Origin of the sequence: Dactylosporangium sp. CA-139114, from assembly GCF_050955725.1 — a bacterium.
Lineage (GTDB): Bacteria > Actinomycetota > Actinomycetes > Mycobacteriales > Micromonosporaceae > Dactylosporangium.
The window spans coordinates 7,150,776-7,266,118 of record NZ_CP192080.1 but is presented as its reverse complement, the minus strand read 5'-3'; the positions used below and the strand labels follow the sequence as shown (position 1 = coordinate 7,266,118).

Sequence of the window (115,343 nt, the reverse complement as noted above, 5' to 3'; positions counted from 1 at the left end):
CACCCTGGCCAATGTGGCGCCCCGCTTCCCCGCCGACTACCACGTCCTGTACGAGGACTACCTCAAGTGGAACGGCCCGGCCCTGCCCCTCACCCACCCGCTCGGCTGGGGCGTTCCGTGGACCGGCCCGGATCGCGAACCCGAGGTCGTCCACCACAGCTACGCCATCGGGGCGCACGCCTCGATGCATGCGGTGGCGGAGGAGTTCGACCGGATCAGCGGGCTGGGCGATCCGTTCGACCCGGCGAGCGGCATCACCAAGATCACGACTGGCGGCTACGACGCCGTGCTGCCGTGGATGTTCCACGTCGCGATGATGGACGAGGCCGTTGCCTGGGAGCCGTTCGACCACCACATCATCACGCGGTACATGCTGCTCGACGGCGAGAAGTTCAGCACCAGCCGCCGCCACGCCATCTGGGCGCACGACTACGTGCGGGCCGGTCTGCCGGTCGACGCGCTGCGCATGTATCTGGCGACGATCAGCCCGAGCGTGACCGACGCCGACTTCCGCCTGGCCCCGTTCGCCGCCTACGTCACCGACGTGCTGCTGCCCCGGGTGGTGCGCCGCACGGAGGAGGCCGCCGGGCGCATCGCCGAGCCGGCGGAGCCGTCCGCCGCGGCCGCCGACCGGGCCCGGCACGCCGTGGACGCGCTCGGCCGCGCGCTCGACCCGGCCTCCTTCGACCTGCGTCGGGCCGCCGCCGTCATCCACGACTGGTGCGCGGGCGAGGCCGCCGTCACGGAGCCGTACTGGTGGTGCCGGGTCATGGCCGTGCTCACCTACCCGGTGATGCCGTCGTGGTCCATGCGGCTGTGGCGATGGCTCGGCACCGACGGCGACCCGCGCCTCGCGGCGCTCGGGGAGCGGACGCGGCCGCGGCACGGCGAGCCGCTCGGCCTGCCGGACCTCGCCGTCGACCCGGCGGTGCTGCGGACCGTCGCCCGGCCCGACGACGTCGCGATCCCGTGACCGGGCCCACCGGCGACGACGTCCTCGACGTCGTCGCGATCGGCGCCGGCCCGGCCAACCTCAGCCTCGCCGCACTGGCCAGCACCGTGCCGCGGCTGCGCCTGGCCGTGCTGGAGGCGCAGCCCCGGCTCACCTGGCACGAGGGGATGCTGCCCCGGCGGGCGTATCTGCAGGTCTCGCCGCTCAAGGACCTCGTCACGCTGGTCGACCCGACCAACCCGTTCTCCTTCCTCAACTTCCTGGCCCGGCACGGGCGGCTCTACAGGGCGCTGATCTCCCACCGCTACCGGGTGACCCGGCAGGAGTTCGCGCAGTACTACGCCTGGGTCTGCGCCTCGCTGCCCGCGGTGCGCACCGGCGTCCGGGTCGAGGACGTCGACCACGACGGCGAGTGCTTCGTCGTCACGGCGGGCGGCCGGCGGCTGCGGTCCCGGCACTTGGTGGCTGGCGTCGGCCGGGAGCCCAGCGTTCCGGACGCGGCGCGCGAGCTCCTCGGCGACGACGTCTTCCACACCTCCGCCTACAGCCTCGCCGACCGGGTCTGGACCGGCCGGCGGGTGCTGCTCGTCGGCGGCGGGCAGAGCGGCGCCGAGGTGTTCCTGGACCTGCTCGACGGCGCCGGACCGGCCGCGGTGACGTGGGTGACGACCCGCACCGGACTCCGGCCGCTGGACGACTCCCCGTTCACCAACGAGCTGTTCAACCCGCGCTACACCGAGTTCTTCACCCGGCTCGGCGATGCTGCCCGCGCCGGGCTGCTCCGCGACCACCTGCTGGCCAGTGACGGCGTGTCCGAGGACCTGCTCGGCGAGATCTACGCCCGCCTCTACGACAACGACTACACCGCCGAGCGCCCGCTGCGCCATGCCGTGCTCGCCTCGACCCGGCTGGTCGGCCTTCGCCGGTATGAGGGGGCGTACCGGGCCACCGTGCGGTCCGAGCTCACCGGGCGCCACACGGAGATCGACGGCGACGTCGTTGTGCTCGCCACGGGCTACTGCCGACGTGGCCCGCGGCTGCTGCGCCGGCTCACCGGCGACGAGGACCTGCCGGTGGCAACCGCCGACTATTCGGTACCACTGGACGGCATCAAACCCGGAAAGCTGTTCGTGCAGAACGCGGCCCGCAGCTCGCACGGCCTCGCCGACTCCAACCTCGCCCTCGTGCCCTGGCGAAGCGCCACGATCCTCAACGCCGTGCTCGAGCAGGAGCACTTCGCGACCCGGCCCGGCGACGCCACGGGCGATCCAGCCACCGGACATCTGCCATGAGGGAGGAGACGGCCACGGAGCCGAACACGCACGGGGCCCGGCTGTCCGCAGCGCCGACCGAGGCCAACGCCGCGCCGCTGCTGCACTTCGCGCTCGGCTACCGGCAGGCGGACGCCCAGGGCGGCACCTACACGTTCCCGGCGGGGGCGCGGACACCGGAGGCGCTCGAGGCGTTCTGGGACGAGCTGCTGCCCGGCGCGTGCAGCCCGCGTGACCAGCACGACGCGGTGGAGCTGTGGTTCATCGCGGCCGGACGCGGGCGACTGGTCCTCGACGGCGCCGAGCACGACCTGGCGCCGGGGGCCGCGGTGCTCATTCCGTCGCAGGCCGTCCACCAGGTGTGGTGCGTCGGGGACGAGCCGCTGGTGACCTACTCGCTGGCCTGGGCATGACCGCCGGCCGCGCGGACCTGGTCGTGGTGGGCGCGGGCGTCATCGGCTGCATGGTCGCCCTGCTGTACCGCCGCGCGCATTCCGGGGCCGAGATCATCGTCGTGGATCGCGGCGCGGCGGCCGGCGGCGCGAGCGGCGCCTCGCTCTGCGCCGCGATCCCGGCCGCGCCGACGGCGACGCTGCGGGCGCTGGTCCGGCGCAGCGACGCGCTGTTCGCGGCCATCCCGGTGCTGGCCCGGCACCTGCGCCACTACGCCGCGCTGTACTGCGTCTCCCCGCAGCGCGTGGCGGACTTCCGCGGACAGCTGGCGGTCGCGGACTTCGTGCCGGCCGCGCCCGCGCAGTGGAGTGCCGCCGAGGCCGTCTACGGCCCGCTGGCGCGCGACGCCGGGCGGGTGGTGCTCGACGGGCGCCGCCACGCGTACACCTTCGACGTGACCGCGTTCGTGCACGCGGCCCTGCGCGCCCCGGAGCCGATCGCCCGCCTCGTCGAGGGCCGGGCCGTGGCCGCCGTACGCCGCGACGGCGATCGGTGGTCGGTCGAGACCGGCGACGGAGTCCTCGCCCGGGCGCGCGCCGTCGCCCTGTGCACCGGGCCGTGGACCGCCCCGCCAGTCACCGGCCCGGACCGCCACTGGGCGCCGCCGCCCCCGAGCCTCCGCCGGATCGTCAGCCTCCGGGTGGCGCTGCCGGGCCCGGCCGCCGACGCGGGCAGTGCCGGCAGCGTCATCTGGGTGGACGAGTCGGTGTCGCTGATCCCGGCCGCCGGCGGCGCCGCCTGCTACGTCAACTTCACCCGCGGCGACTGGCCACCCGCTGCCGCCGGTGTGCACCGCGCCGCCGCCGGCCGTCCGGTGGCGCCGGCCGAGTTCACCGACGACGACCGCGCGGCCGGTCTCGCCGCAATCGCGCGGCTGTGGCCCGGGCGGCCCGCGTCCGGCGTCGGCGGGCTCGCCGGCCACGACTCGTACACCCCGGACCGTCACCCGCGCATCGACCGGCCCGCGCCCGGCGTCGTGTCCGTCACCGGGACCTCCGGGGCCGGCGTGCGGCTCGCCCCGGCGCTCGCCGAGGACGCGGTCCGCGACCTGACCGCCGCCTGACCGGCAACCGCACCACGGGGGAGAGGAAGTTCCATTGGCCGATCGAATCGCGCTCACCGACGAGACCGCCGCCCGGGAATCGGGCACACCGGCCGTCTGGCGGATCGACGCCAGCAGCGCCGGCCCGGCCACCGTCGCCGAGTGGCTCGCCGAGCGCCGCGAGCGGATTGTCGCCGCGCTGCACCGCGACGGCGCGCTGCTGCTGCGGGGCTTTCCGCTGGTGGCAACGCCGGAGCAGTACGCGACCGCGATCGTCGCGGCGCTGCCGCACCTGCGCGACTACGTCGGCGGCACCTCGCCGCGCACCCGCCTGCACGGGCGGATCATGACCGCGACGGAGACGCCGCCGGACTGGTCCATCCCGCTGCATCAGGAGATGGCCTACACCAGCAACGGGCCGCACCGGATCGCCTTTCTCTGCCTCGAACCGGCGTCCGGCGGCGGGGGACTGTCGCTGCTGGGCGACATGGGCGCGGCGCTGGGGGCGCTCGCGCCGGACGTGCGCGCCGAGTTCGAGGCCCGCGGGCTGCGGCTGCGCCGGGTGCTGCCGTCGCGGGACGACCCGGGCTGGAAGGCGGGCGTGAAGAAGTCGTGGCAGGAGGTCTTCGACACCGGCGATCGCGACGAGGTCGGCCGGATCTGCGCTGACCGCGGCTGGGACGCGGACTGGATCGACGACACCACCCTGCGGCTGACCCAGGAGACGATGGCGGCGACCCGGGTCCACCCCGTGACCGGGCGGACGGTGTGGCACAACCAGGCGCACTTCTTCGCCCCGGCCAGCATGATCGCGTGGGCGGCCCGCGACGGCCGGGCTGCCGACGAGCGGGCGCTGCGCGCGGCCTACGCCGGCGAGCCCCACCTGGTCGACAACGTCGTGTTCGGCGACGGCGAACCGGTCCCGGCCGAGCGGGCACTCGCCATCTCCGCGACCCTGGCCGCGCTGGAGCGCGGCGTCGCCCTGGAGCGCGGCGACGTGCTCATCGTCGACAACATCCTGACCGCGCACGGCCGTTCGGCGTTCCGCGGCGAGCGGCGCCTGCTGGTCGCGCTCGCCGACGAGCCCGCCTGGCGGCCCGCCACGGTGCCGGAGGCGGCATCCGGCCCGGCCTGACCCGTATCCGACCCGACGGGGGAGACGATGACGACCTATCTGCCCGACGGCGCGCCCAGGGCCGGCGACGGCCTCGGCGCGCTGGGACCACGGCTCGCCGAGCTGTTCGGCGAGCGCTTCCGCCGCGACGGCGAGGAGCGGCGCCGGCACTGCGCCACCACCGGCTGGACGGCGCCCGAGCCGCCCGACGGCGTGGTGTACGCCGAGTCGGTGCAGGACGTCCGCGACGTGCTGCGGCTCTGCGCCGAGCACCGGGTGCCGCTGATCCCGTTCGGCGGCGGCACGTCCATCGAGGGCCAGGTCAACGCGCCGCAGGGCGGTCTGAGCCTCGACCTGAGCCGCCTCGACCGGGTCGTCGCGGTGGCGCCCGACGAGCTGACCGTCACTGTCCAGCCGGGCATTCGCCGCGAGGCGCTGAACGCCCGCCTGGCGCCGTACGACCTGTTCTTCCCCGTCGACCCCGGCGCCGACGCCACGCTCGGCGGCATGGCCTCGACGCGGGCCAGCGGCACCCGGGCCGTCGGCTACGGCACCATGCGCGACAACGTGCTCGCCGCCCGGGTCCAGCTCGCCGGCGGCGAGGAGATCGCCGTGGGCACCGCCGCCGCGAAGAGCGCCAGCGGCTACGACCTGCTGCGGCTCTTCGTCGGCGCGGAGGGCACCCTCGGCGTCTTCACTGAGCTCACCCTGCGGGTCTACCCGCTTGCCGAGCACGTCGCGGCCGCGACCGCCGTGTTCCCGTCCGTCGCCGCGGCGGTGGCCGCGGCGATCGCGATCCGCCGGCAGGGGATCCGCCTCACCCGGGTGGAGCTGCTCGACCGCGCGTCGATCCGGGCGCTGAACCTGCACCTCGGGCTCGGACTGCCCGAGGAGATCCACCTCTTCCTCGAGATCAGCGGGGCGGCCGTCGGCGTGGAGAGCGACCTGGTGCGGCTCGTCGCGCTGCTGGACGGTCTCGGCGCGACCGGCGTGCGCTCGGCCGATGACACCGAGCGCAGCGCCGAGCTCTGGCACGCCCGGCACGAGCTGTGGTGGGCCACCCACGCCATGTTCCCGGGCCGGGCCGGTCTGCCGACCGACGCCTGCGTGCCGCTGTCGCGCCTCGCCGAGTGCATCGGGTTCGCGATGGCGGAGGCGGAGCGGCTGGGCGTCGAGGCCCCGCTGTGCGGCCACGTCGGCGACGGCAACTTCCACATGCTGGCGATGGTCGACCCGGCCGACGCCGACGCCCGCCACCGGGCCCGGCGGCTGTCGATCGCGGTCGCCCGGCGCGCGGTCGAGCTGGGCGGCACCTGCACCGGCGAGCACGGTATCGGACAGGGCAAGCGGCACCTGCTGCGCATGGAGCACGGTGCCGCGGTCGGGGTCATGGCGGCCGTCAAGGCGGTGCTCGACCCGCTCGGCATCCTCAACCCCGGCAAGATCTTCCAGTGACGGCACCCGCGTTGGACGTCGAGACGGTCCGGTCCGCCGGCGACATCCCCGAGCAGCGGTGGGACGCCTTGGCCGGCGGGCTCTACGGCAGCCACCGCTGGCACCGGTTCCAGGAGCGCGAACGCGCCGGCATCGACGCCCGCCACCTGATCGCGTCCCGGGCCGGCGAGGCCGTGGCGGCGCTGCCGCTCTACCGGCTGCGCGACGAGACGCACGGCGCCTACCGCCTCGGCGAGCTGCTGCCCGAGTCCGTTGCCCGCGACGAGCACCACGTTCTGCTCGGCAACCGGCACGGGTACAACAACGGCCTGCTGGTCCGGCCCGGGACGCCCGAGCCGCAGCGCCGGGAGGTCTTCGGCCGGCTGCTCGAGCGGGCCGGTGCGTGGTTCGACGAGCGGCAGGTGCCCACGGCGTGGTGGCCCTACCTCGACGACGAGGGCGTGGCGACGCTGCGCCCGCTGCTGGCCGGCCGGGTGCCGCTCCTGCTGGGCTGCGAGGCCGCGCTCGCGCTGCCCGGCGACGGGTTCGCCGACTACCTCGGCATGCTGTCGCGCCGCCGGGCCCGCGCCGTGTCCGCCGAGCGCGACGCGTTCGCCCGCCAGCGGTACCACATCGTCGAATGCCGCCTCGGCGAGTGCGTCGAAGACGTGGTCGCCCTGGGGCTGCAGACGACGGCCAAGTACGGTGGCAGCGGGCTGAGCACCGCCGCCGCCCGCCGCATGATCGCCCAGCAGGCCGAGGTCCTGGACCCTGTCACGACCGTGCTGTTCTGCGCCGGCGACGACGGCCCGGCCGGCTTCGCCATGCTGCTCGAGCACGGCGACGCCGCCTACGCCCGCACCGTCGGCTTCGACTACGCCCGGCTGCGCTCGGCCTACGAGTACTTCGAGATGCTCTTCTACCAGCCGATCGAGCGCGCCTACCGGCTCGGCCGCCGCCGCATCTGGTTCGGCACCACGTCCTACCGCGCCAAGGTCTCGCGCGGCTGCCTGCTGTACGCGCGCTGGGCCCTGCCCGTGCGCGTCGCCGCCTGGCCGGACAGTGCGGTCCGGCGCCACAACCGCGAGCTCGTCGCCCGGCTCGAGGAGGAGCTGGGAACACTGCGCCGTGCCCTTCCCTACGACACGATCCTGCCCCACTGCTAGCCGGAGCCATCCGGATGTGAGGAGTCAGCCGACATGCTTACGCTCAACGGGCAGAGCCTGACCGTGGACGACGTGAACGCCGTGGCCTACGGCGGTGAGCACGTCACCATCGACGACGACTGCCTCAAGGCCGTCGAGCGCGCGCACGAGCGGGTCCAGGCGTGGGGCGCCGACCAGCGCCCGATGTACGGCGTCAACACCGGCTTCGGCGAGATGGCCCACGTCGCCGTGCCCGCCCGCTACCGCACCGAGCTGCAGGTGAACCTGCTGCGCGGGCACGCGGCGGGCGGTGGCGCGCCGCTGCCGGAGCCGGTGGTGCGCGCCGTCATGCTGGCCCGCGCCAACTCGCTCGCCAAGGGCCACTCGGGCGTCAGCGTCGCGACCCTGACCCTGCTCGTCGACCTGATCAACCACCGCGTCCACCCGGTGATCCCGGAGCAGGGCTCACTGGGCGCGAGCGGCGATCTGTCGCCGCTGAGCCACATGGCCCTGCCGCTCATCGGCGAGGGCGAGGTCTTCCACGAGGGCGCCCGCCGCCCGTCGCGCGAGGTGCTGGACCAGCTCGGGCTGCGGCCGGTGGAGCTGGGCTTCAAGGAGGGGTTGGGGCTGGTCAACGGCACGTCGGCCATGACCGGTGCCGCCGCGTTGGTCATCGTGGAGGCGTATCGGCTGGTCAACGCGGAGATCCTGCTCTCCAGCGTGCTGACCCAGTGCCTGCGCGGCTCGACCCGGGCCTTCGACGCCCGCGGCCACGAGCTCAAGGGCCACCGCGGGCAGATCGCCGTCGCCGAGCGGCTGCGCGACCTGCTGGGCGGCAGCGAGCTGACCCGCCAGCACGCCGAACTGATGTCGGCGATCGAGGAGCAGCGCATCGACGAGGTGGTGGACACCGGGGTGTACCTGCAGAGCGCCTACTCGGTGCGGTGCGTGCCCCAGGTCATCGGGCCGGTGCTGGACACGCTGCAGTTCGTGCGTGGCATCGTGGAGACCGAGCTGAACTCGTGCAACGACAACCCGCTGATCTTCGAGGAGGCCGAGGCGTCGTTCCACGGCGGCAACTTCCACGGCCAGTACGTGGCCGCGGCCTGCGACTACCTGGCGATCGCGCTCACCGAGGTGGGGGTGCTGGCCGAGCGGCAGATCAACCGGCTGGTCGACCCGGCGCTCAATGGGGAACTGCCGGACTTCCTGGCCCTGTCCGGGTCCGGGCTGGCGATCGGCATGATGGGCGCGCAGTACCTCGCCACCAGCGTGGCGTCGGAGAACCTGGACCTGGCGGCGCCGTCGTCGGTCAAGAGCATCCCGTCCAACGGCCAGAACCAGGACATCGTCAGCATGGGGCTCAACGCCGCCCGGCGTTGCATGCGGCTGGTGGACAACGTCTCGACTATCCTCGGGGTGCTGGGCGCGACGTGCCTGCAGGCATCGGCCATTGTCGGTCCGCAGCGGCTCAGCCCGAGCGGCCGGGAGTGGTACGGTGCGCTGACCGGTGCCGTCTCGCCCCACCGTGAGGAAGCGCCGATCTATCAGCAGCTGCAGGCCAGCCGCGACTTCCACCGCACCGGAGCCGGGGCCGAAATCGCGATGCGACTGGTCGGCGCCTTCTGAGGGTCAGCGCCGGGCCGCACCGTCCACCGAGGGAGACAACCGCATGACGACGGACACCGTCGTGTACTACAACCTGCGCAACGATCCGGTGGAGCACACGCCGGCGCTCACCGCGGCGCGGGACCTGGGACTGCGGGTCGTGCTGGTGGCCGGGCCGCAGTGCCCGGCGCCGCCGCCGGGCCTGGTCGACAGGGTGCACGCGATGGCCGCGCCGTTCGGCCCGGCGGCCGTGGAGCAGGGCGTGCGGCTCGCCGCCGAAGCCGGCGCGCGCGGCATCGTCACCTGGAGCGACACCGACGTGGTGACGATCGCCGAGATCGCCGGGCGGCTGGGCCTGCCCGGGCCCACGGTCGCGGCGGCCCGCCTGGCTCGCGACAAGCACGCCGGGCGGGCCGCCATGGCCGCGGCCGCGCCCGATCGCATTCCGCGCTTCCACCCCGTCCGCACGCCGCAGGACGTGGCGGACGCGTGGGACGCGATCGGGCCCGGGGGCGTGCTCAAGCCGGCCTCGGGCGCCGGCAGCGCGGGCGTCGTGCGGATCGGCACCCGGGCCGAGGCCGACGCCGTCGCCGCGCGGCTGTTCGGCTTCGCCCGCACGCAGACCCACCCGCTGTTCGCCGACGCCCCCGGCGAGCTGCTGTACGAGGAGTACCTGCAGGGCCCCGAGTACAGCGTCGAGGGCTTCGTGTCCGGCGGCGGCGTGCACCTCGCCGCCGTGACCGACAAGACGACGGACACGGCGAGCTTTCTCGAGGTCCAGCACGAGCAGCCCACCGCCCTGGACGCCGCCGCCGTGCGCGACGTCGAGGCGCTGACGGCCAACGTGGTGGCGGCGTTCGGCCTCGACGACTGCACCTTCCACCTCGAGTGCAAGGTGTCCGGCGGCCGGAGCAGGCTCGTCGAGATCGCCGCGCGCACCGGCGGCGACTACATCGGCTCCCACCTCGTGCCGGCGGTCACCGGTACGAGCTTCTACGGCAACGTGCTACGAGTGGCGACCGGGCGGCCGCCGCTGCCGGCGGAGCCCGCCGCCGGCCGGTACGCCGCGGTGACCAGGATCGTCGCCCCCCGCGCGGGCGTCTACGGCGGGACACCCGGCCTCGGCAAGGTCCGCGAGCGGCCTGACGTCGAGTTCGCGGTGGAGCACCGGCCGCCCGGCACGCGGGTGGCCGTCCCGCCGGACGACTACGCCGGCGCCCTGCTCAGCACCGCGCTCCTCGTCGCGCCCGGCCGCGGCGAGCTCCGCGACGCCGTGGCCGAGGTCCGCGAGCTGCTCGCGCCCGACCTGCGGTGACCGGCGTCCGCTCGCCGAGCCCGGTCGCCGAGCCCGGCGCGCGGCGTCGCGGCCTCGCCCTCGGCGCGGCCTTCCTGCCCTACGCCATGGGCAATTACGGCGCCCTGTCCGTGCTCGCCCCGCTGGTCGACGGCTGGCTGCACTCGGCCGCGCTCGTCGGCGCGGCGCTGCTCACCCTGGCCGTGGGCGACGGCCTCGGCGGCCTGCTGCTGACGAGCCGGCTGCACCGGTGGAGCTACCGCGGCGCGATGGTCACGAGCATGACGGTGGCCGGCGCGGCACTCGCCGTCCTGGCGAGCGCTCCGCCGGCGGCGGTCACCATCGGCGCGCTCGCGGTGACCGGGGTCGGCGGCAGCGTGTACGGCATCCTGGGCCGCACCTTCGTCGCCGAGACGACCAGCGCCGCGAAGGACCGGCACCGGGTCTTCTCGGCCGTCCAGGTCGCGGTCTGCATCGGCGCGGCGGCCGGACCCGCGCTCTTCGGCCTGCTGCTCACGCTCGGCCGGCCGCGGCTGGTGTTCGTGGTCGGCGGCGCGCTGTACTGCACGGCCGGGCTGATCCTGGCCGCGCTCATGCGGGATCGCCGCCGTCCGGGCCGGGTCGCCACCCGCTGGCCGGTGAGCCGGGAGTCGATGGTGCGGCTCGCCCGCAGTCCCGTCGCCGTGCGGATCCTGTGCCTGGTCGCCGTCGGCAGCGCCCTGGACCGTCAGTTCTACTCGGCGTTCGCGCTGTCCGCCGGCGGGGTCGTCGACGCCAACCAGCGCGCCAGCCTGTTCTGGGTGAACGCGCTGCTCGTCGCCGCCCTGCAGGTCCCGGTGTCGCGGGTGGTCGAGCCGCTGCTCGGCCGCCCCGGCCGCATGGTCGCGACGATGGGGGCCGGGGTGATGCTGTTCGCGCTCGCGTTGAGCGTGATGGGCCTGGCACCGCTCTGCTTCATGACGCTCATGCTGGTCGTGGTGGTCTTCTCGATCGCCGAGACGGTGTATACCCCCACGGTGTCGACCGCCGTGGCGCAACTGCCCGCGGGCAGCGTGCTCGAGGCGTTCGGCGTCCGCCAGATCGTGTGGACCGCGGGCGGCGGCCTGGGCGTGCTGCTCGGCGGGACCGTCTACCTGAGCACCACGCGGTCGCACCCGGAGTACCTGTACTGGCTCGTGCTCGCCGGCCTGGCCCTGGCGGCGGCGTCGGCGCTGGTGGGCTGGCAGGCGATCGCCTCGCGCGGGGACCCGTCCGGGCAGCGGTGACGCACCGCCCGCCCGGTCTCAGGTCCGCCCGTACACCGGCGTCGTCCGGCCGGGGTCCGCGGCGTACAGCACGAGGTCCTCGATGTGGCGCAGCATGGGCTCCGCGGCGTGCTGCCAGCCGGTGTCGCAGCGCCACCGCAGGGTCAGGTCGACCGTTGCGACGTCCTCGAAGACGACCAGCATGTAGATGGGTCCCTGCGCCCGGGCCGGAAACGCCTCGACGGTGCCGTCGGCCGGCCCGCCGGGCCCGGGATCGTCCGCGGTGTCGCCGGCGCGGAGCCCGAGCCCGGCGTGGGTCAGGTAGTTGAACTTGGCGTCGGTGACCCCGGTGACGGCCAGGTCGCCGAGGATTTCCCGGGCCAGCCGGCGGGTCGCCATCGGCTCGACGTTGGCCGACCGATGCCCCTGGGCCAGCTCGCGGCGCGAGGCCTGCAGCACCTCGGGGAAGGGCCGGCCGGCCAGGCCGGGCAGGAACACGGGGGCGGGCAGGACGGCGTTGCGGATGGAGCGCAGCGCGGCCGGGCTGCCCCGGTTGGCCGACAGGGTGAGCAGGCCGAGGCCCGTGCTGGCCTCGGCCGCGCCGATCGCGGCCGCGAACGCGGCCAGGTACAGGGCGGCCGCCGGGACCCGCAGCGCCGCGGCGGCCACCGGTGCCGCGGCGCGCAGCCGGCGCGAGCGCAGCCGGCGGCCGTGGAACTGCGGCCCGGCCGCGGCGTCCGGGCCGGCGCCGGGCAGGACCGGCCGGAAGCCCTCGAGCTCGCGGCGGAGGCGCTCGTAGTGCTCGCGCCAGTAGCCGAGGCACCGCTGCAGGTGCTCCGACCCGACCGGCGAGCGCTCCCAGCGAGCCACGTCGATCGGCTGCTCGACGGGGGCGGGGTCGCGCCAGGCCTCGCCGGCGGCCCGCGCCGCCGTCGCGCTCGCCAGGTCGTCGCTCAGCACCCGGATGGCCCAGCCGTCGACGGCCCAGTGGTCCACCGCGACGATGAGCCGCGAGACGCCCCGCTCGTCGCCGGCGGCGAAGATCCGGATCGGCCACTCCCGCTCGATGTCGAAGCAGATGCGCTCGGCCGTCCGGGCCGTCTCGGCGGCGGTCTCGATCGGCACGGGCGTGACGACCTCGTCGAGGCGCTCGTCGACGGGGTCGACGTCCTGCGGCTCGTCCGGCCGCCGGGGCCGGGCCCGGCTGCGCAGGTTCTCGTGCCGCAGCAGGACGTCACGCACGGCGGCGCGCACGGCCGGGAACGGCATCGGGGCGATCGCGATCTGCCGGCTGAAGTTGTCCTCGAACGAGGACGCGCGGCTCGGTGGAAGCCCGAAGATCCAGTCCCGCTGGGACCAGGTCAGCGGGCCGGAGCGCTCGATCGGCACGCCGGGCTCACAGCCCCAGCCGCGACGGGCCGCGCCCGAGCAGGCGCCGGTGCCCGGCCTCGGTCAGCCGCCGCTGGGCCAGTTGGTCGCCGGCGGCCAGGACCGAGATGCCCTCGGCATCGGCGATCGCGAACACCTCGCGCATCCGATCGGCGATGCGGTCCACCGCGGCGCCGGCCCGCTCGGCGCGGAAGCCGCCGGTACGGAGCCGGTCGGCGTCCCAGATGGCGCCGCCGGCGTTGGCGATGTAGTCCACGCCCCAGGTGATGCCCCGGGCGTCCAGCGTCTCCAGTACGCGGTCGCCGCGGAGCTGGTTGTTGGCGGCCCCGCACACGATCGGGGCCTTGAGCCGGGTGACGGTGTCGTCGCCGATGACGCCGCCGAGTGCGAACGGCGCGAACACGTCCACCTCGCGGTCGTAGATCTCGTCGGGGGCGACGGCGGTGACGCCGAACCCGGCCACGGCCGCCTCGACCTTGGCGGCGTCGACGTCGGTCACCACCACCGAGGCGCCGGCCTCCCGCAGCAGGCGCAGCGCGATGCCGCCCACGTTGCCCAGGCCCTGCAGCGCGACGGACCGCCCGGCCAGGTCGGCACTGCCGAAGACCCGCTCGACGCAGGCGCGGATGGCCTGCACCGCGCCGCGGGCCGTGGCCGGCGCGATCTCGCCGGCCCCGCCGGAGTGCTCCGGAAGGGTCATGACGTACGGGGTCTCGTCGAAGAGGACCTCCATGTCGGCCAGCGTCGTGCCCACGTCCTGCCCGACCAGGTAGTCACCGCGCAGCTGGTCGATGAAGCGACCCATCGCGCGCAGGAGGGCGGGCGACTTGTCCCTGGCCGGATCGCCGGCGATCACCGCCTTGCCGCCGCCCAGGTCGACCCCGGCCGCCGCGTACTTGTAGGTCATCGCGCGGGCCAGGCGCATGGCGTCGAGGATCGCGTCGTCCGGTTCGGGGTAGGTCCACATCCGCAGCCCGCCGACGGCCGGCCCGAGCAGCGTCGAGTGCACGGCGATCGCGCCGCGCAGGCCGGTGCGGCGGTCGTGACAGAGGATGACGCGCTCGCAGCCGTACTGCGCCATCTGGACGAAGAGTGGCTCGGCCGCGGCTCGCGCGGATGGTGCGACCAATGTCGTCTCCCAGGGGTGTCGGCCGTGTCCCGCTCGCGTCGGCGAGCCGGACCGGCGGGTTCCGCGAAAGGTGTGAACGCGCACAAGCCGCGATCCGTCCAATTCCGTGGACCTACGGTGTCCATTCGCCCGAAAAGGGGCCGGAATTTGCCGGTCGGCGACCGCCGGAATAGCACCGATAGTAATTGGCGGAAGTGAATCAAGAGCGGTAACGGTACCAGCCTCCATCCTGCTTGTTGGTTTTTATGTGACGCACATCACGGTGCTTCCGGCGGCGCCGTCTCAGTCGTTGAGAAGGCTATTCCCTTTGGATTCAAGCCGGTCTAGAACGGTGGCAGGCATAGACGGTTGAGAGTCGGGGGAATCGATTTGTTCTGTCATGGGTGGATGCGCGAATCTATTGCTACGCCATTTTCCGCCGATTCCGTGAATGGCATTCCGGCCGATTGCGCCACCGTGGGACGGTGCGGCCGATGAGCGATCTGGCCCTTGACGGCGGCACCGCGGCGCGCAGCCGCCCCGACGAGCCGCGCACCCCGCTGACCGGCACCCAGCTCTACGACGACGCCGAGATGACGGCCGTGGCCGACGTGATCCGCGATCGGAAGCTGTGGCGGTACCACGGCTGGCGGACCGCCGAGTTCGAGCGGCGCTTCCGGGACCGGTTCTCGGCCGGCGACGGCCGGGCGCTCGCGGTCAACTCCGGCACCAACGCGCTGTACCTGGCCCTCGCCGCGCTCGACCTGCCGGAGGGCGCCGAGATCATCGTGCCGACGTTCGGCTTCGTCGCGGTGGCGACGGCGGCCCGGGCGGCCGGCCTGGTGCCCCGGTTCGTACCGGTCGACGCCGGGCTGGGGCTCGACCCGGACCACCTGGACGATCACCGCGGCGCCCGCGCCGTCATCGCCGTGCACCCCTACGGCGCGCCGTGCGACCTGGACCGGATCGCCGCCTGGGCCGCCGGGCGCGGCGCGCTGCTGGTGGAGGACGTCGCGCAGTGCCTCGGCGGGTCGTTCCGCGGCCGCGGCCTCGGCACCTTCGGCGTGACCGCGGCGTTCAGCTTCCAGCACTTCAAGCTGCTCAGCACGGGGGAGGGCGGGCTGGTGCAGTCGGCGGATCCGGCCCACGCCGACCGGGTCGAGGCCATGCACGACGCGGCGGCGGACTGGACGATCCCGGCCACCGCCGAGCGGGTGCCGGCGCTCCGGCGCGCCCCGCTCAACCTGCGGATGTCCGAGCTGGAGGCGGCCGTCGGCCTGGTGCAGCTGGATCGGGTCGACGGCCTGATCGCCCGGCTGCGGGCGGCCCAGCGGCACATCCTTGAGCCCGTCGCCGGGTCGGCCGTGGCGACCGCCCGCCCGCTCGCCGACCCCGACGGGGACGTCGGTACCAGCGTCATCTTCCACCTGCCCACCCGCGCGGCGGCCGAGTGGGCGTGCCAGGCATTGCTCGCCGAGGGGCTGCGGGCCTCCCTCCTCGTCGACGGGGCCACCAGTAACCGGCACTGGGCGGGCACCTGGGGGCCCACCCTGCGCCGCTGCGGCGTGGACGACGTTCCCGCGTCCGTCCTGGCCAGCGACCGGAGCCGGCTGGGCGGTGCCGTGCACATCCCCGTGGACGTCACCCACGACGACCGGGACGTGGAGGAGTCGCGTCAGGCGGTGGCCAAGGTGCTCGCCGCGCTGGAGGCCGGCGCCGATGCGCCGCGGGCCCGGTAGCCGCCCGATGGCGCATCGCCCCGCCGGGGAAGCCGCGGCGGCCCCGTCCCACCTCCTCGAGCACGTCCGCGCCGAACCGCTGGTCAACGGTTTCCGCGCCTGGCCGCACCTGGTGGCACCGCACACGTACTGCGTGATTCTGCGCGACCGGCACCTGACCGCGCTACGGGAGGGCATCGCCGCCGCCGGCCGGGACGGCGACCAGCGACGCCGGGCGCACCTGGAGGGCCTGCTGGGCGCCGTGACCGCCGATCGGCCGCATCTGCTGCGCTTCGGCGAGCAGATCCTCGCGCTCGATGCGCTCATGCTGCGCGAGGCCCGCGGCTTCCGCCTCGACGAGCTCTACGAGCGGGTGCCGGACGGGCTGCGCGGCTTCGTCGAGCTGTTCTACGGCCGCTACAACGATCCGGGCGTGCGGTTTCTGGAACCGGCGTTGTACCGAAGCCCGCTGTACGACCCCACCCTGCAGGCGGTCAGCCTGCGGGCCAGCGACCCGGACCAGCCCGGCGACGGTATGCGCGTGCCCCGCTCGCCGGGCCGGGACGGCCTGATCGCGCCGGCGCCCTTCGCCTCCGGCGTATGGGACCTGCTGGGCCGGGCCCGGCGGGCCGGAACGCCCGGCGGCGAGCTGGCCGATGCGCTGGGCGTGCGGCCGGCCGAGCTCGAGGCCCTGGTGGCCGCCGACGGGCCGGGCACGGTGCCGGTGCCACCGCCGGACGGGCCCCGGGTGCGGTTCTTCGGCCATGCCTGCGTGCTGATCGAGGACGGCCACAGCAGCGTGCTGGTGGACCCCCTGGTCGCGTACCGCCGTGCCGGTACCGCCGACCGGTTCTCCTTCGCCGACCTGCCCGAGCGCATCGACTGCCTCGCCATCACCCACGCCCACCTCGACCACCTCGACATCGAGACGCTGCTGCAGCTGCGCCACCTCGTCGGCGAGGTCATCGTGCCGCGGGCCGGCGCCGGCGACCTCGTCGACCCCAGCCTGCGCCTCGTGCTCGAGGCGATCGGGTTCCACCATGTGCGCGAGCTCGACGACTTCGAGTCCCACGAGATCGCCGGGGGCGGGCTGCTCACCGCGGTGCCGTTCTTCGGCGAGCACGCGGACCTGCCGATCCGGGGAAAGTCCGGCTATGCGGTACGCCTGCAGGGCCGGACCTGCGTGATGCTCGCCGACTCCCGGTGCCTCGAGCCGCGGATCTACGAGCACGCCCGGGACCTGATCGGGCCGGTGGCGGCGCTGTTCATCGGCATGGAGTGCGAGGGATCGCCGCTGACCACGGCCAACGCCCCCTACCTGCCCGAGGGCCTGTACACGGCCGGGATGGCCGAGTCGCGCCGGACGAACGCCTCCGACGCGGCGGGCGCGCTGCAGGTGCTCGACGCGTTGAGGCCCGAGCGGGCCTACGTCTACGCGATGGGCCTCGAGCCGTGGCTGTCGTACATGTTCGGCGTGCCGGATCCGACCAAGACGTACAGCCTCTCGCAGGTCGAGGTGTTCGAGCGGGAGTGCTCCCGGCGGGCGGTACCCGCGCGGCTGCTGCGGGGCGCCCAGGTGCTGGAGCTCGGGGGAGCGTCGTGACGGCCACGGCCGACGCGGTCCAGCTGCTCACGACGGCCGGCGAGCTGGTGGCGCACCCGGAGTATCCGATCGAGGCGTCGGTGGCGGATCTGCGGGCGCTGTACCGCGGCCTGGTCCTGGTCCGCCGGCTGGACGCCGAGGCGACGGCCCTGCAGCGGCAGGGCGAGCTGGCCCTCTGGGCGCCCCTGTACGGGCAGGAGGCTGCCCAGATCGGCTCGGCGCACGCCCTCGCCCCGGACGACATGGTGTTCCCGAGCTATCGGGAGCACGCCGTCGCCTGGCATCGCGGCGTCCCGCTGCAGGAGATCATCGCGCCGTCCCGCGGCGTGCGGCTCGGCGGCTGGGACACGGCCGCCCACGGCATGCAGAACTACGCGATCGTGCTCGGGGCCCAGACGCTGCACGCCACGGGTTACGCGCTGGGCGTTCAGCGCGACGGGGCCGCCACGGCCGTGCTCACCTACCTGGGCGACGGCGCCATGAGCCAGGGCGACGTCAGCGAGGCGTTCACGTTCGCCGCCGTCGCCGGCGCGCCCGTCGTGTTCTTCTGCCAGAACAACCAGTGGGCGATCTCCACGCCCGTCGCCCGGCAGAGCCGTGTGCCGCTGTACCGCCGGGCCCAGGGCTTCGGCTTCCCCGGCGTCCGGGTCGACGGCAACGACGTGCTCGCCGTCCGGGCGGTGACGGCCGCGGCCCTGCACCGGGCCCGCGAGGGTGGCGGTCCGACGCTGATCGAGGCGGTCACCTACCGGATGGGCCCACACACGACCTCCGACGACCCGGGCCGGTACCGTCCGCCCGGCGAGGCCGAGCACTGGCGGACCCGGGACCCGATCGCGCGGATCCGGGCCTGGCTGACGCGCGCGTCCGACGACGCCGAGGCCTTCTTCGCGGCGGTGGAGCTGGACGCGGCCGACCTGGCGGCCCGGCTGCGGGAGGCCTGCATGACGATGCCGGACCCCGACCCGGCCTCCCTTTTCGAGCACGTGTACGCCGACGGCCACGCCGGCCTCGACGAGCAGCGACGCGTCTTCCTCGAGCGCCGTTGCGGCGGCCGCTGACCGTCATCCGCCGCCGGCGGCCACCGCGACCGGCTCCGGGTGCTCGGGGAGGTCGCGGTGGCGGCGCAGCGGTCCGGTCAGCAGGATCAGGCCGCACAGCGTCAGTGCCCCGACGCCGATCCAGATCGTGGGCCGGACCCCGAGGGCCGTGCCGAGCGCCCCGCCGATGAGGGCGCCGAGCGGGATCGTGCCGTAGTTGAGGAACTGTGCCGTGACGGTCACCCGGCCGAGGATCGCGCCGGGGCAGTACGACTGCCGCCAACTGCCCTTGATGACGTTGGCCGAGACGATGGCGGCGGAGAGCGCCACGCCGCCGACGACCGGGAAGGCGAGGCGCGCTCCGGGGCCGGCGAGCGGGATCAGCAACGCGAACGGCACGCCCAGCTGGCACACCAGCACGCCGAAGCCGGTGCCGAAGCGGCGCACGACCCGGGTCGCGAGGGCCGCCCCGGCGACTCCGCCCAGGGTCATGGCGGCGATGACGAGGCCGGCGGTGCCCGTGGCGACGCCGAGGTCGCGGACCAGGAAGACCACCAGCAGCGCCTGGTAGGCGTTGAGTGCCAGATTGCTCGCCGCACCGTAGACGGTGAAGGTGCGCAGGTACGGGTCGCGGGCGACGAGCCGCAGCCCCTCGCCGATCGCCCGGAGCAGCCCACCGGTGCGCCGGGCGCCGTCCGCCCGGCGGTGGCCGGGCCGGCTGGCCAGCAGACAGATCGTGGAGACCACGAACGTGACGGTGTCCAGCAGCAGCCCGAGCACGGCGCCGAACGCCTGGGCGATGATGCCGCCCAGCCCGGGACCGGCCACCCCGGCGGCCGCGGCACTGCCCTGCAGCTTCGCGTTGCCCTCGGGCAGCAGATCGCGCTCCAGCAGATCCCGCAGATAGATCTGGTAGGCCGTCTCGAAGAAGACGCCCGCCGTGCCGGCCACCAGCGCGACCGTGAAGAGCTGCGCCATGGTCAGGACGTCCAGCCAGGCGGCGACCGCGACACCGGCGAAGCTGACGATCGACACGATGTTGCAGACCACCATGAGCGGGCGGGCCGGCAGCCGGTCGACCAGCGCGCCCGCGGGGAGGCCGATCAGCAGCCACGGCAGCCAGGTCGTCGCGGCGAGGGCGCCGATCTGCACGGTGCTGGCGTGCAGCGTGGTGATCGCGACGAGCGGCAGCGCGATGCGGGACACGCTCGTGCCCAGCTGGCTTGTGGTCTCGCCGATCCAGAACAGCCGGAAGTCGCGGTGCCATCGCAGCAGTCCACCCGGCGGTCGATCCGTGGTGCCGGGCGACGATGTCATGTATCCGCTCCAGACGGTCTCGGCCGGTGTGCCCGGCTATCGTGCCCGCCGTCGCGGCGCCGGGCAAGGAGGCGTGCGGCAGCACCGACGGCGGAACGGCGGCAGTTTCGCGCCGTCGTGTCGTGCGCCCCGCCGGCGGTGGGCCATGCTGGGCGGGGCCCGGACCGGCCGCACCGGGGCGTCGACGCGAATCGGAGTCTACCGATGGATTCGGTGATCGTCGGGATCTCCTCCGGATATCACGACTCGGCCTGTGCGCTGCTGCGGGACGGGCGGATCGTCGCCGCCGTGCAGGAGGAGCGCTTCACCCGGGTCAAGAACGACCGGTCCTTCCCGCGGCACGCGCTGCGGTACTGCCTGCGGGAGGCCGGCGCCACCATCGCCGACATCGACTGCGTCGCGTACTACGAGGACCCGGTCGAGAAGCTCTCCCGTCAGATCTGGACCGGGATGCTGCCCGGCCTGCCCGAGGCGCGGCGCCGGCGGCTGGCGGAGCGGATGCTGCAGCCGTCGCCGCTGGAGCTCATCCGGCGGTGGACCGGATACGACGGGCCGGTCGAGGTCGTCGATCACCACCTGTCCCACGCCGCCAGCAGTTTCCACTACTCCGGCTTCGACGAGGCCGCGATCCTGACCGTGGACGCCGTCGGCGACTGGCCGACCACCACCTACTCCGCCGGTGCGGGGGCGAGGATCGAGCGGCTCGAGCAGGTCGACTTCCCCGACTCGCTCGGCCTGCTGTACAGCGCCGTCACCGGGTACCTCGGCTTCGAGGTCAACGAGGGCGAGTACAAGGTGATGGGGCTCGCGCCCTACGGCCGACCCCGCTACGTCGAGCAGCTCGGGCGGCTGGTCGAGATCGGACCGGGCGGTCAGTTCCGTCTCGATCTCGGCTACTTCGGCTTCCTGACCGGAGACGTGATGTACTCCGACCGGCTGGTCGAGCTGCTCGGCCGGCCACCCCGGCCGCCGGAGTCGCCGATCCGCGCGTTCCACCAGGACGTGGCCCGCAGCATCCAGGTGCTCCTTGAGGAGATCCTCCTGGACAAGGTGCGCTACCTGCACGAGCGGGTGCCGAGCGAGAACCTGTGCATGGCCGGGGGCGTCGCGCTCAACGTCGTGGCCAACCGCCGCTGCCTGCGCGAGGGGCCGTTCCGGCGGCTGTTCGTCCAGCCGGCGGCGGGCGACGCCGGTGGGTCGGTCGGCGCGGCGGCGGTCGCGCACGTCCGGCGGACCGGCGAGCGGCCGCAGCGGGACCGGCTGGCCCACGCCTACCTCGGCCCGGCCAACACCAGCGCGGACACCTACGCGCTGCTCGCCGCGAGCTCGGCCGGCTTCGAGGACTTCCGCGACCGCGAGGACGAGCTGCTCGCCCATGTCGCGCGGCAGCTGGCCGCGGGCCGGGTGGTCGGCTGGTCGCAGGGCCGGATGGAGTTCGGGCCGCGGGCGCTGGGCGCGCGGTCGATCCTGGCCGACCCGCGGTGCCCGGACATGCGCGACCGGATCAACGCGATGGTGAAGCTGCGGGAGTCGTTCCGGCCGTTCGCCCCGGCGGTGCTCGAGGCGCACGCCCGGGAGCACTTCGAGCTCGATCACCCCTCGCCGTTCATGCTGGAGACCTGCCCGGTCATCTCGCCGCTCGACCTGCCCGCCGTCACCCACGTCGACGGAACGGCCAGGGTGCAGACCGTCGACCCGGCGACCAACCCGCGCTTCGCCGGGCTGCTGGAGCAGTTCCACCGGCAGACCGGTTGCCCGGTGCTGCTCAACACCTCGTTCAACGTCCGGGGCGAGCCGATCGTGTGCACGACCGTGGACGCGCTCAACTGCTTCGTCCGCAGCCGGATCGATCTGCTGGTCGTCGAGGACTTCGTCCTGGAGCGGGCCGGCATCCCGGCGCTGTGGCAGCGGCGGGGCGGCGTCACGCCGGCGTCCGGGGCCGCCTCGTCCGGCGAGGCGGTCGACCACCTCGTCTACACCCTGCTCTGAGTGAGGATGCCTATGTCCAGGCCGCCGAACGCCCTGCGGCCGCTCGCCGAGCGTCTCGCCCGTGAGCTGCTGGAGGGCGACGGCCTGGCCGCGGCCCGCCTGCTGCGACTGACCGCGGCCCCGGCGGCCGGAGCCGGCGCTCCCGGCGCTCCCGGCCCGGCCGGCCGGGTGGGCATCTGGCGCCGCGACGACGCCGATCCGGAGGCCTACACCCGCGACCCGGCGCTGGCGGCCGAGTGGCACCAGTGGGCGGACCTCCATCGGATTCCGCCGAAGGGCGCCCGGCGGCGAGTGCTGCTGCTCGGCGAGTCGGTCGCCCGCGGTTACCTCTACGACCCGCTGTACAACCCGGCCCGCGCGCTGGAGGCGGTCCTGGCGCGGCGGCTGGGGCCGGACCGGGTCGAGGTGCTCGACCTGGCCCGGATCTCGATCCGCTACGAGATCCGCGACGTGGCGCTGGCCGCCCTGGCGCTGCAGCCGGACGCGCTGGTCATGTTCTGCGGCAACAACTGGGGCGTCGACCGGCCCGCGGCGGCGCCGGACGTGCCGTACCTCGCGGCGGCCGTGCTCGAGCGGGGCTTCCCCGGCCTGCGCGAACACGCCGAGCGGGCGGTGCGGGCCCGCGGCGAGTCCGTCGTCGCCGCCGTTGCCGAGCGTTATGCGGCGGCGGGCGTCCCCGTGCTGTGGATCGTGCCCGAGTTCAATCTCGCCGACTGGCGGGACCCGGTGTCCAACGCTCCGCACCTGCCCGGCGACGGTAACCGCGAGTGGCTCGGCCACGAGCGCGCGCTGGCCGCGGCGATCCGGTGCGGTGACCTCGCGGCGGCCGGGTCGGCGGCGCGGCGGCTGGTGGACCTGGACGGCGGTACCACACCGGTGGGGCACCTCGCCCTGGCCGAGTGCGCGGCGGCGGCGGGCGACGACCCGGGTGCCCGCGCGGCGCTCGAACGGGCCCGGGACGCCTGTCTGTGGGACGCCTCCATCCCGTACGCGCCCCGGTGCCACGCGGTGACGACCGGCGTGCTCCGCGCGGCGGGCCGCCGGCCCGGCCAGGCGGTGCTCGACAGCCCGGCGCTGTTCGCCGAGCACCTCGGCGGCACGGCACCCGATCGCCGCCTGTTCCTCGACTACTGCCACCTGACCGCCGAGGGCATCCAGGTCACGGTCGCCGCCGTCGCGGCCGCCGTCCTCGGCCTGCTCGGGGCCCCGGCCGCGCCCTACCGCGAGCTGCTGGCGCTGGTACCGGCGCCGCCGCCCGCCGTCGCGTCGGAGGCCCACTTCCTCGCAGCCGTCCACAATGCCCACTGGTGGCAGGGTGCCGACGTGGTCCGTCATCACATCGAGGCGGCGGTACGGCAGTCGGCCCATATCGTCGCCATCATGATCGACTTCCTCGAGCTGCAGGCGCGGCGGGCTCCGCTGCCGATGGGCCGGGCGGCCGAGCGGGTCGCCGAGCGCGGCTCCGAGCTGATCCAGCGCTACCTGTTCGAGTACAACCGCCAGCAGCTCGACCCGCTGCTGGCCGGGACGATCGCCGACGCCGTGGCGGCCCGGCACCCCGAGACCCGCCGGGACCTGGTGCGCCTGTGGATCGCCGAGCACGGGGTGGCCGAACGCGACACCGATCTGCTCGAGCGGTACTACAGCTCGGCCGCCCGCCAGCCGCACGACCTCGGCTGGGTCACCGGCGCGCCGGGCACCCCGGATCGGCACTATCACCGGGCGTTCACGGCGCGGTCGGCCTTCACCTTCGTCGCCGGCGGCCCGCAGGCCGTCGAGCTCGCGCTGACCTGCCGATCGCCGCACGCCGACCCGGACGACAACCGGGTGGCGGTGCTGGTCAACGGGAGCCCGGTGGCCGGCCTGGCCCTGACGTCCCGCTGGGCGAGGCACACCATCGGCGTCGCGCCCGGCGTCGTGCACGAGGGGCTGAACGAGGTCACCCTGCGCTGGCCGCCGCCCCGGTTCCCGGGCGACGCCGGGCTCGCCCGCGTCGCCGAGGACTATGTCGAGGGCCGGGTCGTCGAGCCGCGCTGCGGCTTCGGGGACATCCACGCCTTCACCGCATCGCCGGGACGCGCCGGGTGACGCCGCTGTCGTACGGCCAGCAGCGACTCTGGCTGCTGGACCGCTTCGCCGGGACCGGCTGGACCTACAACGTCGTCATCCACGCCGAGATGCGCGGGGACCTGGACGTCACCGCGCTGGGCCATGCGCTGCTCGACGTGCTCGCCCGCCACGAGGCGCTGCGGACCGTCTTTCCCGACCAGGACGGCCTGCCGCGGCAGGAGATCGTGCCGATGGCCGGGGTGGTCTCGCCGCTGCGGGTGCTGCAGCACGCCCCGCACGACATCGACGCCGCGGTGGAGCGGCTGGCGCTGTCGCCGTTCGACCTGTCGCGGGAGATCCCGCTGCGGGCCGTGCTGATCCCGCGGGCGCCGCGCGAGCACGTGCTCTACCTGGTGATGCACCACATCGTCGTGGACGGCTGGTCGATCGATCCGCTGCTGCGCGACCTCGGCCGGGCGTACGGGGCCCGGTGCCGGGGCGGCCGGCCGGACTGGGAGCCGCTGCCGGTCCAGTTCGCCGACTACAGCCGATGGCAGCGCGACGTCCTGGGCCCGCCCGACGATCCCGGCTCGCTGCTCGGCGAACAGCTCGCCTTCTGGCGCGCGGCGCTGGCCGGGATGCCGCAGGAGCTCGACCTGCCCGCGGACCGGCCGCACGCCGAACCGACCGGCCACCGCGGCGGCGCCGTCGTCGTCACGATCGACGCCGCCCTGCACCGCGATCTGCTCGCCCTGGCTCGGCGGTCGCGCACGACGCTGTTCATGCTGCTGCACGCGGCGACGGCCGCGCTGTTCAACCGGCTCGGCGCGGGCGAGGACATCCCGATCGGCACGGGCGTGGCCGGGCGCCCCGACGAGGCGCTCAACGAGCTCGTCGGCTTCTTCGTCAACACCGTCGTCCTACGGGCCGACGTCTCCGGCGATCCGACCTTCCTCGAGCTGATCCGGCGCGTGCGGGCGGCCGACCTGGCCGCGTTCGACCACGCGGAGGCGCCGTTCGACCTGGTGGTGCAGGCGCTGGCGCCCCGCCGGGTGCCGGGCCGGCACCCGCTGTTCCAGGCCATGCTGGCGATCCAGAGCGACTACGCCGGCGCTCCCGACTTCCCGGGCCTGGCGGTGGCGACCGGCAAGAGCCAGCTCGTCGAGCAGCGCTCGGCCCGATTCGACCTCTTCTTCGACCTGTCCGAGACCCGCACAGCCGACGGGCGCCCGGACGGCGTGACCGGCTGGCTGAAGTTCGCCGCCGACCGCTGGGACGAGGCGTCGGCCACGGCCCTGGCCCGGTGGCTGGTGCAGATGGTGACGGCCATGACCCGCGCGCCGGACACCCGGATCTCTCAGGTCGTGCTCGCCCCGGCCGAGCAGTGGCGCGCGTTCACCGACCGGCGGGGCCGGGGCGGCCCGGTTGAGCGGCTGCCCGAGAGGGCCGGGGCGCCACCGCCGCCCGCCGGGCCGCGCACGCCCCGCGAGGAGATCCTCGCCGGGATCTTCGCCGAGATGCTCGGCCGGGAGTCGATCGGGGTTCACGACGACTTCTTCGACCTGGGTGGCCAGTCATTGCTGGCGGCGCGGGTGGCCACCCGCATCCGCGCGGTCTTCGGCGCCGAGCTCGACCTGAGCGCCGTGTTCCGGGCTCCGACCGTCGCCCGGCTCGCCGCCCGGCTGGACCGCACGGATCCGGTGCGCACGGCCCTGCGGCCGGTCGATCCCCGGCCCGACCCGCTGCCGCTCTCGCCGGCGCAGCAGCGGCTCTGGACACTCGAACAGATCCACGGCCCCAGCGCCTCGTACAACATTCCGACCGCGGTACGGCTGCGCGGGCCGGTCGACGCGGACGCGCTCGCGGCGGCGATCCGCGATGTGACCGACCGGCATGAGGCGCTGCGTACCGTGTTCCGGGCCGAGGACGGGGAGCCGCACCAGTGCGTCCTGCCGCCGGGGGAGGCGGTCATCGAGCTCCGGCGCCCGGCCACGGCCCCGGCCGGGCTCGACGATCTGATGCTCGAGCTGGCCGCGGCCCCCTTCGACCTGTCCCGCGGGCCGCTGATCCGTGCCCACCTCATCGCGCTCGGCCCCGGCGAGCACGTGCTGCTGCTGGTCGTACACCACATCGTCGCCGACGGGTGGTCGCTGCGGCCGTTGTTCGAGGATCTGTCCACGGCCTACTCGGCGCGCCTGGCCGGGACCGGGCCGCGGTGGCGGGCGCTGCCGGTGCAGTACGCCGACTGCGCCCTCTGGCAGCGTGACCGGCTCGGCGACGAGGCGGACCCCGGCAGCCCGATCCGCAGGCACCTCGCCTTCTGGGAGCGCACGCTGGCCGGCGGGCCCGACGAGCTGGCCCTCCCGTTCGACCGGCCCCGGCCGGACCGGCCCTCGCTGCGCGGCGACCTCGTCCCGATGCAGATCGACGCCGAGCTCCATCGGCGCCTGCTGGCGCTGGCCCGCCGCTGCGCCGTGACCATGTTCATGGTGTTCCAGGCGGCCCTCGCGGTGCTGTTCGCGCGGCTGGGGGCCGGCGAGGACATCCCGCTCGGCACGGTCGTCGCCGGCCGGGACGACGACGCGCTCGACGACCTCGTCGGCTTCTTCGTCAACACGCTCGTCCTGCGGACCGACCTGCGCGGCGACCCGTCGGTGACGGCCCTGCTGGCCCGGGTGCGCGAGGCCGACCTGGCCGCCTTCGAGCACCAGAGCGTGCCCTTCGAGCGGCTGGTCGAGCACCTGAACCCGGTGCGGTCGGCGGCGCGGCACCCGCTGTTCCAGACGATGCTCGTGCTGCAGGACACCGCCGTGGCGCAGCCGCGGCTGCCGGGAGTGCGGGCCGAGTTGCTCGATGCCGGCGGGACCCGGACCGCGAAGTTCGACCTCACGCTTTTCCTGACCGAGGAGGTCCGCGAGGGCCGTCCGGCGGGGGTCCGCGGCGCGCTCGAGTTCGCCACCGACCTGCTCGACCGGCCGACCGCCGAGCGGCTGACCGAGCGGCTGCTGCGCGTGCTGACCGCGATGGCCGGTGATCCCGAGACCCGGATGAGCCGGATCGACGTGCTCGGGCCGGGCGAGCGCCGGCAACTGCTGGCGTGCAGCGGCACCACGGCGCAGTTCCCGGCCGACCGCCGCCTCCATGAGCTGTTCGAGGACCGGGTGCGGGCCGATCCGGACGCGACGGCCGTGGTGCACGGCCCGCTGCGGCTGACGTACGGCGAGCTCAATGCCCGGGCCAACCGGCTCGCCCGGCACCTGCGCGCCGCCGGGGCCACCCGGGCAGCGCTCGTCGGCGTGTACCTCGAGCGCGGCCTCGACCTGGTCACGGCGCTCCTGGCGGTGCTGAAGGCCGGTGCCGGCTACACCCTGCTCGACCCGGCGTTCCCCGCCGAGCGCACCGCGGCCGTGCTGGCCGGAATCGGCCGGCCGCTCGTCGTCACCGACGCCGCCGGTGCGGTCCGGCTCAGGGACGCGCCCCTGATGGACCTGGACGCCGAGGGCGCGGTCATCGCCGCACGGCCGGGCGACGACCTGGGCGTCCCGGGCGACGCGGGCGATCTGGCGTGCGTGATGTTCACGTCAGGCTCGACGGGACGTCCGAAGGGCATCGCCTCGCCGCACCGGGCCCTGGCCGGGACCTACTTCGCGCAGGAGTACTGCGACTTCGGCCCCGGCGAGGTCTTCCTGCAGTGCTCACCGGTGTCGTGGGACGCCTTCGCGCTGGAACTCTTCGGCGCACTGCTGCACGGCGGACGGTGTGTCCTGCAGCCCGGCCACCTCCCCGAGCCCGACGCGATCGAACGACTCACGGCCGAGCACGGCGTGACGATGCTGCAGTTGTCGGCGAGCCTGTTCAACTACCTGCTCGACGAGCACCCCGGAGTGTTCGCCGGCCTGCGGTGGGCGATGACCGCGGGGGAGGCGGCGTCCGTGGCCCACGTCGGCCGGGCGCTCGCCGGCCACCCCGGCCTGCGGGTGGTCAACGGCTACGGCCCGGCGGAGAGCATGGGACTCACCACCTACCTGGAGGTCACGCCGGCCGCGCTGGGCGGCGCGAGCGTGCCCATCGGGGTCCCGGTGACCAACAAGCGGGCCTTCGTCCTCGGTCCCGGCCTGGAGCTCGTCCCGGCGGGCGTCATCGGCGAGCTCTACGTCGCCGGCGTCGGTCTCGCCCACGGCTACCTGGGCAGGCCCGGCCTGACGGCGGAGCGGTTCGTCGCCAACCCCTACGGCCGGCGCGGCGAGCGGATGTACCGCACCGGCGACCTCGCCCGCCGGCGCGGCGACGGCACGCTGGAGTACGCGGGCCGGATCGACGACCAGGTGAAGATCCGCGGCTTCCGGGTCGAGCCGGCCGAGGTCGAGGCCGTCCTCGCGCGGCACCCGGCGGTCGCGCAGGCGGCGGTCGTGGCCCGCGAGGACCGCCCGGGCGACAGGCGCCTCATCGCCTACGTGGTGGCCCGGCCGGACGTCGCCTTCGACGCGGGCGACCTTCGCCGGGCGGCCGCCGCCACGCTGCCGGACCACCTGGTGCCGAGCGCGTTCGTGCGGCTGCCGGCCCTGCCGCGAACCCCGAACGGCAAGCTGGACCGCCGGGCTCTGCCCGCGCCGGTCACCGCCGCCGGACCCGGGCCCGGGCCGCGCACCGCCGCGGAGGCGACGCTCTGCGCGATCTTCGCGGAGCTCCTCGGCGTCGAGGGGGTCGGCGTCGACGACGACTTCTTCCACCTCGGAGGCCACTCGCTCGTCGCGGCCCGGGTGGTGGCCCGCATCCGCGGCCGGCTCGGCGCGCACCTGACGGTCGGCGACGTGTTCGCGGCCCCGACGGTGGCCCGGCTCGCCGAGCGGGTCGCGTCCGCCCCGGCCGCGGCGTCCGCACCTCGGCTGCGACCGCTCGCGCGGCCGGACGCCCACTGACGGGCCGGCGCACCCCGGCGGCCGAAACTGCCGAGAAGTTGCCGCTGATGCCGCCGACACCGCCCACGGCGGGCTCGTACATTGACCACGGTAAACCCGCCGGCTTCGGCTCGCCCGCTTCCGAGGAGACCGACGTGACCAACCCGTTCGACGACGAGGACCGGACGTACCTGGTGCTGGTCAACGACGAACGCCAGCACTCGCTGTGGCCGGCCACCATCGCCGTGCCGGCCGGCTGGGTCACCGCTTTCGGCGAGGACACCCGCGCCGCCTGCCTGGACTATGTCGAACGGCACTGGACGGACCTGCGGCCCGCCAGCCTGGTCGCGGCGGCGAGCGACGACCCTGCATGATCCCGCTGTCAGCGGCCCAGCAGCGGTTGTGGCTCCTGAGCCAGATGCAGGGCCCCTCGCCGGCCTACAACGTGCCGCTGGCCGTGCGGCTGCGGGGCGAGCTGGACCGCGCCGCCCTGCGGCTCGCCGTGTGCGATGTCGCCGGGCGGCACGAGAGCCTGCGCACCGTGTTCCGGGTCCGCGACGGTGTGCCGGGCCAGGAGATCCGGCCCGCGGACACGATCGGCCTCCCGCTGCCGGTCACCGCCGTCGCCGCGGACGAGGTACCGGCGCGGCTGGCCCGGCTGGCCGAAGTACCCTTCGATCTCGGCACGGAGCTGCCGCTGCGGATGCACCTGCTGGCGGTCGGTGAGCGCGAGCACGTGCTCCTGGCCGTCCTGCACCACATCGTCACCGACGGCGCCTCCAACGGGCCGCTGTGGCGGGACCTCTCCATCGCCTACCGCGCGCGGCTCGGCGGCGAGCCCCCGGACTGGAAGCCGCTGCCGGTGCAGTACGCCGACTACGCGGTCTGGCACCGCGAGCTGCTGGGCGACGACGCCGACCCGGACGGGCTCGCCGCCCGGCAGCTGGCGTTCTGGCAGCGCGCGCTGGCCGGGCTGCCACCGGAGGCGACGCTGCCGGCCGACCGCCCGCGCCCGGCGCTCGCCTCCCACCGCGGCGCCGCGCACACCGTGCGATGCGCGCCCGGGCTGCACCGGGGTCTGCTGCGGCTGGCCAGACAGACCGGCACCAGCCTGTTCATGCTCGCCCAGGCCGCGACCGCCGTCCTGCTGGCGCGCTACGGCGCCGGGCCCGACATCCCGATCGGTTCGTTCGTCCAGGGCCGCCCCGACGAGGCCCTCGAGGACCTCGTCGGCTTCTTCGTCAACACGCTGGTCCTGCGCACCGACACCGCCGGCGACCCGACATTCCGGGCGCTGCTGGAGCGTGTGCGCGCCGCCGACCTCGCCGCCTGGTCGCATCCGGACGTGCCCTTCGACCGGGTGGTGGAGGCGCTCAACCCGCCGCGGGGCGCCGCCCGCCATCCGCTGTTCCAGGTCCTGGTGACGATCGAGGACCCGGCGGCGGTACCGGACTTCGACGGACTGGTCGCTCAGGCCGAGCCGGTCGACGCCGGCGCCGCGAAGTTCGACGTGACCGTGATCGTCACCGGTCACCGCGACGGCGACGGCGGGCCCGGCGAGCTGGAGATCACGATCCAGTACGCCGCCGACCTGTACGAGCCGGAGACGATCCGGGCCGCGGCCGACGGGCTCGTCCGGATCCTGGCGGCGATGCAGGCCGACCCGGACCGGCCGATCGGGACGGTGGACCTCCTCGGCCCGGCCGAGCGGCAGCGGATCCTCGTCGAGTGGAACGACACCGCCGAGCCGGAACAAGACCGGCTGCTCGCCGAGCGGCTGCGGTGCCAGGCCGCGGCCACCCCGGACGCGCCGGCCGTCCGGTGCGGCGGCAGCGAGCTGACGTACCGCGAGCTGCACGCCCGCGCCAACCGCCTGGGCCGCCTGCTCGCCGCGCGAGGCGTCGGCCCGGAGTCGCTGGTGGCGATCGCCCTGCCCCGCTCGATCGACCTCGTGGTGGCACTGCTCGCGGTCGTCAAGACCGGCGGCGCCTACCTGCCGGTGGACCCCGGCCATCCGGCCGAGCGGATCGCCGGCATCCTCGCCGACGCCCGCCCGGTCTGCCTGCTCAGCACCGGGTCGCCCGCGTACGACGTGCCGTGCCTCGTCCTCGACTCCGACGAGACCCGCCGCGCGCTGGCCGCCGAGCCGGACACCGAGCCCACCGGGGCCGAGCGAGCCGGCCGTGAGCACCCCGCCTACGTCATCTACACCTCCGGCTCGACCGGCCGGCCGAAGGGCGTCGTCGTGCGCCACGGCGGCCTGGCCAACTTCCTGACGGCGATGGCCCGGCACGTACCGCTGGACGGGAACGACCGGCTCCTCGCGGTCACCACGGTGGCCTTCGACATCGCCGCCCTCGAGCTGTTCCTGCCGCTCGTCAGCGGGGCCGCCGTGATCCTCGCCGACGCCGGCGAGGTGCGCGACCCGGCGGCCCTCGTGGCGCTCGCCGAGGCGGCCGGGGCCACGGTCATGCAGGCGACTCCGGCCCTGTGGCAGGCCGTCCTGTCGGTCGCCGGCGAGCGGCTGGACGGCGTGCGGAAGCTGGTCGGCGGCGAGGCCCTGCCGTCCGGGCTGGCGCAACGGCTGCGCGGGCCGGGCGCGTTCAACCTCTACGGCCCGACCGAGACCACGATCTGGTCCACGCTCGACGTGCTGTGCGGCACGACACCACCGCCGATCGGGCGGCCGATCCGCAACACCCGGGTCCACGTCCTCGACGAGGGGCTGCGCCCGGTCCCGCCCGGCGTGCCGGGGGAGCTCTACATTGCCGGCGCCGGGCTGGCGCGCGGTTACCTCAACCGGGCCGGACTCACCGCGGAGCGGTTCGTCGCCGATCCGTTCGGCCCGGCGGGATCGCGGATGTACCGCACCGGCGACCTCGGCCGCCGGCGGCGCGACGGCCGCCTGGACTTCCTCGGCCGGGTCGACCACCAGGTCAAGCTCCGCGGCTTCCGGATCGAGCTGGGCGAGGTCGAGACCGTCCTGGCGGGCGATCCCGGCGTCCGGCGGGCCGCGGCGATGATCCGCGGTGCCGTGCCCGGCGACCCCCGGCTGGTCGCCTACCTTCTCGTCGCGCCGGACGCCGACCCGGCCGCCGTGGTGGCACGGGCCCGCGACGCCGCCCGGCGACGGCTGCCGGAATACATGGTGCCCTCGGCCCTCGTGGTCCTCGACGCGTGGCCGCTGACGCCCAACGGCAAGCTCGACCGCGCCGCCCTGCCCGCGCCCGCGTTGGATGCCCCGGCCGGCGGCCGCCCGCCGCGCACCGCCGGCGAACAGGTGCTCGCCGCGCTCTTCGCCCAGGTCCTCGGGCTGAACCGGGTCGACACCGACGCCGACTTTTTTGCCCTCGGCGGGCACTCGCTCGCCGCGACCCGGCTGGTCGGCCTGATCCGCTCGGTGCTGGGCGTGGAGTTCTCGGCGCGCACCTTCCTCGAGGCGCCGACGGTCACCGGGGTGGCCGACCGGCTCGGCGGCGGCCGGGCCGCGTCGATCCCGTTGCGCGCCGCGCCCGTCCGGCCCGATCGGCTCCCGATGTCGTTCCAGCAACGCCGGCTGTGGTTCCTCAACGAGCTCGACGGCGGCGTGGCCTACAACATCCCGTTCGCGCTGCGCCTGACCGGCGACGTCGACGCCGGGGCCATCGAGGCCGCCCTGGGCGACGTCGTCGAGCGGCACGAGGTGCTCCGCACGGTGTTTCCGGCGGCGGACGGCGGGCAGTGGCAGCACGTGCGGCCCGCGGCCCAGGCCCGGCCCGGCCTGCGCGTGCTGCCGACGGATCCGGCGTCGCTGGACCGGGAGCTCGCCACGGCGGCCGAGCGGCCGTTCCGGCTGACCGAGGAGCATCCGCTGCGGGCGTACCTGTTCGCGCTGGGGGCCCACGACCACGTCCTGCTGCTCGTGGTGCACCACATCGCCTGCGACGGCTGGTCGCTGGCGCCGCTGCTGCGCGACCTCGCCGAGGCCTATGCGGCGCGCCGGGCCGGTGCCGCGCCGGGCTGGGCCGCTCCGCCGGTGCAGTACGCGGACTACGCGCTGTGGCAGCGGGCGGTGCTCGGCGACGGGGCCGAACCGGACAGCCTCGCCGCGCGGCAGACGGCCCACTGGCGCGAGGCGCTGGCGGGGGTACCGAACCAGCTTCGCCTGCCCTATGACCGGCCCCGCACGCCCGGCACCGGCCTGCGGGCGGGGCTCGTCGGCTTCGAGGCGGGCGCCGACGTGGCCGCGGGGCTCGCCGCGACGGCCCGTGCCGCCGGGTGCACTCCGTTCATGGTGTTCCAGGCCGCCGTCGCCGTCCTGCTCTCGCGGCTGGGCGCCGGCACGGACATCCCCCTCGGCACGGCCACGTCGGGCCGCACCGACGAGGTCCTCGACGGCCTGATCGGCTTTTTCGTCAACACCGTGGTGCTGCGCACCGACCTGTCCGGGGACCCGGCCTTCACCCAGCTCCTGGCCCGGGTCCGGAAGGCCGACCTGGCCGCGTTCGCCAACCAGGACGTGCCGTTCGAGTCGCTCGTCGAGGCGCTCGCGCCGGAGCGGATCCCCGGGGCCAACCCGCTGTTCCAGGTCAGCGTCTCCATGCGGATCGGCGGGGACGCGCAGGTCGCCCTGCCGGGGCTGCAGGTGGCGTGGCAGGAGACCGGGCCGGGGCTGGCCGCCTTCGACCTGTCGTTCGTCCTCGGCGACGACAGCGAGGCCCCGGGTGGCGGGCTGAGCGGCTCGATCCGCTATCGGGTGGACCTTTTCGACAGCGTCACGATCGAGAAGATGGCGGCCGGCCTGGTCCGGGTGCTCGAGGCGGTCATCGCCGACCCGGACGTGCGGGTCGGGCAGATTCCGCTGCTGTCCGCACCGCAGCGGCGGCAGATGCTCGTCGAGTGGAACGACACCGCCCTCGAGGTACCGCACGGCACGGTGCCCGAACTGTTCGCCGCGCAGGCCGCCCGGACCCCGCACGCGCCGGCCCTGGCCTGCCGCGACGCGACGCTGACCTATGCCGAGCTGGACGCTGCGGCCAACCGGCTCGCCCACGAGCTCGCGGCGCGGGGCGTCGGGCCGGAGGCGATCGTGGCCCTCGTCCTGCCGCGCACCGAGCAGGTCACCATCGCGCAGCTCGCGACCCTCAAGGCCGGCGGGGCCTACCTGCCCGTCGACCCTCGCTACCCCGCCGCCCGGATCGCCCTGCTGCTCGAGGACGCGGCTCCGGTGGTGCTCGTCACCACCCGGGACCTGGCCGCCACTGTGCCGGCCGGCACCGCGGCGCCGGTCCTCGTCCTGGACGACGCGGCGGTCCGGGGCTCCCTCGCACGGCGCCCGGCCACCGCACCGGACCTGCGCGGTCGCCTGCGCCCGGCCCACCCGGCGTACGTCATCTACACCTCCGGCTCCACCGGCCGTCCCAAGGGGGTCGTCGTCTCCCACGCCGGAATCCCCAGTCTGGTGGTGGCGGCCGTCACCGAGCTGGGATTCGGCCCTGACTCGCGGGTCCTGCAGTTCGCTTCGGTGAGCTTCGACGCCTCCGTCCACGAGACCTGGGCCGCGCTGCTGACCGGGGCCTGCCTGATCGTCGCGGAGGAGCACGACCGGGTCGCCGGACCGGGACTCGCCGACTTCCTGCGGCTGCGCCGGATCACCCACGCGATCCTGACACCGGCCGTGCTCCTCGGGACCGAGCTCGACGAGGTCGCCGCCGGGCTGAGCGTGGTGACGGCCGGTGAGGCGTGCCCGCCCGCGATCGCCGCGTCCGCGGGGCGATACCGGCGGCTGGTCAACGCCTACGGGCCGACCGAGTCGACGGTGTGCGCCACCATGCACCCGCTGACACCGGGCGACCCGGTCCCGCCGATCGGCCGCCCGATCGCGAACACCCGCGTCTACGTGCTCGACGCGGCGCTGGGCCCGGTGCCGCCTGGCGTGCCGGGCGAGCTCTACATCGCCGGCGACGGCCTGGCCCGGGGATACCTGCACCGGCCGGGGCTCACCGCCCAGCGCTTCGTCGCCGACCCGGCCGGCGCGCCCGGCGCGCGGATGTACCGGACCGGCGACCTGGCGAGCTGGACCCGGGACGGCCGGCTGACGTTCCTCGGCCGCACGGACGACCAGGTGAAGATCCGGGGTTTCCGGATCGAGCCGGCCGAGGTCGAGACGGTCCTCGCGGAGCAGGCGGCGGTGGGCCAGGTGGCAGTGGTACCGCGCAACGACCGCCTGATCGCCTACGTCGTACCGGCGGCACCCGGCATCGCGCTGGACGGGAATCAGGTGCGGCGGCTCGCGGCCGAGCGGCTGCCCGACTTCATGGTGCCGGCCGTCGTGGTGCTCGACGCGCTCCCGCTCACCCGCAACGGCAAGGTCGATCGTTCGGCGCTGCCGGACCCGGGCGACGGCCGGGCCGGTTGCGCGTCCACCGTGGCGGCCGACCCGCGGGCTGCGGTGCTGGCCCGGCTGTTCGCCCAGGTTCTGGACGTGCAGCGGGTCGGCGTCGCGGACTCGTTCTTCGACCTGGGCGGCCACTCGTTGCTCGCGGTGCGGCTGATCGCCCTGATCCGGGCGCTGCTCGGCGCCGAGGTGAGTATCCGGACCCTCTTCGAGGCGCCCACCGCGGCCGCCCTCGCATCTCGGCTCGACGAGGCGCCCAGCGACGAGTTCGCCGGCGTTATCGAGCTGCGGCGCGGCGGCGGAGCCGGGCGGCCGGTGTTCTGCTTCCATCCGATCGGCGGGCTCAGCTGGTGCTACTCGGCCCTGCTGCCCTACCTCGACCGCGGCGATGCCGTCTACGGCATCCAGGCCACCGAGAGCCACGGCCGCTTCCGCCCGGTCGGGTCGATGGCGGAACTCGTCGAGCGGTACACCGGCCTGGTCACGGCGACCGACCCGGACGGGCCGTACGTTCTCGTCGGCTGGTCGCTCGGTGGCGTGCTCGCCTACGAGATCGCCGGTCGGCTGCGGGACGCGGGGCGCGACGTCGAGCTGGTGGCCATGTTCGACTCCCGGCCCTACCCGCGCCCGCTCTCGTCCGACGCCTCCGACGAGGAGTTCGTCGCCTGGGTCGACCGGGAGATCGCCGGCAGCGGCCGCGCGGACGGGGTCGTCGGGGATCGGCAGCGCCGGACGCTGATCCGGGCCGCACGGACCATCGCCGGGGTGCTCGGGCCGCCGCTGACCCGCTCGTACTCCGGCCGGGTGCTCGCCATCGAGGCATCCAGGACGGCGGCGGACCTCGGGCCGCTCGAGCCGGCGTGGCGGCCGTACCTTCGCGATCCCGAGCACCACGCGATCGACGCGGAGCACTCGTCGATGCTCACGCCCGCCGCGGTGGCCCAGGCCGGCCCGATCCTGCGCGCGGCCCTGGCGGCGCCTCGGCCCGCATCCGGCGGCGACCGGCGGCCGAGTTGACCGGGGACAGCCGGCCGGCCGGGCTCGACATCCCCGACCCGGACGAGCCCCGCCCGACAAGCGACGACCGCTGCGTGTTCATCCGGCCGACGCTGGGCGCGGGCAGCCGGGTCGTCGCGGGGGAGTATTCGTACTACGACGCCTCCCAGGACAGCGCGACGTTCGAGGAGGACCGGGTCCTCTACGCGTACGGGGCGCAGCGGCTGCTGATCGGCCGGTTCTGCTCCATCGCCGCGGGTGTCCGCTTCGTCATGGCCGGCGCGAACCACGTCCACAGCGGCCCTACCGGCTTTCCGTTCTTCAACTTTCCGGGGGACTGGCAGGACGCGCTGCTCGACCCGCTCATCGCGCGGGGCCCGAAGCACAAGGGCGACACGGTGATCGGCAACGACGTCTGGATCGGCCGCGACGCGACGGTGATGCCCGGCGTCACGGTCGGCGACGGCGCGATCATCGGTGCCTGCGCGGTCGTCGCCGCGGACGTCGACCCGTACCACATCGTGGCGGGCAACCCGGCGCGGCCCGTCCGTGCGCGCTTCTCACCGGACGGTGTCGCCATGCTCCTCGCCGCGCGATGGTGGGACTGGCCGATCGAGGTCATCTCCCGCCACCTCCCGGCCCTGGTGCTCGGCACGCCGCAGGACGTGGCGGCGATCGCGGCGACCGTGGGCCGGCCCGCGCAACCCGGCACCGAGACCCGACCATGGACATAGCCGCGGACGGCATCGACCTCGCCGATCCGGGCCTGTACGCGACGGGCGATCCCGAGGCGGTCTGGGCCGCGCTACGCCGGAGCAGCCCGGTGTACCGCAACCGGCGCCCCGGCGGCGGCGAGTTCTGGGCGGTGACCCGGCACGCGGACGCGGTTCGGGTCATGCGCGACAGCGCGACGTTCACGTCCGAGCGGGGCATGCGTCTCGACCAGAACCCGGCGGCCGTCGCGGCGGCCGCCGGCCGGCTGATGATCGTGACCGATCCACCCCGTCACGCGCAGATCCGCCGGCTGATCGGCGCGGTGTTCACGCCCCGCCGGGTGGCCCGGCTGGAGCACGACCTGCGCGCGCTGGTCGGCGAGCGGCTCGATCGGGTCCTGTCCGGCGAGCCGTGCGAGTTCACCGATTTCGCGGCCGTCGTTCCGGTTGCCGTGATCTGCGACCTGCTGGGTGTTCCGGTGGCCGACCGGGAATTCATGCTGCATTGCACGCGCGTTGCCTTCGGCGATTCCGGCGCCTCGGAAATGGATCGGCTGGCGGCGCACGCGAGCATGCTCGACTATTACCAGGAATTGGTCGACGAGCGTCGGCGAGAACCGGGTGACGACGTGATCAGTGCAATGCTCGCCGGTACCGTCGACGGCATTGCCCTGACCGACGAGGAGATATTCCTGAATTGCGACGGGCTCGTCTCCGGCGGCAACGAGACGACCCGGCACGCGACCGTCGGCGGCCTCCTCGCCCTGATTCGCCATCCGCACCAGTGGCGGCTCGCGGCCGGCTTGCCCGGGCGGGTCGACGCGGTCGTCAACGAGATCCTGCGCTACACCAGCCCGGCCATGCACGCCCTGCGCACGCCGAGAACCGACGTCGAGGTCGGTGGCCGGCGCATTCGCGCCGGAGAGCCGGTGGCCGTGTGGCTGCCGTCCGCCGATCGGGACGAGGTCGTCTTCGAGCGGGGCGACGAGTTCGACGTCACGCGGGCCGCGGGCAACCACGTCGCGTTCGGCGTCGGCCCGCACTACTGTCTCGGCGCGGCGCTGGCCCGCGTCGAGCTGCGGGTGGTCTTCGGGGAATTGCTCGCCCGGGCCCGCGGGGCCGAAGTCGCCGGCCCGGTCCGCCGGTTGTCGTCCAATCTCATCTGGGGGTTCGAATCGCTGCCCGTGCGTATCAATGCCCGATAACGGATGGCCGTCTTGTGTCTGCCATATCCTGATCTATTGACATCAATCTGAACGCACAGTACCATGACGATCTGGAATCACGGGGGTGCGGAAATAGCGACACGGAAATGCCCGGCGATGGGTTGGCTCGCGGGATTTCCGGACCCAAGACGCCAGTGTTGTCGTCGGGTTCCGATTTCGTCAATGTTCCAAACCGGGGGATGGGAATGACGGACGGGAAAGAAATGGGTCGATTCGCCATATTACTGAAAAGGATGCGCACGCAGGCCGGCATGACGCAGCGGCACCTCGCCGACCTGTCGACGGTGAGCGTGCGGGCGATCCGCGACCTCGAGCTCGATCAGACGCGCAGCCCGCGCCGCGAGACGGTCCGGCTCCTCGCCGACGCGCTGCGGCTCACCGGGCCGCGGCGGGCCGCGCTCGAGCAGGCGGCCGTGAGCACGGGCGAGTGGCTCGCGGGCGACCTGGTGCCGCCACCGGCCCCGCTGAGCCCGTTGCTGGGGCGCGAGCGGGACGTGTCGTCGCTGGTCACGCTACTGGAGTCGAGCGGGCACCGGATGATCACCGCCGTCGGCGTCGCCGGGGTCGGCAAGACGCGGCTCGGCCAGGAGGTCGCCGTCCAGCTGCACCTGCGGGGGCGCATCCCGGCCGTCTGGCTCGACCACGACGAGCGGGTTCCGCCCGCACCGCACCGCGCCTCGCCCGACCGGCTGGGGGCCGGGCTGCGCGTGCTGCTGCGCGGCGAGCCGGTCCTGGACGAGCTGGCCCACGCGGTCGGTGACACCCGGATCTCGCTGATCGTCGTCGGCACCAACCTGGACCGCACCGTGCAGAACCGGCTGCGCATGCTGCTGCTGCGCTGCCCTGGCCTGCGGGTGCTGTGCGAGTCCCGGGAGGCGCCCGCCGAGCCGAGCAGCACGGTCTTCCCGGTGCTGCCGCTGGCCGTCCCGGAGTGGCAGTTCGGCGTCGCGGAGACCGATCCCGCGCGCTATCCGGCCCTGCAGTTGCTGCTCTCGCAGTACGAGCAGCTGCGGCCCGACGCGGCGGTCGACCACGAGATCGCGACCGCGCTCGCCGGCATCTGCTGGTATCTCGACGGCATCCCGACGGCGCTCGAATCGGTGGCGCCCTGGATGCTCCTCTATGATCCGGTCCGCCTCCTGGACATGACCCGCCGGGACCCGCTGCGGCTGATCGCGCAGCGCGCGGAGACCGGGACCGGCCTGACCGAGGCCCTGCGCGGCACCGTCTGCGCACTGGAGCCGTGGGACGCCGAGGTGCTGCGCCGGCTGGCCGCGGTGCGCCGCCCGTGGACGCTCGAGCAGGCCCTGGAGCGCATCGGGGACTCGCTCGTCACCTCGGTCAACCGGATCTACGCCCTGTGCACGCGTGGGCTGGTGCGCCCCGTGGAGCCGGCCGGCGGCGGCGAACAGCGCTTCACCGTGCTCAACCTGGTGCGGTGCCTGCTCGCGGCCGACGGCGTGCCCGCGCTCGAACGCCACGCCTAGGACCGGACCCGGCCCGTGGCGACGGCCCCGTCGGTCGGGGCCGTCGCCACGGGCCGGTGCGCGGCTACCCGGCGATGTCGTAGGCCAGGTTCGGGCGCAGCCATCGCTCGACCTCGGCGACGCTGCTCGCGCGGCGCCGAGCGTAGTCCTCGATCTGGTCGCGGCCGAGGCGGCCCACGGTGAAGTACCGCGACTGCGGGTGCGCGAAGATCAGGCCGCTGACGCTCGCCGCCGGGGTCATCGCGAACGACTCGGTGAGGCCCAGGCCGAGGCTGTCCGCCTGGAGCAGCTCGAAGAGCGTGCGCTTGGGGCTGTGGTCGGGGCAGGCGGGATAGCCCAGCGCCGGCCGGATGCCGCGAAACCGCTCCGCGTGCAGGTCCGACACGACCGGCTGGGCGTCCGGCTCGAACCAGGTGCGTCGCGCCTCGAGGTGGATGTACTCGGCGAACGCCTCGGCCAGCCGGTCGGCCAGGGCCTTGACCATGATGGCGCTGTAGTCGTCGCCGGCTGCCTCGTACTGCGCCGCCAGCGTATCCGCGCCGTGGATGGCCACGGCGAAGCCTCCGAGGTGGTCGCCGGCCGGGGCGACGTAGTCGGCGAGGCAGCGGTTGGGCCGGCCGTCCGGCTTCTCGGTCTGCTGGCGCAGCATCGGCAGCCGCACCTGCGGGCCGGTGCCGTCCGGCCGTAGGACCAGATCGTCGCCCTCGGCGTGCGCGGGCCAGATCGCGAACGCACCGCGCGCCGTGAACGACCGATCCTTGATGACTTTGTCGAGCATCCCGTTGGCGTCCTCGAACAGCTCCCGCGCGGCCGGCTGGTCGAGGATTGCAGGGTACTTCCCGGTCAGCTCCCACGCCAGGAAGAGGAACTGCCAGTCGATCAGCTCCCGGAGCGTCTCGAGGTCGGGCTCGACGTTGCGCAGCCCGGTGAACGCCGGGACGGGCAACTCGTCGAAGGAGACCCGCTCCCGGTTGGCCCGCGCCCGGCCGAGATCGAGCATCGGGGTGTGCCGCCGACCGGCGTGCTGATCGCGCAACCGCTCCTGCTCGGCCCGGTTGCGGGCGTCAGCGTCCGCCACGCGGTCCTTGTCGAAGAGCTCGGCCACGACCCCGACGACCCGCGACGCGTCGGCCACGTGGACCGTGGAGCCGGGGTAGGCCGGGGCGATCCGGACCGCCGTGTGCTGGCGCGAGGTGGTCGCGCCGCCGATCAGCAGCGGCAGTGCCAGGCCCCGCCGTCGCATCTCGGAGGCGACGTCGACCATCTCGTCCAGCGACGGCGTGATGAGCCCGGACAGACCGATCGCGTTGGCGCCCTCGGCGACGGCCGTGTCGAGGATCTTCGCCGCCGGTACCATCACGCCCAGGTCGAGAACCTCGTAGTTGTTGCAGCCCAGCACGACGCCGACGATGTTCTTGCCGATGTCGTGCACATCGCCCTTGACGGTCGCCAGGACGATCTTCGGGCGCTGCCGGCCGGTGCCGAGGCCGTCGCGCTCGGCCTGCTCCTTCTCGGCCTCCATGAACGGCTCGAGATAGGCCACCGCGCGCTTCATCACCCGCGCGCTCTTGACCACCTGCGGCAGGAACATCTTCCCGGCGCCGAAGAGGTCACCCACGATCTTCATGCCGCTCATCAGCGGGCCCTCGATGACCTCCAGCGGCCGGGCCGCCATCTGCCGGGCCTCCTCGGTGTCCTCCTCGATGAACTCGACGATGCCGTGCACCATCGCGTGGGACAGCCGGTCGCCGACCGGCGCGTCGCGCCAGGCCAGGTCCACCGTGCGGCGCTGGCCCGACCCGGTCACCGTCCCGGCGAAGGTCACGAGCCGGTCGGTCGCGTCGGGGCGCCGGGCGAACAGCACGTCCTCGACCAGCTCGAGCAGGTCTCGCGGGATGTCCTCGTAGACCGCGAGCTGGCCGGCGTTGACGATGCCCATGTCCAGGCCGGCCCGTACCGCGTGGAAGAGGAACGCCGCGTGCATGGCCTCCCGCACGGTGTCGTTGCCGCGGAAGGAGAACGACAGGTTGGAGATGCCGCCGGAGATCCGCGCACCGGGGCAGCGCTGCTTGATCAGCGGCAGCGCGTCGAGGAACGCCTTGGCGTAGTTGTCGTGCTCGGCGATCCCGGTCGCCACGGCGAGGACGTTGGGGTCGAAGATGATGTCCTCGGGCGCGAAGCCGGCCGCCCCGACGAGCAGGTCGTAGGCCCGGCCGCAGATGGCCACCTTGCGCTCGGTGGTGTCGGCCTGTCCCTCCTCGTCGAAGGCCATCACCACGACGCCGGCCCCGAAGCGGCGGATGGTGCGGGCCTGTTCGAGGAACGGGGCCTCGCCCTCCTTCAGGCTGATCGAGTTGACCACGCCCTTGCCCTGCAGGCACTTCAGGCCGGCGGCCAGGACGCTCCAGCGCGAGCTGTCGATCATGACCGGGATGCGGGCGATCTCCGGCTCGGTGGCGATGAGGTTCAGGAACCTGGTCATCGCCGCCTCGCTGTCGAGCAGGTCGGCGTCCATGTTGACGTCGAGGAGGTTGGCGCCCCCCTGGACCTGCTCCAGCGCCACCGCGGCGGCGCCCTGGAAGTCGCCGGACTCGATGAGCCGGCGGAAGCGCTTGGAGCCGGTGACGTTCGTCCGCTCGCCGATCATCACGAAGCCGGTGTCCGGCCCGATCGCGAAGGGCTCCAGCCCGCTGAACCGGGTGGCCGGCGCGGCGGCCGGGGTCGGGCGGGGCGCCTGCGGGCGGACCGCGGCGGCGACCGCGGCGATGTGCGCGGGAGTGGTGCCGCAGCAGCCGCCGACGACGTTGACCAGGTGCGACTCGGCGAACTCGCCGAGGTACGCCGCGGTCTGCTCCGGAGTCTCGTCGTAGCCGCCGAAGGCGTTGGGCAGCCCCGCGTTGGGGTGGGCGGCGACGTACGTGCCGGCGATGCGGGACAGCTCCGCCACGTGCGGGCGCATCTCCTGCGCGCCGAGCGAGCAGTTGACCCCGACGATGAGCGGACGGGCGTGCTCGATCGAGCGCCAGAACGCCTCGACCGTCTGCCCGGACAGGGTGCGGCCGCTGAGGTCCACGATCGTGACCGAGATCCACAGCGGCAGGTCGGGCGCCACCGAGCGCGCGGCCGAGATCGCCGCCTTGGTGTTGAGGGTGTCGAAGATCGTCTCGATGAGCAGCAGGTCGACCCCGCCCTCGGCCAGCGCCGCGATCTGCTCGGCGTAGGCCGACTCGACCTCGTCGAAGGTGACCGCACGGTACGCCGGATCCTCGACCCGGGGCGAAAGGGACAGCGTGACGTTCATCGGACCGACGGACCCGGCGACGAACCGGCCGCCGAACTCGTCCGCCGCCTGGCGCGCCAGCTGGGCGCCGCGCACGTTCATCTCCGGGACCAGGGCCTCCAGGCCGTAGTCGGCCTGGCCGACCCGGGTCGCGGTGAAGGTGTTGGTCGTGGTGATGTCGGCGCCCGCCGCCAGATACTGCCGGTGGATGTCGAGGATCACGTCGGGCCGGGTGAGGTTGAGCAGATCGGGATCGCCGGTGACGTCGTGGGAGTGATCGTTGAACCGATCGCCGCGGTAGTCGTCCGGCGTGAGCCGGGCGCCCTGCAGCATGGTGCCCCAGGCGCCGTCCAGGACGGCGATCCTGCGGCGCAGGAGATCGTGTAGCGCGTCTGACGAGGTACGCACGCTATGCCTTTCCTTGTGCTGGAAGGGCGCCCTTGGCGTGTCCATCGGTGCGAGCGTGGCGGGTGATCGACCCGTTGCAGCGCCTCTCGCTCCGGTGACAAGTTTAGTCAATGCCAGGCTCGGGGTTATTCCCGGGCGCGGGCCACAGGTCCTCAGCGGCGACGTCGGTGGCGTCGTATCGCCCCAGTGCGCTCACCAGTAACCGCAGCTCGAAGGCCAGACAGGCGGCGAAACGCTCAAGCCCGGACTCGGGATCCTCGTCGGCCGCGAGCAGCGCGGCCCGGCCCAGCCCCACCGCCCGGGCACCGAGCGCGATGCACTTGACGGCCCGGGCGCCCTCCCAGATCCGGCCGCTGACCAGCAGGCACGAGCCGCCCGGCCGGATCCGGCGCAGGCACTCGGCCAGCGGCAGGCCGACCTGGTCGAGAAACCCGGTCGGAGCCCACCCCGTGCCGGCCTCGGCGCCGTCGACGGTCACCGCGTCGGCCCCGGCCCGCCAGGCGGTCGCGGCGGCAAGTCCGACGTCGCGCCCGGGCGGCAGCTTGACCCAGACCCGGGCCCGCGGGTAGTTGTTGCGCATCAGCCGGACCTGCTGGCGGAGGATCTCCTCGGTGAAGGTGCCCGGGCTGGCGCAGCGCAGGACGTCGTCGCCGGCCAGCGTGAGGGTCGCGAACCGGGAGCCCCGGTCCGCCGTGGCCGCGGGAAGGACCGTCAGGCCGCCCAGCCCCGGCTTGGCGCCCTGACCCACCTTGAGCTCGAAGGCGAGCCGGCCGGACTCCAGCAGCGGCTGCACCGCGGGATCGCTGTAGACCAGGTTCCACACCTCGGCGTCGGCGTCCTCGGTGCTCTGCTGGACCGCCACGCCCCCGGTGTGGTCCGGGACCTCCCGCGCGTATGCCCGCACCCGGCTGCGCAGATCGTCGTCACTCGCCGGGCCGAGGCGGCCGTAGCCGTTGACCGGCACCACGTTCTCCCCGACGACCATCGGCAGCCCGAGCCGCCCGGCCTGACGGGCGATCGCGACGCCGCGCCCCAGGCCGGCCGCCGCGGTCGAACCGAAGGCGGAGACGAACAGCGGCAGCGGCGATCGCAGCCCGCCGATCTCGGTCTCCAGCCGGACGTCGTCGGGCCTGGGCTCCCGGGCCAGCTCGACGAGCTTGGCCAGCCGGTCGGGCATGAACACCGGCGGCACCAGACGCAGGGCGTCGAGCCCGTCCGGGGCCGGGCCGGCGCCGGGGACGGCCCCGAACAGCACCTTGCCGTATTCGCCCCGGTCCGGGAAGGCGGCCGCGATTCCCTCGCGCGCCCGCCGCCGCACCTGCTCCGCCGGGAACCCGCCGGCCGTGAGGGTCACGGCGATACCACCCCGGGGAGCTTGGGGTAGGCGCTCGCCTGCCAGATCGCCTCGCGGCCGGCCAGGTACCGGGTCAGCCGCTGCACGCCCAGGCCGAAGCCGGCGCTGGCCGGGATGCCGTCGCGGGCCAGCCGGAGATACCACCCGTACTTGGCCGGATTCTCGCCGGTCTCGCGGATGCGCGCGACGAGGCGGGCGTACTCGGATTCACGTTCGCTGCCGCTGGCCAGCTCGCCGTACCCCTCCGGCGCGATGAGGTCGAAGTTGCGCAGGACGCCGGGCCGCCGCGGGTCCTCCCGGTCGTAGAAGCCCCGGGAGCCCTTCGGATAGGCGGTGACGAAGAACGGCCGGGCGGCCTTCTCCGACAGCATCCGCTCACCCGTCCAGTCCAGCTCCGCGTCGGCGCTCTGCGGGTGGCCGAGCCGCCGCAGATCCGCGACGGCGGTCTCGTGGGGGATCCGCTCGAAGGGATTGTGCAGCAGGTCGGTGAAACTGCCGGGGTCACGGCCGAGGGCCGCCAGCTCGTCGCCGAGCTCGGACACGACGCCGGCGGTCACGTGCCGCAGCAGTTCCTCGGCGACCCGCATGGCGTCGTCCCGGCCGCCGCCGGCGATCTCCACGTCAATCTGGTGGAACTCGACCAGGTGCCGGCCCGTGGCGCTGGTCTCGGGCGGCTCGAGGCGCACGTTCGGCGCGACGTAGAAGAGTTTGTCGAAGGCCAGCAGCGACGCCTGCTTGTAGAGGATGGCGCTGGTCATCAGCTTGTACCGGTGGCCGTAGTAGTCCACGTCGACCTGCTTGGCGCCGCGGCTGCCCGGATCGGTCACCGGACCGATGATCGGGGCCAGCAGCTCGGTGAAGCCCTGCCCGGTCAGGTAGCGCCGGGCGGCGACGAGGATCTGGTGCTGGATCAGCAAGGTCGAGCGGGTGTCCGGCCGCCGCAGATGCTCGCGCGGATCGGGCGGGGGTGCGATCATGGCGTTCCTGCTCTCCGGGAGGTGGCGGTGGGCCTGCTGGCACCGGCGGCGTCGAACGTGTCGCGCGTGTACGACAGGCTGGTGAGCAGCTGCGCGGCGGTTGTCCCGGCTCTGGCGGCCGGGCCGGGCGGCGGGTCGATGGGCATGCCGCCGACCCGGGACCACCGCAGCCAGCCGTCGGGAGCGACGTAGCTGCGGGTGCGGCCGTGGTTGTCGGGGTGCAGGCAGTAGGGGACGTCGAAGTGGCCGCGGGTGACGGCCCGCAGGAGGGCGCGGCCGACGTCATCGTGCAGGCCGAGCACCGCCGCGACGATGGTCCGGGCCTCGCGCAGGACCTCGTTCTCCGCGGTCTGCGGTGCGGCAGGCGTGTCCCGGACGCGCGCGGCGGCCAGCGACGCGATCCGCAGCGCCTCGACGTTCTCGGCGACGGTCGGGATCCGGTGCGCCTCGGCGGTCGTCTTGACGATGAGCCGCGCCGCGCCGGTCTGCACCGCGAGCGCGGCCGCCGCCCGCAGCAGCCGCCGCGCGCCCGCCCCGGTCCGCGGGTACAGCCCCATGTAGGCGTAGACGACGATGTGCCAGTCGATGTCGGCGAGCAGCTCGGCGCCGAGAACGGCCAGGGCCCGCACGGCCAGCCGGTCCTGGGCCGGGCTGGTCTGCTGCGCGTAGCTGAGCGACACGCTGCGCAGGCCGTGCTGGCGGAAGAACAGGGCCTCCAGGATGCTCGTGGCGACGAGCAGGCCGGGCGGGCACAGCTGCCCCATCATTCCGCCGCCGAAGGTCTCCAGATGGGCCTGGGTGTCGCCGTCCGGTGCCCGGGTGAGCAGCTCGCAGGCCCGCTCCCAGTTGGCGATCGACTGCCGCAGCGGCACGCGTCCGTACGGCAGGCAATAGGAGACCGGCCCGCCCTCGGTCGCGTGCAGGCCGGCGTGGCGCATCGCGCGAACGATCGCACCCGGCTGCGCGGAGCCGTGCCGGACCTGGACCGGGAAGCCGGGGCGCGGCACGCCGGCGAGCATGGACCGGTTGACGGCCCCGCCGTGCGCCACGATCGGGTACCCGTTGAGCGGCACGCCGGCGTTCAGCGCGCGGCGGGCCTCGCCGTGCAGCCCCAGACGCGTGTAGCTGTCGACGGTGACCGTCCCGGCCGCGGTGACCGGAGCTGCGCGCACCGCCAGCAGCCCGGCGCGCATGGCCGCCGGGTCGCTGAAGCCCATACGGGGCTGGACGACGAGCTGCCCGGCCCCGCGCGCCCGCCGCACGTACGCGCCGAAGGAGTCGCCGGCCGGTACGGTCAACGCCGGATGGCGGGGGACAGCGCGCCGACGAACGCGCGGAAGCGGTCCAGATCGTCCTCCGTGACGACCAGGTCGAAGCCGGCCGCCAGCAGCCGCGCCGCGCCCGCGTCGAGGTCCCCGAGGTCGGTGCCGAGCTTGCCGCCGATGGCCATCGCGGTGCCGGCCAGGGCCGCGTGCCGGCGCAGGGCGGCCGCGACCCTGGCACCCTCGTCGAAGCCGTGCCCGTTGACGCTGCTCACCACGAGCAGATCGGGGCGGCGGGCGAGGCACTCCTCGACGAGCATCCGGTCGGGCACACACGGGCCGAGGTTGGTGACGTGGTGCCCCCACTCGGTGAGCAGCAGCTCGAGGTAGACAAGGCCCCAGGTGTGCGACTCCGACGCCATCGAGGCGAGCAGGACCTCGAGCGCGGGAGCCGGCCGGTCGCCGCCGGCGCTCGGCGCGCCGCTCGCCACGGCGGGTAGGGCCAATGCCATCGACTCGTCCCTTCGGCAGCCGGTCCGCGTGACACCGCGCACCCCGTCCAGGCTAGGGGCGGCGCCGGGGACCGCAGGCAGCAGCGCGGGCGGATGGGGGGCAGTTCGCGCCCGCGGCCCACGTCGCCGAAGCCGCCGTCCGTCTGCCGCCGGCATTGCCGGGCCGGGGCGCCCGCGGCGCCTACTGTCGCACCGGACAGGCGGCTGCGGGACGAGGTGGCGAGCGGTGACATCCGAGGAGGCGGCCGCGCGGGCACGGGTGGAGCGGTTGCTCCGCACGCTGTTCGCCGAGCTGCTGCAGCGCGATCCGATCGGCGCCGACGACGACTTCTTCGAGCTCGGCGGCCATTCGATGCTCGCCACCCGGCTGGTCAACCGGATCCGGCAAGAGTGCCACGCCGAGGTGCCGCTGCTGATCGTGTTCGAGCACCCGACGCCCGCGGAGCTGGCCCGGCACCTTCCGCTGGGCCGCCGGGCGCGACCGGCGCTGCGGATCAGCCCGCGCACCGGGGACGAGCCATCGGGAAGCGACGGGTAAGGGGCCACCAGATGTCTGATGCGGCGGGACGACACCTCACGGGGACGGTGCAGCGGCCCAGCGGCCTGCCCGCGCACCGGTACCGCCCGTTCACCGCCCCCGATCTGCCCGACCGGCGATGGCCGGGCCGGCGGCTGGAGCGGGCCCCGCTGTGGTGCTCGGTCGATCTGCGCGACGGCAACCAGGCGCTGGTCGAGCCGATGGGCGTCCCGGTCAAGCATCGGCTGTTCACCCTGCTCACCCGGCTCGGCTTCAAGGAGATCGAGGTCGGGTTCCCCTCGGCCAGCCAGATCGACTTCGACTTCGTCCGCGAGCTCGTCGAGCGCGACCTCATCCCCGACGACGTGACGATCCAGGTGATCACGCAGGCCCGGGCCGAACTCATCGAGCGGACGTTCGAGGCGGTCCGGGGCGCGCCGCGCGCGGTCGTTCACCTGTACAACTCCGTCTCGCCGGTGCAGCGCTGCGTGGTGTTCGACGCCGGCCGCGAGGCGATCCTCGGACTGACCGTGCAGGCCGCGCGGCTGTGCACGGACCTCGCCGAGCGGCACGAGGGCGGCCGGATCCATTTCGAGTACTCGCCGGAGTCGTTCACCGCGACCGAGCCGGACTACGCGCTGGAGGTCTGCGAGGCGGTCATGGACGTGTGGCGGCCCGAGGACGGGCGGCCCATCATCCTCAACCTGCCCGCCACCGTCGAGTGCACGACCGCCAACGGCTTCGCCGACCAGGTGGAGTGGATGCACCGCAACCTGTCCCGGCGCCGGCACGTCTGCCTGTCGGTGCACCCGCACAACGACCGCGGTACCGGCGTGTCGGCGGCGGAGCTGGCGCTGCTGGCCGGGGCGGACCGGGTCGAGGGGTGCCTGTTCGGCAACGGCGAACGGACCGGCAACGTGTGCCTGGTGACGCTGGCCATGAACCTCTTCTCGCAGGGCATCGACCCGATGATCGACTTCTCGGACATCGACGAGGTCCGCCGCGTCGTGGAGGAGTGCACGCGCCTGCCGGTGCACCCCCGTCACCCGTACGCGGGGGAGCTGGTCTACACCGCGTTCTCCGGGTCGCACCAGGACGCCATCAAGAAGGGTCTGGACGCGCTCGACAAGCACGCCGCGGCGGCCGGGCGCCCGGCCGCGGAGCTGCCGTGGGCGGTGCCGTATCTGCCCATCGACCCGCTCGACGTCGGCCGGTCCTACGGGGCGGTCATCCGGGTGAACAGCCAGTCGGGCAAGGGCGGGGTCGCGTACCTGCTCCGGACGGCGGTCGGCCTCGACCTGCCGCGCCCGCTGCAGGTCGAGTTCTCCCGGATCGTCCAGCGGCACACCGTCGAGCACACCGCGCAGTTCGACGCGGCCGCCGTCTGGGACCTGTTCGCGCGGGAGTACCTGCGTCCCTCGGACCGGGTCCGCCTGACCGGTGCGATCCGCGACGGCGTCGCCGACGTCCTCGTCGACGGGCGGCCGCACGCCGTGACGGTCGCGTCGGTCGCGGGCCACCGCCTGCCGGACGGGTCCGTGGCCGTCGCCTACGCCGAATGCGTCGTGGCCGGCGAGACGGTCTGGGGCGTGGCGACGCACCCCGAGGAGGAGTCCGCCGTCCGCCTCGCCGTGGCCGGCGCGGTGAGCCGCGCGACCGCCCCGACCGCCCCGCACGATGTGGCCTGATCCGCCGTGCTGCTGCGAACCCTGGACAGCCGCGCCGGCGCGGCCTGGAACGGGCCGGACGCCGGGCCGGTCACCTGCTTCCTGCTGCACCACGCCGGCGGGTCGGCGGCGAGTTTCGCCGAGTTTCCCCGGCACTTCCCGCCCGCCTGGCGGCTGCGCGCCGTCGAGCTGCCGGGCCGGGGCTCCGCCATCGACCGTGCGCCCTGCATCGGTACGGCGGACGCGGTGGCGCAGCTGCTGCCGCTGATCCTCGCCGAGGCCGAGGCGTGCCGGTTCGCGGTGTTCGGGCACAGCCTCGGTGCGCTGGTCGCCTACGAGCTGGTCCGGGCCCTGGAGCGCGCCGGCACCCCACCCGCCTGGCTCGGTGTCTCCGCGATGCCCGGCCCCGCGCTGGTCCGACGGCGCTTCCCGCAGCGCAGGGACCGGTGGCCGCGGGAGCGGCTGGTCGAATTCATCCGGCAGGTGGGCGGGACGCCGGTCGAGATGCTGGACGACGAGGCGACGGTGGACTACATCGTCAAGGTGCTGCGCCAGGATCTCGCCGTGGTGGACACCTACGAATTCGTGCCGGGCAACCGGCTCGGGGTACCACTGTCGGTCTTCTGGGGTGACCAGGACCCGCTGACGGAGCGCTCCATGGTCGAGGACTGGCGCCACCACTGCGCCGCGCCCGTGGAGTACCACTGCTGGCCGGGCGGCCACTTCTTCCTCTTCGACCAGGTGCCGCGACTGGCCGAGGCGATGACGTCCGGCGTGCGGCGGGCCCGGCTGGGATCGTTCGGCACGCTCGCCGGCCGACCGGCATAGTCAGGCCAGGACCGGTCCAGGGCCGATGCGGTGCCCGATGCCGCGCCGGCTGTCGAGGTGCACGTAGATGCGGTGCAGCCAGCGGTCCCGCCCGTCGTAGCGGGGGGTGAAGGTGCTGCGGCCGTGCACGACGAGGCGGTTGTCCAGGAACATCATCTCGCCCGGGCGCAGCACCGGCGACGTCCCCGCCTTCAGCAGCGCGGCCCCGAGCAGGTCGAGCGCCGAGCGCGCCTCGCCGTCGAGTGCGGCGGTCGCGTGGAAGTCCACGCGCAGCTCCGGATCGGACCCGCCGCCCAGCACCGGGTGTGGCGCGGTGGCCGCGCCGGCACGGAACGACGGCGGCGCCTGCGTCACGAACCGGGGGCTGCTCAGCACGGCGATGGCCGCCGCGTCGAGGTGCGGCAGCGCCCTGCGCACGCAGGACAGCAGGGTGGCCGCCCGGCCGTCGCGGTCGCCGCGCAGGCAGAGCAGCCCCACGTAGTCGGGGCGGTGCGGGTGGAACGCATTCTCGGTGTGCAGCTCCAGCGGTACCGAACCGGCGTTGCTCTGCGACGCGGCGAGCGTGCGGACCGGCACGACGTTCTGGACGAGCGCCCCGGCCTTCTCGTCGCGGAAGGCCATCACCTCGCCGAGCGCCTGGCCGAGCAGCATCGCCACCGCGGCCGGGCCGGTGGCGTCGCGCTCGACCGAGTCCCGCGCCGACGGTGTGTCGCGCAGCCGGGCGGCGTCGATCGGCAGGTTGCCGATCCGCAGCGTGCCATGCGGTCCGGCGTCGTGGCGAAAGTGCCGCAGCGCCGCGAGGAGCCGGTACGGCAGCCGGCAGCTCAGGTGCCGGGCGTGTCCCAGCCAGTCCGGATCGTCGAGCAGCCCGGACGACGAGCGGGTCAACTCGTCGGCGGCGGAGCCGACCGCCGACCGCTCGTCCTCAGTGAGGTCGACGGCACGCGCCGCCGACGGCGGGAAGACGTCGCCGGGCGCGGCAAGAACGGACACGATGCGGCCTCTCGTCAGGCGGGCGTGGACGGTTGCGGTGCGAGCCGCCGGCGCAGCGCGCCCCGGTCGACCTTGCCGTTGGCGGTCAACGGGATCCGGTCGACGGCGATCACGATCTCCGGAACCATGTGGCCGGGCAGCGCGGCGGCGACGTGCGCGCGCAGGGCCGCCGGATCGACCGGGCAGCCGGCGGCCGGTACCACGAACGCCGCCAGGGCCCGGTTGCTCCCCTCGCCGCAGGCGTCGGCCACGACCTCTTCGACATGCGGGTGGCCGCGCAGCCGCGCCTGGATCTCGCCCAGCTCGATCCGGTAGCCCCGGATCTTCACCTGATGGTCGAGCCGCCCGAGGAACTCCAGCGTGCCGTCGGGGCGCCAGCGGGCCTGGTCGCCGGTGCGGTAGAGCCGAGAGCCGGGCGGCCCGTACGGATCCGGCAGGAACCGCTCGGCCGTGAGTGCGGGCCGGCCGAGGTAGCCCCGCGCCACGCCGGCGCCGCCCACGTACACCTCGCCCGGCACGCCGACCGGCACCGGCTCGAGCCGCTCGGTCAGGACGTACATCGTGGTGTTGGGGATCGGCACCCCCAGCGGCACCAGGTCCGTCGCCGGCGGCTCGGTCACCGGGCAGCCGGAGTTGCCGATGGTGATCTCGGTGGGCCCGTACTCGGTCCCCACGACGGTGCCGCCGGGCCCCGCGAAGTCGATCCACCGCTGGGCCAGCTCGCGGGTGAAGGCGTCACCGGCCGCGACGACGATGCCCGCGAGCCCGTGGATCTGCTCGGCGGTGAGATCGAGGCTCAGCAGGTCGAGGTGGCCCGGCGTCATCTTGAGGAAGGCGTACGGCGCGCCGGCGGCGAGCAGATCGCCCAGTTCGGCCAGGGACAGCGGATCGGGCAGCAGATGGACCGCCTGCCCGGTCAGCAGCGGGGTGAGCAGGCTCGGCAGCCCCAGGTCGAAGCCGATCGAGGAGAAGAACGCGGAGCCGCCGCCGCCGCGGGCCGCGTAGGCCTCGACCGTCCACAGCAGATAGTTGGCCAGGCCGGCCTGGGTGACCATCACGCCCTTCGGCGCCCCCGTCGAGCCCGACGTGTACATCACGTAGGCGAGCCGGCGGGGGTCTGCGGCGACGGGCGGCGGCGACGGCGGCCGTGTGTCGATCGCGGCCCGCTCGTCGTCCAGCCGGATCAGGCGGCAACCGCCACCGAGGTCCGGCACACCGCCGCCGGCCGTGACCACCAATTGGCTCGCCGCGCCCTGCACGAGCACGCGCAGCCGGGCCGGTGGCAGGTCGGGATCGAGCGGCAGGAAGGCCGCCCCGGCCCGCCAGACGCCGAGCAGGGCGGGCAGCAGGTCGGCGGTGCGCCGCAGGCAGACCCCGACCAGCGACTCCGGCCGGGCGCCGAGGGCGAGGAGGTGATGGGCGATGCGGTTGGCGCGCTCGTCGAGCTCCCGATAGGTCAGCGCCGCCCCGGCGAGCCGCACGGCGATCGCGCCGGGCGTCCGGGCCGCCTGCGCCGCGACCAGGGCGGCGGTCGTGTGAGCCCCGCGGTCGGACACGGGCCCGGTGCTCCAGGTGCCGAGCACGGCGCGGCGCTCATCGGGCGGCAGGTACGCGGCCCGGGCGTCGCCGCCGGGATCGGCGGCCATGGCGGTGAGCACCGCGCGGTACATGGCGGCGAGGCCCTCGACATAATCGGGTGCCACGCCGCGGGCCCGGATTCGCAGACCGTCGCCGGTGGCCGTGACCACCAGCCCGAACCCCTGGCCGACCGGCTCCGGCCCGGTGGACGCGAGCCCGAACAGCACCCGGTCGGCGGGCCGGGGCGCGTCGGCCCCGGCGTGCGCGGCCGTCGTCGCGGTGCGCGTCACCAGCTCCCGCCAGGTCGCCGCCGCCCGGTACCGCGCCGTCGCGGCGTCCGGGCCGCCGGTGACCTCGGCGTCGAAGACGGGCTCCTCGCTGAGCATGCTCAGGACCTTGAGGTGCGCGGCCAGCAGGACCGGACCCGGCTCGGCCCCGCAGGCGTCGGCGAGCCGGGGGAGGCCGCCGGCCAGGCCGACTTCGGCGTGGTGGTCGCCGTCCGCTGGCGTGCGCCAGGCCGCGGGCAGCGTGAACAGCGCGCTCACGGCCGCGCCGCAAGGTCCGCGACGATCCCGGCCGACTCGTCGAGGACGAAGTGGCCGGTCGGCAGCAGGTGCATTGTGAACCCCCGGGTCGTCTCGTGGCGCCAGGCCGCCAGCTCCGGGAAGCCGACGTAGGCGTCGTCCCGGCCGCCGACGACGTCGAGGGGAAGATCCAGCGGCGCGCCGGGCGGGAAGACCGCGCGCTCGACCAGCCGGTAGTCGGCCCGGATGACGTCCTCGAACATCGCCATCAGGTCGGGGTCGTCCAGGACCGCCGGCGCGATCCCGCCGAACTGCGCAATCTGTGCGAAGAGGGCGTCACGGCCCAGCAGATGCCGGGGCTCGCCCGCCGGGGCCGCGCCCGGCGCGCCGATCGAGGACACGACGAGGCGGGCCGGCAGGGGGCCGCCCGTGTCGCGCAGCCGCCGGGTCAGCGCGAAGGCCAGGTACGAGCCGGAGCAGTGCCCGAACAACACGTACGGCCGGTCCAGTACCGGTCGCAGCGCGGGCTCGAGGAGGTCCAGGAGGGCCGGCAGCTCCTCGACGTGCGGCTCGTCCAGCCGGTTCTCGCGGCCCGGCAGCCGGACCGCGCAGACCTCCACGTCCGCGTCGAAGCGATCAGGCCAGTCGTTGTACACGGCGGCGCCGGCCCCGATGTGCGGGAAGCAGATCACGCGCGCGGCCGGGTCGGCGACCCGGCGCGGACGGGCGAGCCAGCGCCGATCGACGAGCCGGCCGCCGGTGGCGAGACGGAGGTAGCCCGGCGAGTGCGTGGACCCGGTCACGGCGCGGTCCGGGCGGCGTAGACGGTGAAGACCTCGGTACCCCGGTAGTCGGCGGGCTGCTCGACGGTTGTCCGCAGGCCGTGCCGGGCGAACCGGTCGAGCACCGCGGCGAGCTGCGGGTCGCGGCCCTCGACCTCGACCACGGCGTGGCGGATGCGCGGCCACAGCGTCTCGCCGACGCCGTCGAGCACCTGCGTCTCGAAGCCCTCGACGTCGACCTTGAGCAGGTCGATCCGCTCGACGCCGAGGCCTGCCGCGACGGTGTCCAGCCGCTCGACCGTGCACGGGATGGTTTGCGGCTCGTCGAAGCGTCCTTCGAGCAGCTCGTCCACCTCGTCCAGCAGCACCTGCCGGCGCCGCTCGTCGGTCTGGGCGGCGGCGATGTTCTCGACGTACGCCCGCACCAGCGCCCGGTCCGCGGCCGGGTCCGCGTCGAAGCCGGACATCATCGTGTACCGCGGATAAAAGATGAGGTCCCGCTGCTGCGGGCGGTCGCCGAGCGCGATGTTGCACGCACGGACGCCGGGCCGGCGCCCGACGTTGCGGCGCAGGACCTCGAACGTGCCGGGCGCGGGCTCGAAGGCGAAGATGCGTGCACCCGGCCACCGGTCTGCGGCGAAGAGCGTGAACATGCCGATGTTGGCGCCGACGTCGAAGACGACCGGTGCGGGGCCGAGGTCGGCGCCGTCGCGCGGCAGGTAGATCTGCTCCTCGAAGATTTCCTGGTACAGGTACTGCGTCTCGTTGCGGTTGCAGCCGTGCACGATCAGGCCGTTCGGCATGCGCTGCCCGCCGGTCACTGCGCGGCGTCCGCGGTCAGGCTCCGGGCGAGCCGAGCCGGGGTCGGGTGGCGGAAGACCGCCGAGCTGCGCAGACTGATGCCGCGCAGGCGGGCCGCGATGACCGTGTCGACGACCCGCAGGGAATTGCCGCCGAGGTCGAAGAAGTCGTCGTCGGGCCGGACCTCGATGCCGAACATTCCCGACCAGATTTCGCACAGCACGTGCTGGGTCTCCTGCATCGACAGGCTGGGGCTGGCCACGGCAAGCAGGGTAGGAGTCCGGGTGTGCACCCGGTCGGCATCGCGGGCGGCAACTGTGCGGCAGCTTGCGCCATCTGCCGCTGTTCTGCCCCGCGAGGTGCCGTTGCGCTGCCGAACCGCCGCCTAGCCTGGCCGCACCAGGGCTCCCGTGCCGACACCGAGCGAGGCCTCCATGCAGACAGAGACGACGACCCCGGCCGCCTGGCTGGTCGTGCGCAACGCGGCGGGGCGGCACAGCATCTGGCCCGCGCACCAGCCGGTGCCGCCGGGCTGGGAGGCCCTTGGGCCGGAGCGCGACCGTGCCGGCTGCCTCGCCTGGATCGCGGAGCACTGGATTGACGCCCGGCCCGCCGGGGTCGGACGGACGCCGGCATGACCGCCGCGCTCGCTGGTCGCCGCTGGCTGATTCGCGATCCGGACCCGGATGCGCCGGCGCGGCTGCTGTGCCTGCCTGTCTCCGGCCTGGGCGCCGCCCTGTTCCGGCACTGGCCGACCCGCGTCGGCGAGATCGACGTCTGCCCGGTGCAGCTGCCCGGCCGGGAGAACCGGATGCGCGAGCCGGCGTACACGTCGATGGATGCCTTTGCCGCCGGCGGGGCCGATGCGCTGGAGCCGCTGCTCGACCGGCCGTACGCGTTCTTCGGGCACTGCCTCGGTGCCCGGATGAGCTACGCGCTGACGCGGGAGATCGCCGCGCGGGGCCGGCGTCTTCCCGAACGGCTGTTCGTGTCGTCGTGCCTTGCGCCGCACCGGGGCGGCCGCTTCGGCGGCGGCCCGTCGGGCCCGTTCACGCCCGAGACCACCGACGAGGAGTACTTCGCCGAACTGCGCCTGGGCTGCCGCCTGCGGGATGAGCCGGAGCCGCCGGACGAGCTGCTGGCCCTGTCGGTGCGGGTGCTGCGTCCCGACATCGAGCTCACGTGCGCCTATGTCCCGCCGCCGCCCGTGGGGCCGGCCGATCCCGCGTTGCGCATCACCACGATCGGCTGGTCGGCGGACCCTCACGTGCGGCCGGAGCAGATGGGGGAGTGGACGCGGTACGGCGCGGTGGACCCCATCGTGCTGGAGGGCGACGAGTACACCTACCGGCAAGGCGGCGATGACCTGCTCGAGGTGATCGCCGAGGGGTTCCCGACGTGAAAGGGATTGCAGCAACCGTGAAGACGAGCGCGACGCAGACGATCACGGCGCTCTTCGCCGAGTCGGTGCACCGGCACGCGGACCGGCCCGCGGTGTCCGACGACGCCGGCCGCCGGCTCACCTACGCCGAACTCGACCGGGCGTCGGCGCGGCTGGCGCGTACGCTCGTGCGGGTCGGGGTCGGGCGCGAGGAACGCGTCGGTGTGCACCGGCAGCGCGACGTCGACCTGGTGATCGGCATCCTCGCCGCGCTGCGGGCCGGCGCCGCGTACACCGCAGTGGACCTGCGCTACCCGAAGGCGCGCCGCGACCTGATGCTGCATGCCGCCGGTGCCCGGGTCACCCTGGTCGGCGCGGACGAGCGGGACGCGCCCGGCCCCGGCATCGCGACCCTGGCGTGCGGCCATGAGTCCGGCGAGCCCGCTGATGAGCCCGCCCCGCTGCCCGTCGCGGCCGGCGAGGACGCGGCGTGCGTGCTCTTCACGTCCGGATCCACCGGCACGCCCAAGGGTGTCGTGGTCGAGCATCGCAACCTCGTGCACTTCGCGCTCAACCCGGTCCTGCCGCAGATCGTCGCGGGCGACCGCGTGGCACAGGTGGCCAACGTCTCGTTCGACACCTTCCACTACGAGCTGTGGTGCGCCTTCGCCGCCGGTGCCGAGCTGGTCATGATGCCGTCGGTCCCGGACCTGGTGCAGAGGGACCCGGAGCGCGAGCTGCACCGCCGGCGGATCAGCGTGCTGCTGGCGCCCACCATGGCGTTCAACTCGATCGCGGTCGAGGACGCCGGCGTCTTCGCCGGGCTGCGGCTGCTGCTCACCGGCGGGGACGTCATCCGGCCGAGTGCCTGCCGGGAGGTGCTGGACAGCGCCTTCGAGGGCCGGCTGACCAACCTGTACGGCCCGACCGAGGCGACGACCGCGGTCACCGCCCACGACATCACGGCGGTCGCGCCGGACGCGGTGAGCGTGCCGATCGGCCGGGCTCTGGACGGCGCTGCGCTGTACGTCCTGGACGCCGCGATGGACCCTGTGGCACCGGGCACCCCGGGCGAGCTGTACATCGGCGGGGCCGCGACTACCCGGGGATATCTCGGCGACCCGGCGCGGACGGCCGAGCGCTTCCTGCCGGACCCGTTCGGCGAGCCCGGTTCCGTGATGTACCGCACCGGCGACGTGGTCACCCGCGACGCGGACGGCGTGGTGGAGTATCTCGGCCGCAACGACAACCAGGTGAAGATCAGGGGCTACCGGGTCGAGCCCCGTGAGGTGGAGCGCTCGCTGATGGCCCGGGCCGGCGTCGTGGATGCGGCGGTACTGCCGCAGGGCGAGGGGCAGGACCGCCGGCTGGTGGCGTTCGTGGTGCTGTGCGGCGAACTGACCCTGCCCGAGCTGCGCGGTCACGCCGAAGAGCACCTGCCCGACTATCAGGTGCCGGCCGAGTTCGTGCAGGTGGAGGAGATCCCGGCGACGCCGCACGGCAAGCGCGACGCCGCGGCCCTTCTCACCCTGCTCGCCGACCGCGACCGCAACCGTACCGACTACGTCGCCCCGCACACCGACAGCGAGCGGTACCTCGCGCGCGCCTGGCAGGAGCTGCTCGGCGCCGAATGGATCAGCACCGGCGATGACTTCTTCGCCATGGGCGGCAACTCGATGCTGGCCTTCCGGCTGTCCCGCCGCGTCGCCCGGGAGCTCGCCCCCGGTATCACCCTGGAGGAAGTCCTGAAGAACACGGTGATGCGGGACATGGCGCTCGCGGTCGACGCGGCGCTGGGGAAGGCGGAGACGGCGTGACAGCACAGCCGGCCACCACGATCGACGTCGACCTCAACGACACCGACGCGTTCGTCGAGGGCACCGAGCACCGGCTCTGGGAGCGGCTGCGCCGGGAGGCCCCGGTGCACTGGAACCCTACCGGGTCGGGCGGCTTCTGGGCGCTCACCACCTACGTCGACGTGCTGGCCGCGCTGCGCGACTTCGAGACCTTCAGCTCTGAGCACGGTACCGTCATCGGCGGTTCCTACCGCAACGGCGTGGACACCGCCGCCGGCCGGATGCTGGTGACCTCCGACCCGCCCCGGCACCGGATGCTCCGCCGGCGGATGCAGCGGCTGTTCGCCCCGTCGATGCTGGAACGGGTCAACGCCGAGGTGGTCCGTCGCGTCGGCGCCGCGCTGGATCGGCTGTGGGCCGCGGGTGGCGGCGACTTCGCGGCGGAGGTGGCGGTCGAGCTGCCGGCCGCCGCGCTGATCGCCCAGCTCGCGATCGGGCCCGAGGACGCGCTGCGGCTGGTGCGGCTGACCCGCGCGATGATCGGCTACCGGGATTCCGAGTTCCACGGCGGCATCCCCGACGAGGCCCGGCGGCTGGCCGCCGCGCAGACAGGGATCTTCGGCTTCTTCCTCGACCTGATCGACGAGCGGCGCAGGCATCCCGGCGACGATGCGGTCAGCAGCCTGCTCACCCCGGCCCCCGGTGAGCGACCCCTCGACGAGGACGCCCTGCTGTTCAACCTGATGAACCTCGTGATCGGCGGCAACGAGACGACCCAGCACAGCGCCAGCGGCGGGCTGGTGGCGCTGATGGCCGACCCGGCGCAGTGGGAGCGGCTGCGCGCCGATCCAGGCCTCGTGCCGACCTCGGTCGAGGAGTTCGTCCGGTGGACCTCTACCGCCTCATACGTGCAGCGGACGGTCACCCGGCCGGTCCGGGTGCGCGATGTCGAGCTCGGCGAGGGTGACGCGGTGACGCTGTGGATCGCCTCGGCCAACCGCGACGCGGAGCAGTTCGTGGATCCGGACCGTTTCGACATCGGCCGGACCCCCAACCGGCACCTCGGCTTCGCCAGCGGACCCCACCACTGCATCGGCGCGGCCGTCGGGCGTTCGGGGCTGAGGATCCTGCTGGAGGGCCTGCGGGCCCGGCCCGGCCGGCTGGTGCTCGCGGGCGATCCGGTCCGGCTGCGCTCCAACTTCATGCTCGAGTTCAAGAGCCTGCCCGTCGAGGTTGCGCCGTGACCCGGGCCGGCGAGGCGACCGCCGACCGGGTGCCGGTACCGGTCGACGTGGCCGACCCGGACCTGTACGCCGACGGGGATCCGCTGCCCGTATGGGAGCGGCTGCGCCGGGAGGCGCCGGTGCATTGGAACGCGTTCCACCCCGGTGGCGGCTTCTGGGTCGTGATGACGCACGCGCCGGCGGTCCAGGTCTACCGAGACAGCGACACCTTCAGCTCCGAACGTGGCATCCGGCTGACCTCCGCCCCGCCGGCGATCGACGCCGCCGCCGGGAAGATGATGATCGTCACCGATCCACCTCGGCACGGCAAGCTGCGCCGGGTGATGAGTTCCGGCTTCACCCCGCGGCGGGTGGCGGCCCTGGAGGACACCATGCGCCGGGTGCTCGAACCGCTGGTGGACCGGGTGATCGAGCGGGGCTCGGCCGACTTCGTCAGCGAGGTCGCGGCGATTCTGCCCGCCGTCATCGTCTGCCACCTCATGGACGTGCCGCTGGAGGAGCACGAGCGGTTGACCCGGCTCACCAGCAAGGCCTTCGGCGCGTCCCTGGGCCCGAGCGGCTGCCCGGTCACGCCGGTCGAGAGCGCCGAGGCCAACACCCGGATCTTCCTGCACTACGCCCAGCTGCTGCAGCGGCGCCGTGTGACGCCCGGCGACGACATCGTCAGCGCCCTGGCGCAGGGCCGGGCCGGCGGGGAGGCGCTGACCGACACCGAAATCATCATGAACTGCAACGGCCTGCTGCTCGGTGCGAACGAGACGACCCGCCTCGCCTCGGCCGGCGGGCTGCTGGCCCTGATCCGCCACCCCGGCCAGTGGCGGCGGCTGCGCGAGGGCGCCGTGGACGTCGACACCGCCGTGGAAGAGATCCTGCGATACTGCAGCCCCGCGATGCACATGGTCCGGGTGGCCCGCCGCGACGCCGAGGTCGGCGGCCGGCTGGTCCGGGCGGGCGAGCGGGTCGCGCTGTGGAACCCGTCGGCCAACCGCGACGAGGCGTTCTTCGCGGACCCGAACACGCTCGACCTCGCCCGCCGGCCCAACCGGCACCTCGCCTTCGGCCTGGGCAGCCACTTCTGCATCGGCGCCGCGCTGGCCCGCGTCGAACTTGCCGTGCTGCTGCGGGTGCTGCTGGCCAAGGTCTCGGCCGCGGAGCTCACCGGCCCGGTGCGGATGATGCGCTCCAACTTCATGTGGGGCGTCGAGTCGCTGCCGGTACGGTTGCGGCCGCCCGGGGCCCGGAAGGCGGCCGGATGAACCCGGCGAACCCGGTCGAGCAGATCGTCACCGCGGCCTGGCTCGAGGTCCTCGGGACCGACAGCGCCGCACCGCACGACGCCTTCTTCGAGTCCGGCGGCCACTCGTTCGCGGCCGTGCAGCTGCTTACCGCGGTGCAGTCCGCGCTGGCGGTGGAGTTTCCGCTCGAGTTGCTGTTCTCCGGCACCCTGCGGACGCTGATCGCCGAATGCACGCAGCGCGTCGAGGCCAAGGCGGCCGAGGGAACCCGCTGACCCTCATGCCGGCCCGCCGGCCGTATCGCCGTGCGCTCGTCCCGGACCGGCGCACGGCCTGAGGGTCGCGCCGGTCCGGGACGGGCAACGTCAGCCCTGCAGAGCTCAGAGAACGACAGCAGCCCGGCGGTGGAGATGAGGGCACAGCGAGGCGACGGGATGCGTAGGCACGGCCTGGCCGGCCCGGGTAGGTCCACCGGCGTTGGACCAGCCGGCGATGCCAAGCCAGCAGCGTGGCGGGCGTGACGAGGCGATGCCCGCGCAACCGGCCAGGCAGCAGCCGCGTCAGCGCGGACAGCACTGCCCGGTCCGGCCACGACGGTCTCGGCCGGCCGACCTGTGGGCGCAGGACCGCCACCTCGTGCCGCATGACCAACAGCTTCGCGGTCTTGGTGGCGTCGCCGCGCGACAGCCGCATCAGCCGGCCGAACACCCACGGCGCCGCACCGATGTGTCGCCTCGCGCAGCGCTGGTGTCGCATTGCGTCGTTTCGTGTCGCTCCACATCCCCCATCCGGCGCAGCGTCCCAAGGTGTCGCAACGCGTGCTTCTGTGTCGCGCCACGTCGGCGCCGGTCGGCGTTACGGCGGCTGCTTCACTCCGGGTCGGTGGTCGCGTCGGCCGCATCAGGGGCCGGCTCGGGCAGCGCCGGAGCGTCGGTGGGGTAGAGCCCGGCGGCGAACCCGTAGACCTGGTCGCCGGCCCGCGGAATCTGCGCGAATCGCCGCGCGAGCGCCTGCACTTCGGCCCAGAAATTGCGCACTTCGTCACGCGGAATGCGCGCATGCACCAGCGTGCAGCGCAGGTCGTCGGCGGCGTGCGCGGCGGCGGACTCGGCGGCCGCGGTCGCCAGGCCGTTGATGCCCGCCGCGATGCGCTGCTCCTGCGGGCTGGAGAGCACGCCGACGTACAGGGTGCGCGCGACCCGGCCGTAGTAGCGCTCCTCGATCGCGCGGACCCGGCGGGTGCGCACGACCTGGAACAGTCCGATGGTGACGAGGTGGCTCACGTGGTACGCGACCGTGCCCTTCGGCCGCCCGACCGCCTCGGCCAGCTCGGACACGGTCGCGGCGCGCTCCAGCACCAGCTCCAGCAGCGTCGAGCGCAGCGGGTCGGCGAGCGCGCGCAGCTGCTCGGGGGCGGTCACCACGAGCATGTCGCCGAGCTCGTAGTCGGGGATGGAGTGATTGACCGGCATAGTCCGATCATTCTAGGGTGTTCAAACGTCCGAGATTTTTCGATCGATCATTGGGGGGCCCGGCGATGGCCGAGGTTGTGCTCTTCCACCACCTGCTGGGGCTGACCGGCGGAGTGCGCGCGTTCGCCGACGGTTTGCGCGCGAACGGACACACGGTGCACACGCCGGACCTGTTCGGTGGCGCGCGCCCGGCCACGCTGGAGGCGGGCGCGGCCCTGGCCGCGTCGCTGGAGCAGGGCTCCGCCCCGGCCGCGCCGCAGGACGGTGGCTCGGACGAGGGCACAGCCGCGCCGCGGGACGATGCCACGCTCGAGGCCACGACCGCGACGCAACACGACGACGGCTCGGACGAGGTCAGCGTGCCGCTGGGGGAGCGGAGCTGGGAGGAGTACGACGGCATGGTGTACGCCGGCATCTCCTGGGGTGTGATGACCGCGCAGCGACTGGCGCAGACGCGGCCGGGGGCCAGGGGCGCGCTGCTCGTCGAGGCCTGCCTGCCCGTCACCGGCGAGTGGGCGATCGGCCCCTGGCCGGACGGGGTCCCGGTGCAGATCCACGGCATGGACGCCGACCCGTTCTTCGCCGGCGAGGGCGACATCGACGCCGCGCGCGAGCTGGTCGGACGGGCCGGCGACACACTCGCGCAGCTGTACGTGTACGAAGGCGACAAGCATCTCTTCACCGACTCCTCGCTCCCGTCCTACGACGCGGCCGCGACCGCCCTGGTGCTCGAACGCGCACTGGCCTTCCTGGCCGGCCTCTGACACCGGGCCCGCGAACCACAACCCACCCGTGCTCGTCGCGCGAGTGCATGCGCGTTCGCTCGCGGGCGTCGCGCGAATCCGCGTGCGCGGGTGCAGCGCTCCGCTCAAACGTGCAGCCCACCGCTCAAGCGTGCAGCCCATCGCTCAAACGGGCGACGTTCGTGCGCCCGCAGGGTGGTTACGCCGGCTCGATGGGCAGCCACAGCTCACAGGTCGCCGTGCTGAGGTCGTCCGCGCGCTCCAGGAACGCGACGATCGAAGGACCCGCCCGCAGCCGCCACGGATTCGACGGGAACCACGCGGTCGCGGTCGCGGCCCAGGCGTCCTGCAGCGCCCGCGGGAACGGCCCGGCCGTGCGGAACACCGCCCACATCCCCGCCCCCACGTCGATGGCGTGCAGGTCGCCGGGGACCGGCGTGGCCAGGGCGACGGCGACCCCGTGCAGGTAGGTGAGCGGGCTGCCCTCGGCGGCGTCGGGGTCGACGTCGGCGCTGACCTGCAGCAGCCCCGCCGGTGAGGTGTCGGCGAGGGCCTTCAGCCGGGCGTGCTCCCGCGGCGGCAGCGCCGCGACGAGCCGCTGGATGTGCGGGTTGACGCCCCGGTGGACCAGCGGGACCCGGGCCGCGTGCCCCACGAGCCGGAAGGCGGGGCGCTCGACGATGCGGGTGTCCATGGGGACGCTCCCCTCCACGGTCAGGCGGAACCTGACGCGGGGCTGGGTGCGAAGGGGGCCTCCGTCGCGGCGTACGTCACCGGGGCCGGCGCCGTGCACCGCGCGGAACGCACGTCCGAACGCCTCCGTCGAGCCGTACCCGTGCCGGACGGCGATGCTCAGCAGATCGTCCTCGCCCCGCACCACGTCGGCCGCCGCGACGGTCATGCGACGCCGGCGCACATACTCCGACAGCGGCATGCCGGCCAGTGACGAGAACATCCGGCGCAGGTGGTACTCGGTCGTGCCGGACGCCTTGGCGAACGTGCCGACGTCGAGCTCCTCCGTGAGGTGCTCCTCGACGAGGTCGACGAGCTGGTTGAGCGCCGAGATCACGGGACCATTTTTCCCTGGCTTCGCGGTGCGGACGCGGCGGCCGGCGCAACGAGGGTCGACCGGCCGATCGTCGCCACGCCGACCTGGGCGAAGCTCATCGGCTTCGAGACCACGCCGCCCACCGCGGTCGAGGAGCCGCTCCGGCGCCGCGCCGAGCGTCGGGGCGCCCGAGACCGGTTTATCGCTGGACGGGCGGCGGGCGGCCGCGGTAACGTGCCGTCGACCGTGGTCCGGCCCGAGGAGGTGAGCACCGTGAACGTTGTAGCGATGTGGGTGCTCCCCATTCCCGTCACGGTCGGGCGACTGCGGTAGGTGCCGCCCGGGAGCGTCCCTGTGGGATCTCCCGAAAGGTGACACCGATGCACACACTCGTCATCACGCGCGTCGCCGAGCGGCAGTGGCATGCCCTCGACGACGACCTCGTGGTCGGCCGCGGCGAAGCCTCGCCCCGCCCGGACGGCCGCCTCTTCCTCAGCGTCGACGCCTGGCACGACGACGTCTTCGCCCGCCTGGCCGGGGCGATGCTGGCCGCCCTGGCGCGGCCGCTGTTCACCGTCGTGGACGAGGCCGACGCCGACCTGCGCACCCGGTGGGTGCGGGCCGGGCTGACCGCCCGCCGCCGCGAATGGGAGTACGTCCTGGCCGCCGGCGGCGACGGTGCGGTACCACGGCCGGGCTTGACGCTGCTGCCCGTCGGCACCGCCGAGCTGGACCCGCTGCGCCGCCTGGACCGGGCGATCCGCGCCGAGATCGAGTCCACGATCGGGTGGGATCAGATGCCCGCGGCGGTCCTGTCCCGCCCGCTGGACCCCGCCCACTACGCGGTCGCCGCCGAGCCCGGCGCCTACGTGGGCCTGGCCCGCCTGGCGCTGCTGCCGAGGCACACGAGGATCGGCCTCATCGCGGTCCGGTCCGCTCATCGCCGGCGCGGCATCGCCTCCGCCCTGCTCGCGCAGATCCTGGCGGCCACCGCGGCCCGCGGGGTCGCGACCGTCTCCGCGGACGTGCACGAGGCCAACATCGCGGCGGTCGCGCTCTTCGAGGCCGCCGGCGCGCGCCGCACCGGCAGCAACCTCGAGCTGGTGATCCGCTGATGCCCAGGGCAACCGACGGGATCCAGCTCGAGGGCACCGTGCTGGAGTGCCTGCGCGACGCCAAGTTCCGCGTCGAGCTCGCGAACGGCCACGTCGTCCTGGCCCACATCAGCGGCAAGATCCGCAAGAACTACATCAAGATCCTGCCGTTCGACCGCGTGCTGGTCGAGCTCAGCCAGTACGACCTGTCGAGGGGCCGGATCCTGTTCCGGTACCGCAACTAGGCGCGACTAGGCGATGGCGTGGCCGTACTCGGCGGCGAGCCGGCTCAGGTCCGGCTCGCCGTACTCGGCGACCATCGCCTTGAACGCCGCGGCCTTCTCCTCGCCGAAGCGGGCGACGGCCACCGTGTACGCCGCGGCCGACACGAACCGCGGGGGCGTCGACTTGCTGTGGAACTTGTCGGCGTACATCACCAGCCGCTCCTCGCCCGTCTCCGCCACGTAGTCGCCGACCGGCAGGGGGAGGCCCTGCCGGTCGATGTCCTCGCGGGTCAGGCCGACCCCGGTGTGGTGCGAGCAGAACCGGCTCAGGGTCTCGGGGAAGCCGAGCCCGGCCAGCGCCTCGTGGCCGAGCACGCCGTGGCGGATGTACGCCTCGCCCGCGCCGAGCCGGTACACGCCGATGTCGTGCAGCAGGCAACCGGCGCGCACGAGGGCCGGGTCCACGTCGGGGCCGGCGAGCTGCGAGGCGATCCGGGCGACGATCTCGCAGTGGGTGTACACCAGCGTGAAGGCCCGCGGGGTCGGCGCGAGGCGTTCGTGCAGCGCGCGGATCTCGGCGTCGGCGGGGATCCTCATGAGGGCAGATACTGCCGCACGGCCGAGCCCACCGACGTGCGGTTCGCGCCGAGGGTGCGCAGGTCCGCGACCTTCAGCGCCGCTCCGCCGAGCACGACCCGGTGGCGCCAGTCGGGGTGGGCGGCCAGGCCGCTGCCGGGCCGGGGCACGATGAGCAGGTTCGGGCGCCGGAAGAAGCCGCGCGTGCGCACCTCGGCCCGGTCCAGCTCGCCCCACGGCACGTGCACCGGGCGGCCGCGCACCGTGATCGTCAGGCCGTGCTCGTCGACGAGCAGGCGCTGGGGCTCGCCCGGGGCCCGGACCATGCGGGCGATCGAGCTGCCGAGCCAGACCAGGATGTACACCCAGATCAGCAGCGCCGCGACGACCGCCAGATCGTCGTTGCCGGTCGGCTCGTAGACGGCGCCGAAGGCCAGGATGCTGGCGAGGAAGAACGGCAGGGCCCACAGCATGCGGGCGGCCGCCCGGCCGGCGATCGCGCCGGTGCTGGTGCGGAACTCGGCCGGCATCCGGCCCCCGGCGGGGAAGAACGGCCGCAGCGGCGCCGGCTGCGGCGGCGCGGGCCGCACGGGCGGGGCCGGCACGGCCTGCTGGGGGATGATCGGGCGCTGGGGCACGATCGGGCCGGTCGCGGCGAACGGCGGCGACACCGGCTGGGGCGAGATCGGCATCGCGGACACGGGCATCGGCGGTGGCGGGACCGCGATCGGCGACGAGATCGGCGACGAGGCCGGCGACGAGGCCGGCGACGAGACCGGGGCCGGGTGCGCCGGGACGTCGGTGACCAGCGCGCCCTCGGCGACCACGAGCTCGGGCTGGTCCAGGACCGTCGGCGTGATGCCCAGCGCGCGGTGCAGCTCGGTCGCGACCAGCGGCATCCGGGTCGAGCCGCCGACCAGGAACAGGCCCGCGACCCGCTCGCGCGGCACCCCGGACGCGGTGAGCGTCGCCGCCGTCACCGCGACCGTCTGCGCGATGAGCGGCCGGGCCCGCTGCTCCAGCTCCCCGCGGGTCACGTGCAGGTCGCGGTCGAGGATCGGCACGAGCAGGCCGGCCGAGGACTCGCGCGAGAGGCGCTCCTTGAGCATCCGGGCATCCTCGCGCAGGGTGCGGGCGGCGCGGCGGTCCGGGGCGGTCCGCGGGTGGGACAGCCGCGCCCACGCCTCGGGAGCGCTCGCGCCGGCGACGGCCCCGATCTCCTGCACGACGACCTCGTCGAGGTCGACGCCGCCGACGTCGTCGAGGCCGCGGTACGCCAGCGTCTCGAACCCGCTCGCCGTGCGCCGGACCACGGAGGCGTCGAACGTGCCCGCGCCCAGGTCGTAGACGAGGACGCTCGCCCCGGGCGGGACCCGGTGGCCGAGCACGGCGGTGAAGTAGAGCCCGGCCGCGACCGGCTCCGGCACCAGCCGCGGCGGCGGGAGGCCGGCCCGGCTCGCGGCCTGCGTCAGCACCGCCCGGCGCGCCGATCCCCACTCGGCCGGATAGGTCATGGCGAGGTCGTCGACCGTCCGCCCGGCCACCTGCCGCGCCTCGGCCGCGACCCTGGTGAGCGTGGCGGCGACGGCGGCGACCAGCGGTACCGTCGCATCACCCAGCAGCAGGTCCGGCTCGTCGACGTGGCGCTTCGGGTTCGGCTCGAAGCGCACCGGGTCGAGCTTCGCGCTGTTGATCGCGTCGCGGCCGGTCGCGAGGTGCCCGTCGGCCATGGCGTACACGGCCGAGGGCAGCAGCGGGGAGCCGTCGAACAGCAGCGGCCGCGTCTTGCCGTCGGGCCAGCGCAGGATGGCCACGGTGTTGGACGTCCCATAGTCGACCGCCAGCGCGAACAGGCTCACCCGGTGACCCTACGCGACGACGTCCAGCCCGGCCCGCGCCGAGGCCGGGGGCGGCGGCGGGGCCGGCCGGCACGGTACGGTGTTGCCCGTGCGAGTCGTCGTGGCCGAGGACCTGGCCCTGCTGCGCGACGGGCTGATCCGGCTGCTGCAGGCGCACGGCTTCGAGGTCGTGTCCGCGGTCGGCGCCGGGCCCGACCTGCAACGGGCCGGTGAGTCCGGCCGGTGAGCCCGGCCGCCGGGCGTGGCTCAGGCCGCGGCCGTCTCGGCGGCGCGGGCGCTCAGGGCCTCGGGGACGGTCGCGGCGCGGCGCAGGCGGGTGGCGCCGTTGCCCTCGTCGTGCAGGCGCGCCAGGCCGGCGTGCACGAGGTCCAGGTCGCCGTGGGCGTCCAGGGCCCGGGTGATCTCGCCCAGCAGATCCGCGACCAGGTCCCACGCGGGGCGCGCGGCGCGGTGGCGCAGGTCGGTGAGCGTGTGGCGCAGGCCCGAACGGCAGGCGTTCCAGTGCGCGGCCCGCAGCAGGTGCTCCGGTGCGACCGGCAGGGCCGAACCCGCGGCGAGCCCGGCGGCCAGGGTGGCGACCAGGCCGCGGACCAGGGCCGCGAGCAGCACCGCCTCGGCGGCCGTCGGGGCCACGTCGGCGATGCGGACCTCGACCGTCGGGTAGCGCAGCGACGGGCGGGCGTGCCACCAGACCAGCTCGGGCTCGTACATGGAGCCCGACGCGACCAGCTGCGCCACCGCGTCCTCGTAGTCGGCGAAGGACTCCAGCGGCGGCGTCGGGCCGAGGCCCGGCCAGCGTTCGATGGCGATGCCGCGCCAGCTGTCGTGGCCGGTGTCGCCGCCCTCGTGAAACGGGGAGTTCGCGAACATCGCCTGCAGCACCGGCAGCCACGGGCGCAGGGCGGTGCACACGCGCACGGCGAGGTCACGGTCGGCGACGCCGACGTGCACGTGGCAGCCGCACAGGGCCGGGTCGCGGGCGATCGGGCCGTAGTGCCGGGCGATCGCGCGGTAGCGCGGCGAGTGGGTGACGCTGCGGTCCGGCTCGGCGACCGGCGTCGCGGCGACGGCGACGAGCCGCACCCCGGCGCGCTCGGCGGCCCCGGCGGCGGCGCGGCGGTTCGCGGCCAGGTGCTCGTGCAGCTCGCGCAGCGTGGTGCAGACCGGCGTGACCATCTCCAGGGTGCTGAGCCGGAACTCGTGCCGGCTGCGCTCGCGGGCCTGCGGCGCCAGCGCGGCCCGCGCCTCGGCCACGAGCGGCAGGCTGTGCCACGAGTCCGGGTCGAGCAGCAGGAACTCCTCCTCGACCCCGACCGTCATCGACACGCGTCCAACCTACGGCCTGGTGCTCAGGCGGGCACCCGGGCATCGGGGGCGGCGAGCGCTTCGGTCTTGCGGGCGGTCTTGATGCGGTACATCTCCGCGTCGGCGTCGCGCAGGAGCGCGTCGAGCCCGGCCGGGGTGCCGGTGGCCACGCCCACGCTGGCGCCGACGCGGGCCTCGGTGCCGCCGAGCGCGTAGGGCTCGCTGAGCGCCTCGGTCAGGGCCTGCGCCAGGCGCCGGGCCACCTCCGCGTCCGTGTCCGGCAGGACCACCGCGAACTCGTCGCCGCCGAGCCGCACGGCGAGATCGTCGGCGCGCACGCGCGCGCTCAGCCGCCGGGCCGCGGCCACCAGCAGCTCGTCGCCGGTGTGGTGGCCGTGGCGGTCGTTGACCTGCTTGAAGCCGTCGAGGTCGAGCACCAGGATGCTCAGGTTCGCGGCGGGCGGCAGCGCGGCCAGGCGCTCGGCCAGCAGCGCCCGGTTGGCCAGGCCGGTCAGCGCGTCGTGGGTCGCCCGGTGGCGCAGCTCCCCGTGCAGCTGCCGCAGCTCGAGCATGCTGCGGTCGAGGTCGGTGAGCAGGCGGTCGTTGTCGTGGAAGGCGACGAGCTGCCGGGTGAGCACCAGGCCGGTGATCATCAGGACCCCGGCGGCCACGCCCCACAGCCGCGGGTCGGCGCCCCGGCCGGCCAGCGCGAACACGAGCAGCACCTGGGTCACGCCGACGGCGGCGTAGGGCATGAGGCTGAACCGCCGGCGGCGCACCCGGGCGTCCTCGCGCGGGTTGCGGGTCTGCACCTCCTGGATGCGCACGCTCGCCACCGTCAGGATGCACGACAGCAGCGACGCGACGGCCTCCACGCGCGGGTTCGGGCCGCCGGTGACGATGATGCTCGCGGCCGCGCCGAGCGCGGACCCGGCCACCCCGGCGCACCCGGCCACGCCGGCGAGGCGGGTGAACGGCGCGGTGCCGCTCAGGATGAGCTTGAGCACGCCGAGCACGATGACGAGCATGGCGACCGAGGACGCCGCCGAGGCGAGCTGGTCGGCCAGGCGCGGGTTGCCGAGCTGGGCGCCGATGGAGAAGTACCACAGCAGCACCGCGACCCCGGCGAGCACGGTGGCCGCGTCCAGCCACAGGCGCAACCGCAGCCGCCCGGTGTCCCCGAGCGGGTGGCGCAGCATCAGCACCATCATCACGGACATCGCGAGCACCACGCACAACGACTGCACGAGGCTGGTCGGGGTGCCGGGGCCGCCGGCGACGACGAGGGCGGTCTGCAGCCCGTCGCCCAGCGCGCACAGCAGCCCCCCGGCGGCGAGCCCGAGCCAGAACCGGCGGGCGGGACGCTCGCCGGCGGTGAGCCGGGCGAGGCGCGCCGAGAAGACCATGATGCCGAGGTCGAGGCCGGTCTGGATGCCCCACGACAGCGCGGACCCGCCGGGCCCGGCGAGGAACCAGAGCGGCACCGCGAGCGCGAGGACGGCCAGGCCGAGCAGCACGGGGTCACGCCCGAGCCCGCCGGTCGACGACCGTGACGCCATGAGACCTCCCCGAATCCCCTCTTCAGGAAAGCGTTCGGCCGCCGCGGGGAACACCTGAGCGGGCCGGGCGGATGCAACCGACCGGCAACCGCGGTGCTCGGCCCCGGCCCGGTCAGCTCGCGGCGATGTGACCGATCCGCACGCGCTGGGGGTGGTCCCCGACGGGGATGCTGACGACCTTCTGCCCGGTGGCGAAGCTGATCGCGGTCACCTGGTCGGCGCCGGACTCGGAGATGACGCAGTCGCGGCCGTCGCCGCTGACCGTGGCCCAGTAGGGCTTGCTCGCCGGGATCAGGGTGCCCTCCCGCAGCGTGGCCCGGTCCACCACGGTCGCGTAGTCGTCCATGGTGCCCGCCACGCACAGGTGCGCGCCGTCCGGGCTCATCGACAGGCCGTGGTGGCGGGAGTCGTTGACCCAGGTGGTGCGGTCCGGGCTGGTCGCCGGGTTCTTGGGCAGCTCCCGGACGCGGGTGATCCGGTCGGCGGCGACGTCGTACTCCACGAAGCCGTTGAAGAAGGACAGCTGGAAGTACAGCGTCCGCTCGTCCGGGGTGAAGACGGCCGGGCGGACGGCGTCGGACAGGTCGCCGCGGCCGAACGCGTCCAGCCGCTGCCGCATGTCGATGGTCCGGACCACCTGGAACGTGCGCGTGTCGGCGATCGTGATGTGCCGGTCGCCCTTGGTCCAGTCCAGCCACGGGTCGTCCAGGTCGGTGTTGACCTCACCGATGGACATGTTCCACAGGTAGCGGCCGCCGTCGGTGTAGATGTTCTCGTGCGGCTTGTCGCCGGCGGTGAACGAGCCGAGCTGCCGGCCGGTGGTGATGTCGAGCACGTGCACGGTGTTCGACGTGGAGGCGGAGACGGCGACCTGGGTGCCGTCGGGGGAGACGGCCATGTGGTCGGCCCGGAAGCCCGAGACCGGGAAGCGCCAGCGCAGCGCGCCCGTGCGCAGGTCGACGGCGACGACGTCGGCGAAGCTGGGCCGGGACACGACCAGGGCGCTGCCGTCCGGCGTCGTGTACATGTCGTCGACGAGCTGGTCGTGGCCCTCGCCCGGCCCCTGCTGGACGCCGAGGTAGAAGGCGAGCCGGACCGGGTTGAGGTAGATCTCCCAGAGCCGCCGGTCGCGGTCGGGCACGACGTTGATCCGCCGCAGCTTCTCGTAGGTGCCGCTGGAGCGGATCACGTCGACCGTGCCGTCCCAGTTGTTGCCGACGAACATCACCTCCTGCGGCGCGGGCGCCGCGGCGGCGGGCGCGGACGCGCCCGACAGCGGCACGAGCGCGCTCGCGAGCAGGGCGAGACCGGCGAGCGCGGCGCGGCGGCGGGGGCGGGGAATGGCGGACACGCGGCCTCCCTGGGCTTTGTCGTTACCGTGCGGTAACCTCCAGGAAATCGCCGATCGGTGGCGGTCGATAGGTCCCGGCGCACAACGCCGCGCCCGGCGGTTGTGCCGAGTCCACAACGCGAATCCACGACAGCGAGGCCGATGTGTCCACCCCGCTCACGCCGCTGCTGGCCGCGCTGGCCGGCGACGAGGGGCTGGTCGACGAGCTCGTCGCCGCCGCCCGGTCCGCCTCGCCCGACGTGGCGCGGCTGCCCGCGCACGAGAGCCGGCGGCACGTGGCCGTGCTCCTCGCGGCCGGCCTGGCCGCGTTCCAGGGCGGGGAGCCGGACTTCGGGGAGGCCGCGCGGCTGGGGGCCGACCGGGCCGCGCAGGGCGTGCCGTGTGCCGGGTTGTTGTGTGCGGTACGGGCGGCCCGGACCCGCGTCCTGGAGGTCGCCGTCGCGCGCGGGCGGGCCGCGGGGATCCCGGACGAGGTGCTGCTGAGCGCGGCGCTGGACTTCGACCGGTACGTCGGCGCGCTCGAAGGCCACGTCGTCGAGGGCTACCGCGAGGCCGAGCGGGCCCGGGCCCGGGGCCGGCGGGACCAGCGCGACGCGGTGCTGCGGGCGCTGCTGCTCGGCGGCCAGGCGGACGACGCGCCGGCGGTGGGGCTGCGCGCCGGCGCGCGGTACCGCTGCGTCGTGCTGGACGTGACCGACCCGGCCCGGGCCGAGGCGCTGCAGCCGCGGCTCGCCGCGTGCGGCGGGGTCTTCGGCACCGTCGAGGGCCGCCTCGCCGGACTGACCCCGCGGGCCCCGGCGGCCGCCGGCCCCGACGTCACGGCCGTCGTCGGGCCGCCGCTGCCGCTGCGGCGGGCGGCCGAGGGCTACCGGCTGTGCCTCGCCGCGCTGACGGGGGCCGTGCGCTTCGCCCGCACCGGCGTGCTCGCGGTGGTCGACCTCGCCGCGGAGACGGCCCTGGCCGCCCAGCCGGAGCTCGGCGCGGTGCTCGGTGCGGCGCTGCTCGCGCGGCTCGACCCGGCCGACGCCTTCCACCGCGAGCTGGTCGGCACCGCCCTGGCGTATCTCGACCACGGCCGCCGCCTCGACCGCACGGCCGCGGCGCTGCACGTGCACCCGAACACGGTGCGCTACCGGCTGCGCGCCCTGCACGAGCGCACCGGCCTGCCCGTCGACGACGACGGCGCCCCGGTGCTCACGACCCTGCGCTGCTGGTGGGCGTTCGAGACGTGGCAACGCGGCCGGTGCGGCCCGCCGGCGGCGCCGTGACGCGGCCGAGGGCGTCCGGGCCCGCGGCCGCGCCGGCGGTCGGCGCGGACTCCCAGGTCGTCGCGTGCACGCCCGCACGGCCTCCGGCGTCAGCCCGGGGCGGCCCCGCGGTTCGTGTGGATCTCGATGACGGCGGCCGGGCACCGGGTCGCCGCCTCGTAGGCCGCCTCCCGCAGCCCCGCCGGCGGATGCTCGGCGAGCAGGATCACCACCCCGTCGTCGTCGCGCTGGTCGAACAGTTCCGGGGCGACGAGCGCGCACACGCCCGAGCCGATGCACTTGTCCCGGTGGACCTCGACCCACATCAGCCGGCGTCCTCGTCCGCGTCGGGGAGCGCGGGCAGCACCTCGTCCCAGAGCACCGGCACCGCGACCGGCCCGCCCACCGCGGTGCGTGTCTTGAAGCGGATGTCCCCGATCGGCACGGCCAGCCGCAGCGACGGGATCCGCCGGGGCAGCGCCGCCAGCACGGCGGTCAGCTCGAGCCGGGCCAGCTGCTGCCCGACGCACTGGTGCGGCCCGTGCCCGAAGCCGACGTGCGGGCCGGGGCCGCGGCCGACGTCGAACCGGTCGGCGTCGGCGTGCAGCGCGGTGTCGCGGTTGGCGGACTGGATCGCCAGCACGACGAGGTCGCCCGCCCGCATCGGCTGCCCGCCGATCACGCAGTCCTCGAGGACCTCGCGCATGAGGCCGGTGCCGACGCCGAGGTAGCGCACCAGCTCCTCGGCCCCGCCGGCCGCGAGCTCGGGGCGCTCCCGCAGCCGGGCCAGCTCCGCGGGGTGCTCCAGCAGCGCCAGCATCCCGTGGGCGATCACGCTCGCGGTGGTGTCGTAGCCGGCCATGAGCAGGCCCGCGGCCATCGACACGAGCTCGGTGTCGGTGAACGGCCGGTCGGTCTGGTCGCTGCGCACGATCATGCGGCTGAGCACGTCGTCGCCCGGGTTCGCGCGGCGGGCGAGGACGGTGCCGAAGAGGTACTCCAGCAGCGGGCGCATCGCCGCGCCGTAGTCCTCGGCGCTGGAGCTGCCCGAGAACAGCGCGTCGGCCGCCTGCTGGAACAGCACCCGGTCGGCCTCCGGCACGCTGAGCAGCTCGGCGATGACGGCGGTGGTCACCGGCTTGGCGAAGCAGGTGTAGAGGTCCACCGGCGGGGCGATGCCGGCGAGGGCGTCCAGGCGCTCGTCGACGATGCGCCGCACGAGCGGGCGCAGCTGCGCGATCCGCTGCATGTTCGACACCTCGGGCGCCATGTGCCGGCGGAAGCGCAGGTGCTCCGGGCCGTCCATGCGGGCGAAGTCGCCCTCGCCGGGCGGCTCGCTGTTGTAGCCGGCGAGGATGTGCGCGGCCGTGCCCGGGCGGGTGCTGAAGCGCCGCGGGTCGCTCAGCACCTCCCGCACGTCGGCGTAGCGCGTCACGAGCCACGCGTCGATCCCCGTCGGGCAGGCCACGCGGATGACCGGGCTGGCCTCGCGCAGCTCGGCGTAGTCCGGCGGCGGCCCGAACGGGCAGCCCTTCTCGGCGGGCAGCGGAAGCTCACGCACAGCAGTCATGGGTACCCCCGATCGCGACCGTGCGTTCATCTTGGTCGATGCGTGGCCGGCACGCCAGGACCAATCCCCAACATGTCCGCTCCAAGTGCTGAACCCGGCGTATGGCGCTATTTCACGACACGACCGTCTCGGGTGGTGCCGGGCTACAGCCCGAGGCTCGCCACCAGGTCCGTCGACTCACCGGTGAACTGCCGCGCCGCCAGTGCCCGGGCGGCCGCGGCGTACTCGGCCCGCCGGGCCAGGAAGTCGCGGACCTGCTCCGGGGCGATCTCGTCGGTGTACGCCCCGATGCCGAAGCGCTCCAGCATCATCGCGTTGAAATGCTGCTCGTACACGTCGAACGGCACCCCCAGGACCGGCTTGCCGAGGTAGACGCACTCGGACAGCAGCTGGTGCCCGGCGGTGGAGATCACGGCCGAGCAGGAGGCGAGCGCCGCGGTGAACGCCGGGCGGTCGAACGGGCCCACCTCGACGTTGGCCGGCGCGCCGGCGACGGGCGACTTGGTGAAGACCTGGAAGCGCAGCCCGGGTGCCGACACCGACAGGATCTCGAGGATCTTGTCGAGGTTCTGGCGGGTCGGACCGTAGGGCGACAGGTACACGACCACCGACGTCTCGTCCACCCCCGGCGTGAGCCCGCGCACGTCGGGTCGCAGGATCGGCTCGATCACCCGGCCGCTGTAGCGCTCGTCGCGCTCCCACTCCACCGGGAAGAACGAGGATGCGATCCGCTCGTCCGCCGCCGGGAAGAAGTAGCGCAGCTTCGCCGCCTCCTGCTCGCGCGTGTAGCCGCCGGCGTCGGGCGTGCGGTACAGCAGGAACTTGCTCTGCTGCTCGGTGGTGATCAGCCGGGCGCCCAGCATGTAGGCGATCTGGGCGCTGGCCGGCTCATAGTCGGTGAACACCACGTCCGGCGCCCCGCCGAGCTGCTCCATGACCTGCTCGCACAGCGCGAAGTTCCACGCGTCGCCGCGCGGGTCCTGGGCCCGGCCGTTGGCGGCGGCGCGGGGCACGTCGATGCCTTCGCCCGTCATGGCCACCCAGCCGCCGGGGAAGTGCGTGGGCACCGCGATCGGCACCGGCGCGGCGAACGCGCCCTCCAGCGCCGGCACCCCGTCGCCGAAGGTGATGATGGCTACCCGGTGGCCCCGCTGCTGCAGCTGGTTGACCAGGCTCAGCTGCCGCGAGCTGTGCCCGTTGCCCATCCCGCAGGCGCCGACCAGCACGCGCTGGGCGGTGATGTCGTTCGCCATGTTCAGAACTTCCTCTCCAGAGCCGGTTCGAGGTGGTCGGGCAGCAGCCCGCGGGTGCGGATCTCCTCCTCGATCAGGAAGATGTCGTGGTCGGGCCGCAGCCGGGTGATCGGCGTGTCGTACTTCGCCGCGAAGTAGTGGTGGTTCGCCTTGGCGCTGCGGATGTCCTCCTTCGGGTGCGGATGGTGGATGCCGGCGGCGTCCCGGCTGAGCAGGAAGGTGGCCCCGCCCCGGTGCAGCCGGTAGGCCAGGTCGACGTCCTCGCCGCCCCAGGACTGGAAGGCCTCGTCGAACAGCCCGACCGCCCGGGCCTGGGCGGTGTTGGCCGACGCGTTGCACGTCCAGTAGACGAGCCACGGCGCGGCGAGCTTCCACAGCTGCTCGCCGTAGCGGTCGTAGTACCACTCCCGCACATCGGGGAAGCGGCCCTCGCGTGCGAGGCGGCGGATCGTGCCGTCGGGGTCGCCCGGATCGATGCTCTCCGCCGCGGCCTGCGCGTCGTCGGCGAACCCCCACACATAGCCGATCACCGCGACCGGGCCGGCCGACGCCTCGTGCGCCGCGCAGTGCGCCGCCAGCGCGCCGGAGCCGAGCAGGACGCCGGAGTCCACGAACACGCTCACCGCTGCGCGGGCGTCCCGCAGGCCCATGTTGCGGGCCGCGGCGACCCGGAAGCCCTTGTCCTGCTGGAAGCGGTACCGCAGCGTCAGCCGGTCCTGGTAGCTGTCCACCAGTGCCCGCGTGCCGTCGCTGGACCCGTCGTCGGCCACGATCACCTCGAAGTCCTCGCGGGGCAGGTCCTGCCCGACCAGCGAGTCGAGGGTGTGCCGCAGGAGATTGACCCGGTTGTACGTCGGGACGATCACGGTGCACCGCAGTTGCCGATTCATGAGCCTCAGTCTCCCTCCTTTGGCAACACCAGGCAACTCAACTTGGCAATTTTTGGCAACTGTTCAGCCGGTACTGCGGGCCAGGATGCGCCGCAGCCACGCGATCCGAGCGTCCTGGGCGGCGCCCGAGACGACGGCGTCCGGCACCCACTGGTCGAAGCTGTGGAACGCGCCGGCCCAGACGTGCAACTCGGCATCGCCACCCTGCTGCCAGACCCGGGACACGAAGGCGACGCTCTCGTCCCGCAGCGCCTCCACCGAGCCGACGTCGACGAACATCGGCGGCAGGCCGCTGAGGTCCTCGGCTCGCGCGGGGGCGGCGTAGTACGACACCCGCGGCGTCCCCCGGCGATCACCGAGCAGCGCGGTCCAGCCGGTGACGTTGGACGTGCGGTCCCACAGGCCGACGCCGACCATCTGCCGGCCGGACGGCGAGTCGCAGCGGTCGTCCAGCATCGGGCACTGCAGCATCTGCCCGAGCAGCCGCGGCCCGCCCCGGTCCCGGGCCATCAGCGCGACCCCGGCCGCCAGCCCGCCGCCGGCACTGTTGCCGCTGACGACGATCCGGGCCGGGTCCAGCCCGAGCCCGGCGGCGTTCCCGGCGGTCCAGACCAGCCCGGCGTAACAGTCCTCGACCGGGGCCGGATCGGGGTGCTCCGGCGCCAGCCGGTACTCGACCGCGACCACGGCCAGGCCCAGCCGCTCCGCCCGGACCAGCTCGCCGTGCAGCTCGAGCGTGCGGTTGTGCCCCGCGACCATCCCGCCACCGTGGATGTTGACGATGACCCCGTGCGGCCCGGGCATCGCGGTGGGACGGCAGATCAGCACGGCCAGGTCGCCGCCCGGCCCGGGGAACGTGCGCTCCTCGAGGCTGAACGCACCGCCGCGGCGGATCTGCTCGTCGGTCATCCGGCCGTCGGCCGAGCGCACCCGGCGCTCGGCGATGGTGTCGGCGGTCATGCTCGGCAGGCCGGCCAGGATGTCTCGCACCGGCTGGTCCAGCTCGGGATCGAACGGCGGGACGGCGCCGGTGCGGGAATCGGTGGGAGCGCTGGTCACGGGGTCTCCTTCCGGGCCGGTTCGAGCAGCGCGAACGGCGGGCGGCCGGTCAGGTAGAAGTGGTCGCCCGGCACGACGACCTCGCGGAACGGGCCGGCCGTCAGCTCCGGCCAGGGCCGCTCGTCGGCGTCGGCGTCGGCGTCGCCGACGATCGTGGTGACCGGGCAGCGCAGCCGCGGCTCGGGCGAGAACGACCGCATGTAGGCGTGGAACATCCGGCCGTCGCTGCGGATGTAGGGCAGCACGAGCTCCTGGAACAGCGGATCGGCGGCCAGCTGCGGATCGGTGCCGCCGAGGCTGATCAGCCGGGCGACGGTCGCCGGGTCGTCGTGCGCGTCATCGGCCTCGGGCGGTGGCGGCGCCGGCAGTGGCGCGTTGCGGGAGCCCGATGCGAAGAGGTGGCTGACCGGCACGCCCAGGCTCTCCAGCGACCGCGCGGTCTCGAGGGCGACGCCGGCGCCCATGCTGTGGCCGAACAGCGCCAGCGGCAGGTCGCCGAGCTGCGCCACGGCGCGGGCGATCCGGCGGCCGAGCGCGGGCAGGTCGTCGGGGGCCGGCTCGTCGATGCGCTCGGCGCGCCCCGGATAGCGCACCGCGTAAACCGCCGTGTCGGTCAGGTGGTTGCCCCAGTCGCGGAAGATCACCGCCGAGCCGCCCGCGTGCGGGAAGCAGACGAGGCGCTGCCGGGCGTCGGGCCGCGGCACCGGATGCTGCAGCCAGAGCTCGTCGTGGCCGGGCATCAGGCGTCCACCTCCGCCCGCCGGCGCCGGGCCCGGGCGGCCTCGGCGCGGGCCACGGCGGCCTGCCGGGCGGCGCCGCCGGCCCGGGCCGAACCGCGGTTGCCGGTGCGGATCAGCTCGGCCTGGGCCGCGACGGTGGTGTGGCGGAACAGGGCGACGACCGAGGGCCGGGTGCCGGTGTGCCGCTCCAGCGCGTCCTGGAGCCGGAACATGGCCAGCGAGTGCCCGCCGAGGTCGAAGAAGTTGACGTCGGACGGGACGGTCGGCAACGCCAGCACCTCCGACCAGGCCGCGCTGACCTGCTCGGTGCGCTCGCCGGCCGCCCCGCCGGAGCCGGCCGGCGCCGCGACCGCAGCGGGGGCAGGGGCGCCGATCGAGGCGCGCAGCCGGGGCCGGTCCACCTTGCCGTTGACCGTGGTCGGGAAGCGGTCCAGCACCTGTACGACCGCCGGCACCTGCACCGCCGGCAGGCGGCCGGCCAGCTGCGCGCGCACCTGCTCGCCGTCGACACCGGGCCCGGCGACGACGAATCCGGCCAGCCGGGTGCCGTCGGCGTCGGGCAGGGCGACCGCGTCGTGCACCCCCGGGACGGCGCGCAGGGCGTTCTCGACCGCGCCGAGCTCGATCCGGTGCCCGCGGATCTTGATCTGGTGGTCCCGGCGGCCGATGAAGTCGAGCGTGCCGTCGTCGTTCCAGCGGACCAGGTCGCCGGTGCGGTACATCCGATCGTCCGCGCCGCCGGCGAACGGGTCGGGGCGGAAGGCCCGCGCGGTCGCGTCGGGGCGGCCGAGGTAGCCCTGGGTCACGCCGGCGCCGCCGATGTACAGCTCGCCCTCGACCCCGGGGCTGACCGGCCGGCCGTCCTGGTCCAGAACATAGAGGCGGGTGCCCGGGACCGGGCCGCCGATGGAGACGGTCGCCGGTGCGTCGAAGCGGCGGTAGGTCGCCCAGACGGTGGCTTCGGTCGGGCCGTACTCGTTGACCAGCGCAACCCCGTCGTGCACGGCGAAGTGCCGGTCGACCAGCCCCTGCGGCAGGGCCTCCCCGGCGGTGATGACGGTGTCGAGGCTGCGCAGCACGCCGTCGCCGACCCGCCGGGCGGCGTCGAGCAGCACGGCGTAGAGCGACGGGATGCACAGCAGCCGGGTCACGCCATGCTCGGCGATCAGCCGGACCAGGCACCCGGGGTCGCGGACCTCCTCGGCGGTGGCGACGACGAGATGGCCGCCGGTGGACAGCGTCCCCCAGATACCGGCCACCGACGAGTCGAACGCGAGCGGCGAGACGAGCAGGAAGACCGAGTCGCCGGGGTACACCATCCGCCGCGCCTCGGTGGACGCGCTCAGCCGGCGGTGGTCGACCAGGACGCCCTTGGGCTCACCGGTGCTGCCGGAGGTGTAGATGACGTACGCGGGGTCGTCGAGGGTCGCGGCCGGGGCGGGCACCGCGGGCGCATCCCCGGCCAGGTCCCGCGGGTCGATCCGCACCACGGGCCGGCCGGTCGCGGCGACCCGCGCCGCGGCGAAGGCGGTCACGACCACCTGGCCGGCGCCGGCGTCGGCCAGGACGGCGGCGATGCGCTCGTCGGGCTGGGCCAGGTCGACGGGGACGTACGCGGCACCGAGCCGCACCACGCCGAGCACCGCCGCGACCATCGCGGCCGACGGCTCGGCGACGACGCCGACCATGTCGCCGCGGGTGACACCGGCCGCGGCGAGGCGGTGCGCGATCCGGCCGGCCCAGCGCTCGAGCTCGGCATAGGTCAGGGTGTCGCCGCCGCTGGACACGGCGGGCCGGTCCGGCCGGGCCTGGGCCTGCCGGGCGACGAGCTCCGGCACGCTCGCCGTCGGGGCGACCGGGGCGCCGATGCCCGGCTGGAGCGGGCCGAACGGGGTGGTCGGGGCAGCCATCAGGACTCCTTCTGGGTGCTGAGTTGGGCGATGTGCTCGGCGACGAGCGCGCGCTGGCGGCCGAGGGTGCGCCCGGCGAGCAGGTCGCGCAGCGGGACCTTGATGCCGAGCGCCTGGTTGATCCGGCGGGCGAGGTGGGTGACGGTCAGGGAGTCGCCGCCGAGCGCGAAGAAATCGGCGTCGGGGTCGAGGGCGCGGTGGCCGAGGAGTTCGGCCCACAGCTGCGACACGACCTCCGCGGGCTCCGGGCGGCCGGCCGCCGCGGGCTGCGGGTGCTCGGGCGCCGCCGCCGGCCGCTCGGTCGCCGTGGCGGCCGGTGCCGCCGGTGCGGTCCCGGGGGCCGGGGCGGGCAGCGTCTCCGGGGCGATCCAGCGCGGCCCGGCGAACGGATAGCCCGGCAGGTGCGCCGGGCGGCCCCCGCCGCACAGTTCGGTCACGTCGACGGGCTGGCCGCCGGTCCACAGTTCGCCGAGCGCCGTGATGATTCCCGCACCCGCCGGGCTGTCGTGCGCCGCAACCAGGTCGACCGCGTGGATGCCGGCGGCCTCGGCCATGCCGCTGAGCGCGCGGCCCGGCCCGACCTCGACCGCGACGGCGTCCGGCCAGCGCTCGGCGAGGGCGGTCAGGGCGTCGGCGAAACGGACCGGCAGGCGGGCCTGGTCGACGAAGACCTCGGGGCCGATCGCCGCACCGGCGTCGATGAGCCGGCCGCTGGCGTTGGCCGCGACCGGCAGCGCGGGCGGGTGCAGCGCCACCCCGTCCAGCTCCCGGGCGAGGCTCGTCCGCGGCCGGGGCGATGCTGCTGGTGTGGAAGGCGTGGCTGGTCCGCAGCAGCTTGGCGTACACCGGGTCGCCGGGCCGGGCGGCCAGCCAGGTGCGCAGCGCCTCGACCGCGTCGGCCGGGCCGGCCACGACCGATGTGTCGGCGGTGTTGACCGCGGCCAGCTCCACCGGCGCGCCCGACTCCCGCACGAGCTGCCCGGCCTGCTCCGCCGGGCAGCCCAGCGCCAGCATCGTCCCGGGCGGGCAGGCCTGCATCGCCCGGCCGCGGGCGGCGACGAACCGGGCGGCGGCGGCCAGGTCGAGGACCCCGGCGAGGCAGGCGGCGGTGATCTCGCCGAGGCTGTGCCCGGCCAGCGCCACCGGGCGCAGCCCGAGTCCGATGAGCGCGGTCGCCGCGGCGTGCTCGACGGCGAACAGCGCGGGCTGGGCCAGCTCGGTGGCGTCGAGGTCGCCGGCCGGGAACCGCGGGTCGAACAGCGCGGCGGACAGCCGCGCCCGCACCCCCGGCTCGAACGCGTCGAGGCACGCCCGCAGGGCGCCGGCGAAGCCGGGCAGGGCGGCGCGCAGCGGCAGCGCCATGCCCGGGAACTGCGCGCCCTGGCCCGGGAGCAGGAAGATCAGCGGGGCCGGGCCGGTGGCGGGCCGGCGGCCGCGCACGACACCCGCGCCGGAGGTGAGCCGCTCGGCCAGTTCGATCGGGCCGCACGCGGCGACGGCGAGGCGCTCGGGCAGGGCCGCCCGGCCGAGCGCCAGCGTGGTCGTCACGTCGGCGAGGTCGGCCGGGTGCTTGGTGAGGTGCTCGGCCAGCCGCGCGGCGCAGCGGTCCAGCGCCTCGGGGTCGGCCGCCGAGAGCAGGGCCAGGCGGGGGCGCCCGTCCGCGACCGGCTCCGGGCCGGCCTCGGTGGGCGCGGCCTCGATCACGACGTGGGCATTGGTGCCGCCGATCCCGAAGGAGCTGACCCCCGCCCGGCGCGGCTCCGGGCCGGCCCACGGCTGGGCCTCGGTCGGCACGCGCAGCGGCGTGCTGGTCTCCAGCAGGGGGTTGAGGGCCGTGAAGCCGGCGACGGGCGGCACCACGCCGCGCTCGACCACCAGCAGCGCCTTGATCAGGGCGGTGACTCCGGCGGCGGCGTCGAGGTGCCCGACGTTGGCCTTGACCGCCCCGACCGCGATCGGGCCGCGGTCGGCGTGCTCGCTCGCGCCGTATGCGGCCGAGGCGGCGGCCCACTCGATGGGGTCTCCGACCGGCGTGCCGGTGCCGTGCACCTCCAGGAACCCGACGGTGCCCGGATCGACGCCCGCCGCGCGCAAGGCCTCGCCGATCACGGCCTCCTGCCCCTCGATCGAGGGCGCGTAGTAGCCGGCCTTCGAGGCGCCGTCGTTGTTGACGGCGGTGCCCAGGATGACGCCGTGCGGGCGCACCCCGTCGGCCTCCGCGTCGGCGTAGCGGCGCAGGACCACGCAGGCCACGCCGGAGCCGCCGACGACCCCGTCGGCGCGCACGTCGAACGGGCGGCAGTTGCCGGTCGGGGACTGCACGCCGCCGGGCACGTGCAGGTAGCCGCCCTGCGGCCAGTTCATGCCGGCGGCGACCACGATGGCCTGGTCGCACTCCCGGTTGAGCAGGGACTGCACGGCCAGGTGCACCGCGACCAGCGACGACGAGCAGGCGGTCTGCACCGCGAGGGCGGGGCCGGTGAGGCCCAGCTTGTAGGCGATCCGGCTGGCCATGAAGTCCGGCTCGGTGCCATGGATCGCGTCGTCCAGGGTGACCTGGTCGAGCCGGCCCCCGGCCACCATGCTGCGCAGGTAGGCGCTGCCGGTGGCCGAGGCGAAGACGCCGGTGGTACGGGTGCCGGCCAGCGGGTCGACGCCGGCGTCCTCGAGGGCGGCCCAGGCGACCTCCAGCATCAGCCGGTGCTGCGGGTCGAGCATCTCGGCCTCGCGGGGACTGATGCGGAACAGCGCGTTGTCGAAGCGCTCGGCATCGGCCAGGTGGCCGTGCACGGCCACGTAGTCGGGATCGTCGGCGAGGCTCGCCGGCACACCGGCGGCAAGCAGCTCGTCCCGGCTGTACCGCTTGGTCAGCACCGTGCCGGCGACGAGGGCTGACCACCAGGCGTCGACGTCGGAGGCGCCGGGGAACCGGCCCGCCAGTCCGGTCACGGCGACATCGAAGGATCGGTCGCGGGTCATGTCACACCCCTGTCAGGTCGAGGCTTGCCAACGCGATTCCTACATGTTGCCTCAGTTGGCAAAAGCTGGCAACCTTGGTTGCCAGACGAATTGACAAGCGGGAGTACACACGGAGGGACCGATCGGCAGTGACGCCACATCCGACGTGGACCGCGGAGTCCACCTGTGCCGGAGGGTGCGAGGGTCTCCACGAGGTCGTCGCGCGCATCGCCCGCACGCACCCCGACTCGATCGCGCTGGTGTTCCGCGGGATGCACACCACCTACGCCGAGCTCGACCGGGCCGCCGACGGCCTGGCCGGCGCGCTGCGGGCGGCCGGCTCGTGCTCCGGGCGCTTCGTGCCGATCCGGCTGCCCCGCAGCCCGGACCTGGTCATCGCCCTGCTCGCGGTGCTCAAGACCGGCGCCGCCTACGCGCTGCTGGACCCCGCCTGGCCCGAGCGCCGGGTCGCCGAGGTCCTCGACGAGCTCGACGCCCCGCTGTGCCTCGACGAGCCGGCGCTGCGCGAGGCCGCCACGTTCACCGGCCCGGCGGTGCGCCCCGCCGCCGTCTGCTCGACCGACCCCTGCTGCGTGTTCTTCACCTCGGGGACCACCGGACGGCCCAAGGGCGTGGTCACGCCGCACCGGGCCACTGCGCGGCTCTTCCCGGCCCAGGGCGGCTTCGCCACGTTCACGGCGCGCACGATGGTGCCGCTCGCCGCGCCGATGCCCTGGGACGCCTTCTCGCTGGAGCTGTGGTCGGCGCTGCTGAGCGGCGGTACCTCGCTGATCCTGGACGAGCCCTACCTGTCCGCCGAGGCGCTGCGCACCGCGGTCGGCCGCGGCACCGACACGGTCTGGCTCACCAGCAGCCTGTTCAACATGGTCGTCGACGAGGACCCCGGCGCCTTCGCCGGGCTGAGCCAGGTGATGATCGGCGGCGAGCGGCTCTCCCCGGCCCACGTGCGCCGCTTCCTGGCCGCGCACCCGGCGATCGCCCTGCTCAACGGCTACGGCCCGGTGGAGAGCACGGTCTTCGCCACCACCCACCGCATCGGCGCCGAGGACTGCGACCGCCCCGGCGGCATCCCGCTCGGCCGGCCGGTCCCGGACACCGGCGTGCACATCCTCGACGGCGACCGCTGCTGCGCGGCCGGCGAGGAGGGCGAGATCTGCATCTCCGGAGAGGGTCTGGCGCTGTGGTACCTCAATGACCCCGAGCTGACCACAGAGAAGTTCGTCTGGGTGCCGATCGACGGGGTGCCGACCCGGGTGTACCGCACGGGCGACCGCGGCGAGCGGGACGCCGACGGCCTGCTGCACTACCGGGGCCGCGGCGACCGGCAGCTGAAGATCCGCGGGCACCGCGTGGAGCCGGCCGAGGTCGAGCGGCAGATCGAGGCCCTGCTGCCGGTGCGCTCGGCCCGGGTCCTGGCCCGCCCGGACGCCACCGGCACCGCCCAGGAACTGCTCGCCTTCTGCACCCCGCTGCGGCCCGGCGACCCGCTGGGGGAGGCCCGGGCGATCCTCGACGCGGCGCTCGTGGCCTACCAGCGCCCGGTCGCGGTGGTGAGCGTCGAGACGTTCCCGGTCACCGTGAACGGCAAGCTCGACGAGCGGCAGCTGCTGGCCCGGGCCCCGGGCCCGGCCGCCCCGGCGCCGGCCGCGCCCGGGGATTCGCCCGCCGACCCGGTGACCGCCGAGGTCGCCGCGGCGTTCGCCGCCGTGCTCGGCCGGCCCGCGGTCCCGGCCGACGCGGACTTCTTCGACCTCGGCGGCACGTCGCTCGGCGCCGGCCGGGTGTGCGCACGGCTCGCCGCGGCACGAGGCACGCCGGTGCCGGTCTCCTGGCTCTACGCTGCCGCGACCGCCACCGCCCTCGCCGACCGGCTGCGCGAGCCGGAGCCCGCCCCGCCCGCCGGGGATCCGGCCGGCGTCGGCCTCGAGCTGGTCCCGGACGAGGTGCCGCTGACCCCGATGCAGACCGCGTTGCTCACGCGCGACGTGCTCGATCCGGGCGACCGCACCGGCCTGTGCCTGCTGACCTGGCTGATCGAGGGCGACCTCGACGTCGGCGCGCTCGACGGCGCGATCCAGGCCGTCCACGGCCGCCACGAGGCGCTGCAGGCCGCCTACGAGCTCGACCCGCGCCCGGCGGCGGTGCTGGTGGACATGCCGCCGCCCCCGCTGGAGATCCTGCCCGCCCGGCCGAGCGTCGAGGCCGCCACCCAGGCGATGATCACCGAGCTGAACACGGGCCTGGAGCCGATGAAGGCCGAGGTCTGGCGCACGGTGCTGATTCCGATCGGCTCGGGCGGTCCGGGCGGTCCGGGCGGCCGCGCCCTGTTCGGCTGCGCCGTGCACCACGTCGCGTTCGACGGCTGGTCGGAGTCCGTGCTGGCCCGGGACCTGGCCACGGCCTACAACGACGAGGCGCTGCCGCCCCGGCCGCCGGCGCCGGCACCGCGCCCCGCCCGGCCGCACATGGACGCGCTGCGCCGGGAGCTGGCCGGCACGCCGGTGCTGCACTGGCCGGACGGTGCCCCACCGGCCGCCGCGACCAGGGTCCCCGGCCATCTCGAGGCCGACCTCGACGCCCGGGCGCTGCGGGCCGTGGACGCGGCCGCCGCCTCGGCCGGGGTGAGCCGGTTCGTGGTGCTGCTGTCGCACTACGCGCGCAGCCTCACCGCCGTCACCGGACAGCGCGACTTCGCCGTCGGCGTGCCGGTGTCGCAGCGGCGCGGCTACGGCGTCGAGGACGCCGTCGGCTGCCACATCAACATGGTCGCCGTCCGGCTGCGCGAGGCCGGCCTGACCGCGACGGACGCCGCGGTCCGCACCGCCTTCACGGCCCTGGACGTGCCGTACGACGAGGTGGTGCGGCTGGCCGAGCCGCCGGCCGGCAACCGGCCACCGCTGTTCCAGGTGCTGTTCGCGCTGCAGGACAACGCGCCGGCCCGGCTCGACCTGGCCGGGCTGCGCACCACGTTCCTGCGCCAGCCGTACCAGGACCTGCCGCTGGAGCTGCACCTGGAGCTGTGGCCGGCCGGGGACGGCGGCCTGCGGGCGGTCGTGTCGTACCGGCGCGACGCGGTCACCGAGCCGACCGCGCGCAACGTCATCCGACACTTTACCGAACTCGTCGCCGGAGGAGCCGCATGATCGCCGACACGCTGGTGCCCGAAGATCTCACCGACCCCGAGCTGCACGCCACCGGGGACCCGCACGCCATCTGGCGGTGGATGCGCGAGCACGCGCCGGTCTACCACCACCGGGCCACCGATCTGCCGGCGTTCTGGTCACTGACGAGATACACCGACATCAAGGCCGCCTACCGCGACCCCGCGACCTTCAGCTCGGCCCGGGGCGTGCTGCTGCGCCCGACCCGTCTCGGCGACGACCCGGGCGGCAACACCACCATGGCGCTGACCGATCCGCCCCGGCACAAGCAGCTGCGGGGCCTGATGGCCGGCTGGTTCACCGAGCGCGCGGTGCGCGGCCTGGAGGAGCAGATCCGCGGCGCGGTCGAGCTGACCATCACCAAGGCGCGCGAGCAGGGCGAGGTCGATGTGGTCAACGACCTCGTCGGGCGGCTCTCGCTGTACGTCATCGGCCGCATCATGGGAGTGGCCGACGAGGACCTCGAGGACATGTTCCGGTGGACCAACGAGGCGTTCCGCGCCGGTCAGCCGCTCGCCACGCACCACCGGGTCATGCAGTACTTCATCGCCATGATGGACCAGCGCATCGCCGAGCCCACCGACGACCTGGTCAGCGCCCTGGTCAACGGCACCGTCGACGGTGACCTGCTGACCGAGGAGGAGATCCTGCTCAACTGCGAGAACATGGTCGGCGCGACCGAGAACGCCCGGCTGTCGATGGCCGTGGGGATCCACGCCTTCATGCGCCACCCGCAGCAGTGGCGGCTGCTGCGGGAGCACCGCGAGCTGATGCCGACCGCGGTCGAGGAGGTGCTGCGCTACGCCTCCAGCGCCAACCACAGCATGCGCTACGTCACCCGCGACGTGGAGATCCGCGGCCGGCAGGTCAGGGCCGGTGACTGGGTGGTGCTGTGGGTGCCGTCGGCCAACCGCGACGAGGAGTGCTTCGTCGACGGGGACCGCTTCGACATCACCCGGACGCCGAACCGGCACCTGGCGCTGGGCAGCGGCGAGCACTTCTGCATCGGCAGCGTCCTGGCCCGGGCCGAGACCCGGCTGCTGCTGGGCGGGCTGCTGGACAGCGTCGACCGTCTCGAGCAGACCGGCCCGGCGGTGCCGTCGCACTCGCTGGCGGTCAGCGGCCCGGAGCACCTGCCGGTCCGTCTGGTCTGAGCGCACGCCAACGGGGAGGTGGCCGACCGGCCGCCCTCCCCGTCTGCTGCCCGGCCTACCTTGCCGGGCGCAGCGGATGCCGGTGGGATCATCGCCGCCCTCAGCTCGGGCGTGCTCTGGACATGCACCACGTCCACGCCGAGCCGGGCGAATGCCGGCGGCAGACGTTGGCGGTGGAACAGCCGTCGGCGATGACGGCGGTCGGCGTGGTTTCCGATTTCTGGCATTTCGACACCAACCCCGCCTCGGCGGATCATATTGTGCAGTCGATGTTGCCAAGGCTGCCGTCGTTGCCAAATGTTGTCAAATGAGAAGTGCGACCGGCGGTCCGTAGCCGCCGATCGCACCTTCACTGCGCTTGAGAACTGGGGCGGGGCCCCGCCCGATGATCAGGGCCAATCGATCTCCGCCGGCTGCATGACGACCGGGGCGTCGGCACCCGAAGCGGTGCTGACGACTGGGCCGGTAGGCGGCGCGATCTGCTCCTGTACCAGCGGAACCACCAGGACGAAGGCCGCCGCGAAGACGGCGGCCACCGTGCGGGAGTGACTGACGAGCTGCAGATACTTGGCCATGCGTTTGCAACCTTCCCCGTTGTTTCGAACTCGTCGACGAACGGTGTATTGCCCGGATCCGGCGCCGCGAAAACGCCTCTCACATAGTCATTTGTCGATCAAGGATCGATGTGGAGCACGTCGGCGCACTCGGCCATCTTGCCAGATATTGCCTGAAGTTGCCAAGGGCTGCCAAACGTGGGAACGTGAGCAACGTTCGCTGCCCGCCCGCTACACCCGGGGGAGGTACCACCATGCGGTACTCCGGAGTCGCCTGGAACGCTAATGGATACGAGGTCGAGGTCATCGACGCCGACGGCCGGCCGGTCGCCGGCCGAGCCCGGTTCGACCCGGGCCGGACCGACGACATGATCGAGCACCTGCGTCGCCTCGGCACCGCCGTCACCGTCGTGGACAGCACGAACGGCATCCTCGACGGCCGGATGATGGCCGCCGGCCTGGACGTCTACCGGGCCGACCCGGACATCCTGCCGCCGCGCCCCGTCTTCGGCTCGGTGCCCGCGGCCGCCCTGGCCGAGGCCGCGCGCCGGGACCTGGCCACGGTGACCAGGCTCGGCCGCACCACCGGCACCCAGACCGGCCGCGAGCACATCCTCGAGGCCGACGCGGCGGCCAGCGCCCACGCCGTCGGCGACCTGGTCGCGGCCGGGCGCTGCCACAGCCACGGGCCGCGCTCGGACGCGGCGCCGGCGGTCGCGCTCACCTTCGACGACGGGCCGCTGCCGCCGTACACCGGGCAGGTCCTCGACGTGCTGCGGCGCTACGGCGTGCCGGCCACGTTCTTCTGCGTCGGCATGAACGCCGGCGCGCACGACTCGCTCCTGGCCCGCATGCGCGACGAGGGCCACGCCGTCGGCAACCACACCTGGTCCCACCCGTTCCTGCCGGAGCTCACCCAGCCCCAGCTGATCGAGCAGCTCGAGCGCACCGACGAGGCCATCGCCCAGGCGTGCGGCGAGTCCCCGGCCCTGTTCCGGCCGCCGTACGGCTCGCGCACCCCCGAGGTGGTGGGCTGGATGGGCGGCATCGACACCACGATGGTGCTGTGGGACGTCGAGCCCTTCGACTGGGCCATGCCCGGCGCCGACGTCATCGCCGAGCGGGTCCTGCGCGACGTGCGGCCCGGCTCGATCATCCTGCTGCACGACGGCGGCGGCGACCGCTCCCAGGTCGTGGCCGCGCTGCCGCGCATCATCGAGGACCTGCTGGCCCGGTCGTACCGGTTCCTGCCGGTCGCCGAGCTGGTCGCCGCGCACTGACCACGTCCCCCATCCGGCAAGGAGTCGAACATGCCTGTCACGAACTGGGCCGGCTCGGTCACCTTCGGTGCCGCCGCGGTCCACCGCCCCGGCTCGCTCGACGCGCTGCGCCGCCTGGTCGCCGCCCGCCGGTCCATCCACGCGCTGGGCAGCGGCCACTCGTTCAGCCTCGTCGCCGACGCCCCGCAGGACCTGGTGCGCCTCGACGCGCTGCCGCCGGTCTTCGCGCTCGACGAGGCGCGGCGCGAGGTCACCGTCGGCGCCGGCATGCGCTACGCCGACGTGGCCGCCGAGCTGCACCGCGCCGGCTGGGCCCTGGGCAACCTGGCCTCGCTGCCGCACATCTCCGTCGGCGGGTCGGTCGCCACCGGCACGCACGGCTCCGGCGACGCTCAGCGCTGCCTGGCCGCCGCCGTGACCGGGCTGGAGCTGGTCGGCCCCGACGGCACCCTGAGCACCCTGCGCCGCGAGGAGGACGACATCTTCCCCGGCGCGGTGGTGGCGCTGGGTGCGCTGGGCATCGTCACCCGGCTCACGCTCGCCGTCGAGCCGGCCTTCGACATGGCCCAGCGGGTCCACCTCGACGTGCCCGTCGACGAGGTGATCGAGTCCTTCGACGCCATCTCCGGCGCCGCCTACAGCGTCAGCGTCTTCACCGACTGGCACCGCCCGCACGCCATGGTCTGGCTGAAGCGACGACTGTCGATGCCAGGATCCGGCTGGTGCGGCGGGCGGGTGGCGACCGCGGCGGTCCACCCCGTCGAGGGGGTGCCGCCGTCGTTCAGCACCGAGCAGCTGGACGTGTCCGGCCCGTGGCACGAGCGGCTGCCGCACTTCCGCCCAGAGCTCACCCCGGGCGCCGGCGAGGAGCTGCAGTCCGAGTTCTTCGTGCCGCGCACCCAGGCGCCGGCCGCGTTCGCGGCGCTGCGCGCGCTCGGTGCGCGGCTGGCCCCGGTGCTGCAGATCGCCGAGGTGCGCACCGTGCGGGCCGACGACCTGTGGCTCAGCGGGGCGTACGGCCGTGACACGGTGACGCTGCACTTCACCTGGGTCAAGGACTGGCCGGCGGTCCTGCCGGTGCTCAGCGAGGTCGAGCGGCACCTGGCCCCCTTCGACGCCCGCCCGCACTGGGGGAAGCTGACCACCGACGCCCCGTCGGCGCTGCTGGCCCGCTACCCGCACGGGGCGCAGTTCGCGCGGCTCGCCGCCAAGCTCGACCCGGACGGCAAGTTCCGCAACCCCTTCCTGGACGCGCTGCTCAGCTGAGCCGGCGGGTCCTCAGGTGACCTCGGCCAGCACCTCGTCCGGGGATTCGTCGGACCAGAGCCGGCGCATCTCCGGCGAGGTGCGCAGCAGCTCGTCCAGCGGCCCCTCCGCGACGACCCGCCCGGAGTCCAGCACGATGACGTGGTCGGCGCGCTGCAATGCGGCCCGGCGGTGCGAGACGACCAGCAGCGTGCCGGGGCCGGTGCCGTCCCGGGCCGCCACCGCCAGCCGCTGCCACAGGAGCTGCTCGGTCTCCACGTCCAGGGCCGACGAGAGGTCGTCGAGGACGAGCAGGTCGGGGGAGCGGACCAGGGCCCGGGCCGCCGTGGCCCGCTGGACCTGGCCGCCCGACAGCCGCGTGCCGCGCGGGCCGACGACGGTCTCGAGGCCCTCCGGCAGGCCGGCCACGTCCTGCTCGAGGGCGGCCAGCCGCAGCGCCCGGCCGAGCCCGTCCGAGTCCCAGCCCAGCAGCAGATTTTCCCGCAGCGGCGCGGAGAACAGCCGGGGCAGCTGCCCGGCGTAGGCGGCCCGGCCGGGCACCAGGAAGGTGCCGGGATCCGCGACGGGCCGGCCGTTCCAGCACACGACGCCGGCGTCGAGGCGTTCGAGGCCCAGCAGCGCACGGATCAGGGTGGTCTTGCCCGCGCCGACCGCCCCGGTGACGACGGTGAAGGTGCCGCGGGCCAGGCGCAGCGACACGTCCTGGATGCCGCGCCCGCCGGGGTGGGCCACGCTCAGGCCGCGGGCCTCGACGACCTCGAGGGGGTCGGCGTGCGGCGGAGGCGGCGGCAGCGGCGGCGGGTCGGTGCGGAACCAGACCGACGTGTCGCGGACCAGGTCGTCGGCGGTCTCGTGGGCGGCCAGGAGCCGGGTGAGGCGCGCCGTGGCGACGGTCGCCTGCGGCAGCCGGAAGAGCATCGCGCCGACGCTGCGCGGCAGTGCGGTCAGCCAGCTCACGTAGCTGGTGAACAGCGCCAGGTCGCCGACGCTGAACTCGCCCCGGCGCATCGCGCCGGCCGCCAGCAGCAGCACCAGGCCGATGCTGATCTCGACGGTGGCGTTGGTCGCGGTGTCCAGCACGTCGGTGGCCAGCCGGTCGCGGACGGCGGCGTCGCGGCGGCGCCGGTTGTGCTCGGACAGTCGGCGCAGGGTGGCGTCCTCGGCGCCGGCGGTCTTGATCGCCAGCACCCCGCCGAAGATCTCCCCGACGAACCCGGTGACCGCCGAGCCCAGCTCCCGCGCCCGGTTGTGCAGCCGCTTCACCCGGGCGCCGGCCAGCGGGGTGAGCACCCCGACGGCCACCATCGGCAGGATCAGCACCAGGGTGATGCGGGGGTCGATGGCCAGCATGATGACCAGGGCGCCGACGGTGAACAGCACCGCGCCGGTCAGGGCGACCACCTCGTCGACGAAGTCGACCAGGCTGCCGACGTCGTCGCGCAGCCGGCCGACCGACTCGCCGGTGGTGGAGGGCAGGCTCCCGGACGCCGGGCGGCGGGACGTCAGGATCGAGCGCAGCACGTTGCCACGCAGCACGGTCGCCGAGGCGTCCCACCACCACACGCCGTAGGACCAGGCCACGACCATGATCACGCCGCGGGCCAGCTCGACGGCGACGAACGCGGCGCACAGCCAGAGGGGCCGGTCGAGCCGGGCACCGCCGATGCCGTCGAAGACCGCCTTGAGCAGCAGGCCGCCGGCGAGCGGGAGGACGCTGACCGGCAGCCAGAGCAGCCCGCCCAGCAGATAGCGGCCGAGGTTGTAGGTCATCAGCCGGGTCGCGACCCGCAGTGCCGCGCTCATCGGGCCGCCCCCGCGAGGTCGAGCATGCGGGCGAAGCGGCTGCCGGGATCGGCGGCGAGGTCGGCGCGGTAGCCGTACTCGACGATCCGGCCCCCGGCGAGCACCGCGATCTTGTCGACCCGGGCCAGGCAGGAGAGCCGGTGGGCGATCAGGATCCCGGTGCGGCCGGTCAAGAGCCGGTCGATGCAGTCCTCGACGCGGCGTTCGGTGGCCGGGTCCAGGCGGCTGGAGGGCTCGTCCAGGACCACGAGGCCGGGATCGGCCAGCAGCGCCCGGGCGAACGCGAGCAGCTGGGCCTCGCCGGCCGAGACGGCGCCGAGCCGGCTGTCCAGGCCCTCGGGCCGGCCGGCCAGCCAGTCCGCCAGCCCGACCTCGGCCAGCACCGCCAGCAGCCGGGCATCCTCGGCGCCGGGGCCGCCGGTCCGGAACAGCGTCAGGTTCTCCCGCACGCTGGCGTCGAAGAGCTGGACGTCCTGGGTGACGACGCCGATGCGGGTGCGCAGGGCGGCCGCACCGACCGTGCGCAGGTCGCGCCCGCCGACCTCGACGGTGCCGGTGCCCGGGTCGTAGAGCCGCAGCACGAGCCGGGCCAGCGTGCTCTTGCCGCTGCCGGTGCGCCCGACGACGCCCAGCGTCTCGCCCGGGGCGAGGTCGAGGGTGACGTCGGCCAGCGCCGGGGGATCGCCCGGGGCGTACCGGAAGCCGACGCCGGCCAGGCGCAGGCTCAGCGGCCCCGGCGGCAGGGTCTGCGGCGCGGCCGGTTCGGGCAGGGCGGGCCGCTCGGCGAGCAGATCGCCCAGCCGCGCCAGCCCGGCCAGCGCGGCCTGGAAGTGCCGCATCTGCTCGATGAGCCGCTCGAAGGGCGTGCGGACCATCAAGGTGTACTGCAACAGCAGCACCGCGGTCCCGACCGTGAGCCGTCCCGAAGCCTGCAGCCACGCGGCCAGCCCGAGCATCAGCGCGGTGCCGGCGGCGAAGGCGACGGAGGTGCCGGCCAGCAGCGCGCTACCGATCCGTGCGCCGCGGAACTCGGCGCGGTACCAGGCGCCGCTGATGCGCTGGAAGGTGCGCAGGACGTGCCGGCCGGCGCCGTTGGCCCGGATGTCCTCGACGCCGGCCAGCTGCTCCTCGAGGTTGCCGGTCAGCGTGGCCATCGCCGCCCGCGACGCGGTGGCCGAGGGCACCGCGAGGCGCTGCGTCCAGGTCATGCCGAAGAAGACCAGCACGCAGAACGCGGCCAGGGCGAGGCCGAGGCGCACGTCGATGGTGAAGACGATGACGACCACCCCGGCCAGCAGCAGGACGCTGGCCACGACGTCGAGCAGGAACGCGACGGCGAAGTCGGCCACGGCCACGACATCGCCGTCGACCCGCTCGATCAGCTCGCCGGGGGTTCGCCGGCTGTGGTAGCCCATGTCGAGGCTGAGCGCGTGCCCGGCGACCCGCTCCCGGAGCCGGTTGGTGCCGTCCCAGGCGAGGCGGTTGGCCAGCCACGCCGTCACCGTGCGGGCCACCTGCGCGGCGAGCGCGAGCCCCAGGTAGCCGGCGGCCAGCAGGGTCAGGTGGCCCGTTGAGCCCCCGGCGATCGCGTCGTCGACGAACCTGAGGGTGAGCTGCGGCGCCAGCAACGGCAGCACGGTCATCGCCAGGACGGCGACGGTGAGTGCGACGGCGGCCCGGCCACCCGGGCGGAGGCTGCGCAGGATCGTGGTGCGCGACAAGCTCAGGATCTCCCATCGACGGCCGGAGGCGTGCGGGCGACGCGGTTCGCCTCACCGAAAATCGCATCACGGAACCGGGGCCGCAACCGGGAAACGGCCGGCAGCACGCGACACCGCTCGATGCCGTCGTCCTCGAACGGCAGCGCGAAGCCGGCCAGCGGCAGCACCTCGACCGGCGCCCCGCCGTCGAAGATCCGGCGGTGCTCGGGGGCCGGATCGGTCGTGTTCCGGTCCAACTCGACCCCGACGACCAGGGTGTCGACGCCGCCGACGGGGCCGCGGGCCACGCCGTAGGTGCGCTGCGGCCCGGACACGGCGGCGGCGAGCTCGCGCTCCGCGTCGTCGTGGACGGTGTCGGCGGCGATCCAGCCGCCGAACGTCATCGCCAGCTCCAGGCCGAGGTACGGCCACTTGCTGAGGTAGTAGCGGTTGTTGGCCACGGCGGTCGAGCCGTTCTCGGCGGTGCTGCGCCGGTGCGGCAGGTGCAGGCCGTAGACGTCGGGCGCCATGACGAACGGCACGCCGGTCGCGGCGACCCGGTAGGCCCACTCCTGGTCCTCGGGGCCCCAGCCGCGGAAGTTCTCGTCGAACGTGAGGCCGTGGCGGTGCAGCAGGCCCGCGGGCACGGCGAAGATCCCGCCGCGGACGTACGCCCAAGGGTAGCGGCGCACCGCCGAGGCGAAGCGCTCGCTCCACCGGCAGTCCAGCGCGGTCCGGTCGGCGGCGGCGAGGTCGGCCAGCGTCTGGCGATGCACCTCCCACGACTGCGCCGACGGCCCCGCCACGTCGCGGTCCACGGCCTCGTCGTAGCCGATCATCTGCCCGCAGACACAGACCTGCTGCCCGTGCTGGTAGTAGTGCTCCCACAGGTTGCTCAGGAAGTCGGCCGGGATCACCATGTCGCAGTCCAGCAGGACCACGACGTCGCCGCGGACCTGGCGCAGGGCCAGGTTGCGGGCCCGGCTGATGTTCCACTCGGCGTCGGCGGCCACGGCGACGGTCACGATGTCGAGCCGGTCGGCAAACTCGTCGCACAGCGCGATGTACTCCGGCGAGTGCTCCATGCAGCCGACGACCACCTCGAACTCGTCGTGGTCCAGCGTCTGCTCGGCCAGCGACGCGAACGCCATGCCGATGTTCTCCAGGCGCTGACGGTACGGCATGACAAGGCTGAACTTCACGAAACCTCCTCGACGACGCTGCGCATCCACCGGCGGCGGTAGACGCGGTAGCCGCTGATGACGGTCTTGACGATCTCCTCGCTGTAGATGGCGAGGAGGATGATGCCGAAGGGCAGGTGCCAGACGAGCGCCGTGAGCGCGACGAGCGGCACGGCGACCAGCCACTGGCAGGTCATGTCGGCGAAGACGATGTAGACGGTGTCGCCGCCGGCCCGCAGCAGGCCGTTCTGCAACGTGATGGCCAGTGCCCGGAAGACGAACAGCGCGCCCAGCACGAGCACCGCGTCCCGCGCGGCGGCCAGCGACTGCGGGTCGACGCCGCTGTAGATGTCGTCGAGGAACGGCCGGGTGCACATCAGCGCGACCCCGAGGACCAGCGCGATGCTCGTGCTCCACAGCAGCAGGGCCTTGCTGGTGCGCCAGGTGTCCGCGGTCGGCTCGCCCTTGCCGAGGCGGTTGCCGACGATCACGGTGGTCGAGACCGAGATGCCGCTGATGAACGCGATCGCGACGGCCTCGATCGGCGTGATGATGGCCAGCACGGCGAGCTCCAGGGTGCCGGCCCGGCCGACCAGGGCGGTGTAGGCGAAGATGCCGACGGCCCACGAGACGGAGCTGATCGACACCGGCACGCCGACCCGCCGGATCAACGACAGGATGCCGGCCCGCAGCCCGTCGCGCAGGTCGGCGAGGCTGAAGGCCATCGGGTGGCGCTTGACGTAGACCCAGGTGGCGAAGAGGCCGGCCTCGACGATCGCGCTGAGCAGCGTGGACCAGCCGGCGCCGGCGATGCCCAGCCGCGGCAGGCCGAAGTTGCCGAAGATCAGCCCGTAGGCCAGGGCGATGTGTACCAGCACGCCGATCACCGTGAAGCGCATGCCGACCCGGGCGTGGCCGAGCGAGCGGAGACTGCCGGCCAGGCTGGAGGTCACGCCGAAGGGCAGCACCATCCAGATGACGACGCGGATGTACCGTGCCCCGAGCGCGATGACGTCCGGGTCGGAGGTTCCGATCGACGCGATCTGCCGGGCGAAGACGAAGCAGGTGGTGCAGGCGACCACGCCGAAACCCACCGCGGCGAGCATCGTCAGCGCGGTGGCCTGGCGGGTCTTGGCGACGTTGCCGGCGCCCCAGAACTGGGCGATGACGACCGAGCCGCCGTCGGACATGCCCATCGCCGCCAGCATGACGACGAGCAGGACCCGGCTGGAGTAGCCGACCGCGGCGACGTCGTCGGTGCCGAGGTGCGACACCAGGAACGAGTCCACGACGCCGCGGGTCGACGACAGCAGCGACTGGACGGCCACCGGCACCGCCGTCGCCGCCAGCATGGCGACGAATGGGCGGCTGACCGCGGTTCGGAGGGTGCCGAGCGGGGCCGGGGGATGGGCCGTCGTCTGCGGTGCGGTCATGAGAGCGCCTCCGAACCGATCGTGTACGGGCTCGCGGCCGGCATCGCCGGCGAGCGTATGTTGCCAAGCTTGGCACAATTTGGCACAGCTTGGCAACATACATCGCCCGTACGGGGGTTCAGCGCATGCTGGCGAGGGTCTCCGCGAGGCTGCGCCAGATCTCGGCGGCCAGCTCGACGTTGTGCGCCTCCTGGGCCTGCTGGGCCAGGTCCTGCAGCATCTTGATGCCCCGGTCGCGCTCGCCGCGCAGGAGGATCAGCCGGCCGCGCAGCGCCTCGAACTTGACCCGGTCGCGGAAGGACAGCAGCGACACCTGCTCGTCGATCTGCTCGGACTGCTGCCACGCGGACTCGTAGTCGCCCTCCTCGAAGGCGAGGTACGCGCGCAGCGTCGCGGCCTCCTGCCGGTGCAGGTCGGTGCCGATCAGCCGCAGCACCGGCTCCACCTCGTCGAGCCGCTCCCGGACCTTGGCCGTCTGCGGCGGCGACACCTGCAGGCACAGCGAGGCCGCCGCGAGGCGCAGCCGCATCCACAGGATCAGGTCCTGATGGCTGTCCAGCCGCTGCAAGGCCAGCTCCAGGTCGTCGAGGGCGGCCGGATACCGCCCCTCCCGGATGTGCACCGTCGCGGAGGCCCACAGCGCCTCGGCGGCGAGCGTGCCGCCCGGTGTATCGCTGATCTCGACCAGCTCGTCGGCGTGCGCGCGGGCCTCCTTGAGCAGGCCCGCCTCGGCCTCGGCGGAGACCAGCGCCTGCAGCGTGCCGGCCCGGTCGACCAGCGAGAGCTCGGCGGAGTCGCGGTAGGCGTCCAGGGCGATCGCCCGGGCCCGCTCCGGGTTGCCGAGCATGCGCAGGTTGCGCGACAGCTGGATCTGGGCGCGGGCCAGCAGCGCCTTGGCGCCGAGCCGTCCGCTGAGCTCCACCAGCTCGGCCAGCAGCTCGTACTGCTGCTGCAGCTCCCCCTGGTTGCCCCGGATCTGCGCCAGCAGCCAGATGGCCTGCCACCGCAGCGCGGGATCGCCCTCGGGGTCGCTGTGCAGCGCCTCGGCCAGCGGCTCGGCCAGGCCGCTGTCGCCGGTCGCCGAGACGATCGAGGCCAGCAGGGCGGAGAACGGTGACAGCGGGACCGGCTGGGTCTGCGCGGGCTCGAGCCCGGACGGCACCTCGAAGGCGGAGGTGGGCACCCCGAGGCGGCGCGCCAGGTGCGCCACGGCCCGGGCCGTGGGCGAGCGCGCCCCCGACTCGAGGCGGGAGACGTAGCCGGTCGACAGGCCACCTTCCGCGAGGGCGGCCTGGGACAGCCCGTACTGCTCGCGCAGTGTCTTGAGACGCTGGCCGAAGGCGGGTTGTTCGAGCATCGGGGTACCTCTTGACGGAATTCCGGCGAGACCTGGGCGTCCGGCCGGGATGGTCGTGCGGCGTCGCACGGTGCGGCGCGGGTTGAGCGTAGAGCGGCGGAATCATAGCGCGCCAGGCAATGCTGACAAGTTGATGGTAACGTTTTGGCAAGGTTCTCGACAAATGTTGCCAAAAACGCGGAAGGTGAATCATGACCATCCGGCCTGTGCGGATCGCCCTGCAGCTCCAGCCGCAGCACGCCGACTACCGGCAGATCCGGCGGACCGTGGCGCAAGCGGAGGACCTCGGGGTCGACGCCCTGTTCACCTGGGACCACTTCTTCCCGATCAACGACGGCGGCGGACCGGTCACCCGGGCCACGGGCCAGCACTTCGAGTGCTGGACCATGCTCGCCGCCTGGGCCGAGTCGACGTCCCGGGTGCAGCTCGGTCCGCTGGTCACCTGTAACGCCTACCGCAACCCGGACCTGCTGGCCGACATGGCCCGCACCGTTGACCACATCAGCGACGGGCGGCTCATCCTCGGCATCGGCTCCGGCTGGTTCGACCGCGACTTCCTCGAGTACGGCTACGAGTTCGCCTCCGACCGCCGCCGCCTCGACGACCTGGCCGCCGCGCTGCCCCGCATCGAACGGCGCTGGTCGCTGCTCAGCCCGCCGCCGACGCGCCGGATCCCGGTGCTCATCGGCGGGGCCGGCGAGCGCCGGACGCTGCCGCTGGTGGCTCGGCACGCCGACATCTGGCACTGCTTCGGTGAGCCGGCGCTCGTCGCGCACAAGCGCCGGGTGCTGGGCGAGCACTGTGCCGCGCTGGGCCGCGACCTCGACGACATCGAGGTGTCCTCGGCCGTCGCCGGCGGCCCGACCCCGCCGGGCGAGCCGGAGGAGCTCGGCCGGCCGCTGCGCGACGCCGGCGTCTCGCTGTTCACCGTCGGCATCGGCGGGCCGGACTACGACCTGGCGCCGCTGCGCCGGTGGCTCACGTGGCGCGACGAGGAGAACGGCTGAGCCGCGCCGGTGCGGGCCCCGACGCGACGGTGCGCCGCCGGTCTCCCGGCGGCGCACCGCAGATCAAGGCTTGCTGTACTCGGTGAAGTGCCGCTCCGCGAACAGCTCCGGCCACTCGCCCCGGTCCAGCCCCAGCTCGCGCCCGCGGCTGAGCATGGAGCGCCAGTAGGGCTTCACCGGCGGCCACTGGCTGCCGACCTGGCAGTAGGACGTGTCCACGAAGTACCGCGGCTGCCCGGGAACGCCGGGACGCCGCCGGCGGGCGTGGAAGAGCCCCGAGTGCAGCACCACTGTCGAGCCCGGCGGCAGGTCGTCGATGACCAGCTCACCGGGCAGCTCCTGGGTGCCGAGGTGCGCGCGGGCGGTCTTGGCCACCGCCTCGCGGTGCGAGCCCGGCAGGACGACCAGGCTGGACGTGCGGTCGTCGAGGCCGTCGAGGTAGTGCAGCGTGTGCACCATCAGGTGCTCGGGGTCGACCTGCGGGCCGGCCTCGTAGTCATGGTGCCACGGCTTGCCCGGCAGGTCGGGCGCCTGCCGGTCGCTGTGCAGGTGGTGGAACACGAACCGCGGCCCCATCAGCTGGCTGAGCACGTCCATCACGGCCGGCCAGGCGATCAGCTCGCCGTGGGCCGGCAGCTCCAGCTCCAGGACCGGCGGCCGGCCGTACCGCTGCGGCTCGACGCAGGACTGGATGGATCGGGCTCGCAGGCCCTCGTCGACCCACCGGTCGACCTCAGGGCGCAGCGCGTCGACGAGGTGGCCGGGCAGCAGGCCGGGCAGGATCAGGTACCCCAGCCGGTCGAACTGCTCCAGTTGCCGCTCGTCGAGCGCCGTCGAGAGTTGCTGTGCGGTCATTGCGGTGCCCTTTCTCTAGACGGTCGCGTCGTCCTTCGGGTTCCAGGTCGTCCACGCGCTGTGCACCATGTCGGACAGGTCGTGCTGGGCCTTCCAGGACAGATCCCGGCCGATCTTGTCGACCGCGGCCACGACCTCGGGCGGGTCGCCCTCGCGCCGCGGTGCGGTCTGCACCTTGACCGGGACGCCGGCGACCTCGCGCAGCGTGTCGATCACCTCCAGCACCGAGTAGCCGCGGCCGGTGCCGACGTTGTAGACGTCGGCCGCCCTGGTCTCCTCGAGCCGGTGGATCGCCGCGACGTGGGCGTCGGCGATGTCGGCGACGTGCACGTAGTCGCGGATGCCGGTGCCGTCGCGGGTCGGGAAGTCGGCCCCGGTCACCACGGCCGGACGGCCCGCCGCGACCCGTTGGATCACCTGCGGCAGGAGGCTGCTGCCGCCCCGGTCGGCGAGCACCTGCTCGTCGGCGCCGACGACGTTGAAGTACCGCAGCGCGATCCACGAGATGCCGTTGGCGCCGCCGGCCGCCCGCAGCATCCACTCGCACATGAGCTTGGTCTCGCCGTAGGGGTTGATGGGCGCGGCCGGGGTCTCCTCGGTCACGACCGGCTCGCCGGGCACGCCGTAGACGGCCGCGCTGGAGGACAGCACGATCCGGTCGACCCCGGCCGAGATCATCTCCTCCAGCAGGACCCGCATGCCGTCGAGGTTCTGCCCGTAGTACTTGAGTGGGTCGGCGACCGACTCGGGGGCCGACTTGAGTGCCGCGAGGTAGGCCACGCCGGCGATGCGGTGCCGGCGGAACACCCCCGCGAGCGCCGCGCGGTCGGTGTCGGGCGCGACGACCATCGGCACGTCGTCGGGGACGCGGGCCCGGTCGCCGGTGGACAGGTCGTCCAGGACCACCACCGGGCGGCCGTCGGCGCGCAGGCGCCGCACGACGTGCGAGCCGATGTAGCCGGCCCCGCCGACCACCAGCCAGGTCATCGGGGCCTGCCCGGTGAGCGTGTCGGAGCGACGGTGTGGGTAACGGTCACGATAGAAGCCCTCTCCGGAAGCGTCGGAAGCGGACGGTCGGACCAGCCCAGTTTGCTGGGACTGGCAACCTTTGGCAACCTTAGTGACAAGACCTTGGCAATTTTGTGCCAAGCGGAGGGGGCGACGCGCGTGACGAGCACGGTGAACCTGGGCATCCTGGCCCACGTCGACGCCGGCAAGACCAGCCTCAGCGAGCGGCTCCTGCACACCGCCGGCGTCATCGACGAGCTCGGCAGCGTCGATGCCGGCAGCACCCAGACCGACTCCATGGACCTGGAGCGCCAGCGCGGCATCACCATCCGGGCCGCCGTCGCCTCCTTCGTGGCCGACGGCGTGGCCGTCAACCTCATCGACACGCCCGGCCACCCCGACTTCATCGCCGAGGTCGAGCGGGTGCTGCGGGTGCTCGACGGCGCCGTGCTGGTGGTGTCGGCGGTCGAGGGGGTCCAGGCGCAGACCCGGGTGCTCATGCGCACGCTGCGCCGGCTCGCGGTACCGACGCTGCTGTTCGTCAACAAGCTGGACCGCCGCGGCGCCGATCCGGACCGCGTCCTGGCCGAGATCGAGCGGAAGCTGGCCGTCACGCCGGTGCCGATGGGGCGCGGCGACCGGGACGCGGACGCGCTGCTCGACGCGCTCTCGCGCCACGACGACGCGCTGCTGGCCACCTACGTCGAGCACGAGGAGGCCCTGTCGGACCGCCGGCTGCACCGCGCGCTCGTCGCGCAGACCCGGCGGGCCCTGGTCCACCCGGTCTTCTTCGGCTCGGCGATCACCGGCGCCGGCGTCGACGCCCTCATGGCCGGGATCGCCGAGCTGCTGCCGCGGGCCCGGCACGACGCGGCCGCCGCGCCGTCCGGCACCGTGTTCAAGATCGAGCGCGGGCCGGCCGGGGAGAACATCGCCTACCTGCGCATGTTCTCCGGCACGCTGCGGGTCCGCGACCGGCTCCCGCTCGGCCGCGTCACCGGCCTGGACGTCTTCGACGGCGGCCCGCCGCAGCAGCGCGACGAGGTCCGGGCCGGCCAGATCGCCAAGGTCCGCGGCCTCACCGACGCGCGGATCGGCGCCGCGATCGGCGCGGCCGGCCCCCGCGACGAGCAGTTCTTCGCCCCGCCGGCGCTGGAGACCATCGTCCGGCCGCGGCGCCGCGGCGACAAGGGCGCGCTGCACGCCGCGCTCGCGGTCCTGGCCGAGCAGGACCCCTTGATCAACCTGCGGCTCGACGACGAGGAGCAGGAGGTCGCGGTCTCCCTCTACGGCGAGGTGCAGAAGGAGGTCATCGAGGCGACCCTGGCCACCGAGTACGGCCTGGCGGTCCACTTCGAGGAGACCACCACGATCTGCGTGGAGACCCCGGCCGGGCCCGGCGCCGCGGTCGAGTGCATCAACACCGCGACCAACCCGCTGCTGGCCACCGTCGGGCTGCGCGTCGAGCCGGCCCCGCCGGGCGCCGGCGTGCGGTTCGCGCTGGGCGTCGAGCTCGGTTCGATGCCGCCCGCGTTCTTCCGCGCGGTGCAGGAGTCGGTGCATGACGCGCTGCGGGCCGGGCCGCACGGCTGGCAGGTGGTCGACTGCGCGGTGACCATGACGCACGCCGGCTACTGGGCGCGGCAGAGCCACGCGCACGGCACGTTCGACAAGAGCATGTCCAGCACCGCCGGGGACTTCCGCGGGCTGACGCCGATCGTGCTCATGCGTGCCCTGCGGGCGGCCGGGACGACGGTGTACGAGCCGATGCAGCGCTTCCGCCTGGAGACGCCGCCCGACACGCTGGACCGGCTCACGAAGGTGCTGCCCGGTCTCGACGCCGTGCTGGAAGGCTCGGCCGCGCGGGGCGGCACGCACGTGCTCGAGGGCCTCCTGCCGGCCGCGAACGTCCACCTCCTGCAGCGCCGGCTGCCCGAGCTGACGCACGGCGAGGGCGTGCTCGAGTGCACCTTCGGGCAGTACCGCCCGGTCCGCGGACAGCCACCGGTCCGCCGGCGAGCGAAGGAGTACGCGGATGGCTGACACGGCCCGCACGCTGGCGCCGCCGACCACCGGCGCGCCGCCGATCCGCCCGCGCCGGCTGCGCTGGGTCCTCGGAGCCGAGATGCTCGTCAACGGGCTCGGCCGCTTCACGCTGATGCCGGTCCTCGGGGTCGTGCTGGCCACCCAGGACCCGGCCGCCGGGCCATCGGTCGTCGGGGCCGGCCTGCTCGTGCACAACGCGGCCACCGGCGTGTCGTCGGTGCTGGTCAACCGCTACCTCTCCCGGCTGCGGTACAACACCGCGCTGGGCCTGAGCATGCTGCTCGCGGCGGCCGGCTTCGGGGTGCTGCCCTACCTGCACGACGCGGCCGCGCTGATCCTCGCGCTGCTCGTCGCCGGCCTCGGCATCAGCGCCCACACGGTCCTCACGCCCCTGCTGGCCGCCGACATCATCGCCGACGACGCCGGGCGCAACCGGATGTACTCGATGTTCCAGATCGCCGGCAACGCGGCCGCGGCGGTCGGGCCGTTCCTCGCCGCCGCGCTCTACGTCTCCACCGACGCCCGGCCGCTGCTCACGCTCGTCGGCGGCGCATACCTCGTGGCCGGCCTCATCCTGTACCTCGGGCTGCCCGGCCGCATGCACCCCGCGCCCACGTCGGGCCGGTGGCCGATCAGCCGCGGGGCGTTCGCCACCGCCGTGCGCGACCCCAACAGCCGCCGCGTCGTGGCGATCACGGTGATCGGGATGTTCGTCTACGCCCAGTTCTACTCGGCCTTCGCGCTCTTCGTCGCCTACGTGATCGAGTCGCCGGCGCTGCGCAGCGTCCTGCTCGCCCTGCCCGCGGTGGCCATCGTGTTCGTCCAGGCCGCCGTGACCGGCGTGAGCAACCGGCTGCTGCGCGCCGGACGGTCCCCGTTCCTGCTGCTCGGCGTGGGCAGCCTGCTGTTCGGCGCGGCCATGCTGCTGCTCGGCGCCGGGCTGCCGCTGCTCGTCGCGTCGTTCGCCTCGGTGGCCGTCTTCGCCGTGGCCGAGATGGTCTTCCAGCCGATGCTCAGCACCGCCTTCGCGGCGCTGCCGATGGACTCCCGGCTGGAGGCGTTCGGCATCCGGCAGCTGTCCTGGACCATCGGCTCCGGGGCCGGCTCGTTCGTCGGCGGCGCCGTCTACCTGATGTGCCACCACAACCACGCCGACCACGTCTACTGGCTCGTCCTCGGTGCGGCGACCCTGGCCGGCACCGCCCTGCTCATGCTCGGCGCCCGCCGCACCGCCTAGCGTCCCGGAGGTTCTCCCATGGCATCCGCGCCCACCGTCGTCATCGTCGACGGCTACTCCGCCGGCGACCTGCTCCCGGTCGCGTTCGGGCGGCTCGGCATCCAGGCCGTCCACCTGCGCAGCTCGGCCGAGCTGATGCGGCGGCTCCGCCCGCCGGTGGCCGAGCACTACGTGGACAACCTGGTCTGGCCCGGCGGCCCCGGCGGCGACGACGGCGCCGTGGCCATGGTGGCCGCCTACCGGCCGATCGCCGTCGTCGCCGGGGCCGAGGCCGGGGTCCCGCTCGCCGACCGCCTCTCCGAGCGGCTCGGGCTGCCCAGCAACGGCAGCGCCGGCTCGGTGGCGCGCCGCGACAAGTATCGGATGATCGAGACCGTGCGGGCCGCGGGCCTTCGCTGCGCCCGCCAGCACCGCGGCGCCGACCCGGACGAGCTGGCGGCCTGGGCGGACCGCGAGGGCTATCCGGTGGTGGTCAAGCCGCTCACGTCCGGCTCGACCGACCACGTCACGATCTGCCATCGCGCGGACGAGGTCGCCGCGGCGGCCCGGGCGGTGCTGGCCGCGCCGACCATCTTCGAGGAGAGCAACACCGAGGCGCTGGTGCAGTCCTACCTGGCGGGGCCGGAGTTCATCGTCGACACCGTCAGCGCACGGGGGCAGTCGTACGTGTGCGGGGTGTGGCAGTACGACAAACAGACCATCGACGGCAAGCGCATCTACGACCGCAACGTGCTCCTGGACCCGGCCGAGGCACCGGTGCCCGAGCTCATCGCATACACCCGCGCCGTCCTCGCCGCCCTCGGCATCGAGCACGGCCCGGCGCACGCCGAGGTCATCCTGACGCCGCAGGGCCCCGCGCTGGTGGAGATCGGCGCCCGCCTCGACGGCAACACCGACGCCGCGTTCCAGGACGCCTGCGTCGGGGCCAACCAGGCGGACCTGACCGCGCTCGCCTACGCCCGGCCGGACGCGTTCGTCGCCCGGTACGGCGGTCGGGTGTACGCCAAGCTCCTCCACGCCGTCGTGCACCACACCGCAACCCGGCAGGAGGGCCTGGTGGCGGCCGTCGACGCCCGGGCGGTCGCGCGGATCCGGGCGCTGCCGTCGGTGCGGTCGGTGTCGGTGCGCCTCGCCGCCGGCGACCGGATCCGCCCGACCGTCGACCTGCTCAGCAGCCCGATCCAGGTGAACCTGGCCGCGGCCGACCCGCGGCAGCTCGACGCGGACCACCGGGCCGTCGGCCGGCTCAAGGACGACGTCTTCGAGGTCGCCGGCTCGCCGACGCTGCTGCTCGTCGGCGGCGCGAGCCCGCTGTCGTCCAGCCGCGACATCGTCACCGACGCGCTCACCCAGGCCCGCAGCCGGGGCATCCGGGCGCACATCCTCAACACGGCCGCCAACGTGGCCGCCACCGGCGCCGTCAACGCGCTGGCCGCCGAGGTGTCCACTGTGGACCCGAACGCGCCCGAGGCCTGCTCGGACTGGCTCGCCGGGCGCCGGTTCGACCTCGTGCTCGGGCTGCGCGACGGGGTCCTGCCGGCGGTCGCGGCGTGCACCGAGCGGCTGGGCGCCCCGGGCAACGGCCCGGAGCTGGTCGCGCTGGTGCGCAACAAGGACGACTGCCGGCTCGCCCTGGCCGCCGCCGGCTTCGCCCAGCCGGCCGTGCGGCGCTGCACGTCGGCCGAGGAGGCGGCCGCCTTCCTGGCGGCGTCCGACGGCCCGTGGGTGGTCAAGCCCCGCGACGGCATGGGCAGCGAGGGCGTCACCAAGGTCACCGGCCCGGCCGATCTGCCGGCGGCCCTGGCCGGCCTGCCCGATCCGGGCCTCTTCCTCGTCGAGGAGTTCGTCGACGGTCCCGAGTGCAGCGTCGAGGGCGTCGTGCTGCGCGACGGCCCCCGCGTCCTGGCGGTCACGGAGAAGACCACGCTGCCGCCGCCGCACTTCGTGGAGCTCGGCCACGTCATGCCCGCGCCGCTGGCGCCGTCGGTCCAGGCGGCCGTCGAGCGGGAGGTGACGGGGGCCCTCGTCGCGCTCGGGGTGCGCCCCTGCGTGTTCCACGTCGAGCTGTGGCTCACCGCGAAGGGCGTCGTCCTCGGCGAGGTCCACGTCCGCCCGGGCGGCGACTGGCTGCACCGGTTGCTGACGTACAGCATCCCGGGCCTGGAGCTGTTCGGCCTGCTCTACGACGACTACCTGGGCCGGCCGGCGCCGCGCGACCTCACCCCGACGCGGGGCGCGGCGGCCCGCTTCCTCGCCCCGCCGCCGGGCCGGCTGCTCCGGGTCGAGGGCTGGTCCGCGGTCGCGTCCCACCCGGCCGTGCTGTTCGCCGACCTCACGGTGGCGCCCGGCGACGAGATCGCCCCGATCCGCGAGTCGGGCGACCGGGCCGGGGTCATCGTCGTCGGCGCGCCGAGCGCCGCGCAGGCCCGCGACCTGGCCGCGGACCTGCGCGACTCGGTCCGGTTCGTCATGCGGTGATCGCGCCCGGCGCGCGCCCGGCCGGTCCCGCGCCGACCGGCCGGGCGCTGCGCAGGTTCATGGCGGCATCGGCCAGGAACTTGGTGGCCCAGTTGGGGAAGGCGTTGGGCTCGAAGGCGCCGGACAGCGGCCACGAGCCGGCCAGGGCGCCGACCGCGGCCGGTTCGAGCGGCTGGCGGACCTGCAGCCGGCTCAGCCGCTCGAGCGTGGCCGCCGCCCGCTCCCGCAGCCACGGCTCGTCGCCCCGGTCGGCCAGGTCGGCCCAGATCGTCACCAGCTGCGCGTCGCCGGTCAGGCAGGCGTAGTCCGCCAGCGGTACGAAATCGGGGCCCAGCTCCCCCGGCAGGAGCGGATACAGGGGCGTGCGCAGCCGGGCGAGGCGCCCGGCGCACTCGGCGGCGGCGGCGACGCAGCGCTGCCCGTCCGGCCCGCCGGCGATGTCACCGGCGCGCAGCAGGCCGCGCAGCGCGTAGCCGATGGTGTGCGTCCACGCGGTGTGGCCTGCGGAGAACGACATCCCGCCGATCCAGCCGCCCGGCTGGGCCTGCCCGGCCAGCCAGCGCAGCGAGCGGTTGACCCGCTCGAGGTGGGCCTGGTCACCGGTGGCCTGCCACGTCTCGGCCAGCGCCCACGTGACCCGGGACGAGTAGGTGTTGGGGTAGCCGAAGTGCGACAGCCACGCCCCGTCGTCCCGCTGGACCCCGCCCAGCCAGTGCCCGGCCCGGTCGGCGGCGGTGCGGTACGCCTCGGCGCCCGTCGCCCGCCACAGCGCGAGCAGCCCGAGCATGATCTGCCCGACGTCGAACACCACGGGCGGCCCCTCGGTGCCGGTCCCTCCGGGGAACGACCCGTCCGCCGCCTGCAGCTCCAGCAGCCACTGCCCGACCTGCACCGCCCGGGCCCGCAGCTCGTCGGCGAACGGGCCGTCCAGCTCGCCGGCGGCCCGCAGCATCGTCGGGACCAGATAGCCGCTGGTCTCCGGGTAGGTGGGCTGCCAGCCGCCGGTCAGGTCGTAGCCGGCGGAGATGCCCTGGCGCCCGGTCGCGTCGTGGGCCGTCGCGACCCACCGCATGGCGTCCTCGAGAACACTGGTCATACATCATTCTGGCAACGCTTGGCACATCTTGGCAATATGTGGCAACGTAAGAGGGAAGACATTGCCAACGTGGGAAGGCGCAGGTTCATGACACAGACTCTCGCCCCGGCCGGCACCGTCACCGTCACCCGGCTGGCCGGCAACATCGGCGCGCGGATCGACGGCGTCGACGCCTCCAGACCGCTGAGCGAGGCGGACATCGCCACCGTCCGCCGGGCACTGCTGGACCACAAGGTGGTGTTCCTGCGGGACCAGGAGCTCGACTACGACTCGCAGGTGCGGTTCGTGCAGCAGTTCGGCGAGCTGACCCTCGGCCATCCGATCTACGACAACGCCGACGACAAGCCGTTCCTGCGGGCGATGGACTCCGCGCACGGCACCCGGGCCAACCACTGGCACACCGACCTGACGTTCATCGAGCGGCCGCCGGCGGCGGCGTTCCTGCACGCGAAGGTCATCCCCCCGGTCGGCGGCGACACCATCTGGGCCAACACCGTCACCGCCTACCAGAGCATGCCGGCGGACCTGCGGGCCCTGGCCGACCAGCTGCGGGTCCTGCACAGCAACGACTCGGACTTCACCGACGACACGGTGTCGCACCGGCGTGACTACATCGCCGACATCATCGAGACCGAGCACCCCGCCGTCAGGGTCCACCCCGAGACCGGCGAGCGCGCCATTCTGCTGGGCGGCTTCGCCCGCAGCGTCGTGGGCTACAGCCCGGCGGTCTCGCGCAACCTGATGCAGGCGATACAGGAGTACGTCACGAAGCCCGAGCAGACCGTCCGGTGGCAGTGGCGCGTCGGCGACATGGCCATCTGGGACAACCGGGCCACCCAGCACTACGCCGTCTACGACTACGGCACCGCGCACCGCCGGGCGGAGCGTCTGACGCTCGTCGGCCCGGTGCCGGTCGGCGTCGACGGCCGCCCGAGCGCCGCGGTCAGCGGCAACACCGACGCGTACAGCGGCGGCATGTGAGCACGCCGCGGTCGAGCACCGCCGCGCGGGCCGTCCCGGTTGTCCGGGGCGGCCCGCGCGGTGACGACCCGAAGGAGCCTGATCGTCCCATGGCCGTGCACCAGCTGCTGATCTACACCGGACCCGTGCCGGGGCTCGAGGCCGACTACCACCGCTGGTACGACGAGGTCCACGTCGCCGAGGTGCTCGCCCTGCCCGGCTTCGTCGCCGCCGGCCGGTACGCCACCGACGGCCCGGCCCGCTTCGCGGCGCTGTACACCATCGAGTCCGACGACATCGACGCCACGATCCGGATCTTCGACGAGCGGCGGGCGGACTTCAGCATGCCGCCATCGCTGGACCCCGGCAGCGTGGAGATCCACCTGCTCCGCGCGCTGTGAGCACCGCACGGGCGGGGGCGGCCGATGCCGGCCGCCCCCGCCCTGGCCGATGCGCTCAGACCGGCTCGCGGACCGGGCGTCCGGCCACGAACTCGGCCTGGTGCCGGTTGGAGACGCCGCCGAGGTAGTACCGCACGGACGGCCGGCCGGTGTTCACGATCGCCACGCCGTTGTTCACCAGCTCGTGCAGCAGCTTGTCGTCGGGAGCGACGTTGTTGTCGTAGTCCTCGTCGGTGAACCGCTCCGGGATCGGCAGGCGCAGGAGCTGCTCGCGCCGCAGCAGCCAGACGCTCTGGTCCACGGTCATCACCGGGTCGTCGGGCCCCATGACGGTGCTGGGCCGGTAGTGTCCGGGCGCGACCGGGTCCGCGCGGTCCAGCACGATGTTCGTGCCGCGCACCCGCACACCGCGCTCGCACATCAGCTCGTACAGCCGCCGCCCCTCCTCGTCGTTGAAGGCCGTGTGCCACAGCTCGTCCAGGTACGGCGAGCCGTCGGCGTGGAACATGGCCCGGCCGGAGTGCACCGCCGCGGCCCCGGTCCGCTCGGCGCACTCGCGCAGGCTGGTCAGGTGGTCCGGCTCGAACTCGTTGTCGTCGTCGAGAAACGCGATCCAGTCGGCCGACGAGACGCGCACGCCGGTGTTGAACAGGCGCGCGATGCGCGGGTACACCAGCCGGCGGTCGTGCGGCGGCTCGTCCCGCTCGCGCGGTGACCGCTCGACGAGGTGCGCGACCGTGCGCAGGCCCGGGCGGACCGGCGCGTCGCGCACGACCGGCACGGAGCTCGGGTCGTCGTCGATGACGACGACGTGTTCGATCGTGCCCGGGTAATCCTGGGCGTACACCGAGGCCATGGCCCGGCGGAGCAGGTCGTGCCGGTGCCGCGTCAGCGTCACCACACCGATCGAGTCAGACGGCATTGGTCGGCCCCTCACCGTGTTGTCGTGTCCGGACATGACAATTGCTGACCCCGTAGGTCCTCAGGCCGGCAGCAGCACCTCGCGGCCGACCCGCCTCGCCTCCCGCAGCACCATCTCCCGGTAGCGCTCGCCCAGCCGCAGCACGCGCGGCGTCAGCCGGCAGCGCGCCACGCTGCCGTCGGGGAACGGCAGCGCGATGCCCACGACGGGCACCGTCTGCTGCGGGTAGCCGCCCGCGGCCAGGCCGTCGAGCTCGGGGTCGCAGACCCGCAGCTGATCGTCGAGCTGCACCCCGACGACCATCAGGTCCTCGCCGTCCTTGGCGCCCCGCACGACGCCGAGCGTGCGGTCCGGCCGGTCGAGGACGGCCTCGACCTCCCGGCGGAACTGCGGATAGGCGCGGTTGGCCTCCCACGAGTCGGCCGAGCGGAACAGCTCGACGTCGAGCCGCGGCCACTTCGACAGGAAGTACCACTTGTTCGCGTCGAACGTCACGGCGTTGGACGCGACATCGCGCACGTGCGGCAGGTGCAGGCCGTAGACGTCCTCGCCCAGCACGATCGGGACCCCCGCCGCGCCGAGCCGGTAGCCCCACTCCTGGTCCTCGCCGCCCCAGCCCTGGAAGCCCTCGTCGAACCACAGCTCGTGGCGGCGGAGCGGGGCGCCGCTCACCGCGACGAAACCGGTCCACACCATCGTCCACGGCAGCCGCACCGGCTCGAACAGCCACCGCTCGTCCTGGCGCAGCCCGCGGGCGGCGTCGAGCTCGGCGAGGGCGGCCCGGTGCCGATCGAAGGACGCGGCGGCCACCGCGCTGCGGTCGACCTTCACGTCGTAGCCGATGAGCTGACCCAGCACACAGATCTCACGCCCGTCGGCGAAGTACCGGGTGCGCAGGCCGCGCAGGGCGTTCGGGGGCAGCGCGACGTCGGCGTCGAGCAGCACCAGGATCTCGCCGGACGCCTGGCGCAGGGCGATGTTGCGGGCGTGGCCGGTGTTCCACTCCCGGTCGGCCAGGACGGACACGATCGTGAGGCGGTCCGCGTACTCCCGGCACAGCGCGAGATACCCGGGGCAGTACTCCAGCGCCCCGACGACCACCTCGAACTCCGAGCGGTCCATCGTCTGCTCGGCCAGCGACGCGAACACCGAGCGCAGGTTCTCCAGGCGCTGCTTGTACGGGATCACCACACTCACCGTGACACTCCTCATGCCGCCAATGTTGCCAACATTGCCAAATTCTGGCAAGCCGAGCGCGGCGCGGGCGCCACCTCCGTGGGACACTGTGACAGCGTCGCTTGTGACGGTCGTTGACGCTTGGGGGTACACAGTGGATGTCAGGCCAGTTGACCGGGCGCGCCTGCTCCGGGCCCGGATCGCCACCTCGCTCGCGTTTCTGCTGTTCGGCACGGCGCTGGGCGCGTGGACGTCGCGGATCCCGGCGGTCAAGGAGCGGCTCGGCCTCAGCGACGGGCGGCTCAGCTTCGCGCTGCTCGCCTTCGCGGCCGGCTGCATCGTCGGGATGTCCGTGCTGGGCCGGCTCTCCGACCGGTTCGGCAGCGACCGGGTCATGGTGCCGACCGCGCTCGGCGAGGGCGTCCTGCTGATCCCGGCGGCGTTCGCGCCGAACCTGGTGACGCTCTGTCTCGTGCTGTTCGTGTTCGGCACCGTCCACGGCACGCTGAACATCGCGATGAACGCCAACGCCACCGAGGTGCAGCGGGCCTGGGGCGCGCCGATCATGTCGTCGTTCCACGCGGTGTACAGCATCGGCGGGTTCCTCGGCGCGGTCGCCGGCGGCCTGTTCGCCCGGGCCGACCTCGGACCCGGCCCGACCTTCACCGGGGTCGGCGCCGCGGTCGTCGTGCTGGCGCTGTGGGTGACCTGGTGGCGGCTGCCGGCCGCCGCCGCGGCGCCGGCCGAGGCGCCCGCGGCGACGCCCGGCGCGGACCGGCGCCCGGTGCGCTCGCTCGCCCTCGTGTTCCTCGGCGTGCTGGCCATGTTCGCGCTGGTCGGCGAGGGCGCGGCGGCCGACTGGAGCGCCGTGTACGTCCGGGACAACCTGCACAGCAGCGCCGGCTTCGCGACGTACGCCTTCGCCGCCTTCTCCATCGCGATGACGGTCGCGCGGCTGTGCGGCGACTGGCTCACCCGGCGGCTCGGCCCGGTGCTGCTGATGCGGATCAGCGGCGTGCTGGCCGCCGCCGGGCTGGGCACGGCCCTGCTCGTCGCCGAACCGGTCGCCGGGGTCATCGGCTTCGCGTTCCTCGGCGGCGGCATGGCCTGCGCGGCGCCGCAGATCTACTCGGCGGCCGGCAACCGGGACCCGGCCCGGGCCGGGCGGGCGCTGTCCCTGGTGGTGACCATCGCCTACCTGGGCTTCGTGCTCGGGCCGATCCTGATCGGCGCGGCCAGCACCGTCGTGGGCCTGCCGGTCGCGCTGGGCATCCCCGTGGTGCTCGCCCTGGTCATGTCGGCCGCCGCCGGGGCGCTGCGGCCGAAGCCGGAGCCGGCCGCCCGCACGCAATCCAGCGATCCGGTGCCGGCGCACCTGGCCGACGAGTCCTGAGCGGAGGAAGAACAGGCGTGCACATCGTCGAGTGCCACTTCGAGTGCAGCGGATACGACGACCATCTCGTGAAGGCGGGCACCTCCGTCTACCTCTGGAACCTGGTGCGCCAGTTCCGCGACCGCGGCCACCGGGTGACGGCGGTGACCGCGTCCCACGGCCTGCTGCCCCGGCTGCGCGAGCGGTACGAGGTCACCGATCTGGGCTGGGAGCGCCTCGAGCACATCCCGGTGCGGCTGGACCCCGCGGTGTGGCCGTCGCACCCGGCCGAGGTCACGCTCACCGTGCGTGCGCGGGCGTGGGGCCTGCGCATCGACGGTATCGAGCTCGTGCTGCTCGACGGCGGCCTGCTCAGCGAGTTTCCCGACGCCTTCTACCCGCCCCGCCGGCTGGAGGGCGTGGACCTGGCCTACCTCAAGCCGCTCGCCTTCCAGGTGCTGGCCGCCCGGTACCTGGCCGACCGGGTCGAGCCCGATGCGGTGGTACACCTGCATGAACCCGTCTACCACCACCTGCTCCCGGCCGCCCTGTCCGCCCGCGGCTTCACCGTGGTCTCGACGGTGCAGACCAACCTGCCCGTCAATGCGCAGGTGTACCGCCCACAGACCCGCGCCCTGCTGGAGCACCTCGGCGCCGACCCGGCCGCGGCCGACGGACTGGCCGATCCGCCGCTGGACGGCGACCTGCACCGGGCCATGCGCGGCTACCTGCCGCGGACCCTGCTCTACAGCGACGGCCCGGGCGGTGACTACATCAGCGTGCTGGCGCTGGTGGTGCGCACGGCCGCGGCGCTGGACTTCCTTTCCGAGGGCCAGCTCGAGCACGCCGTCACCCAGGGCGGCACGCCGTTCGAGCAGCTGTTCCGCGAGCTGGCCGTGCGCCGCGAGCTGCTCGCGCACCGGGATCGGCTGGTGGTCGGCGGCTGCGCGATCGGCGACGAGTGGCACACCGTCGAGCGCAGCCCGCAGCGGCGGGAGGCGACGCTGGCCGGGCTCGGCCTCGACCCTCGGCTGCCCACCGTGTACCACAACGGCCGCTACCAGATCGAGCACAAGGGCATCCGGGAGCTGCTGCGCGGCCTGCGCCTGCTGCTCGACGGCGGGGTCCGGGCCAACGTCCTGGTGCACCTGCTCGCTCCCGGGCCGATCGCCGACGAGGACCTCGCGGCGCTCACCCGTGACCACCCCGACCTGGTCCGCGCCAGCGACGCCCCCATGACGTCGGCCGAGCTGATGGACTGGGCCGCCGCCGCCGACATCTGCGTGTTCCCGGCGAAGTTCGAGATGGACACGTTCCTGATGGCCCAGGGCGAGGCGATGGCGGCCGGCGCGATACCGCTGGCCACCGCCCAGCGCGGCACCCGGCACTTCGGCCACGCCTTCGACCTCGCCGACCCGGGCGCCACCGGGCTGGCCCTGCCGCGCTCGTTCCGGGTGGACGACCGGCTGCTGGCCGCGGCGGTCCACGACGGGCTGCGGCGACTGGTCGGCCTGGTCGCCGACGACGACCCGCTGGTGGCGGCCCTGCGCGAGCGTGCGGTGGCCACGGCCCGGCAGTTCACCTGGGGCCGGGTGGCCGAGCGCTTCCTGGCCGTCTTCGCCGCCTGCCGGCAGGGGCGGCCGCCGGCCGGGGCCACCCCGCTGGACCGCCCGCCGGTCGTCGGCCCTGCGCCCGCGCCGATCGGCGAGGCGGTGCTGGCCGCGGACGGAGCCCGCGTGAGCTGGTCCGGCCCGCCGGTGGGCACCGTCGAGGCGGTCAGGCCGACCGCGGACGGCGGGGTCGTGGTGGTGGCGCTGCGCGGGGGCGCCGGCTCGCGGTACGCCGCCGACCTGCCCGAACCCGGCGGGCCGGTGGCGGTGCTGGTCACCGGCCGCGACGGCCGCTCGGTCTGGGACCGGGCGACGCGTGAGGACGGGGCCGCCGATGGTGGCGACCCCGTCCGAGCCGCGGCGGTCAGGAGAACGTCGGCGTCAGCGTGACGCCGACCTTCTCCAGGATGTTCTCCCCGGCGATGACCGGCTCCATGCCGGCCCCGCCGCCCGCCGGCGCCGGCAACGGTTCGATCCGGGCGTCGGGGTCGGCCTCGAAGAAGTACACCAGCGACACGAGCTCCTCGTCCGGCGCGCTCTCCGGCGGGGCGAGCACGCGGTGGCGCAGGGCCTGCCAGCGCCCGTCGGTCCACCGGTGCATCAGGTCGCCGAGGATCACCGCCAGGGTCCCCTCGACGTACGGCGGGGTGAACCAGCCGTCGCGCTCGTTCCACACCTGCAGGCCGCCGCGGCCGGGCTGCCGGTCGAGCAGGCTGAGCGTGCCGAAGTCGGAGTGCGGGCCGACCCGCATCTGGCCCTTCTTCACCGCGCCGACGTGGTGCAGCGAGGGGTACCAGTTGAT

General features: G+C 74.3%; 87 protein-coding genes, 3 pseudogenes and 1 riboswitch (2 of these 91 cut by a window edge). Of the genes and pseudogenes, 49 read left to right on the top strand and 41 right to left on the bottom strand.

Features of this window, described 5'->3' with window-relative positions; all coding sequences use genetic code 11:
* The 10 genes in view from ACQP2P_RS32415 to ACQP2P_RS32370 are tightly spaced (at most 43 nt apart) and all read left to right on the top strand, a layout consistent with a single transcriptional unit that may run on beyond the window.
* A protein-coding gene (locus ACQP2P_RS32415) for a class I tRNA ligase family protein (RefSeq protein WP_433607300.1) crosses the window boundary here: on the top strand, positions 1-973 show its 3' portion. 626 nt of this gene lie to the left of the window's left edge; 973 of the gene's 1,599 nt are visible here — the last part of the coding sequence; its start codon lies beyond the left edge, outside the window; it ends in the stop codon at positions 971-973.
* Entirely contained in the window at positions 970-2,244 is a 1,275-nt protein-coding gene (locus ACQP2P_RS32410; RefSeq protein ID WP_433607298.1) for a lysine N(6)-hydroxylase/L-ornithine N(5)-oxygenase family protein, read from the top strand. The genes ACQP2P_RS32415 and ACQP2P_RS32410 overlap by 4 nt, the downstream gene beginning before the upstream one ends.
* Positions 2,241-2,636: a cupin domain-containing protein gene (locus ACQP2P_RS32405; RefSeq protein WP_433607296.1), complete on the top strand. Its 396-nt coding sequence runs from the start codon at positions 2,241-2,243 to the stop codon at positions 2,634-2,636. Before ACQP2P_RS32410 ends, ACQP2P_RS32405 begins: the two co-directional genes overlap by 4 nt.
* Positions 2,633-3,739, top strand: a complete 1,107-nt coding sequence (locus tag ACQP2P_RS32400) for an NAD(P)/FAD-dependent oxidoreductase (protein WP_433607295.1) — start codon at positions 2,633-2,635, stop codon at positions 3,737-3,739. Before ACQP2P_RS32405 ends, ACQP2P_RS32400 begins: the two co-directional genes overlap by 4 nt.
* 34 nt (positions 3,740-3,773) lie before the next feature.
* Complete coding sequence (locus ACQP2P_RS32395; protein WP_433607293.1) at positions 3,774-4,853, top strand: TauD/TfdA family dioxygenase; 1,080 nt, start codon at positions 3,774-3,776, stop codon at positions 4,851-4,853.
* Positions 4,854-4,880: 27 nt separating this feature from the next.
* Positions 4,881-6,287: an FAD-binding oxidoreductase gene (locus tag ACQP2P_RS32390; RefSeq protein ID WP_433607291.1), complete on the top strand. Its 1,407-nt coding sequence runs from the start codon at positions 4,881-4,883 to the stop codon at positions 6,285-6,287.
* A complete protein-coding gene (locus tag ACQP2P_RS32385; RefSeq protein WP_433607289.1) occupies positions 6,284-7,432 on the top strand; it encodes a hypothetical protein in 1,149 nt (382 codons plus the stop codon). Before ACQP2P_RS32390 ends, ACQP2P_RS32385 begins: the two co-directional genes overlap by 4 nt.
* 33 nt (positions 7,433-7,465) lie before the next feature.
* Positions 7,466-9,040 (top strand): HAL/PAL/TAL family ammonia-lyase, encoded by a 1,575-nt coding sequence (locus ACQP2P_RS32380; protein WP_433607287.1) that lies wholly within the window; start codon positions 7,466-7,468, stop codon positions 9,038-9,040.
* A 43-nt stretch (positions 9,041-9,083) separates the two neighbouring features.
* On the top strand, positions 9,084-10,334 hold the full coding sequence (locus ACQP2P_RS32375) for an ATP-grasp domain-containing protein (protein WP_433607285.1): 1,251 nt from the start codon (positions 9,084-9,086) through the stop codon (positions 10,332-10,334).
* A complete protein-coding gene (locus ACQP2P_RS32370) occupies positions 10,331-11,578 on the top strand; it encodes an MFS transporter (RefSeq protein ID WP_433607283.1) in 1,248 nt (415 codons plus the stop codon). Before ACQP2P_RS32375 ends, ACQP2P_RS32370 begins: the two co-directional genes overlap by 4 nt.
* Before the next feature lie 18 nt (positions 11,579-11,596).
* On the opposite strand, the gene ACQP2P_RS32365 is transcribed toward ACQP2P_RS32370, so the two are convergent.
* Complete coding sequence (locus tag ACQP2P_RS32365; RefSeq protein ID WP_433607281.1) at positions 11,597-12,946, bottom strand: hypothetical protein; 1,350 nt, start codon at positions 12,944-12,946, stop codon at positions 11,597-11,599.
* 7 nt (positions 12,947-12,953) lie between these two features.
* Positions 12,954-14,027: a Glu/Leu/Phe/Val family dehydrogenase gene (locus ACQP2P_RS32360; RefSeq protein ID WP_433607279.1), complete on the bottom strand. Its 1,074-nt coding sequence runs from the start codon at positions 14,025-14,027 to the stop codon at positions 12,954-12,956.
* Between the two features lie 521 nt (positions 14,028-14,548).
* On the opposite strand from ACQP2P_RS32360, the gene ACQP2P_RS32355 reads away from it, so the two are divergent.
* The 3 genes from ACQP2P_RS32355 to pdhA are packed head-to-tail and all read left to right on the top strand — an operon-like array spanning position 14,549 to position 18,436.
* Positions 14,549-15,793 (top strand): aminotransferase class I/II-fold pyridoxal phosphate-dependent enzyme, encoded by a 1,245-nt coding sequence (locus ACQP2P_RS32355; RefSeq protein ID WP_433607278.1) that lies wholly within the window; start codon positions 14,549-14,551, stop codon positions 15,791-15,793.
* Between the two features lie 7 nt (positions 15,794-15,800).
* Positions 15,801-17,375: an MBL fold metallo-hydrolase gene (locus ACQP2P_RS32350; protein ID WP_433607276.1), complete on the top strand. Its 1,575-nt coding sequence runs from the start codon at positions 15,801-15,803 to the stop codon at positions 17,373-17,375.
* On the top strand, positions 17,303-18,436 hold the full coding sequence (pdhA, locus tag ACQP2P_RS32345) for a pyruvate dehydrogenase (acetyl-transferring) E1 component subunit alpha (RefSeq protein WP_433607274.1): 1,134 nt from the start codon (positions 17,303-17,305) through the stop codon (positions 18,434-18,436). Before ACQP2P_RS32350 ends, pdhA begins: the two co-directional genes overlap by 73 nt.
* A 3-nt stretch (positions 18,437-18,439) precedes the next feature.
* Here the strand turns inward: pdhA and ACQP2P_RS32340 are convergent, their stop codons facing one another.
* Complete coding sequence (locus tag ACQP2P_RS32340) at positions 18,440-19,732, bottom strand: MFS transporter (RefSeq protein WP_433607272.1); 1,293 nt, start codon at positions 19,730-19,732, stop codon at positions 18,440-18,442.
* 204 nt (positions 19,733-19,936) lie between these two features.
* Between ACQP2P_RS32340 and ACQP2P_RS32335 the strand changes: the two genes are divergently transcribed.
* The 8 genes from ACQP2P_RS32335 (at position 19,937) to ACQP2P_RS32300 (ending at position 39,466) form a co-directional block, all read left to right on the top strand.
* Positions 19,937-21,721 (top strand): carbamoyltransferase family protein, encoded by a 1,785-nt coding sequence (locus ACQP2P_RS32335; protein WP_433607270.1) that lies wholly within the window; start codon positions 19,937-19,939, stop codon positions 21,719-21,721.
* A 12-nt stretch (positions 21,722-21,733) separates the two neighbouring features.
* Positions 21,734-23,809, top strand: coding sequence for a hypothetical protein (locus ACQP2P_RS32330; RefSeq protein ID WP_433607268.1), 2,076 nt, complete (start codon positions 21,734-21,736; stop codon positions 23,807-23,809).
* Positions 23,806-28,689, top strand: coding sequence for an amino acid adenylation domain-containing protein (locus tag ACQP2P_RS32325; protein ID WP_433607266.1), 4,884 nt, complete (start codon positions 23,806-23,808; stop codon positions 28,687-28,689). The genes ACQP2P_RS32330 and ACQP2P_RS32325 overlap by 4 nt, the downstream gene beginning before the upstream one ends.
* A gap of 134 nt (positions 28,690-28,823) precedes the next feature.
* Positions 28,824-29,042 carry an MbtH family protein gene (locus ACQP2P_RS32320; RefSeq protein WP_433607264.1) on the top strand — a complete coding sequence of 73 codons (219 nt, stop codon included), beginning with the start codon at positions 28,824-28,826 and terminating at the stop codon, positions 29,040-29,042.
* Positions 29,039-36,061 carry an amino acid adenylation domain-containing protein gene (locus ACQP2P_RS32315; RefSeq protein ID WP_433607262.1) on the top strand — a complete coding sequence of 2,341 codons (7,023 nt, stop codon included), beginning with the start codon at positions 29,039-29,041 and terminating at the stop codon, positions 36,059-36,061. Before ACQP2P_RS32320 ends, ACQP2P_RS32315 begins: the two co-directional genes overlap by 4 nt.
* On the top strand, positions 36,058-36,774 hold the full coding sequence (locus tag ACQP2P_RS32310) for a CatB-related O-acetyltransferase (RefSeq protein ID WP_433607260.1): 717 nt from the start codon (positions 36,058-36,060) through the stop codon (positions 36,772-36,774). Before ACQP2P_RS32315 ends, ACQP2P_RS32310 begins: the two co-directional genes overlap by 4 nt.
* On the top strand, positions 36,765-37,958 hold the full coding sequence (locus ACQP2P_RS32305; protein ID WP_433607258.1) for a cytochrome P450: 1,194 nt from the start codon (positions 36,765-36,767) through the stop codon (positions 37,956-37,958). Before ACQP2P_RS32310 ends, ACQP2P_RS32305 begins: the two co-directional genes overlap by 10 nt.
* Before the next feature lie 272 nt (positions 37,959-38,230).
* The gene (locus ACQP2P_RS32300) at positions 38,231-39,466 is read left to right on the top strand and encodes a hypothetical protein (protein ID WP_433607256.1); all 1,236 of its coding nucleotides are present in this window, start codon (positions 38,231-38,233) and stop codon (positions 39,464-39,466) included.
* Between the two features lie 64 nt (positions 39,467-39,530).
* On the opposite strand, the gene metH is transcribed toward ACQP2P_RS32300, so the two are convergent.
* The 5 genes from metH to ACQP2P_RS32275 form a co-directional block, all read right to left on the bottom strand.
* Complete coding sequence (gene metH / locus ACQP2P_RS32295; protein ID WP_433607254.1) at positions 39,531-43,154, bottom strand: methionine synthase; 3,624 nt, start codon at positions 43,152-43,154, stop codon at positions 39,531-39,533.
* 17 nt (positions 43,155-43,171) lie between these two features.
* Positions 43,172-43,248, bottom strand: a riboswitch (S-adenosyl-L-homocysteine riboswitch).
* A 9-nt stretch (positions 43,249-43,257) separates the two neighbouring features.
* The gene (locus tag ACQP2P_RS32290) at positions 43,258-44,508 is read right to left on the bottom strand and encodes a glutamate synthase-related protein (protein ID WP_433607252.1); all 1,251 of its coding nucleotides are present in this window, start codon (positions 44,506-44,508) and stop codon (positions 43,258-43,260) included.
* A complete protein-coding gene (locus tag ACQP2P_RS32285; RefSeq protein WP_433607250.1) occupies positions 44,505-45,485 on the bottom strand; it encodes an asparagine synthetase A in 981 nt (326 codons plus the stop codon). Before ACQP2P_RS32285 ends, ACQP2P_RS32290 begins: the two co-directional genes overlap by 4 nt.
* Positions 45,482-46,783 (bottom strand): methylaspartate mutase, encoded by a 1,302-nt coding sequence (locus ACQP2P_RS32280; protein ID WP_433607248.1) that lies wholly within the window; start codon positions 46,781-46,783, stop codon positions 45,482-45,484. Before ACQP2P_RS32280 ends, ACQP2P_RS32285 begins: the two co-directional genes overlap by 4 nt.
* Entirely contained in the window at positions 46,780-47,259 is a 480-nt protein-coding gene (locus ACQP2P_RS32275) for a cobalamin-dependent protein (RefSeq protein ID WP_433607246.1), read from the bottom strand. Before ACQP2P_RS32275 ends, ACQP2P_RS32280 begins: the two co-directional genes overlap by 4 nt.
* 226 nt (positions 47,260-47,485) lie before the next feature.
* On the opposite strand from ACQP2P_RS32275, the gene ACQP2P_RS32270 reads away from it, so the two are divergent.
* From ACQP2P_RS32270 to ACQP2P_RS32260, 3 genes are read left to right on the top strand one after another with little or no spacing between them, the layout of a single operon-like run.
* A complete protein-coding gene (locus ACQP2P_RS32270) occupies positions 47,486-47,797 on the top strand; it encodes a phosphopantetheine-binding protein (protein WP_433607244.1) in 312 nt (103 codons plus the stop codon).
* A gap of 11 nt (positions 47,798-47,808) precedes the next feature.
* Positions 47,809-49,464 carry a 2-isopropylmalate synthase gene (leuA, locus tag ACQP2P_RS32265; RefSeq protein WP_433607242.1) on the top strand — a complete coding sequence of 552 codons (1,656 nt, stop codon included), beginning with the start codon at positions 47,809-47,811 and terminating at the stop codon, positions 49,462-49,464.
* Between the two features lie 6 nt (positions 49,465-49,470).
* Entirely contained in the window at positions 49,471-50,271 is an 801-nt protein-coding gene (locus ACQP2P_RS32260) for a thioesterase II family protein (protein WP_433607240.1), read from the top strand.
* Here the strand turns inward: ACQP2P_RS32260 and ACQP2P_RS32255 are convergent, their stop codons facing one another.
* Genes ACQP2P_RS32255 through ACQP2P_RS32235 form a run of 5 tightly spaced genes read right to left on the bottom strand, consistent with a single transcriptional unit; the run spans position 50,272 to position 55,211 of the window.
* Positions 50,272-51,264, bottom strand: a complete 993-nt coding sequence (locus tag ACQP2P_RS32255) for a TauD/TfdA family dioxygenase (protein ID WP_433607238.1) — start codon at positions 51,262-51,264, stop codon at positions 50,272-50,274.
* Positions 51,265-51,278: 14 nt separating this feature from the next.
* A complete protein-coding gene (locus tag ACQP2P_RS32250; protein WP_433607236.1) occupies positions 51,279-53,387 on the bottom strand; it encodes an amino acid adenylation domain-containing protein in 2,109 nt (702 codons plus the stop codon).
* Positions 53,384-54,169 carry a thioesterase II family protein gene (locus tag ACQP2P_RS32245; protein ID WP_433607234.1) on the bottom strand — a complete coding sequence of 262 codons (786 nt, stop codon included), beginning with the start codon at positions 54,167-54,169 and terminating at the stop codon, positions 53,384-53,386. The genes ACQP2P_RS32250 and ACQP2P_RS32245 overlap by 4 nt, the downstream gene beginning before the upstream one ends.
* Entirely contained in the window at positions 54,166-54,951 is a 786-nt protein-coding gene (locus tag ACQP2P_RS32240) for an FkbM family methyltransferase (protein WP_433607232.1), read from the bottom strand. The genes ACQP2P_RS32245 and ACQP2P_RS32240 overlap by 4 nt, the downstream gene beginning before the upstream one ends.
* A 14-nt stretch (positions 54,952-54,965) precedes the next feature.
* Positions 54,966-55,211: an acyl carrier protein gene (locus ACQP2P_RS32235; protein WP_433607230.1), complete on the bottom strand. Its 246-nt coding sequence runs from the start codon at positions 55,209-55,211 to the stop codon at positions 54,966-54,968.
* 172 nt (positions 55,212-55,383) lie between these two features.
* Between ACQP2P_RS32235 and ACQP2P_RS32230 the strand changes: the two genes are divergently transcribed.
* From ACQP2P_RS32230 to ACQP2P_RS32205, 6 genes are read left to right on the top strand one after another with little or no spacing between them, the layout of a single operon-like run.
* Entirely contained in the window at positions 55,384-55,587 is a 204-nt protein-coding gene (locus ACQP2P_RS32230; protein ID WP_433607228.1) for an MbtH family NRPS accessory protein, read from the top strand.
* The gene (locus ACQP2P_RS32225; protein WP_433607226.1) at positions 55,584-56,351 is read left to right on the top strand and encodes a thioesterase II family protein; all 768 of its coding nucleotides are present in this window, start codon (positions 55,584-55,586) and stop codon (positions 56,349-56,351) included. Before ACQP2P_RS32230 ends, ACQP2P_RS32225 begins: the two co-directional genes overlap by 4 nt.
* A gap of 17 nt (positions 56,352-56,368) precedes the next feature.
* Positions 56,369-58,147 carry a non-ribosomal peptide synthetase gene (locus ACQP2P_RS32220; RefSeq protein WP_433607224.1) on the top strand — a complete coding sequence of 593 codons (1,779 nt, stop codon included), beginning with the start codon at positions 56,369-56,371 and terminating at the stop codon, positions 58,145-58,147.
* On the top strand, positions 58,144-59,370 hold the full coding sequence (locus ACQP2P_RS32215) for a cytochrome P450 (RefSeq protein WP_433607222.1): 1,227 nt from the start codon (positions 58,144-58,146) through the stop codon (positions 59,368-59,370). The genes ACQP2P_RS32220 and ACQP2P_RS32215 overlap by 4 nt, the downstream gene beginning before the upstream one ends.
* Complete coding sequence (locus tag ACQP2P_RS32210) at positions 59,367-60,626, top strand: cytochrome P450 (RefSeq protein WP_433607220.1); 1,260 nt, start codon at positions 59,367-59,369, stop codon at positions 60,624-60,626. The genes ACQP2P_RS32215 and ACQP2P_RS32210 overlap by 4 nt, the downstream gene beginning before the upstream one ends.
* A complete protein-coding gene (locus tag ACQP2P_RS32205; RefSeq protein ID WP_433607218.1) occupies positions 60,623-60,880 on the top strand; it encodes a phosphopantetheine-binding protein in 258 nt (85 codons plus the stop codon). The genes ACQP2P_RS32210 and ACQP2P_RS32205 overlap by 4 nt, the downstream gene beginning before the upstream one ends.
* Before the next feature lie 594 nt (positions 60,881-61,474).
* Here ACQP2P_RS32205 and ACQP2P_RS32200 read toward each other — a convergent pair.
* A complete protein-coding gene (locus ACQP2P_RS32200) occupies positions 61,475-62,077 on the bottom strand; it encodes an ArsR/SmtB family transcription factor (RefSeq protein WP_433607216.1) in 603 nt (200 codons plus the stop codon).
* Positions 62,078-62,142: 65 nt separating this feature from the next.
* On the opposite strand from ACQP2P_RS32200, the gene ACQP2P_RS32195 reads away from it, so the two are divergent.
* The gene (locus tag ACQP2P_RS32195) at positions 62,143-62,841 is read left to right on the top strand and encodes a dienelactone hydrolase family protein (RefSeq protein ID WP_433607214.1); all 699 of its coding nucleotides are present in this window, start codon (positions 62,143-62,145) and stop codon (positions 62,839-62,841) included.
* Between the two features lie 178 nt (positions 62,842-63,019).
* Here the strand turns inward: ACQP2P_RS32195 and ACQP2P_RS32190 are convergent, their stop codons facing one another.
* On the bottom strand, positions 63,020-63,889 hold the full coding sequence (locus ACQP2P_RS32190) for an AraC family transcriptional regulator (protein ID WP_433607212.1): 870 nt from the start codon (positions 63,887-63,889) through the stop codon (positions 63,020-63,022).
* Between ACQP2P_RS32190 and ACQP2P_RS32185 the strand changes: the two genes are divergently transcribed.
* The 3 genes from ACQP2P_RS32185 to infA are packed head-to-tail and all read left to right on the top strand — an operon-like array spanning position 63,845 to position 65,207.
* A complete protein-coding gene (locus tag ACQP2P_RS32185) occupies positions 63,845-64,201 on the top strand; it encodes a hypothetical protein (RefSeq protein ID WP_433607210.1) in 357 nt (118 codons plus the stop codon). The genes ACQP2P_RS32190 and ACQP2P_RS32185 overlap by 45 nt on opposite strands.
* Before the next feature lie 47 nt (positions 64,202-64,248).
* The gene (locus tag ACQP2P_RS32180; RefSeq protein WP_433607208.1) at positions 64,249-64,983 is read left to right on the top strand and encodes a GNAT family N-acetyltransferase; all 735 of its coding nucleotides are present in this window, start codon (positions 64,249-64,251) and stop codon (positions 64,981-64,983) included.
* On the top strand, positions 64,983-65,207 hold the full coding sequence (infA, locus tag ACQP2P_RS32175) for a translation initiation factor IF-1 (protein ID WP_433087642.1): 225 nt from the start codon (positions 64,983-64,985) through the stop codon (positions 65,205-65,207). Before ACQP2P_RS32180 ends, infA begins: the two co-directional genes overlap by 1 nt.
* 6 nt (positions 65,208-65,213) lie before the next feature.
* Here infA and ACQP2P_RS32170 read toward each other — a convergent pair whose 3' ends face one another.
* Both ACQP2P_RS32170 and ACQP2P_RS32165 read right to left on the bottom strand, forming a co-directional pair.
* Positions 65,214-65,783 (bottom strand): HD domain-containing protein, encoded by a 570-nt coding sequence (locus ACQP2P_RS32170; protein WP_433607206.1) that lies wholly within the window; start codon positions 65,781-65,783, stop codon positions 65,214-65,216.
* Complete coding sequence (locus ACQP2P_RS32165) at positions 65,780-67,621, bottom strand: Hsp70 family protein (RefSeq protein ID WP_433607204.1); 1,842 nt, start codon at positions 67,619-67,621, stop codon at positions 65,780-65,782. The genes ACQP2P_RS32170 and ACQP2P_RS32165 overlap by 4 nt, the downstream gene beginning before the upstream one ends.
* Positions 67,622-67,709: 88 nt before the next feature.
* Here ACQP2P_RS32165 and ACQP2P_RS32160 point away from each other — a divergent pair.
* Positions 67,710-67,826, top strand: a pseudogene (locus ACQP2P_RS32160) (DNA-binding response regulator); the annotation flags it as partial.
* A gap of 41 nt (positions 67,827-67,867) precedes the next feature.
* On the opposite strand, the gene ACQP2P_RS32155 reads toward ACQP2P_RS32160, so the two are convergent.
* The 3 genes from ACQP2P_RS32155 to ACQP2P_RS32145 all read right to left on the bottom strand — a co-directional run bounded on the left by ACQP2P_RS32155 (position 67,868) and on the right by ACQP2P_RS32145 (position 71,836).
* Positions 67,868-68,941: a carboxylate-amine ligase gene (locus ACQP2P_RS32155; protein WP_433619347.1), complete on the bottom strand. Its 1,074-nt coding sequence runs from the start codon at positions 68,939-68,941 to the stop codon at positions 67,868-67,870.
* 29 nt (positions 68,942-68,970) lie between these two features.
* Positions 68,971-70,485 (bottom strand): diguanylate cyclase domain-containing protein, encoded by a 1,515-nt coding sequence (locus tag ACQP2P_RS32150; RefSeq protein WP_433607202.1) that lies wholly within the window; start codon positions 70,483-70,485, stop codon positions 68,971-68,973.
* A 112-nt stretch (positions 70,486-70,597) separates the two neighbouring features.
* A complete protein-coding gene (locus tag ACQP2P_RS32145) occupies positions 70,598-71,836 on the bottom strand; it encodes a YncE family protein (RefSeq protein WP_433607200.1) in 1,239 nt (412 codons plus the stop codon).
* A gap of 143 nt (positions 71,837-71,979) precedes the next feature.
* Between ACQP2P_RS32145 and ACQP2P_RS32140 the strand changes: the two genes are divergently transcribed.
* Positions 71,980-73,104 (top strand): PucR family transcriptional regulator, encoded by a 1,125-nt coding sequence (locus ACQP2P_RS32140; protein ID WP_433607198.1) that lies wholly within the window; start codon positions 71,980-71,982, stop codon positions 73,102-73,104.
* Positions 73,105-73,193: 89 nt separating this feature from the next.
* On the opposite strand, the gene ACQP2P_RS32135 is transcribed toward ACQP2P_RS32140, so the two are convergent.
* The 9 genes and pseudogenes from ACQP2P_RS32135 to ACQP2P_RS32095 all read right to left on the bottom strand — a co-directional run.
* Positions 73,194-73,409: a ferredoxin gene (locus ACQP2P_RS32135; RefSeq protein ID WP_433607196.1), complete on the bottom strand. Its 216-nt coding sequence runs from the start codon at positions 73,407-73,409 to the stop codon at positions 73,194-73,196.
* Entirely contained in the window at positions 73,409-74,653 is a 1,245-nt protein-coding gene (locus tag ACQP2P_RS32130; protein ID WP_433607194.1) for a cytochrome P450, read from the bottom strand. The genes ACQP2P_RS32135 and ACQP2P_RS32130 overlap by 1 nt, the downstream gene beginning before the upstream one ends.
* A 143-nt stretch (positions 74,654-74,796) precedes the next feature.
* Positions 74,797-75,906, bottom strand: a complete 1,110-nt coding sequence (locus tag ACQP2P_RS32125) for a glycosyltransferase family protein (protein ID WP_433607192.1) — start codon at positions 75,904-75,906, stop codon at positions 74,797-74,799.
* Positions 75,907-75,908: 2 nt separating this feature from the next.
* Positions 75,909-76,796: a glycosyltransferase gene (locus ACQP2P_RS32120; RefSeq protein ID WP_433607190.1), complete on the bottom strand. Its 888-nt coding sequence runs from the start codon at positions 76,794-76,796 to the stop codon at positions 75,909-75,911.
* A 63-nt stretch (positions 76,797-76,859) separates the two neighbouring features.
* Positions 76,860-77,855: an alpha/beta hydrolase gene (locus ACQP2P_RS32115; RefSeq protein ID WP_433607188.1), complete on the bottom strand. Its 996-nt coding sequence runs from the start codon at positions 77,853-77,855 to the stop codon at positions 76,860-76,862.
* Positions 77,852-78,595, bottom strand: coding sequence for a thioesterase II family protein (locus tag ACQP2P_RS32110; protein ID WP_433607186.1), 744 nt, complete (start codon positions 78,593-78,595; stop codon positions 77,852-77,854). Before ACQP2P_RS32110 ends, ACQP2P_RS32115 begins: the two co-directional genes overlap by 4 nt.
* Positions 78,595-80,358: pseudogene (locus ACQP2P_RS32105) on the bottom strand (non-ribosomal peptide synthetase); the annotation flags it as partial. The gene ACQP2P_RS32110 and the pseudogene ACQP2P_RS32105, both read right to left, overlap by 1 nt.
* A gap of 146 nt (positions 80,359-80,504) precedes the next feature.
* Positions 80,505-81,059, bottom strand: a complete 555-nt coding sequence (locus ACQP2P_RS32100) for a phosphopantetheine-binding protein (RefSeq protein WP_433619345.1) — start codon at positions 81,057-81,059, stop codon at positions 80,505-80,507.
* 283 nt (positions 81,060-81,342) lie between these two features.
* Positions 81,343-83,484: pseudogene (locus tag ACQP2P_RS32095) on the bottom strand (type I polyketide synthase); the annotation flags it as partial.
* Positions 83,485-83,612: 128 nt separating this feature from the next.
* On the opposite strand from ACQP2P_RS32095, the gene ACQP2P_RS32090 reads away from it, so the two are divergent.
* From ACQP2P_RS32090 to ACQP2P_RS32080, 3 genes are all read left to right on the top strand, one after another.
* Complete coding sequence (locus ACQP2P_RS32090) at positions 83,613-86,627, top strand: AMP-binding protein (protein ID WP_433607184.1); 3,015 nt, start codon at positions 83,613-83,615, stop codon at positions 86,625-86,627.
* Positions 86,624-87,799, top strand: a complete 1,176-nt coding sequence (locus ACQP2P_RS32085; RefSeq protein ID WP_433607182.1) for a cytochrome P450 — start codon at positions 86,624-86,626, stop codon at positions 87,797-87,799. Before ACQP2P_RS32090 ends, ACQP2P_RS32085 begins: the two co-directional genes overlap by 4 nt.
* Before the next feature lie 122 nt (positions 87,800-87,921).
* Entirely contained in the window at positions 87,922-88,110 is a 189-nt protein-coding gene (locus tag ACQP2P_RS32080) for a hypothetical protein (RefSeq protein WP_433607180.1), read from the top strand.
* Positions 88,111-88,188: 78 nt separating this feature from the next.
* Here ACQP2P_RS32080 and ACQP2P_RS32075 read toward each other — a convergent pair whose 3' ends face one another.
* Positions 88,189-88,374: a hypothetical protein gene (locus ACQP2P_RS32075; RefSeq protein ID WP_433607178.1), complete on the bottom strand. Its 186-nt coding sequence runs from the start codon at positions 88,372-88,374 to the stop codon at positions 88,189-88,191.
* 233 nt (positions 88,375-88,607) lie between these two features.
* Between ACQP2P_RS32075 and ACQP2P_RS32070 the strand changes: the two genes are divergently transcribed.
* A complete protein-coding gene (locus ACQP2P_RS32070; protein ID WP_433607176.1) occupies positions 88,608-89,633 on the top strand; it encodes a polysaccharide deacetylase family protein in 1,026 nt (341 codons plus the stop codon).
* A 30-nt stretch (positions 89,634-89,663) separates the two neighbouring features.
* Positions 89,664-90,899, top strand: coding sequence for a D-arabinono-1,4-lactone oxidase (locus ACQP2P_RS32065; RefSeq protein WP_433607174.1), 1,236 nt, complete (start codon positions 89,664-89,666; stop codon positions 90,897-90,899).
* 12 nt (positions 90,900-90,911) lie between these two features.
* On the opposite strand, the gene ACQP2P_RS32060 is transcribed toward ACQP2P_RS32065, so the two are convergent.
* The 5 genes from ACQP2P_RS32060 to ACQP2P_RS32040 form a co-directional block, all read right to left on the bottom strand.
* Positions 90,912-92,702, bottom strand: a complete 1,791-nt coding sequence (locus tag ACQP2P_RS32060) for an ABC transporter ATP-binding protein (protein WP_433607172.1) — start codon at positions 92,700-92,702, stop codon at positions 90,912-90,914.
* A complete protein-coding gene (locus ACQP2P_RS32055; protein ID WP_433607170.1) occupies positions 92,699-94,423 on the bottom strand; it encodes an ABC transporter ATP-binding protein in 1,725 nt (574 codons plus the stop codon). Before ACQP2P_RS32055 ends, ACQP2P_RS32060 begins: the two co-directional genes overlap by 4 nt.
* Before the next feature lie 2 nt (positions 94,424-94,425).
* Positions 94,426-95,604 (bottom strand): glycosyltransferase, encoded by a 1,179-nt coding sequence (locus ACQP2P_RS32050; protein ID WP_433607168.1) that lies wholly within the window; start codon positions 95,602-95,604, stop codon positions 94,426-94,428.
* On the bottom strand, positions 95,601-97,016 hold the full coding sequence (locus ACQP2P_RS32045) for an MATE family efflux transporter (protein ID WP_433607166.1): 1,416 nt from the start codon (positions 97,014-97,016) through the stop codon (positions 95,601-95,603). The genes ACQP2P_RS32050 and ACQP2P_RS32045 overlap by 4 nt, the downstream gene beginning before the upstream one ends.
* A 118-nt stretch (positions 97,017-97,134) precedes the next feature.
* Entirely contained in the window at positions 97,135-98,373 is a 1,239-nt protein-coding gene (locus ACQP2P_RS32040) for a helix-turn-helix domain-containing protein (RefSeq protein ID WP_433607164.1), read from the bottom strand.
* A gap of 191 nt (positions 98,374-98,564) precedes the next feature.
* On the opposite strand from ACQP2P_RS32040, the gene ACQP2P_RS32035 reads away from it, so the two are divergent.
* Positions 98,565-99,380: an LLM class F420-dependent oxidoreductase gene (locus ACQP2P_RS32035; protein ID WP_433607162.1), complete on the top strand. Its 816-nt coding sequence runs from the start codon at positions 98,565-98,567 to the stop codon at positions 99,378-99,380.
* A gap of 63 nt (positions 99,381-99,443) precedes the next feature.
* On the opposite strand, the gene ACQP2P_RS32030 is transcribed toward ACQP2P_RS32035, so the two are convergent.
* Both ACQP2P_RS32030 and galE read right to left on the bottom strand, forming a co-directional pair.
* Positions 99,444-100,235: a phytanoyl-CoA dioxygenase family protein gene (locus ACQP2P_RS32030; RefSeq protein ID WP_433607160.1), complete on the bottom strand. Its 792-nt coding sequence runs from the start codon at positions 100,233-100,235 to the stop codon at positions 99,444-99,446.
* 15 nt (positions 100,236-100,250) lie between these two features.
* Positions 100,251-101,222, bottom strand: a complete 972-nt coding sequence (galE, locus tag ACQP2P_RS32025) for a UDP-glucose 4-epimerase GalE (RefSeq protein WP_433607158.1) — start codon at positions 101,220-101,222, stop codon at positions 100,251-100,253.
* Between the two features lie 180 nt (positions 101,223-101,402).
* Here galE and ACQP2P_RS32020 point away from each other — a divergent pair, with 180 nt between their 5' ends.
* The 3 genes from ACQP2P_RS32020 to ACQP2P_RS32010 are packed head-to-tail and all read left to right on the top strand — an operon-like array spanning position 101,403 to position 107,004.
* A complete protein-coding gene (locus tag ACQP2P_RS32020; RefSeq protein ID WP_433607156.1) occupies positions 101,403-103,286 on the top strand; it encodes a GTP-binding protein in 1,884 nt (627 codons plus the stop codon).
* Complete coding sequence (locus ACQP2P_RS32015; RefSeq protein ID WP_433607154.1) at positions 103,279-104,526, top strand: MFS transporter; 1,248 nt, start codon at positions 103,279-103,281, stop codon at positions 104,524-104,526. The genes ACQP2P_RS32020 and ACQP2P_RS32015 overlap by 8 nt, the downstream gene beginning before the upstream one ends.
* 18 nt (positions 104,527-104,544) lie before the next feature.
* Positions 104,545-107,004, top strand: coding sequence for an ATP-grasp domain-containing protein (locus ACQP2P_RS32010; RefSeq protein ID WP_433607152.1), 2,460 nt, complete (start codon positions 104,545-104,547; stop codon positions 107,002-107,004).
* Here the strand turns inward: ACQP2P_RS32010 and ACQP2P_RS32005 are convergent.
* The gene (locus ACQP2P_RS32005; RefSeq protein ID WP_433607150.1) at positions 106,994-108,100 is read right to left on the bottom strand and encodes a prenyltransferase/squalene oxidase repeat-containing protein; all 1,107 of its coding nucleotides are present in this window, start codon (positions 108,098-108,100) and stop codon (positions 106,994-106,996) included. The genes ACQP2P_RS32010 and ACQP2P_RS32005 overlap by 11 nt on opposite strands.
* 87 nt (positions 108,101-108,187) lie before the next feature.
* On the opposite strand from ACQP2P_RS32005, the gene ACQP2P_RS32000 reads away from it, so the two are divergent.
* Together ACQP2P_RS32000 and ACQP2P_RS31995 are read left to right on the top strand one after the other, a co-directional pair.
* Positions 108,188-109,081 (top strand): TauD/TfdA dioxygenase family protein, encoded by an 894-nt coding sequence (locus tag ACQP2P_RS32000; protein ID WP_433607148.1) that lies wholly within the window; start codon positions 108,188-108,190, stop codon positions 109,079-109,081.
* A gap of 89 nt (positions 109,082-109,170) precedes the next feature.
* On the top strand, positions 109,171-109,461 hold the full coding sequence (locus tag ACQP2P_RS31995; protein WP_433607146.1) for a hypothetical protein: 291 nt from the start codon (positions 109,171-109,173) through the stop codon (positions 109,459-109,461).
* A gap of 55 nt (positions 109,462-109,516) precedes the next feature.
* Here the strand turns inward: ACQP2P_RS31995 and ACQP2P_RS31990 are convergent, their stop codons facing one another.
* Positions 109,517-110,383, bottom strand: a complete 867-nt coding sequence (locus ACQP2P_RS31990; protein ID WP_433607144.1) for a glycosyltransferase family 2 protein — start codon at positions 110,381-110,383, stop codon at positions 109,517-109,519.
* A 60-nt stretch (positions 110,384-110,443) separates the two neighbouring features.
* On the bottom strand, positions 110,444-111,580 hold the full coding sequence (locus tag ACQP2P_RS31985) for a glycosyltransferase family 2 protein (RefSeq protein ID WP_433607142.1): 1,137 nt from the start codon (positions 111,578-111,580) through the stop codon (positions 110,444-110,446).
* A 13-nt stretch (positions 111,581-111,593) separates the two neighbouring features.
* Between ACQP2P_RS31985 and ACQP2P_RS31980 the strand changes: the two genes are divergently transcribed.
* Positions 111,594-112,952 carry an MFS transporter gene (locus ACQP2P_RS31980; protein WP_433619343.1) on the top strand — a complete coding sequence of 453 codons (1,359 nt, stop codon included), beginning with the start codon at positions 111,594-111,596 and terminating at the stop codon, positions 112,950-112,952.
* Between the two features lie 17 nt (positions 112,953-112,969).
* Positions 112,970-114,931, top strand: coding sequence for a glycosyltransferase (locus ACQP2P_RS31975; protein ID WP_433607140.1), 1,962 nt, complete (start codon positions 112,970-112,972; stop codon positions 114,929-114,931).
* On the opposite strand, the gene ACQP2P_RS31970 is transcribed toward ACQP2P_RS31975, so the two are convergent.
* Positions 114,906-115,343, bottom strand: partial view of an isopenicillin N synthase family dioxygenase gene (locus ACQP2P_RS31970; protein ID WP_433607139.1) — the 3' end only. The gene runs 540 nt beyond the window's last position; only the last 438 of its 978 coding nucleotides appear in the window; its start codon lies off the right edge, out of view — the gene reads right to left on this strand; it ends in the stop codon at positions 114,906-114,908. The two genes, ACQP2P_RS31975 and ACQP2P_RS31970, sit on opposite strands and share 26 nt — an antisense overlap.

Bases quoted from the DNA above. Each gene is read 5' to 3' on its own strand.
- ACQP2P_RS32390 (WP_433607291.1), top strand. From the start codon at position 4,881: ATGACGACCTATCTGCCCGACGGCGCGCCCAGGGCCGGCGACGGCCTC.
- ACQP2P_RS32045 (WP_433607166.1), bottom strand. From the start codon at position 97,016: ATGACCGCACCGCAGACGACGGCCCATCCCCCGGCCCCGCTCGGCACC.
- ACQP2P_RS32110 (WP_433607186.1), bottom strand. From the start codon at position 78,595: ATGCCCGGCCACGACGAGCTCTGGCTGCAGCATCCGGTGCCGCGGCCC.
- ACQP2P_RS32275 (WP_433607246.1), bottom strand. From the start codon at position 47,259: ATGGCATTGGCCCTACCCGCCGTGGCGAGCGGCGCGCCGAGCGCCGGC.
- ACQP2P_RS31995 (WP_433607146.1), top strand. From the start codon at position 109,171: ATGGCCGTGCACCAGCTGCTGATCTACACCGGACCCGTGCCGGGGCTC.
- ACQP2P_RS32015 (WP_433607154.1), top strand. From the start codon at position 103,279: ATGGCTGACACGGCCCGCACGCTGGCGCCGCCGACCACCGGCGCGCCG.
- ACQP2P_RS32000 (WP_433607148.1), top strand. From the start codon at position 108,188: ATGACACAGACTCTCGCCCCGGCCGGCACCGTCACCGTCACCCGGCTG.
- ACQP2P_RS32200 (WP_433607216.1), bottom strand. From the start codon at position 62,077: ATGCCGGTCAATCACTCCATCCCCGACTACGAGCTCGGCGACATGCTC.
- ACQP2P_RS32205 (WP_433607218.1), top strand. From the start codon at position 60,623: ATGAACCCGGCGAACCCGGTCGAGCAGATCGTCACCGCGGCCTGGCTC.
- ACQP2P_RS32005 (WP_433607150.1), bottom strand. From the start codon at position 108,100: ATGACCAGTGTTCTCGAGGACGCCATGCGGTGGGTCGCGACGGCCCAC.
- ACQP2P_RS32360 (WP_433607279.1), bottom strand. From the start codon at position 14,027: ATGGCGCAGTACGGCTGCGAGCGCGTCATCCTCTGTCACGACCGCCGC.
- ACQP2P_RS32085 (WP_433607182.1), top strand. From the start codon at position 86,624: ATGATCGCCGACACGCTGGTGCCCGAAGATCTCACCGACCCCGAGCTG.
- ACQP2P_RS32335 (WP_433607270.1), top strand. From the start codon at position 19,937: ATGGATTCGGTGATCGTCGGGATCTCCTCCGGATATCACGACTCGGCC.
- ACQP2P_RS32180 (WP_433607208.1), top strand. From the start codon at position 64,249: ATGCACACACTCGTCATCACGCGCGTCGCCGAGCGGCAGTGGCATGCC.
- ACQP2P_RS32340 (WP_433607272.1), bottom strand. From the start codon at position 19,732: ATGACATCGTCGCCCGGCACCACGGATCGACCGCCGGGTGGACTGCTG.
- ACQP2P_RS32350 (WP_433607276.1), top strand. From the start codon at position 15,801: ATGGCGCATCGCCCCGCCGGGGAAGCCGCGGCGGCCCCGTCCCACCTC.
- ACQP2P_RS32405 (WP_433607296.1), top strand. From the start codon at position 2,241: ATGAGGGAGGAGACGGCCACGGAGCCGAACACGCACGGGGCCCGGCTG.
- ACQP2P_RS32065 (WP_433607174.1), top strand. From the start codon at position 89,664: ATGCCTGTCACGAACTGGGCCGGCTCGGTCACCTTCGGTGCCGCCGCG.
- ACQP2P_RS32240 (WP_433607232.1), bottom strand. From the start codon at position 54,951: ATGCCGAACGGCCTGATCGTGCACGGCTGCAACCGCAACGAGACGCAG.
- ACQP2P_RS32135 (WP_433607196.1), bottom strand. From the start codon at position 73,409: ATGTGGGTCGAGGTCCACCGGGACAAGTGCATCGGCTCGGGCGTGTGC.
- ACQP2P_RS32075 (WP_433607178.1), bottom strand. From the start codon at position 88,374: ATGGCCAAGTATCTGCAGCTCGTCAGTCACTCCCGCACGGTGGCCGCC.
- ACQP2P_RS32375 (WP_433607285.1), top strand. From the start codon at position 9,084: ATGACGACGGACACCGTCGTGTACTACAACCTGCGCAACGATCCGGTG.
- leuA (WP_433607242.1), top strand. From the start codon at position 47,809: ATGTCTGATGCGGCGGGACGACACCTCACGGGGACGGTGCAGCGGCCC.
- ACQP2P_RS32120 (WP_433607190.1), bottom strand. From the start codon at position 76,796: ATGAATCGGCAACTGCGGTGCACCGTGATCGTCCCGACGTACAACCGG.
- ACQP2P_RS32330 (WP_433607268.1), top strand. From the start codon at position 21,734: ATGTCCAGGCCGCCGAACGCCCTGCGGCCGCTCGCCGAGCGTCTCGCC.
- ACQP2P_RS32010 (WP_433607152.1), top strand. From the start codon at position 104,545: ATGGCATCCGCGCCCACCGTCGTCATCGTCGACGGCTACTCCGCCGGC.
- ACQP2P_RS32355 (WP_433607278.1), top strand. From the start codon at position 14,549: ATGAGCGATCTGGCCCTTGACGGCGGCACCGCGGCGCGCAGCCGCCCC.
- ACQP2P_RS32305 (WP_433607258.1), top strand. From the start codon at position 36,765: ATGGACATAGCCGCGGACGGCATCGACCTCGCCGATCCGGGCCTGTAC.
- infA (WP_433087642.1), top strand. From the start codon at position 64,983: ATGCCCAGGGCAACCGACGGGATCCAGCTCGAGGGCACCGTGCTGGAG.
- ACQP2P_RS32060 (WP_433607172.1), bottom strand. From the start codon at position 92,702: ATGAGCGCGGCACTGCGGGTCGCGACCCGGCTGATGACCTACAACCTC.
- ACQP2P_RS32380 (WP_433607287.1), top strand. From the start codon at position 7,466: ATGCTTACGCTCAACGGGCAGAGCCTGACCGTGGACGACGTGAACGCC.
- ACQP2P_RS32170 (WP_433607206.1), bottom strand. From the start codon at position 65,783: ATGAGGATCCCCGCCGACGCCGAGATCCGCGCGCTGCACGAACGCCTC.
- ACQP2P_RS31980 (WP_433619343.1), top strand. From the start codon at position 111,594: ATGCCGCCAATGTTGCCAACATTGCCAAATTCTGGCAAGCCGAGCGCG.
- ACQP2P_RS32315 (WP_433607262.1), top strand. From the start codon at position 29,039: ATGATCCCGCTGTCAGCGGCCCAGCAGCGGTTGTGGCTCCTGAGCCAG.
- ACQP2P_RS32100 (WP_433619345.1), bottom strand. From the start codon at position 81,059: ATGGCCGAGGCCGCCGGCATCCACGCGGTCGACCTGGTTGCGGCGCAC.
- ACQP2P_RS31990 (WP_433607144.1), bottom strand. From the start codon at position 110,383: ATGCCGTCTGACTCGATCGGTGTGGTGACGCTGACGCGGCACCGGCAC.
- ACQP2P_RS32040 (WP_433607164.1), bottom strand. From the start codon at position 98,373: ATGCTCGAACAACCCGCCTTCGGCCAGCGTCTCAAGACACTGCGCGAG.
- ACQP2P_RS32150 (WP_433607202.1), bottom strand. From the start codon at position 70,485: ATGGCGTCACGGTCGTCGACCGGCGGGCTCGGGCGTGACCCCGTGCTG.
- ACQP2P_RS32230 (WP_433607228.1), top strand. From the start codon at position 55,384: ATGCAGACAGAGACGACGACCCCGGCCGCCTGGCTGGTCGTGCGCAAC.
- galE (WP_433607158.1), bottom strand. From the start codon at position 101,222: ATGACCTGGCTGGTGGTCGGCGGGGCCGGCTACATCGGCTCGCACGTC.
- ACQP2P_RS32195 (WP_433607214.1), top strand. From the start codon at position 62,143: ATGGCCGAGGTTGTGCTCTTCCACCACCTGCTGGGGCTGACCGGCGGA.
- ACQP2P_RS32400 (WP_433607295.1), top strand. From the start codon at position 2,633: ATGACCGCCGGCCGCGCGGACCTGGTCGTGGTGGGCGCGGGCGTCATC.
- ACQP2P_RS32300 (WP_433607256.1), top strand. From the start codon at position 38,231: ATGACGCAGCGGCACCTCGCCGACCTGTCGACGGTGAGCGTGCGGGCG.
- ACQP2P_RS32130 (WP_433607194.1), bottom strand. From the start codon at position 74,653: ATGACTGCTGTGCGTGAGCTTCCGCTGCCCGCCGAGAAGGGCTGCCCG.
- ACQP2P_RS32285 (WP_433607250.1), bottom strand. From the start codon at position 45,485: ATGATCGCACCCCCGCCCGATCCGCGCGAGCATCTGCGGCGGCCGGAC.
- ACQP2P_RS32125 (WP_433607192.1), bottom strand. From the start codon at position 75,906: ATGGCGAACGACATCACCGCCCAGCGCGTGCTGGTCGGCGCCTGCGGG.
- ACQP2P_RS32030 (WP_433607160.1), bottom strand. From the start codon at position 100,235: ATGACCGCACAGCAACTCTCGACGGCGCTCGACGAGCGGCAACTGGAG.
- ACQP2P_RS32070 (WP_433607176.1), top strand. From the start codon at position 88,608: ATGCGGTACTCCGGAGTCGCCTGGAACGCTAATGGATACGAGGTCGAG.
- ACQP2P_RS32155 (WP_433619347.1), bottom strand. From the start codon at position 68,941: ATGACGGTCGGGGTCGAGGAGGAGTTCCTGCTGCTCGACCCGGACTCG.
- ACQP2P_RS32080 (WP_433607180.1), top strand. From the start codon at position 87,922: ATGCACCACGTCCACGCCGAGCCGGGCGAATGCCGGCGGCAGACGTTG.
- ACQP2P_RS32035 (WP_433607162.1), top strand. From the start codon at position 98,565: ATGACCATCCGGCCTGTGCGGATCGCCCTGCAGCTCCAGCCGCAGCAC.
- ACQP2P_RS32225 (WP_433607226.1), top strand. From the start codon at position 55,584: ATGACCGCCGCGCTCGCTGGTCGCCGCTGGCTGATTCGCGATCCGGAC.